This is a genomic window from Rhizobium sp. AC44/96 (assembly GCF_001692185.1).
GTDB lineage: Bacteria > Pseudomonadota > Alphaproteobacteria > Rhizobiales > Rhizobiaceae > Rhizobium.
Genome location: NZ_LXKO01000007.1, coordinates 1 through 112,837 on the forward strand (window position 1 = coordinate 1; position 112,837 = coordinate 112,837).

The following is a 112,837-nucleotide window of genomic DNA, read 5'->3' on the forward strand; positions in this document are numbered from 1 at the left end:
TTCCAGCGCCTGCTGGATCGACAGGTTCTCGCTCAGGCCTTCCATGACCAGCGCATTCAGGCGCGGATCGTTATAGGCCGTCCACCAGGCAACCGTCGATACATCGCCAAGTTCCTTGGCGCCGCCTTCGTTGAACTTCGCCGGTAGGGGCATCTCTGGTGGAACATGATCCGGGCCGCTGACGCAGCCCGCGAGAACGGACGCTGCCGCAAGGATTGCATACAGGCGCATAGGATCCCCCCACAAACAAACGGCGCTACGCATTCACTAATGAACCATTACCGTTTGTGGTTAATTTTTCATTTCCCCACACCCATTGTGCACGAGAAAACGACTTTGGCCAAGAACCTCTAGTGATGAAAGGTTTTGGTAACGAAAAGCGGAAGCTTTCATAATAAGGATTGAATTCTAATCGATAGGATGTTATCTAATTGCATGGAAATGAATTCGAACCAAACCTGGGCAGAGTTTGCACCCATGCTGATGATTTGTGGGCGCGGGTGGCGTCGTGCTTTGAACAATGCTCTTACCGAGCACAATCTCTCCGATGCCAGCGCGGCACCGCTGATAGCGCTACTCCGGCAAGGCGACCGCATACCGCAGGGCGTGCTGGCTGAACGGGTAGGCGTGGAAGGGCCAACCCTCGTTCGCATCCTCGACAGTTTGGAAAATGACGGATTGATCTGCCGGGTCCCTGATGAAACGGACCGGCGGATAAAATTGGTACAGCTCACCGAAGGGGGCACAGCGGTCGCCAAGCGCGCCGAAAGCTGTGCGGCAGAGCTGCGGGAACAGATACTAGGCGATCTCGATCCTGAAAAGGTCGCGGCCACTCTAGCGGTTCTGCGCGCCATCGCGGCCAAAACCGCGACGCTAACCGGGACACAGGACAATGAAGAATAATAATGTCGCGATGAATCCCAGCCTGGGAGACGTCGTTTTTTCCATCAAGACTTTCGCTGCAGCGATGCTCGCGCTTCTGATCGCGCTCTGCTTCGACCTGACCAATCCCTATTGGGCAGTGGGCACCGTCTATATTGTCGCTCATCCGTTGTCGGGCGCGAGCACCTCGAAGGCCATTTACCGATTGATCGGCACCGCACTGGGCGGCGCCGTCACCGTCATCCTGATCCCGAACCTCGTGAACTCGCCAGAAATGCTGACGCTGGCAATCTCGTTGTGGATGGCGTTCTGCCTGGGCATCAGCCTGCTCGATCGCACGCCGCGCAGCTACAGCTTCATGCTTGCGGGCTATACGACTGCGCTGACCGGGTTTCCGATCGTTGCCAATCCCGACACTGCCTTTACCTATGCCACCGCTCGCGTCGAGGAGATTGCGCTCGGTATCATCTGCGCGGCTGTCGTCAGCCGCCTGTTCTTTCCCCGCCATGCCGGACCTGTGCTTGCCGCGCGTATCGACGCGTGGCTGAAGGATGGCGCGGAGCTTGCCATCGGCACGTTGAGCGGCAGGGGCCGCGACGCCTCGCTCCAGGCCGCGACACGTCGTCTGGCCGCTGACGCGGTCGACCTGCACAGCTTCACGACACACGTTGCCTACGACACATCCGGCCTGCGCGACATGGTCGGCAGGACGCGGCTGCTGCAGCAGCGAATGGTTGCCATGTTGCCGATCGTCTCCGGTCTTGTGGATGTGCTGCACGCCTTCAGCAAGGCTACCGATGGCAAGTTGACACCAGCCGCCAACGAACTGGTTGCCAGGGTCACCAGCCTGCTCTCGAGCCGCTCGCCGCTCAGCGAAGACGAACGCCAGGAGATGCTGGCGCTCATGGAAAAGGCCGAGACGGAGGGCCGCGAGCAGCAGGAATGGAACGGGCTCCTGGCTCACAATTTCACTGCCCGCCTGCGCGACCTCGTACAGATCTGGGGCGATTGCCTTTCGCTGCGGCAGGACATCGAGTCCGGCTCACGCCATGACTTGCGGTGGAAGCGGTTCGGTACGTCGTTTGATCGTACGCCGATCCACCGGGACTATGGCATGGCCATTCACTCCGGCGTGTCGGTGATCCTCGCGACCTGTATCGCAACCGCGATCTGGATTTATACGGCCTGGCCGCAGGGAAGTGCCGCTGCGATGATGGCCGGCGTCCTGTGCTGCATCTTCGCGACAATGGACGACCCGGCGCCAGCCATGCTGAAGTTCCTCAACGTTGCGATCATCACGGCCATCGTTGCCTTTGTGTTCGAGTTCGCGCTGATGCCGCTGATCCACGGCTATGTCCCGCTTGCCGCGGCCCTTGGTCTGGTGCTCATCCCCGCAGGTCTGATGATGACGCGTCCGTCTGTTGCGCTCTACGGCCTGGGCTTCTGCGTGAATTTTCCGAACATGCTGAGCCTGCAGGACCGCCTGACGCTCGATCCGGCATCCTTCATCAACTCCAACAGCGCGATGATCCTCGGATTGGTCATTGCCTGCGGAACCACGGCGCTCGTGCGTTCGGTCGGGGCGGAGTGGACGGTCCATCGTCTTCTGCGTTCGGGGTGGGCGGACATCGTTGCCGCAGCCCGCCGTCCGGAGGGCGCCGATTTCACCGGTTTGCTCTATCGCATGGTCGACCGGTTTGGCCTCGCAGCACCGAGACTCGCCATGATACCGGCGGAAGCCGCAGTCGCTCAGACCGATATCCTTCGGGATCTGCGCAACGGCCTCAACACCCTCGAACTGCAGCGTCACAAACAACTGGTGACACGGGAGAAGCGCGCCGCAATCGACAACGTCCTCAGCGGTATCGCGGCTCACTACCAGGAAAAGCAGAAGAAGCGCGACGCCGAGCCCGGCGAGGAGCTTCTCAGAACACTCGACGAAACACTGACGAGCCTTGTCGATCACGGCAAATCGTCAGCCGTTGAAAGCGCACGCCGTGCGGCGACCGCGCTCAGGTACAGCCTCTATCCGGACGCTGCCTCGCTGGTGCCGAAAATCACCAAGTCAGACGACCAACTCGTAAAGGAGCACGCGGCATGAGACCGGAAATCGATCTTTACGGCGTCTTTATTCCCACCCTCGGCGCAATCGCTTTTGTTGCCTTCCTGCTCAATGCCGTTCTCAGGCGAATGCTTGCTTTCGTCGGCTTCTACCGCCTGGTCTGGCATCGGCCGCTCTTCGATACGGCCATGTACTTTTGTCTTCTCGGCGCTCTGGCGCTGTCTCTGAATAAGGTCCCACTGCTATGAAATCGTTTCTTGCTTATTCCGGTCGTTTCCTGGTGACGGGCGTTGTCGTTGCCTTGGCCGGCGTCCTCGGATGGCATCTGTGGGACTATTACATGGATGAGCCGTGGACGCGTGACGGCAAGGTTCGGGCGGACGTGGTGCGGATCGCCTCGGATGTCTCCGGCATCGTCAGCGAGGTCGATGCGACCGATAACCAGACCGTCCACAAGGGCGACATCATCTTCCGTATCGATCAGGCTCGGTTCGGATTGTCCCTGCGCCAGGCCGAAGCACAGATGGAAAGCAGCAAGGCTGCGCTCGATATGGCCAGAAGCGACCTGGAACTCTATCGCAAGCTGGGTGAGAGCTCGGTGACGCGGCAGAAGATACAGCAGGCCGAAACCGCCGTTCAGCAGGACGAGGCAGCCTATAACCAGGCCGTCATCAGCCGCGACACGGCGCAGCTCAATCTGGATCGGTCCGTCGTACGCGCACCCGTCAATGGCGTGCTCACCAACTTCTCGATGCGCCCCGGCAACTACGTGACGGCGGGTACCGCCGTGACCGCCCTGATCGACAGCGACTCCTATTACATCTCGGGCTACTTCGAAGAGAACAAGCTGGACCGCATCAAGGTCGGCGACGAGGCACTGGTCTATCTCATGGGCAGCAAGGACCCTCTCAAGGGTCATGTCGCCGGGGTTGCCGGTGGTATCGAGGATCGCGAACGCAGCGATACCAGCGCGCAGCTGGCCAACGTCACGCCGACGTTCACATGGGTACGCCTGGCCCAGCGCGTTCCAGTGCGCGTGTCGCTGGACCAGTTGCCCGATGGGACTGCGCTTGTCGCGGGCCGGACCGCCAGCGTGACCATCATCAATTGATCTTCCGGGGCGGTCCGCAAGGATCGCCTCGCATTTCGCGAAGTTCACGGTCGAGCGTCCTTGAGGGCCTGTGAACGAAGGCGCGGCCAACGGTCTGCTGCAAGCCTGAACAATAAAGCGGACGCGCGTGTCTAGGAGGCCGTCGTGGACGATTCCCACGTCATCGAAATCACCGCTTGGCTGATGCAAAGCGGGCTGAAGGGCTTGGCGGAAGCCGATCTGCTCGCGGGCTTCTGCGAGCGCTGCGGGCAGTACGGCTTGCCTATCGAACGTTCGGTCGCCGTCATGGACACCCTGCATCCCATCTACGAGCGGCGCGCCTTTCGCTGGGATAGCCGCCAGCTCGTTGAAAGAATATCGGAATACGGCTTCTCAACCCCCGACAATATCGCCGACAGCTGGCTTCGCTCCGCGTTCCACTATCTTGAGACAGAAGGCGTCAACGAGGTCCGACAGCATCTCGATGATGTGGAGCCCGCCAATGATTTCTATCTCCTGAAGGAGCTGAGAGCGGAAGGCTTCACCGATTTCGTGGCGATGGCCCATCGCTTCGGCGACCAGGGGACGATCGGCGAGATCGACTGCTTCTTCTCCCACTTTGCGACCCGCACGGCCGAAGGCTTTTCGGAATGCGACCTCAAGGCTCTGCGCGACCTGCTGCCCTGTCTCGCGCTCGCCGTGAAATGCGTGACGGTCAGTGGCGTCGCTGGTACCATCGCAAAGGTCTATCTTGGGCAGGATGCCGCCAACCAGGTGCTGCATGGCAAGATCACCCGGGGGCGGAGCGACCGCATCTCGGCTGCCCTGTGGTTTTCCGATCTCGCCAATTTCACCCACATCTCGGACACGGTTGATCCGGAAGAGATCATTCCGATGCTCAACGATTACGCCGATGCGGTCATCTCCTCCATCCAGGAGGCAGGCGGCGAGGTGTTGAAGCTGATGGGCGACGGTACGCTTGCGATTTTCCGGGGCCGCAAGCCGAGCGAAGCCTGTGCGGCAGCTCTGACGGCCCGGGCATTGTTGGATAAGCGTCTCGCCGATCTCAGCGCGCAGCGCCGCATCGAAGGGCGGCCGGTCACAGACGTCTATCTTGGCCTGCATCTGGGCGACGTTTTCTATGGAAACATCGGCAGCAAGGACCGGCTTGATTTCACCGTCATCGGCCCCGCGGTCAACGAAGTGAGCCGGATCGTATCGCTCTGTCGGTCGTTGCAGCGCAAGGTACTGATGTCGGCAAGCTTTGCGGCCATCGTGCCGCCGACACAGATCGACAACCTGCTATCGATCGGCCAGCATGTTCTTCGCGGCGTCAACCGCGCACAAGAACTCTTCACGCTGATGCCGGGCCTACAAAAGACATCAATCGATATCTGGGATCCTGTCGCTCATGCGTCTCGCTTTGTTGACGCATTCCTGTTGCGCATTTCTCCTAAAAGTGATCCCGACGTCGGTTTGGACCTTGGATCGGACGTCGAAACACGTCTATCGTGTATTCGCGCAGTTATTCACTATCAAGTTTCTATTTGATGCTTGACGCTTATAAAACTCAGGAAATGTTTCAACTGTTACTCCAGTAATCGCAGATACGGAGATACGAATGAACTATCTTCAGTCCATCCTGCATCAATCCCCTGAAATCGCGCTTTTTCTTTCACTTGCCGGCGGTTACTGGATCGGAAAGTTCCAGTTCGGCAAGTTTCAGCTCGGCGGCGTTGCCGGTTCGCTGCTGGTTGCCGTCATCATCAGCCAGGTCGGCGTTACCATCGACAACGGCATCAAGGCGGTGCTTTTTGCCTTGTTCATCTATGCCGTCGGTTTTGAAAGCGGCCCGCAATTCTTTCGTTCTCTCGGGCGGCAATCGCTGCGCGAGATCGTCATGGCAGCGGTTCTGGCGATCAGCGGCCTTATCACCGTTATCGTGCTCGCCCGCATGTTCGGGCTCGACAAGGGCCTGGCGGCAGGTATCGCGGCAGGTGGATTGACGCAGTCGGCCATCATCGGCACCGCGAGTTCCGCCATCGGCAAGCTCGGCCTGGCTGCCGACGAAGTGCAGCGCCTGCAGGCGAACGTCGCGATCGGATACGCGGTCACCTATATTTTCGGTTCGTTCGGCGCGATCATCGTCTGCGTGAACATTCTCCCATGGTTCATGAAACGCGGCATCAGGGACGACGCCATCAAGGCCGAAGCGGAAATGCTTGCTGGCGGGCATAGTTACGGACCCGGCGAAACCGCTGCACTTCCCGAGCTTGTCGGCCGACTCTTTCGCGTTCAACAGGCCGCCGGCCGGACGTTGTCCGAGGTGGAGGGCTTCTCGAAGAGTACTGCCATTTCGGTCGAGCGGGTAAAGCGCGACAATGCGCTTCTCGGCGTTGAACCTGATCTGACGCTGGAGGCGGGGGATATCGTGCTCGTCGTCGGGCGCCGGGCAGGGGTCGTGGACGCAAGCACGCAGATCGGCCCCGAACTGCAATCTTCCGAGGGCATGGATGTCATTATCGTCACCCGCGATGTCGCTATATCCAATCCTGGTATCGCCGGTCACACCGTTGCTGAGATACGCGCGGCAACGAATGACGGCGTACGGCACGGCGTCTACGTGATCGAGGTCAAGCGGGGCGGGCAGAAACTGGCGTTGAACGACCAGATGCATATCGCCGCGGGTGACGTCGTCAGCCTCTACGGGACGTCCGAAGATGTGCAACGGGTTGCCAGAAAGGTCGGGTCCGTCATCGTCCCAAGCGATAAGACCGACTTTGTCTTCCATGGGCTGGGGATCGTGCTCGGTCTGCTGGTAGGTCTGCTTGTGCTCAGGATAGACTCGATCCCGCTGACGCTCGGCAGCGGGGGAGGCGCGCTTCTGGCGGGTCTTGCCTTCGGCTGGTATCGGAGCCGCAACATGACGGTCGGGAATATGCCGACCGCCGCTTCGACGCTCCTGCGCGACCTTGGTCTGGCTGGTTTCGTTGCTGTTGTCGGTCTGCAATCCGGCCTGCAGGCCGTCTCCACGATCGTCAGTAGCGGTCTCTCGATCTTCCTCATCGGTGTCGCCGTCACGATCATCCCGTTGCTGATCACGATGGTGGTCGGCCGCTACATCCTGAAATACGACAACGTCGCTGTTTTCGCTGGCGCCTTGTCGGGTTCACGCAGTGCGAACCCGGCTTTCGGCGAAATTCTCGACAAGGCCGGCAACTCGGTTCCAACCGTGCCTTTTGCCATCACCTACGCTCTAGCCAACGTGTTCCTTACCCTTCTGGGCCCTCTCGTCGTCGCATTTGTCTAAACCCTATACGGAGTAACCTGGCATGACCGACTACAGCCAATATGCAAAGCTGAGCCCTTTCGAACTCAAGGATGAGCTGATCAAGCTTGCGTCCAGCAACAAGAACCGGTCGATGCTGAACGCCGGACGCGGCAATCCGAACTTTCTTGCCACGCTGCCGCGCCGTGCGTTTTTCAGGCTCGGGCTGTTTGCTACGGCTGAGTCCGAATTGTCCTATTCCTACATGAACAAGGGCATTGGCGGGCTGCCCAACATCGACGGTATCGAGGCACGGTTCGAGCGCTTCACCAGCGAGAACCTGGAGCTGGAAGGGGTGGCATTTCTTCAGCGTGCGCTGAGCTACGTCCGGGACCAGCTTGGGCTGTCGGCGTCGGCGTTCCTTCATGAGGTGGTCGAGGGTATCCTCGGCTGCAACTATCCGGTTCCGCCGCGCATGCTTACGGTCAGCGAGGAGATTGTGCGCCACTACGTCGTCAAGGAGATGATCGGTGACACGCTGCCCGGCGCGAACATGGACATCTTCGCCGTCGAAGGCGGCACCGCGGCGATGACCTATATCTTCAATACCCTGAAACAGAACGGCATCGTCAAGCGCGGCGACAAAGTCGCCATCGGCATGCCCGTGTTCACGCCCTACATCGAAATTCCGGAACTCGACGAGTACGGCCTGGTCGAGGTCGCGATCAACGCCGATCCCGCCATGGAATGGCAGTATCCCGACGCCGAACTGGAGAAGCTGAAGGATCCCGCCGTCAAGGTCTTCTTCTGCATCAACCCGAGCAACCCACCCTCCGTAAAGCTCGATGACCGAAGCCTGGAGAAGATCGGCGATATCATCCGCAACGAGAGGTCCGATCTCATCGTCCTGACCGACGACGTTTACGGCACCTTTGCCGACGACTTCCGCTCGCTGTTTGCGACGTGCCCCAACAATACAATTCTTGTCTATTCGTTCTCCAAGTACTTTGGCGCGACCGGATGGCGTCTCGGCGTTATCGCCACGCATAGCGATAACGTGCTCGACAGGGCCTTGGCTGCGTTGCCGGAAGCGACCAAGGCGGCGCTGGATACCCGATATGGTTCGCTTCTGCCGGACGTTCGCTCGCTGAAGTTCATCGACCGGCTGGTTGCCGACAGCCGCACCGTGGCGCTGAACCACACCGCCGGCCTGTCGACGCCACAGCAGGTTCAGATGGTCCTGTTCTCGTTATTCGCGCTCATGGACGAAACGGACAGCTACAAGACGGCGCTGAAGAAGGTCATCCGCCGGCGTGAGGCCGTCTTGTATCGGGAGCTCGGCGTGCCGGTTGAGCCTGACTCGAACGGCGTCGACTACTATACCCTCCTTGATCTCGAGGCGATCTCACGGAAGCTCTATGGCGACGATTTTGCCGCGTGGATCATGAAGCAGTCCGGTGCGGGCGACATGCTGTTTCGCATCGCCGACCAGACCGGCATCGTTCTTCTGCCGGGCCGTGGCTTCGGTGCTCACCAGGCCTCCGGGCGCGTGTCATTGGCAAACCTCAACGAATTTGAATACGCCAAGATTGGCAAGGCACTAAGGGCGATGGCTGATCAGTATTATGAGGAGTTCAGCAAGTCGAAGGCGAAGTAGGCGGATAGCCCGTTACTGGTGTGGGAGTGTGCCGGTCGGTGCGCTCCCACCGCCGCATTTGGTGAGGATCCGCGCGATCCTGGCAGCGAGCGCATCTATATCTTTCGTGCTTGCGTTTGCGATCCCGAAAAGCAGTCCGGGCCGCGGTGCGCCCAAGTAGAAGCGCGACATCGGCTGAGGTGCGATGCCATCCTGGCGAAGGGCATCGGCGGCGGCGGCATCGTCTGCCGTCCTGTTGTGAAACCAGCTGGCAAGCTGCAAGCCACCACTTCCCTCGGTGACGTCGAGCAAGTGGCCGCAATGGTGGCGAAGGGCGCTGACGGTGGCTGCCATGCGCTCGGCATATTTCTCATTCATCTGCCTGAGATAGGCTCGCAAGCGACCTTCTCGAATGAAGTCGGCCAAGGCGGCCTGAATGTGGGTCGATACCACGGCACCACGCAGCTGAAGTGCTGCCTGTGCTTCATCGATCAGCCACGACGGTACAACCGCATAGGCGACACGCAGCCCCGGCGCCAGGATTTTGGAGAAGGTGCCCAGGTAGGCAACGACCTCATGCCGATCTATGCCCTGGAGAGCAGCGATCGGTCGTGATCCATATTGGAAATCGCTGTCGTAATCGTCTTCGAGCACGAGCGCGCCGCTTGATCGCGCGACATCGAGCAATGCCAGGCGCCGCTGTAGGCTCATCGTCGTACCGGTCGGATATTGATGCGACGGCGTGGTGTAGATGGTCCGCGGTGGTGGCAAGCCAACAGCCCCGCTCACGTCCATCCCTGCGTCATCGCACGGCACCGGTATGATGCTGGCGCCCGTCTTGGCCAGGATTACTTTTGCCGTGGAATAGCCAGGCTCCTCCATCCAGGCGACGTCTTTGCCTCCGACGGTGAGCCTCAGGGAGGCAAGGAGGTCGATTGCAACTCTTGTGGAAGGGACGATGAGCACTTGTTCCGGCCGCGCAACGACGCCACGCGTGGTCGACAGGTGCTCGATGATCTCCTCCCGGAGCTCCCGGATACCGCAGGCTTCTCCATAGCCGAGGTCGTGGACGCGCGGCCAGCGGGCTCGGGCTCCGAGGCACCGCGCCCAAGCCTTGTGGGGGAAGTCCGTGAGATCGGGCACGCCGGGTTCCAGTGACCGCTGCTCTGCCGCGACGTTCGGCGCCGGTCGGATCGACCTTGGCGCCGCGTCTCTTTTAGCGAAGGCGGACATGGATAGCGGCGCGACACGGCTCGCGGATCCTGTTGTCGTGTTGAGATACCCTTCTGATTTCAGCCGCTCATAAGCGCTCACCACGGTCGACCGGGCGATGCCGAGCGACGTCGCCAGCACTCTGGTTGACGGGAGCCGCTGGCCGGTTGCAATCTTCCCGGACAGAATGCGATCGCGCATATGTCTGTAGACCTGCTCCTCGAGGTTACCGGAGGCACGATCGAGCGGAAGCCACGGTGGCGGCAAGGACGGCATGTTCGTTCCCAAAGTGGTATGGTCAGAATGATGGAAGTGGCTATTTACGTCAGTCCTCTTGTGGAGGAAAGGAGGAGGTAGATAGACGCGGTTCGAATGTTGCCTGTCATCACACGGGTTGCTGAACTGCATAGCGGCGACAAGGACTTTCGATGGATCTCTCACAGTGGAAGGGCGTGGAACGCCCTGATCGCGTGGTTCTGGACGGGCGCTACACGCGCCTGGAACCGCTGGACCCTGCAAAGCATGGCGAGCAGCTGTTCGCATCGGCCCAGCAACCGGGAGCCGATGATCGCTTTCGCTATCTTTTCGAGGAGGTGCCCGCTGATCTTGCCGCGTTTACGCCGTGGCTGGAAAAGGCTGCAGCTTCGCCGGACCCGATGTTCTTTGCCGTGATCGACAAAAAGACCGGGCGTGCTGAAGGTCGACAGGCGCTGATGCGCATCGATGCGGCGCATGGGGTGATCGAGATCGGCAATATCCTGTGGGGACCGGCAATCGCGCGCACGCGGGTCGCGACCGAAGCTCTCTATCTCTTTGCAAGCTATGCCTTCGATACGCTCGGCTATCGGCGCTTCGAGTGGAAGTGCAACGACCTCAATGAGCCGTCCAAGCGCGCAGCGCTCCGGTTCGGCTTTGACTTCGAAGGCGTCTTTCGGCAGCATATGGTGGCGAAGGGCAAAAATCGCGATACGGCCTGGTTCGCGATGATCGATGGGGATTGGCCGCGGCTCAAGGCCGGCTATGAGGCATGGCTGGCGCCGAGCAACTTCGACGAGGCAGGCAACCAGAAGAGCAAGCTGACGTTCGGCTGATCGGTTGGGCGACGGATGCAGCAATTTGTTCGCCGCGTCGCCTTGTTCTGTGCGGGGCCGGATCAGTGTCTTGGCAGCAGCATGTCGGCGGTCTTCAGGATCTCGTCCGGCGAAACGCTGAACGTGCTCTCGCTGCCCTCGCCGACGACAAATCCGTAACGCATGTCCATGGCGTCGGCATAGTCCTTCCAGATGTTGTTGAAGCGGTAGGGAGGCTGAATGGCAAGAATGGCCCCTTTCGGGGCCATTGATAGAAAGCCGTGAGCGAGACCACTCCCTTCGACCGAGCAGATGAGCGCCGCGCCGCAGATCTTTCTGATGATCTCGGGAGCGCTGAGGCGGCTCGGATCGACCACTTCAAACCCTTCCTTGAGCAGGCGGTCTTCAATCTCGGCTTCATTGGCCAGCAGCCGCAGGTCGCCACTTGCCCGTCTCGTGATGAAGACACGGTGATCTTTGCTGTCGCCGCCAAGAGCCATGGCGCGCGCTCGCAGAGCGGCGATGCGCGCGCGCCTGCTTTCCGTCATGCCATAGTCTTGGAATATCCATGCATTGCGGATCACCGCGGCATCCAAAACGGGGAAATTCAATTTGAGGATTTCGTAGTATTCCTTGGCATGAGGCCAGGTCGCGGAAAACGTACCTCGTGCGAAGAAGGTGGGTGCGAACGTCTCGGCGAGTATCGCGGTTGCTGCAACGTCCCGGAGAAAGTGCCCGAAATACTTGTCGCTGAGTGAGGTCGATGGCAGCGCGCATTCGTCCAAATGAATGGAACGCGCCCATATTGCCCTGGATTCGGGCCGGATCACTTGCCGCCAACGCAGGCCGCCGGCGTAAAGATTACCATCAAAATAGTGCGCATTCGGGATGCGGTACGCCAGCGTGGCAACATGATGAACAGGGCCGCCGGAAATGCGGCCCTGTTCATGTTCTTTTGTCGTTTCGGGCTGTATGCCGCGAACGCGCTCTGGCTGTCCGGGCAGGTGAGTTGCCGGTTCGCGCACGCCAAACTCGTCTTGAGAGACAACGATCGTCTGAGCTACAACATCTCCAAGCGTAGGGGCGCCAAACGTCCTTCGACGCAGCTGATACAGATAATTTCTATAATGCAGCACTAGGTTCTCCACTTCGGTGACAATGCCCTTGTGTCACCTACCAAGGCCGCCAGGAAGGCTTCGACCCGGATGCTAGCTTAAATGAACACAAACAGCGAGTTGCCCGTTGGTTCAATACTGCAACTTGATTATATGCGGCTAATTGTCGCGTCTAAATTGGTATCCGCTGATCTATCCATCAGCTCGTTTGTCGCTCGAGATATACACACCGTGCGGCTGGAGTCGATCGGGTCGCCACTGTTCCGGTCTCTGGTCCGACAAAGATGATAGCACTCGATTTTCCGAACGTCATCACAGCCAAGAGAAGGTGGCTATCGCTTTGTCGGCGGTACCGAGCATTGGTATCTGAGTGCGTGAGGCGAGCCAGTCGTGAGCCGCGGGCTACTTGTCTCGCAGTCGCGGCGAGGACGTACTCTAGCTCGATGCGATAATTGTCTGGCATCCATTAACTGATGTGGGGGTATTTTGCGCGTCTATATCATTCCCTTCAATCGCTTGCGTATGCGCGCGCAGTGCCAACCCAGAGCATCCACAAAGGTGTCATCAGACATGAGTGTAACTGAAACAACGTCCACGTCTTGGTTCGGGCGACTCAAGAACGCGCTGATCGGTTCTCTCGTCGGAATCGTTCTGCTGGTCGCATGCGCCTGGCTGCTCATCTGGAATGAGGGCCGCGCTATCGGCACATACCGTGCGCTGGCCGAAGGAGCGGCGCAGGTCGAAGCGATCTCGAGTGAGGCGGTCGACCCGGCGAACGATGGCAAGCTCGTCCACATCAGCGGACCGGTCAAACCGCGCGGTTCGCCGCGAGACGGCGAACTGGGTGTCTCGGCCGACGGTGCCGTGGCGCTTTCCCGGCAGGTCGAAATGTACCAGTGGGTGGAAAAATCGGAGAGCAAGTCCGAAAAGAAACTGGGCGGCAGCGAGGAAACGACAACAACCTATTCCTATTCGAAGGAATGGCGCTCGGATGTGGTGCAATCTGGCGATTTCAAGCAAGCCGAGGGCCATCAGAATCCCGATAGCATGCCGGCGAACTCGACATTTGCCGTTGAGCGCGCCAGTGTCGGAGCGTTTTCGGTATCGGGCCAGACCATTGCGGACATCGGCAGCTACTCCGACCTCACGCTGACGGACGACGATCTCGCGCATGTCACGCAGGCGCTCGCCAGTGACAAGCCGTTGAAGAGCACCGCTCACGGCTTCTACGTCGGACAGAGCGCCTCATCGCCCGAGGTGGGGGATCTCCGTCTTTCCTATCAGAGGGTCGATGCAAGGGAAGCAAGCGTCGTCGGCAAGCAGAGCAAAGACACGCTGGTGCCTTACGAGACGACAAACCACCGCGACATCCTGCTCAGCGCAGCGGGCGACACCGATGCCGCCCAGATGTTCAAATCCGCAGAGGCAGAGAATGCGTTCATAACGTGGCTTGTCAGGGCAGGCGGCCTTGTCGGCCTGTTCGTCGGCTTTGTCTGCATCTTCTCGATACTCAGCGTGATCGGCGATGTCGTTCCGTTCATCGGATCGATCGTTGCCTTCGGCACAACGCTTCTGGCATTCGTGCTGACACTGGTCGTGGGCCCGCTGCTAATTGCCATCGGCTGGCTGGCATATCGTCCGGTGCTGTCCATCTGCATCATCGCTGGCGGTGTCGCGCTGGCGATGCTGGCGATGCGCTATCGCAAGGGGAAAGCCGCGCAATCGTCGGCATGACGGCGGCAGCTGCCCTAGTCTTGGAAGAACAGACAATAACTGGCGCATCGAGGTTGCTTGGCACCAGGAGTGATCATCGTGAGATGCGCTTCTGGGGTCGCATTTCACCGACTACGATGTAAGCCCTTTCACGAAACATGACTTTGACGAGGGCAGCGGACGCTCCGCTGGCACATTCAGCTTGAACAAAGTCATGAGGAAGGACCAATTCGCTTGGAAGCCGGTGCAAGCCAAATACGTCAAGTTGCGTTGATCGCTTTATTCGATCTAGCGTGAGACCGCGTTTCCCAACAATCACAAAAGTGAAGTGGGCCTCGTCAGTGGTCAATGCTTCAGCATCGAGACGAGCGTTCAGACTTGCCGCGACACTACCTCCGCTGTTCAGCCGGTCTTGGTAGGGTTGTAGCAGACAAACAGTTTCGACATCCGCTCCCGTTAGCGTCGACGCCATGATGATCTTGCCGATCGGGGCGGCTCGTAGACCATCGCCTATCGATGTCGCGTCAGCGCAGGATGCGGACATTGCCATCGCGCACAATGCAGTGAGTAAAGTGCGCCTATTGAGCCTTCGGGATGCCGCTGCTTTTCCTCTCTCGGTGCCAGACCTTCGCACCTAATCCTGCTACGCGCATCAAGAAATGTCGCGATCAGCGCCTCCAGTTTATCGCGTCATGATGGCATTTTTTCTGAATTCCCGTTAACTGGTTGTTGTGGCGGCTGCAACTGCCGCTGGAATAGACATATCGGGTTGGTCACGGAAATGATGAAGGTTATTAGAAACGTCGCGACCGCTGAAAATGCGCCATATTTGCTCGCCTTGACCGTACTGATCGGTTTGGTGCCAAGGGCTCTGATTGTCGCTGGTGCGCCAGGCTTTGCAGTGGGGACAGCCTGCTTCATCCTAAGCTTGGCTATCTGCGCGGTCGGATTTCTGTCTGGTCGATTTCGCCTGCTCTGGGCGTTATGGTGCGCTTGCTTCGGGGCTATCGTTTGGTCTTTTCGGGATGGCCAGTCCTCTGGGATTGATTTTGGTTTTGCCATCCATTTTGGCTCGATAGCGTGCCCGTCCTTCACCGTTGCGAAGCGTTAACTGCAGTGGCCAAAAATCTCTCAGGGGTAACGGGCATGAAAGTGCTTCCGCGTTACGGTCGGCCGACCTAGCCATCAGGACGCCTCCGTGACACCGCGCTTCACCCAATTTAAGCTGGTAGGACCAGCGATAATCCTCATTGCGATCCTGCTTACAGGGCTCGCGGCCGTTCCTTACTATGGGGTGGCGCGCCTCGACGCGAAGATCCGCGAGCGGCAGGAAACGCTGGTCAAGCGGAACATCTCGATATGGATCTCGGACGTGGAGTTCGCGCTCACGGCGTGGACGATCTGGGACGAGTCCATCGCCAAGCTTGACAACAGTTACGATCCTGAATGGGCCGATCGCAACATCGGCAGTTCGCTGATCGGGACGTCTAGAACCCGCTTCGCCGCCATTCTGGATGCCGGCGATCATATGATCTACTCGAAGACCGCGGATGAGGTGCTGAACCGCCCGTTCTTCCTTCGTGGGGCGGAGGTGATCACAAAAGACGCGGCGTCACTCGTCGCACGCGTTCGCGAGCGCGAAGCCGGCGTGAGGGCGACGGGTATTCCGAACCCCGTCGCTTTCAGCAAGATCGAGGTTATCGGGAGCGATGCGGTGCTCCTGACGGCCAGCCTGTTCCAGCCAGACTTCAGGACGGCAACGCCGCGCGGTGCGCGTGCGCCCGTCCTCGTCTCAGCGGTTCCGATTGCTGGCAGTTTGCAGGAGTTCCTTGGGAATCGCTTCCTTCTCGATGATGCGGCCATCGGCCCACTCAATGCCGTTTCACCCGATCGCGCGCGCGCCGAGATCGCCGTCGGACAAGACGGGCAGCCGGAGGTTCTGTCTTGGCGGCCTCTGACGCCCGCTCGCGACCTTCTCATGCAGTCGCTTCCTCTCGTGGCGACGGTTGCGATCGTGCTTGTCGCTGGCGGCCTGTTCGTCGCGCGGCTGTCGCGGCGTGCGGTGGTGTCGCTGGTCGAGGCGGAGCAGCGTATGCGTCACGCTGCGACGCACGACTTTCTCACCGGTCTTGCCAATCGTTCGATGATCGCCACGGAGTTTGCAAGGCTCTCCAGTGCGGGCAGCCTCACGGTCGCTTGCCTTGATCTCGACGGGTTCAAGAGCGTCAATGACAGGTATGGACACGCCGCGGGCGACGAACTGCTGAAACAGGTGGCCGCGCGTCTCCGGGCCGCAACGCGGCAGGACGACATGGTCTTTCGCCTTGGTGGCGACGAGTTCGCAATCCTCATGCCCTCCGTTCCACTCGGCGAGGCCGAGTGGCGTTGCCGGCAGCTCTCTTCGCTCTTGTCCCAGCCATATGTGCTTGATGGCACGGAAGCATTGGTAGGGGCCTCCTTCGGACTTGGCGAGGTTCCTCCTAGCGCCGGTGAGTCTTGCGATGATGCGCTGAAAAGGGCGGATGGGGCACTTTATGCGGCCAAGGCAAAGGGGCGCGGCACGGTTGTGGTCTCTTCTGGCGCCGGGTTCGCTTCAAACGCGGCCAATTCGCGATCCCGTCTTCGCTGAGAGCGGGCTGTCGCGCCACAGATGATCGCGGCGAACATGCCAACGGCCGGCCCGCCTATGCCTCAGCGGCCGTTGTCTCGCCCTTGGCTGTCGGCTTGCGTAGGACGATCAGTAGCAAACCAGCGACAATCAGCGCCGCGCCTTCCAGATGATAGAATTGTAGCTGTTCGCCAAGGATCAGGTAGGCGAGGATCGCGATGAAGATCGTCTGGATGTAGAGGAGGACGCCGGCGCGGCTCGCCCCCAAGGTCTCGATGCTCCGGTTGAAGAGATAATACATGAGCGCGCCGCCGGGAATGGCCACATAGGCAAGCGCGAGGAGCCCGCTACTGTTCAGCGTGGTGCGATCGTCCGATGCAAGCTCGATCAGGTAGAGGGGAAGCGCTGTGATAACCGCCGCACCGAGAAGCAGCACCAGGAGCGAGAGCCGATCGATATCGAACTTCGCGCGTCTGAGAAGAACAGTATAGAGGCTGAAACAAAAGGCTCCGGCGATGATCCAGAGCTCTCCCGGGTTGAAATCCAATCGCATGAGCGCGGCCGGGCTGCCTTTCACGATGATGACGACGATGCCAACGAAGGCGAGGGCGGACCCGATGACCTGCCAGCGCCCCATTGGCTCTGCCAGAACGAAACGGGCGAGGATCATCGTGATGATCGGGATGAGGGCGATGATGATGCCGGCCGTGGTGGCGTCCGCATGTTCCAATCCGACGAAAATCATTCCCTGACAGATCGCGAGCCCCATGCCGCCGATCACGATCAGCTCCAGCGCCCGCTTTTTCAAAAGCGCGACCATGTCGGCAAAATGCCTCCGGACCATCGGCATCAGGATTGCCCAGGCTATCAGGACGCGCCAGAAACAGAGCGCCCAGGGCGGCATCTCGGGAGAAACCCATTTGGCGGCGATATAGACGCCGGCCGACAACAGCCAGCACAGGACACCAACGGAATAGGCGAGCGAAAGCGAATTGCTTGTCGTCTGTTCCGCCCTGACCTCATCGCGATGGACTGCCAGGAGATGCATAGCCATGGCTGCATGTTATGCCACAGTTTACAACCGCCGCCCATAGGGCGGGCGTCCGCCTCACAGTTCTATGCCACCGCAGGCGTCATTATCCCCGTGCAATTACCGTTTCACCTAACGTGTCGGGAGGCGGCGCGTTTCATAACTTTGGGGTAGTCTTCAGAATAATGGCGCACCCAACAGGAAGCGCTATCACTCCCCGCAAAGCTTTGATTCAACGAGCAAAAACCGGAAGCGACCGACGCTGTGTGGACCACTGATTTCGCCATCGCGCCAGGCCAAGTGGTCGCCTTGTGTTAGGTTATTCGCAGCCAGCCTGCCAACCAGGTTTGCCCCAGCGACAAAACGGAACCGACGCCCATCGTTCCAAACAGGAAGTACAGCGTCCTCATGCGTCGGTGATAAGATTTCAACCCGGCTCCGAATGCAAAGCTCAGGGAAGGGAAGAAATAGGTTTGCAGCAACATGGCCGCCGAAGCGATGACCATTGGCAGTACCGGACTATATGCCGGAATGTTCTTCATCATCCATTCTTGCCAGTGAAACGCAGCAACGAACATCAGGCCTAGGAGGAGGCAGACAATTGGCATCACTATATTGAGATTATGAAGCGGCCACCGACTTGGATTGAGCCAGGAGAACCATAGCTTAGCCGAGTTGAATTCGTTCATGATGTCTTGCTCTAGCGCCAAGACCCATTTTCGGTCGCCCCGTAGTGTATATTGCATTGCCTCAGGGCTGTTCGACAGCGTGATATCTGCCCATGCACCATCGCCGCCCTCTGTTCGCAACCGGATCGCTTCAATCTCGGTTCCGCTAACGAGGCTGTCCGACAGAGCATCTTCGATCTTGTCACTCGAGATCCTTCGCTCACCCTTGAAGCATATCACGATGTCTACTGCGCGGTCGGTTGCCAGGTGTTTTACCATGCGTCGAAGCAGCTGCTCGGTAACTAGGAAGCTGCCTCTTACGGTCTTTTGCGCCTGATACATGGTTCCCCGACTCACTTGCAGTACAGGTTGTTTCCACAATTCATAGCACAACCGTGTGGGCCTATCAGCCGTCCTTGCGAACATGCCAGTTAGTGACTTTAGGGTCAGATCTGCGACAGCGGCTCGGCATAGCCTCCCGTCTGAGAGCGGCTGCTGCCTGCGCGTACGAGTTCATGACCTAGAGCTTGGCCTGGGCTTGCTCGCCAATCGTCTAGGCCTCGTGTGGTCATCCGTCGCGTGCCCGTCGTGTAACAGATGGCTTGCGCCGAAGGTCTTGGGACCGCGGATGTTTTTGCTCTTCAATGCATCAGGAGGATAGTGGCGCACCCGACAGGATTCGAACCTGTGACCTTTGGAATCGGAATCCAACACTCTATCCAGCTGAGCTACGGGTGCATGCCTGAGGCGGTTTGAATCGCCCGTCCGATGGGTGGTTCTTAGCCTAGCTTCTCGCCAGCATCAATCTCCAAAATTGAAAAGTGCGCCGTTCTTGCAAACGGCGCACCGATTGTTGTCAGACCTGCATGGCGCCGGGGCCGGGGATGGCCTTGGGGGGCACCTTGCCGAGGATGATCATCCCGAGCACCTCGTCCTTGGTCACGTCCTCGGTGCGGGCGTGGCCGACGACCTGGCCGTTCTTCATGACCGAGACGCGGTCGGCGAGGTCGAAGACGTCGTGGATGTCGTGGCTGATGAGGAAGATGCCGATACCTTCCTTCTTCAGCTGCTTGATCAGCTCGCCCACCTGCGCCGTCTCCTGCGGCCCAAGGGCTGCCGTCGGCTCGTCCATGATCAGGATCCGGGCGTTGAAGAGGATGGCGCGGGCGATCGCCACGGACTGCCGCTGCCCACCCGAGAGCGCCTTCACCGGCTCCTTGAAGCGGCGGAAGTTGGGGTTGAGGCGGCCCATGACCTCGCGGGTCGAGGCTTCCATGGCGACGTCGTCGAGGGTGCCCCACTTGGTGCGGATCTCGCGGCCGAGATAGAGGTTGGCGGCGGCGTCGACGTTATCGGCGACGGCAAGCGTCTGGTAGATCGTCTCGATGCCGTACTTCTTGGCATCGCGGGGATTGCGGATGTCTGCCGGTTCGCCGTTGATCAGGATCTCGCCGCTGTCGCGCTTGTAGGCGCCTGACAGGATCTTGATGAGCGTCGACTTGCCGGCGCCGTTATGGCCGAGAAGGGCGACGACTTCGCCGGGGTAGAGATCGACCGAGGCATTGTCCACGGCGTGGATGCCGCCGAAGGAGATCGAGATGTTCTTCAGTTCCACAAGGGGAGCGCGTTGATCAGTCATATCTAGGACTCCTCTTACTTCGACCGCGAGCGATAGACGGTGTCGAGCCAGACGGCAACGACCAGCACGGCGCCCACGACGACATTTTGTATGGGGGTATCGACGTTTGCGAGACCCATGCCCGACTGCAGCGACTGCATGACCAGCGCGCCGAGCATGGCGCCGGCGATGGTGCCGGTGCCGCCGGCAAGCGAGGTGCCGCCGATGACGGCTGCCGCGATGGTGTAGAGCTCGTAGGTCGTGCCCTGCGAGTTGGCGGCGGCGTTGAGGCGGGCGGTGGAGATTGCCGCGGCAACGGCTGCCAGGAAGCCCATCAGCGCGAAGATGCGGACCGCGACCCAGCGGGTCTTGATGCCGGCAAGTTCGGCTGCTTCAGGGTTGCCGCCGATCGCGAAGACGTAGCGGCCGAAGCGCAGGCGGGTGGCGATAAAGGTCATAACGATGCCGACGAGAACGGCGATAAGGACGGGCACCGCGATGCCGTAGGAGATGAAGAGCCCCGTTTCCGGCCAGGCGATGTTGTTGGCCTCGGCGTATTTCTTGGCGATCGCCACCGGCCAGTAATAGATTGTCGAGACCCAGATGGCGCCGAGCACCAGCGCGCAGCCGAGTACTGCCAGGAAATATTCGGCCCAGAGCGGCCGGCGCGGGAAGTTGAAGCGCTTGCGCTGGTGGCGCGAGCCGATGATGCCGACGATGATCAGCACACAGGCGACCAGCCCGATGATCCAGCTCCAGGTGGCGCCGACGGAGCCTTCGGCACCGCCGCCCATGATGCGGAACGTCGTGTCGAGGGGGGCGACCGTCTGGCCCGATGTGACGTACCAGGCAAGGCCGCGCCAGGCGAGGAAGCCGCCGAGCGTGACGATGAAAGAGGGGACGCCCAGGAAGGCGATGATGACGCCCTGGAAGAGGCCGATCAGCGTTCCGGCGATCAGGCCGCAGACCAGCGTGATGAGCCAGGTCCAGGAATTGTCGAAGCCGAGATATTGCGGCAGGAACTTCGCCTGGACGACGCCCATGATCATGGCGACGAGGCCGAGCATCGAGCCGATCGACAGGTCGATGTTGCGGGTGACGATGACGAGCACCATGCCGGTCGCGAGAACCGCGATCTCGGTCGTCTGGACCGAGAGGTTCCAGAGGTTGCGTGGCGTCAGGAAGAGCCCGCCGGTGTAGAGATGAAAGCCGATCCAGATGACCAGAAGTGCTGCGACCATGCCGAGCAGGCGCGTGTCGATCTCGGTTGCGCGCAGGAAGCGCGTGAAAGCGTTGCCCTCCGCCGAGCGCGGATGGCTCGATGAGGATTGCGTGATGTTTGCCATGGGTTTGCCGTTTCCCCCATTGTTTGGACTTCTGGCGCGGGTGCCCGAAAGCCCTTGCCGAGGTGCCCTGTTCTTCAAATCGACCACCGAGAGACTTCCGAAGCGGCCGCTCGAGGAGCGGCATCGTTGCGGCAGGGAATCAAAGCGTTCGCGGTGCGTTGCGAGGCGGGGAGCGCTTCATTGGGGCTCCATCCGCATCCAGCGCCGCGGCGAGATCGCCACGGCGCCGGTGTGTTGGTTCAGCTGGCGAGGATTAGTCGCAAGCCTTGACGCTGCCGGCCTTTACGCCCTGGCAAGCTTCAGCCTTGGAGATCCAGCCGGCGTCGATGACGACGTTCAGGTTGTCCTTGGTGATTGCCTGCGGCTTCAGGAAGATCGACTGCATCTTTACCTTCTTCGGGCCGCCATCGAAGGTGGTTACACCGTCGATCTTGTCCATGGTCTTGCCGCCAGCGAGGTCGAGCGCGATTTCAGCAGCGCGCTTGCCGAGTTCGCGGCTGTCCTTCCAGACGGAAACCGTCTGGGTGCCGAGCGCGATGCGGTTCAGAGCAGCCTTGTCGGCGTCCTGGCCGGAGACCGGAACGGTGCCTGCCATGCCCTGTGCGTCGAGAGCAGCCACAGCGCCGCCGGCGGTGCCGTCGTTCGAAGCAACAACGGCGTCGACCTTGTTGTTGTTGGCGGTCAGGAACTGTTCCATGTTGCGCTGAGCGTTCTGCGGCAGCCAGCCGTCGGTGTAGGCTTCGCCAACGTTCTTGATCTTGCCTGCGTCAACAGCAGCCTTCAGGACTTCCATCTGGCCGGCGAACAGGAAGTCCGCGTTCGGGTCGGAAGAAGAGCCCTTGATGAAGACGTAGTTGCCTTCAGGCTTGACCTTGAAGACGCCTTCAGCCTGCAGGCGGCCGACTTCCTTGTTGTCGAAGGTGATGTAGAAGGCAGCAGGGTTTTCGATCAGGCGGTCGTAGCCGACAACAGGAATGCCTTCAGCGGCAGCCTTTTCGATAGCAGGACCGATTGCGTCGCTGTCCTGAGCGAGAACGATGAGGGCGTTTGCGCCCTGCGAGATCAGCGATTCAACGTCGGTGAGCTGCTTTGCGGCAGACGACTGTGCATCAGCGGAAATGTACTTTGCGCCCTTGGCTTCGAGGGCCTTCTTGATGGCGGCTTCGTCGGTCTTCCAACGCTCTTCCTGGAAATTCGACCAGGAAACGCCGACGACGAGGTCGGCAGCCATTGCGGCGGTATGCACCGATACGAGGATGGCAGCACCTGCCATCAGCTTCAAAATTGACTTCATAATGTCCTCCCGAGTGGATTGCGGCCAGCCCCAGCCAGTGGTTCCTCCGGCCGCCGCGGTTCGCTGACGAGAAGGTTCAAATTATTTTCTCGACAGTCGAGAAATTTAGTGTCAGAGATTTTTTCAACTGTCAACACCGCACTACCAGCTTAATTTTCTGCGCGGAAAGGTTGCTGGAGATACGGTGTGAACGAGGGCGGAATGCGAGGGGGAGAGGGCCGGCATATATGCTGACCAAGTCGAGCACGGAGTTGGTCCGGCAGAGAAACAGCGTGCTCGTGCTGTCAGCGCTTCGCAGACACGGCGCGCTGGCGCATACCGAAATTGCGGACTTCACGAAGCTGTCCTCGGCGACCATCTCGGCCATTACCGCCGACCTGGAAAAGGCTGAGATCATTGAGAAATCCGAGCAGCAATCGGCCAGCGGACGAGGGCGTCCGCGGGTGCTGTTTCGGCAGCGGCGCGACTGCGGCTATCTCATCGTCGTGGTCATTTCATCGGATGGCGTGCAGTATTCGCTGGTCGATTATGCCGGCAAGCTGATCGACCGGTTCAGCGAGGAACGGTCGCATGATCCGGCGGGCGCCGAGCGGTTTGTCGCCTCCGTCCAGGACGGGCTTGCACGCATTCTCTCGCGCTCGAAACTTCCGCAGGAGAAGGTGCTGTTGATCTCCATCAGCAGCAAGGGACTGGTGCATGCCACCGATCCCGTGCTCGTGTGGTCGCCGATCTTCGGTGGCGATCAGATCGATTTCGAATCGGCTCTTCGGCCCGCCTGGCAAGCTAGGATCATCCTTGGCAACGAGACGCAGCTTGTCGCAGCCGCGCTCGGCGCGCATGAGGAGAATGCGAGGCCGGCCGAGTTTCGCTCGCTTGCCGCGCTGTCGCTCGGGCACAGCATCGGGCTCGGCATTGTCAGGCGCACCGGGCCGGGGGAGCGGGAAATCTCGGCCCCGAACTTCGGACATATGCTGCACATGGCGAATGGCGGTCTTTGTCGCTGCGGCAGCAAGGGGTGCATCGAGGCTTATGCCGGCTTCTATGCCATTCTGCGCATGGCCTTCGAGGTGCCGCTCGACACGATCCCGGCGAAGTTCGTGCCGGTTGCCGAACTCGACAAGATTGCGGCGCAAGCCCGCCACGGGCATCGCATGTCGTCCTTCGCCTTCAGGCAGGCCGGCATCGCGCTTGGAAACGGGCTTTCGCGTCTGCTCAGCCTGACGGAACGCATGCCGATCGCGATCACAGGTCCCGGAACCCGCTATTATGACCTGTTGCGGCAGGGCATCGAAGAGGGGCTCGGCCAGGCGCATGTGGTGCGGATGGAGGGGATGCCGGAAATCCGTGTCGTGGCGGACGAGTCGATCCTCGTCTTTGAAGGACACCTGGAAAGGGCGCTGTCGGTTATCGATCAGGAACTGGTCATGTCCGGCACGCAGGCAGGCGAATAGTCGTGCATTTCATGGCGCATCATCTTGATGAAACGAGAAATGGCCGGGTAGGGGCCCGGCCATTTCACAGTTGGCTTTCGGTCGGGAGAGGGCCGTCAGCCGATCTTGATGAGCTTGCCTTCCTTGACGGACTGCACCGCCGCGTCCGCAAGGGCGAGTGCTGCCAGGCCGTCGGCGCCGGAGGGCGAGATCTTGGCGCCCTTCTCGATGGCTGCGATGAAGCTTGCGATTTCGTTGGCATAGGCTTCGGTGTAGCGGGTCATGAAGAAATCATGCAGCGGCGGGCGGGTGTAGCCTTCGCCGTTGGCAACCTCGATGGAAACGGGGCGCTGGTTCTCGGCCGATACCATGCCCTTCGAGCCATGCACCTCGATGCGCTGGTCGTAGCCGTAGGTAGCGCGGCGGGAATTGGAGATAATTGCTTGCTTGCCGGATTTCGTCTGCAGGATCACCGAAACGCTGTCGTAGTCGCCGGCTTCGCCGATCGCCTTGTCGACGAGAACGGCGGCCGTGGCGCTGACGGCAACCGGCTCTTCGCCGAGCAGGAAGCGGGCCATGTCGAAGTCGTGGATCGTCATGTCGCGGAAGATGCCGCCCGAACGCTTGATGTAGTCGACAGGCGGGGCGCCCGGATCGCGCGAGGTGATCGTGACCATTTCAACGTCGCCGATTCGGCCGTCGTCGATCGCCTTGCGCACAGCCATGAAGTGCGGATCGAAGCGGCGGTTGAAGCCGACCATCAACTTTGCCTTGGTCTCGTCGACGACCTTGATGCAGGCCCGGACTCGATCGACGTCGAGATCAACCGGCTTCTCGCAGAAGATGGCCTTGCCGGCACGGGCGAAACGCTCGATCAGATCGGCATGGGTGTCGGTCGGGGTGCAGATGACGACCGCGTCGATATCCTTGGCAGCTTCGATCGCTTCGATCGTGCGGACCTCGCAGCCATAGGCGGATGCGATCGCTTCGGCCGCCGGCGGAAACGCGTCGGCAACGGCGACGAGCTTGGCATTGGTATCGCCGCTGACGGCCTTTGCATGCACCTTGCCGATGCGACCGGCGCCGAGAAGACCAAATCGGACTGTCATGAAAACCTCCCTTGGTTCGGAATGAATGAACCGAACTTAGCTTATTCTGGAATTTTCATTCCATTTAATGGGCGCGGCGTCAAGCCGTCGCTCTTTCACATTTGCAGAAACCACCCTAAAGACATTCGACAGGTTTACACATGGGAACAAGATGCAGCTGATCGATCCGAACCATCCCGCCTATCGTCCGGTCTGGGCGCGCATGCTGATCGTGGCAGTCTGTTTCGGCTGGGCGTTGGTGGAGGCCTTCAAAGGCGACCCCTTCTGGGCGGTGCTGGCAGGCGGTGCCGGTTGCTATTCCGTGTACATGCTGTTCTGGAGCTACAAGCCACCGGCCGCCGCAGAGCCGGAAGCGCCCGCCGTAGCGGAAGAGCCTGCAGCACCGGAAACGCCTACCCCCAAGGACGCGGATTAATTGCCGTCAGCGGCTTAGTCGCCGTATCGCCTCGTCGATCAAAAGGTTTGCGATCGTCATCCGCGCTGACGCCGGCTCACGGAATTTCGGGTGCACGCCGTCAGGGTGATTCGATTTTGCGAACGAGCGCCGCTTTTCGCCGAGACTCTGAACAGTGTCACGCGCCGAGATCGCGAGCTCGGCTGCGACATCCTGCGGGGACGTCCGGGCGAGATGCGCCGGCATGGATGGCTCCGGTTCGGGCTCCGGGGGAGGCGGGACGATCGCCGCAGGCTCGATCACCGCGACTGTCTCCGGTTCGAGGTTATCCAGATAAGCTTGGCCAGGTTGGGCGGAGGCGACAGAAATGCCTTCCATGACGTCGAAAGCGAGGCCGGTCGGAAGCCCATGGATGCGGGGCGATACTACTATCGCTTCATCATCAAGGTCCTCATCCGCTTTCAGGCGGTTGAGCACGGACTGGAATACCGATTGGCCAAACAGCATCTGTGCGGCTCCTTTCAACGGGCGGCATTAGAACCGGTCAACATGGAGCAGAACTTGTCAGATGCCGCCGACCTTTTTGCTTTCGGCCAGAACCATGTCGTAGAGCAGCCTTGCGCTTGGCGGCAGGGCGCGCTCCTTGGCGGTGATCAGGCTGTAGGGCCGGACATTGATCTCGAAATCGATCGGCAGGATCCGGACGTCGGCCGCTCTCGATCGTTGCGCGGCGAGAAACTGGGCGACGTCTATGGCGATCGGCGCAATGGCATTCGTCTGGCAGATGATCGCACAGGTCAGCAGCAGCGACGATGTGTTGACGATGTTTTCCGGCAGCGGGACGCCATGGCCGATGAACAGATCCTCGACGGTTCTGCGCAGCAGCGTGCCGGGTGGCTGGAAAACCCAGTCGTACTGCGGCAGGTCCTCGAGGCTCGCCACCTTCTTCTTCAGAAGCGGGTGACCACTGCGGACAATGAGGCAGGCGCGCTCGATGCCGATCTCCTGGACCTCGAAGAGCCGCGGATTGAGATCGTCCGGGATCCGGCTGATGATGAAGTCGTGACGGGCGGCGAGGAGTTCGCGCGCAAGGACGTTGCTCGTCTCGACCTGTATGTTCACTTCAATGCCGGGGAACGCGCCCCGCACCTGTTTGATGGCCGGGACGACGAGGCTCATGGCCGGCGCCGTCACCGCTCCGATGAACACCGAACCACCTTTTCCGGTCTTGAGTTCGCCAATCTCGCGGCTTGCTTCGCGAAGCTCGAGCATGATCTTTCGGGCCCGTCTGGCAAGGGCCGCGCCGAAGGTCGTGAGGACTACTCCGCGGGCGACGCGCTCATACAGAGAGGTCTTAAGAATCGTTTCCATTTCCGACAACATGCGCGACGCGGCCGGCTGCGAAATGTTCAGAGCCTCGGCAGCCGCCGAAATCTGCCCGCTATCTTCGATTGCGACGATCATGCGCAGGTGATTCAGCTTAAGTCCCGACCTCAAAAGGCCGTCATCGCCAAAAATATCGGTCTGGATATCCACATGATCGACCGCTGAGGGGTCGGAAATAATCGCCATGGTTGCAGCCTCCCAACTGCGTTCCATTAAAAGTAATACTTTTTAACGATATACCAAATTTGTTATGCCTTTTGCCAGTTATTCTATTTGACAGTTATAGGAATCCATACCAGTTTGCCGCCGTGTGCTGGTTGGCACTCAACACGTGAGAGCGTGGAGGAGACCTACTTCGTTTCTCACCATATGAAGTATTATCCAAGACGAAACCTGCCACAGTTTCGGGGCGGGCGATTTTTCGTCCGCGCGTTTATTAACTAAGGGAGAGAGAGATATGAAAACCATTATCTCATTGATGGCAGCGGCGGCCTTCGGCGTCGCGTCGTTCGTTATGCCGGCTATGGCTGCCGACAAGGGGACTGTCGGTATCGCAATGCCTACGAAGTCGTCCGCGCGCTGGATCGACGACGGCAACAACATCGTCAAGCAGCTTCAGGAAGCCGGTTACTCGACCGACCTGCAGTACGCTGACGACGACATTCCGAACCAGCTGTCTCAGATCGAGAACATGGTCACGAAGGGCGCGAAGGTTCTGGTCATTGCCGCTATCGACGGCACGACGCTTTCCGACGTTCTCCAGAAGGCCCACGACGCTGGCATCAAGGTCATCGCTTATGACCGTCTGATCCGTGACTCGGGCAACGTCGACTACTACGCGACGTTCGACAACTTCAAGGTCGGCGTTCTGCAGGCTGGTTCCATCGTTGACGCCCTCGGCCTCAAGGATGGCAAGGGTCCGTTCAACATCGAGCTTTTCGGCGGTTCGCCGGACGACAACAACGCCTTCTTCTTCTATGACGGCGCAATGTCTGTTCTGCAGCCTTACATCGACAGCGGCAAGCTCGTCGTAAAGTCCGGCCAGACCGGCATGGACAAGGTCGGTACGCTGCGTTGGGATCCGGCAACGGCCCAGGCTCGTATGGACAACCTGCTCTCGGCTAACTACACCGACGCGAAGGTCAATGCAGTTCTGTCGCCTTACGACGGTCTGTCCATCGGCATCATCTCGTCGCTGAAGGGCGTCGGCTACGGCTCTGGCGATCAGCCGCTCCCGGTCGTTTCCGGTCAGGACGCTGAAGTTCCTTCGGTCAAGTCGATCATCGCTGGCGAGCAGCACTCCACGATCTTCAAGGACACCCGTGACCTCGCAAAGGTTACCGTCGGCATGGTCAACGCTCTGATGGAAGGCAAGGAGCCTGAAGTCAACGACACCAAGACCTACGACAACGGCGTCAAGGTCGTTCCGTCCTACCTGCTGACCCCGGTTGCAGTAGACAAGACCAACTACGAGAAGATCCTCGTAGAAGGCGGCTACTACAAGGCTGACCAGCTGAAGTAATCGTACCAAGTTGGCCGGAACCCGCTTCTTGCGGGTTCCGGTCTTCACTTTTATGATCGCCGCGCCCCTTTTGGCTGCTGGCGCTGGATGTTGACCATGGACAATACAATCCTCGAAATGCGGAACATCACCAAGACGTTCCCAGGCGTGAAGGCGCTTGAGAATGTGAACCTCAAGGTTCGACAAGGTGAGATTCACGCATTGGTGGGTGAAAACGGGGCCGGAAAGTCGACCCTGATGAAAGTTCTCTCCGGCGTTTACCCCGCCGGCACCTATGACGGCGAGATCGTCTATGAAGGTGACGTCCGCAACTTCAAGGTCCTGAAGGACTCCGAAGAGATCGGCATCGTCATCATTCACCAGGAGCTGGCGCTCGTGCCGCTTCTGTCTATCGCCGAAAACATTTTCCTCGGCAACGAAGTCGCCAAGAACGGCATCATTGCATGGCAGGAAGCCTTCAAGCGCACGAAGGAACTGCTGAGCAAGGTCGGCCTGAAGGAATCGCCCGAAACGCTCGTCACTGATATCGGCGTCGGCAAGCAGCAGCTCGTCGAAATCGCCAAGGCACTGTCGAAGAGCGTCAAGCTGCTGATCCTCGACGAGCCGACAGCGTCGCTCAACGAAAAGGACTCCGATGCGCTGCTCGAACTCCTGATCGAGTTCCGCAACCAGGGCCTGACGTCGATCATCATCACGCACAAGCTCAACGAAGTGCGCAAGGTCGCCGACCAGATCACGGTCCTGCGCGACGGCATGACGGTGAAGACGCTCGACTGTCAAACCGAAGAGATCAGCGAAGACATCATCATCAAGAACATGGTGGGTCGTGAGCTGGCGGATCGTTATCCGCCGCGCTCCGTGCCGATCGGCGAGACTATCCTCGAGGTCAAGAACTGGAACGCGTTCCACCAGCAGCACCGCGATCGCCAGGTTCTGCATGACATCAACATCAACGTCCGCAAGGGCGAGGTGGTCGGCATCGCCGGGCTGATGGGCGCGGGCCGCACCGAGTTCGCGATGAGCGTTTTCGGCAAGTCCTATGGTCACAAGGTTTCGGGCGAAGTCTTGATGCACGGCAAGGCAGTCGATGTCAGCACGGTTCGCAAGGCGATCGACTCCGGTCTCGCCTACGTGACCGAAGACCGAAAGCATCTCGGCCTCGTGCTGGGCGAGAACATCGTTCACAACACGACGCTTGCCAACCTTGCGGGCGTCTCCAGTGCCACGGTCATCGACACCATCAAGGAATCGAGGATTGCGTCGGATTATCGCTCGAAGCTGCGTATCCGCAGCTCCAGCATCTTCCAGGAAACGATCAATCTCTCGGGCGGAAACCAGCAGAAGGTGGTTCTGTCCAAGTGGCTGTTCTCCGATCCTGACATCCTGATCCTCGACGAACCCACTCGCGGTATTGATGTCGGTGCAAAATACGAAATCTATACTATCATCAACCAGCTCGCCGCCGATGGAAAAGGCGTTCTGATGATCTCATCGGAAATGCCGGAACTGCTTGGCACGTGCGACCGCATCTACGTCATGAATGAAGGACGTATCGTTGCGGAACTGCCAAAGGGAGAGGCGAGCCAAGAAACCATCATGCGCGCTATCATGCGCTCAGGGGAGAAGAAACAATGACTCCGGTCAACCCTTCAGCCACCGAGGAAAGCAACGTCGTATCCGTTGCCGACTATATCCGCGCCAACATCCGCGAATACGGCATGCTCATCGCGCTCGTCGCGATCATGGTGTTCTTCCAGTTCTACACGGGCGGCATCCTGTTCAAGCCGGTCAACCTGACGAACCTGGTTCTGCAGAACTCCTTCATCGTCATCATGGCGCTCGGCATGCTGCTCGTCATTGTGGCCGGCCATATCGACCTTTCGGTCGGCTCCATCGTCGCCTTCGTCGGCGCGGTCGCGGCTATCATGACCGTCAACTGGCAGATGAACTTCGTGCTTGCGGGCGTTCTCTGCCTGATCATCGGTGGCGCCATCGGCGCTGCGCAGGGCTACTGGATCGCGTATCACCGCATTCCGGCCTTCATCGTCACGCTAGCTGGCATGCTAGTCTTCCGCGGCCTGACGCTGTTCGTCCTCGGTGGCAAGAACATCGGTCCGTTCCCGAAGGATTTCCAGGTCATCTCCACCGGCTTCCTGCCGGGTGACATGATCGACGTCGCCGGCACTCCGCTGCATTCGACATCGCTGGTTCTGACCGTGATCGGCACCGTCGTGCTCTTCTATCTCGCCTGGCGCCGCCGCAAGGTCAACGAAAGCCACGGCATCGATGTCGAGCCGATGAGCTTCTTCCTGGCCCAGAACGGCATCCTGTCGGTCGCTATCCTGTTCCTCGGCTACCAGCTGTCGAGCTACAAGGGCCTGCCGAACGTTCTCGTCGTCATGCTCGTGCTTATCGCGGCCTATGCCTTCGTCACGCGTCGCACCACGATCGGCCGTCGCATCTACGCCATGGGCGGTAATGAAAAGGCTACCAAGCTTTCGGGTATCAACACCGAGCGCCTGAGCTTCTTCACCTTCGTCAACATGGGCGTTCTGGCCGGTCTCGCCGGCATGATCATCGCGGCCCGCCTGAACTCGGCGACGCCGAAGGCCGGCGTCGGCTTCGAGCTGGACGTTATCGCGGCCTGCTTCATCGGCGGTGCCTCGGCATCCGGCGGCGTTGGCAAGATCACCGGTGCCGTCATCGGCGCGTTCATCATGGGTGTGATGAACAACGGCATGTCGATCGTCGGTCTCGGCATCGACTTCCAGCAGATGGTCAAGGGCCTCGTGCTCCTCGCTGCCGTCTTCTTCGACGTCTACAACAAGAACAAGGGCTAAGCGCTTCGGCGCTGCCCACGCATTCGCAGTGAAATGAACTTGCACATCCGGCTCCTTCGGGAGCCGGAACGGCGGAGCATATTCCGCGCTATCGAAAGAAGGATGAAGACCGTGCTTATTTCGCAGATCAAGGGTTCGAACGGAGAGGTCATCGTCGCCGTGCGCGAGCCGGGCGGTACCGCGAAAGCCGTCAAGAACGCCGCCAGCGTCTATGCGCTGGCAATGGAAGCCGCGAATGGCAGCAAGTCGCTGGTGTCAGTGATCGAAGCGCATGGCCTGGGCGATGCCGTCGATCTCGAAAAGGCTTACGCCGAAGGCCGCTTCCTGCCGCCGATGACGCATCCCGACGCGGCGCATCTGCACCTGACGGGCACGGGCCTGACGCATCTGGGTTCGGCGGCAACGCGCGACAGCATGCACAAGAAGACCTCCGAGGCCGCCGAGGAAACCCTCACGGACTCGATGAAGATGTTCAAGATGGGCCTTGAGAACGGCAAGCCGAAGGACGGCGAAAAGGGCGTTCAGCCCGAGTGGTTCTATAAGGGCAACGGCTATGGTTCCGCTGCACCGGGCGCACCGCTCGTTTCTCCGTCCTTCGCGCTCGATGGCGGCGAAGAGCCTGAAATGGCCGGGATCTATGTCATCGCTCAGGACGGCACGCCGTTCCGCATCGGCTTTGCGCTGTCGAACGAGTTTTCCGATCACGTCACCGAACGGATCAACTACCTCTACCTCGCGCACTCCAAGCTGCGTCCGGCAAGCTTCGGCCCGGAAATCCGCATCGGCGCTGCGCCGAACGATATTCGCGGTACCTCGCGTATCAAGCGCGGCGACAAGGTGATCTTCGAGAAGCCGTTCCTGTCCGGTGAAGCGAACATGTCGCACACCTTCGCGAACCTCGAATACCACCACTTCAAGTACGGCCTGTTCCGTGTGCCCGGCGACGTTCACGTCCACATGTTCGGCACGGCGACGCTGTCGTTCGCCGAAGGCATCAAGGCTGAAGAGGGCGATGTCTTCGAAATCGAAGTCGCCGAATTCGGTCTGCCGCTGCGCAATCCGCTGAAGATCGACGCTGAAGAAGAGATCGTCGTCAAGCAGCTCTGAGTTTCTGATGGCCGGGCGCGTATGCGTGTCCGGCCATTCTTTCATAAGCGGTAGAGGAGGCTGTTTCAGCCCATGACCATTTATCAGAACCTGATTGGCGGCGAATGGATCGGCTCGGACGCGACCGAGAATATCAACCCGTCCGATACCAATGAAGTCGTCGGTCTCTATGCCGATGGCTCGGCTGAAGACACGAAGAACGCGATCGCCGCCGCCAAGGCAGCTTTTCCCGCATGGTCTCGCTCCGGCATCTGGGAACGCCACGTCATCCTGAAGAAGGCTGGCGACGAGATCATGGCCCGCAAGGACGAGCTCGGTGCGCTGCTGGCCCGCGAAGAGGGCAAGACCCTTCCCGAAGCGATCGGCGAAACCATCCGCGCCAGCCAGATTTTCGAATTCTTCGCAGGCGAAGCCCTGCGCCTTGCCGGTGAGGTCATTCCGTCGGTGCGCCCGAACATCGGCGTCGAGATCACCCGCGACCCGCTCGGTGTGATCGGCATCATCACGCCCTGGAACTTCCCGATCGCCATCCCGGCCTGGAAGATCGCGCCGGCGCTCTGTTATGGCAACACCGTCGTCTTCAAGCCGGCGGAACTGGTTCCTGCCTGCTCGTGGGCGATCGTCGACATCCTGCATCGCGCGGGCCTGCCGAAAGGCGTGCTCAACCTCGTCATGGGCAAGGGCTCGGTCGTCGGCCAGGCCATGCTCGACAGCCCCGACGTATCGGGGATCACCTTTACTGGATCGACGGGCACCGGCCGGCGCGTTGCCGCTGCCTCGCTCGAACATAACCGCAAGTTCCAGCTGGAGATGGGCGGGAAGAACCCGATGGTGGTTCTTGATGATGCCGACCTCGACGTTGCCGTCGAGGCCGCCGCCAATTCCGGCTTCTTCTCAACCGGCCAGCGCTGCACGGCCTCGTCGCGCCTGATCGTCACCGAAGGCATCCACGACAAGTTCGTGGCGGCGCTGACGGCAAAGCTCGAGACCCTTGTGGTGGACAACGCCTTGAAGGCGGGAACCCATATCGGTCCTGTCGTCGACGAGAAACAGCTGAAGACCGACACCGACTACATCGAGATCGGCAAACAAGAAGGCGCCAAGCTGGCCTTTGGCGGCGAGCTCATCAGCCGCGAGACGCCCGGCTTCTACCTGCAGCCGACGCTCTTTACCGAAGCGACCAACGAGATGCGTATTTCGCGCGAGGAGATCTTCGGACCTGTCGTCTCTCTTATCCGGGTCAAGGATTACGAAGAGGCGCTGGCGACGGCCAACGACACGCCGTTCGGCCTCTCCTCCGGCATTGCGACGACGAGCCTGAAGCACGCGACGCACTTCAAGCGCAATGCCGAGGCCGGCATGGTGATGGTCAACCTGCCGACGGCAGGTGTCGATTTCCACGTTCCGTTCGGCGGGCGCAAGGGCTCGTCCTACGGCCCGCGCGAGCAGGGCAAGTACGCGGCAGAATTCTACACAATTGTTAAAACCAGCTACACGCTGGCTTGACGACCAACTGGTGATCCGGGCCGTCACGAGGGCGGCTCGACATCCCTTAAAAGGCAGAAGAAAATGTTCAAGAAAGCGGAATGGCCGCGTAAACTTCGATCGCAGGAATGGTACGGCGGCACGAGCCGCGACGTGATCTATCACCGCGGCTGGATGAAGAACCAGGGACATCCGCACGACCTGTTCGACGGACGCCCCGTCATCGGTATCCTCAACACCTGGTCCGACATGACGCCGTGCAACGGCCATCTGCGCGAGCTTGCCGAAAAGGTGAAGGCTGGTGTGTGGGAAGCCGGCGGCTTCCCGATGGAAGTTCCGGTATTTTCGGCTTCTGAGAACACGTTCCGCCCGACGGCCATGATGTACCGCAACCTTGCGGCGCTCGCTGTCGAAGAAGCGATCCGCGGCCAACCGATGGACGGCTGCGTGCTGATGGTCGGCTGCGACAAGACCACGCCGTCGCTGATCATGGGCGCTGCTTCCGTCGACCTGCCGTCGATTGTCGTCACCGGCGGTCCGATGCTGAACGGTTATTTCCGCGGCGAGCGCGTCGGTTCGGGCACGCACCTGTGGAAGTTCTCTGAAATGGTGAAGGCCGGCGAGATGACGCAGGCCGAATTCCTCGAGGCAGAAGCCTCGATGAGCCGTTCGTCGGGCACCTGCAACACGATGGGCACCGCATCCACGATGGCGTCGATGGCCGAAGCGCTGGGCATGGCGCTGTCGGGCAATGCTGCGATCCCGGGCGTCGACAGCCGCCGCAAGGTCATGGCGCAGCTTACCGGCCGCCGCATCGTGCAGATGGTCAAGGATGATCTGAAGCCTTCCGACATCATGACCAAGCAGGCCTTCGAAAACGCCATCCGCACCAATGCGGCGATCGGCGGTTCGACCAACGCCGTCATCCACCTGCTCGCCATGGCTGGCCGCGTCGGCATTGACCTGACGCTCGACGACTGGGACCGTTGCGGCCGCGACGTGCCGACCATCGTCAACCTGATGCCGTCGGGCAAGTACCTGATGGAAGAGTTCTTCTACGCCGGCGGTCTGCCTGTCGTGCTGAAGCGCCTCGGTGAAGCCGGCCTGTTGCACAAGGATGCGCTCACGGTGTCGGGCGAAACCATGTGGGACGAGGTCAAGGACGTCGTCAACTGGAACGAAGACGTCATCCTGCCGGCCGAAAAGGCGCTGACGCAGTCGGGCGGCATCGTCGTCCTGCGCGGCAACCTCGCGCCGAAGGGCGCAGTTCTGAAGCCGTCGGCAGCTTCGCCGCATCTCCTGACACACCGCGGCCGCGCCGTGGTCTTCGAGGACATCGACGACTACAAGGCGAAGATCAACGACGACAATCTCGACATCGACGAGACATGCGTCATGGTCATGAAGAACTGTGGTCCGAAGGGCTATCCAGGCATGGCCGAAGTCGGCAACATGGGTCTGCCGCCGAAGGTGCTCAAGAAGGGCATCACCGACATGGTGCGCATCTCCGACGCGCGCATGTCCGGCACGGCCTATGGCACCGTCGTTCTGCACACCTCGCCGGAAGCCGCTGTCGGCGGTCCGCTGGCGGTCATCAAGAACGGCGACATGATCGAGCTCGACGTGCCGAACCGCCGCCTGCATGTCGACATTTCCGACGAGGAAATGGCGCGCCGCCTGGCGGAATGGAAGCCGCAGCACGACCTGCCGACCTCCGGCTACGCCTGGCTGCACCAGCAGCACGTGCAGGGTGCCGACACCGGCGCCGACCTTGACTTCCTCAAGGGTTGCCGCGGCAGCGCCGTGGGCAAGGACAGCCACTAAGCGTTCGGTTTCGATCGCGCGATTAACGAAGAAGGCGGAGCGAAAGCTCCGCCTTTTTTGGTTTTGTTGGGCAGAGCGACGATTGGGGGCACCGGATCGCGAGGAGTCCGAGCCATTGAGCTAGGTGCGGAGGCTTCCATCAGTTCGTCTTTTGCCGTGCCGGTTTCGCTCTGATACGCAGCAGCTTGCCGTCTGCCTGATCAAGTTCGAAGGCGTTCGTCTTGCGAATCAGGTCACTCAAGTTCTTGGAATTGTACGTCCGATAACTGAAACCGGAAGGCAGTCGGACAAGTCGTGTGCCGACGCCATTGAGCGCAACCCAGCCGTTATCGCTGTCCATTTCGGTGATGACTTTCAGGATGATCGGTGTCGCAGCGCTCGGTGGTCGTAACGAGGCTGCCAGTTGTGCGCCGGTGGCAGTGGTTGGTGTCGCGGGCAGATGCAGGTTCTCGATGTTGATGAAGCGTCGGCAAGCATTTTGGAAACTCTCGGGTGTCTTCTTGTTGCCGAAGCCGAACACATCGATCCCCTGTTCTCTGATCCGTAACGCAAGCCGGGTGAAATCGCTGTCGGACGAGACGATGCAGAAGCCATCGAAGCGGCCGCTGTGGAGCAGATCCATCGCGTCGATGACAAGCGTGATGTCGGACGCGTTCTTGCCAACCGTGTAGGCAAATTGCTGTTGCGGGATGATGGCATGCCTTGCCAGCACGTCGATCCAGCCTTTCGACCGTGCATTGGCGAAGTCGCCGTATATGCGGCGCACGCTCGCATCGCCGATCTTTGCGATCTCCTCGAACAGTCGGTCCGCGATCTTCGCCGGCGCGTTATCGGCATCGATCAGCACGGCAAGGCGCGGCAAGTGAATTTCTGGCATGCGCACTACCTTCTCTTTGAGAGACTGACGAAGGATGAGTGAGCAGGGGATGGATCGCAACTACCGCGATGATTCTATAGTTTATAAATCGCCTATAAATGGTGTCCGCATTGTGACTTGGCTTATTCTCATCGGTATCGACCTGATGCTCGAAGAGTGGGCGGTTGCGTCCCGAGCCAGATAGAAGGCGGAGATGCAGCTTCGGCTTGCTCGAGAAGCGATGCGATGGCCACCGCGGCTGCCTGGATCTGACAGCGCAAATTGAAATGAGGGCGCCGCTCGGTATAAACCTTCAGGTGCCTGGCTTGGAGGAGGTGCGGTATGGAGCTTACGGGCGGTTGTCTTTGCGGCAACGTGCGATTTGTGGTGTCGGGGCAGCCCTACCGGGTCGGCATCTGCCACTGCCTTGATTGCCGCAAGCATCATGGGGCGCTTTTTCACGCGTCCGCGATATTTCCTGAGGATGCCGTGACGATCGATGGTGAGACGCGTGATTACGCAGGGCGGTTCTTCTGCCCCCGCTGCGGCTCGCCGGTTTTCGGGCGCACGGGTGACGAGATCGAGGTGAACTTGGGATCGCTGGATGCGCCTGACCAGTTGATTCCGACCTACGAACTCTGGACGGTCCGCCGCGAGGCGTGGCTGCCGCCGTTTCCGCTCAAGAGGCGATACGACCGCGACCGCGACGCGACGAGCCGCTTTGAGGACTAGGCTACGCTCTGGCCGGAGCTAGGCGTTGACAGGCGCGGGCAGTTTTTCGACCGGTTCTGCTTCGGCGTCGAAAAGCGCGCGGATTGCCGACCACTTGCGCCGGAAGGCGGCGATGCAGGCGGGGTCGAAATGCGTTCCGCTGCAGGCAATGATTTCGTCATAGGCTTTTTGCGGTGACCACGCCGGCTTGTAGGGTCGGGCGGAGCATAGTGCATCGAACACGTCGGCGACCGCAACGATCCTGGCCTCAATCGGAATTTCCTCGCCGCTCAGGCCCTGCGGATAGCCGCTTCCGTCCCATTTCTCGTGATGTCCGCCGATGATGGCGACGGCCACTCGCGACAACTCGGCGGAACTGTTGCGCAGGATGCCGACACCGATCGGCACGTGCTGGCGCATCTGGTCTATCTCATCGGGGGTGAGCTTGCCGGGCTTCTGCAGAATGGCATCGGGTATGCCGATCTTGCCGATGTCGTGCAGGGGTGCGGCCAGATAGATGTTGCGGCGCTGCAGCCTGTCCAGACCAATGCCTTCCGCAATCAGTTCGGCAACAGTGGCGACGCGCTCGATATGGTCGCCGGTGTTGCCATCGCGCGAGGCCATGGCCTGCGCGAGGCACCAGATGATCTCCTGCTCGCGCATGTCGGCGCGCCTGCTGGCGTTGCGAAAGGCGAGGTCGAGGCTTCGCGCCCGATCGGCAAGCTCGACCTGGGCGTTGCGCAAAGCCATGAGGTTGAGAATGCGCGCCTGCAGCTCGAGCGGGTCGAATGGTTTCGTCAGGAAATCGGTGGCGCCGGCATCAAGTGCCTCGAGACGCACGGAGCGTTCTGTCTGCGAGGTGATCATGACCATCGGGACGCTCTCGTAACCGGGCTGCATCCTGAGGCGTCGAATGAAGTCGACGCCGTTCAACCCTGGCATCATGTAATCGACCAGCACGAGGTCGAAATCGATGTCGCGGCTGCGCTCCAGGGCGGCGAGGGGATCGCCGAAACTCTCGAGCTCATAGGCGGCAAAGCTGCGCACAGCAGTTTCCAGCGCCAGGCGGCTCGATTTGCTGTCGTCGACAATGAGGAGGGGCATGAAAAGGCCTGATGATAGGTACAACGCAGATGGCCGGCTTCCCCCAAGAGCCAAGTCCCGATGACCCGATTGCCATCGAGCCTGAAATCATTTCCATCGAAACCGCCGCAGTCGCATGCAACTGCATTCGCCGTCCTCAACATCGGACGGCGAAATTAAGATCGCGTTATTTCGAAATAGAGGATTTTCTCTAGTGATGCGTGCGCGTGCAAATAAAACTGCTTTTTACGGTTGTTGTAAAAAGCCAAGAATTTTCAGGGGCGCGGCCATCAGCTCTGGCTTTGCATCTGCCCCTGTTCCTCGACCTTTACGGTGACCGTCAGCTTTTCGCCTGGCGTACCGATGCGCATGCCGGAGACAGGGGCGGCGTCGCGATAGCAGAGGCCCGTTGCCATCCTGACGTAACGCGCATCCGGGCAGATCTTGTTGGCGGGATCGAAGCCGACCCAGCCAAGTCCCGGAATGTGGGCCTCGCCCCATGCATGCGTTGCGGCCTGCTCGATCTTCTCTTCCATCATCAGGTAGCCGGAGACATAGCGGGCTGGAATGCCCATCGTCCGCGCCGCGGTGATGAAGATATGCGCGTGATCCTGGCAGACGCCGCTCTTCTTCTCCAGCGCCTGCTCGGCCGTCGTTTCCGTGTCGCTGGTACCCGGGCGGTATTCGACCGTTTCGTGGATCGCGGCCATCAGCGCATGCATGCGCGCCAGATCGTTTTCGCCCGTGATCCCCTTGATCAGCTCGCGGACAAGCTTGCCCGGCTTGGTGCGGGGTGTGTCGCGCAAGAACAGCCAGAGCGGGCAGAAACCGGTGTGCTGTCCGATGACGCCGTTGCGGTCCTCGGTTTCGACCTCGCCCTCGGCAACGATGCGCGTCACGCGCTGTTCGCCTTCGAGCGAGACAAGATTGATGTGGTTTCCAAACTGGTCGTCGTACTCCACCTCCGGCTTGGCGCCTTCGACATGAAGCGCCCAGTCATAGACGGATTGCCCGGCGATCGTGGGTGGCGTCAGACGCAGCCGCTGCAGCGAAAAGGCGGCTGGCTCGTCGTAGCGGTATTCGGTGACATGGCTAATCTTCAGTCTCATCTCATGACCCGCTCATACGTAGAATCGATAACCGTCGGAAATTTCCATGCCGAGCTGGTTGTTGCGCGTGACGAAATCCTCGAGGAATTCGTGCAGGCCCTGATCCATCACATCCTTGATCGCGCTGGTCTTCAGCGTCTTGTGAATGGCATCCGCCGTATCGTGAGCCGGCAGACGCATGCCGTAATCCTTGGCGAGATAGCCGAGTTCGCTGACGATCTTCTCGTAGCAATAGGCAAGCGAACGCGGCATCTGGCCATTCAGGATGAGGAAGTCGGCGATGTTCGTCGCGCGATACTCGCCGTCGTAGGCCCAGCTGTAGGAGCGGTGCGCGGAGACCGAACGCAGGATCGATTCCCACTGCACGTTATCGATCGAGGTGCCGACCGCCGACACCGCCGGCAGCAGGACATAATATTTCACGTCGAGGATGCGGCTCGTATTGTCGGCGCGCTCGATGAAGGTGCCGATACGGGCGAAGTTGTAGAGCTCGTTGCGCAGCATCGAGCCGTGGAATGCCCCACGGATCACGCCGACGCGATGCTTGATGACGTCGATTGCCTCGGGCAGTTCCGAGGCCTTCAACCGCTTGGACAGGAGTGCCTTGAGCTCGATCCAAAGCTCGTTGGTCGCTTCCCAGGTTTCGCGGGTGAGGGCCGTGCGTACCATGCGGGCGTTGTTGCGACCGAAATCGGCGCAAGAGAGCACGCTCGACGGGTTCGAGCGATCCCTGAGCAGGTAGTCGATCGCATCGGCGCCTGTCAGCTTGCCGCGGCCCTCGTCGTAGGCTTCCCGGACGCCCGCGCTTTGAAGCACGCCGTCCCAATCGTCATCTCCCGCACCGCTTCGGGTGAGCGACATGCGCAGACCGACGTCTATGAGGCGCGCGATGTTTTCGGCACGTTCGATATAACGGAACATCCAGTAGAGTCCGTTTGCAGTTCTTCCGAGCATCAGTCCTCCAATACCCAGGTATCTTTTGTGCCGCCGCCCTGGCTGGAGTTGACCACCAGCGAGCCTTGCTTCAACGCCACGCGGGTCAGTCCGCCCGGAATGATCTGCACCTTGTCGGATACGAGAACGTAGGGGCGAAGGTCGACGTGGCGGGGCGCGATCCCCTTGTTGACGAGGATCGGGACGGTCGAGAGCGAGAGGGTGGGCTGGGCGATATAGTTGTTCGGCCGCGCCTTCAGCTTTTCGGCGAATTCGGCGCGTTCCTTCTTGGAGGCCGTCGGGCCGACCAGCATGCCGTAGCCGCCGGAGCCGTGGACTTCCTTGACGACCAGCTCTTCCAGGTGTTCCAGCACGTATTTCAGGCTGGAAGCCTCCGAACAGCGCCACGTCGGCACATTTTCAAGAAGCGCCTTGCGACCGGTGTAGAACTCAACGATTTCAGGCATGTAGGAATAAATCGCCTTGTCGTCGCAGATGCCGGTACCCGGCGCGTTGGCGATGGTGATATTGCCCGAGCGGTAGACGTCCATGATCCCGGGAATGCCGAGCGCTGAATCGGCGCGGAATGTCAGCGGGTCCAGGAAGTCGTCGTCGACGCGGCGATAGAGAACGTCGATCGCCTCGTAGCCGCGGGTCGTGCGCATCTTCACCTTGCCGTCGATGACGCGCAGGTCCGAGCCTTCCACCAGCTCGACGCCCATGGTGTCGGCGAGGAAGGAGTGCTCGTAATAGGCCGAATTGTAGATGCCGGGGGTTAGCACGGCGACGCGCGGCTTGCCCTTGCAGCCGGGAGGCGCCAGCGATGCCAGGCTTTGGCGCAGGAGATAGGGATAGTCCTCGACCCGCTGCACCTTGTTCTCATGGAACAGCTCGGGGAACATCTGCATCATGGTTTCCCGGTTTTCCAGCATGTAGCTGACACCGGACGGGGTGCGGGCATTGTCTTCCAGCACGTAGAACTGATCTTCGCCGGTGCGCACGATGTCGGTGCCGACGATGTGGGTGTAGACGCCGCCCGGCGGGCGAAAACCGATCATCTCCGGCAGGAACGTCGAGTTCCGCTCGATCAACTCGCGCGGGATGCGACCGGCGCGGATGATTTCCTGCTTGTGATAGATGTCGTCGAGGAAGGCGTTGAGAGCGATGACCCGCTGTTCGATGCCCTGGGCGAGCTTGCGCCATTCGCGAGCGGAGATGATGCGGGGGATGATATCGAAGGGGATGAGCTTTTCGGAGGAGTCTGCGTGTCCGTAGACCGCGAAGGTAATGCCGGTTTTCCGGAAGATGTTTTCCGCGTCGCGGGACTTGGCAATCAGGTGCGCTCGATCTTGGCTATTGTACCACTCAAAGTATTTCTCGTATGGCTGACGCGAACTTTCGTCCCCGATGATCATTTCATCAAATGCCAAAGGTGTGGCTCCCCTTTTTTCTTCATTTGAATACAACGCAAATAGCAATGCAAGAACCATGCTCAGTTCGAAGGCGAGATTCGTAAAATCCTTCCGCATGGCCAAAAGAGCCAAAAAACTGGGCATTCATCGAGATCTGGCGTGAAGGTAACATTCGTCAATCGCCGCCATTCGCCCAAAATGTGAGCAGATGCTTGTTTTTGCTTCTCGTTTCGATTCAATTTCGCGCTGCCGCCATTTTCCGCCTCGCCGCAAGCATCAGTGAAACTTCAGGTAAGCATCAACTCTTCGCCTTTGACGAAGCGCCCGCCGTCCGGCTATCAGCGCGCCAGCCGTGTTCCAGAGGTAGTCCGTGTTGCTCGATCGTTTTGCGCCCGCCATTTTTGTCCTGTTGTGGTCGACCGGCTGGGTCGTCGCCAAGTATGCGGCAATTCACTCCGAGCCGTTCACCTTCCTGGCGATACGCTACAGCTTGTCTGCGCTGGCGTTTCTCGGGCTGTGTGCTGCAATGCGGGCGTCATGGCCGGGAAGGGCGCTTGCTTTACGGGCGATCTACTCAGGCTTCTTTCTTCATGGTTTCTATCTTGCCGGTCTCTGGTGGGCGATCGCGAACGGCGTTCCGGCCGGAATATCGGGGATCATTGCCGCACTTCAGCCGTTGCTGACGGCGATGGCTGCGCCGTTCCTGATCGGCGAGCGATTGCAGCCGACGCAGAAGCTCGGTCTGCTGCTCGGCTTTCTCGGCATTGCGATTGCCATATCGCCGAAGCTGTTCGATCCCGCCACGGCCAATCTGGCGCATGCCATTGTGCCGCTGGCGATAAACCTCATCGCCATGTGCTCGGTGACCTACGGAACGCTTTACCAGAAGAAGCATCTGCAGACGGGAAACCTGCAGACGATCGCGACGCTTCAGTATGTCGGGGCGCTGATCGTCACCGTACCCCTCATGCTCTCATTCGAACACATGCACTTTGACGGATCGCGACAGGCGATCGCGGCGCTGATCTGGTCGGTCTTCGGGCTGTCGATGGGTGGCGTCGGGCTACTGCTCTATCTCATTCGCCGTGGCCAGGTGTCGCGTGCGGCCTCGCTCATCTACCTCATGCCGCCGACAGTTGCGATCGAGGCCTTCATTGCCTTTGGCGAGCCTCTGACGGTGCCGCTGGTCTTGGGAACGGTCATCGTCGTCACCGGCGTCTATCTCACGAATAGAAAGGCTGCGGCACCGCTGCTGGCGCGGGAACAGGCACAATAAAAAAACGGCGGGATTTCTCCCGCCGTCGATTGTCTTTCAGTGCTGTCGCTTATGCGCGTTCGCGGCGCTGGCCGCCGTTACCGCCGCGCGACGGACCACCGCGGCGGTTGCCACCATTGCCTTCGCGACGTTCGCCACGCTCGCCGCCGCCGCCATTCGCATGTGCACCGCGGTCTTCGCCGTGCTTGCGAGCAGGGCGGCCGTGGGCGTTGCGCGCGCCGCCGCCGGGATGATGGCGGTTTGCGTCGCCGCTGCCGTGGTTGCCATGCTGTGGGCGCTGTTGCTTGCGGGCTGCGCCTGCACCGCGGAAGTCCGACGTCGTTACCAGATCGTTATCCGGACCTGCCGTCATCGGTGTAGCCTCGCCACGGCGCTGGCCGCGGAAGTCTTCGTTGCGCTGGGTCTGGCGTTCCGGACGCGGACGACGCTCGCGGCGCTCCTCGTTGTTGGCGCGGACTTCGTCACCGGCTTCGGGGCGCGCACGACGCTCCGGACGGCGGGCACGGGCATCGCCGCGACCTTCGCCACCACGACCTTCACCGCCACGACCCTGGCCCTGACCACGGTGGCCATTGCCGCTGCCGCGCTTCGGCGCCGCGTTCATGTTGGCCGGGGCTTCGCCGCTGGCAACCGCGATCGAGATGTTCATCAGGCGCTCGATATCGCGCAACAGACGGGTTTCATCCGGTGCGCAGAAAGCGATCGCGATGCCGTCGCGGCCGGCGCGGGCAGTACGACCGATGCGGTGGACGTAGGCGTCGGGCACTTCAGGCAGATCGTAGTTGTAGACGTGGCTGACAGCCGGGATGTCGATGCCGCGAGCGGCGACGTCGGTCGCGATCAGCGTCTTGATATCGCCATCCTTGAAGGCCTTCAGCGCGCGTTCGCGCTGACCCTGGCTCTTGTTGCCGTGGATCGAGGCGACGGAATAGCCGACGTGCTCGAGATGCTTCATCAGCTTCTCGGCGCCGTGCTTGGTGCGCAGGAAGACGATGGCGCGGCCATCGGGGTTCTCGGAGAGCGACTTCTTCAGGAGGTCGGTCTTGTCGTTCTTGCCGTTGACGAAGTGAACATACTGCTCGACCTTGTCGGCAGCCTTGCCCGGAGGCGTCACTTCGACCTTGACCGGATCGGTCAGGAAGTCTGCGGCGAGATCAGCGATCGCCTTCGGCATGGTGGCGGAAAAGAGCATCGTCTGGCGACGCTTCGGCACCATCTTGGAGATCTTGCGCAGGTCATGCACGAAGCCCAGGTCGAGCATCTGGTCGGCTTCGTCGAGTACGAGGTAGCGCACGGCAGTCAGGCCGATGGCGCGACGGGCGACGAGATCGAGAAGACGGCCGGGGGTGGCGACCAGGATGTCGGTGCCCTTTTCAAGCTGCAGCTGCTGCTTGTTGATCGATACGCCGCCGACGACGACGTTGATGCGCAGGTGCGACTTGCGCAGGAAGTTCTTCAGGTTCTGGGCGATCTGGTTGACCAGTTCGCGGGTCGGCGCCAGGATCAGCGTACGGGTCGTACGGTTGTCGGGGCGGCGTTCTTCCGGGATCAGCTTTTCGATCAGCGGCAGGCCGAATGCGGCCGTCTTGCCGGTGCCGGTCTGGGCGAGACCGATCAGGTCGCGGCCTTCGAGAAGAAGCGGGATCGCCTTTTCCTGGATGGGGGTCGGCGTTTCGATGCCGAGCTGGAACAGTGTGGCGACGATCGGCTTGGAGACACCAAGCGATTCAAAATTGGTCAAGTCATAACCTTTTTAGGGCGCGCCAAAACAATATCGCCGGAATGCAGCATGCGATCCGGTTTTACTCTGGCGTCAAGAACCCCGCGTGAAGTGGGAACTTGTCTTGTTGGAAAAAGCTTTCCAGCGCTTCTGCCGCGTCTTGGGATGCGGTCTATTCGAAATGCGCTTTTGCCCTTCTTCCTGCATCCTATTTGCTGGCAGGGGCACGCTCACGCGGCGGCCGGAAGGTGAAAGCTGGCCTGCATTTGGTCTAGTTCGGCTGGAATGTCAAGGGGAACGCCCGATAAAGGCGCCAGAGCGCCGCCTGGCAAGCGGCGCTGCGAGCCAGGTTCAGGCTCAATAGGGGCAAACACTGACCCTGTAACTATCTCCCCAACTGCCGCGCCGCCATTCTGTGTGGCAACGGCGATAGGAATGATAATAGTAAGGCCGGTACTGTGAACGGTACACCGGATAGCCGCCGCCGTAATAGCCTGTGTAAGGCCGGTAGGCCCGATAGGGATATCCGTAACGATAGCCGTAGGCATACGGGTAGCCGTAGCCGTCGGGATATCCGTAGGTGTAGGGATAGGGACGGACCGCCTGCGAGAGCAGCACGCCGCCAACAGCGCCTGCCGCAACACCGCCCCAGAAATCATCGTGGGCCGCTGCCGGTGTCAAGGGCACGATCGATGTGCCGGTCAAAATCAACGCCATCAGGCCCGCCGCCATGCTTTTATGAAGTACGGACACGTTCGTCTCCTTTCGTGGACGAGGCTTGTTCTTCACGCCGCCAGCAGAAAGCGCACTGGCAGTGCTGGCCGGTGGTTTGCGGCTTTGCGGCAAATAAACAACGCGCCAAATGGTAGCACAGTTCCGCGGGATTTGCTTGCGGACATATTGGCATGAAGTCCCTGAATGCAGGGCGTTCCTGCCGTTAGACTTGAAGCCGGCGAACATTGTTTTTGTGGGTGGCCGTCATGGTTAATGCCTTATTAAAAGGCTTGCGAGTATGTTCCTCCCGACGGACCATTTCCTTAATCGATTTGCGCGGGAGCTTTTTTTGAGATCAAGCGGGGACCTTCTCGAACTGGCATGCCGCCGGATCGCAGATCTGGGTACCCCGGCCTATGTCAAGAACAGCGAACTCAGATATGTCGCGGTCAACCAGGCCTATGCGGATTTCTTCGGGAAGGACATTTCCGACTTCATCGGCTGCCGCAGCCTCGAGCTGTTTGATCGCCCGGAGGAAGAGGACCGCGAAGACAAGGAGCGCCGGGCGCTTGTGTTCGGCACTGAGGAAAGCGCCAACTGCTTCGACGCGGCGGGGATTGGTCACGACCGGGTGCGGATCGAGAGCTTCATGCCGTCGGAAGGGCGGATCTATGTACTCGGCCTCTTTGAGACGCAGCGTAGAGGCGCAGAGCGCATAGCGGGCAACCCTCAGGCGCGCATTGGCGACGAGGCGTCCGAGGTCGGGCTGTTGCGCGCGATCATGGAGGCGCTGCCGGTCGCGGCCTTCGTTCGTGACGAGGAGCACCGGCTCGTCTATGCAAACCAGTGCTACGAGATCTTCACGGGTAAATCCCGCGCTGACGTTCTCGGAAAAACCGAGCAGGAAATATTCGGCGATCATGCGGGAGATGTCATTCGCCGCGGCAATGTCGCGGTCCTGGAAAGCGGCGAAGCGACTGAGGTCGAGAGCCTGCTACCCGGTGCCGGCGGCAAGCTCTATCCCGTGCTTGCCCGTATCAATCGGGTCGAAGGGAGCGAAGGCAAGCGCTATGTCGTCGGTTCCTTCTCCGACGTCTCGCTGCTGAAGGGGCGCGAGCAGGAACTGATTGCAGCACAGGCCCAGTCGGAGGTTCTGCACCGCGACATCGCCAGTATCCTGAACTCCCTGCCGGTCGGCGTTCTCATTCTCGAGGATGATCTGACGATCCTTTATGGTAACGCGGCATTCTATGACATCTCCGATCTGCCGCAAGGCAGCTTCGACAATCGCTCTTTCCGGGAACTCGTCGAGTATAATCACGCGCTTGGCCGCTACGGGCAGGGAGTGACTGCCGAGGAGATGTTCGAACGGCGCGTCACACAGTTCCGTGCGGAAGAGCAATCGCCGGCTGCCGAGATCAATTGGAGCAGCACATCTCTGATCGTCGATAGCCGACGGATATCGAGAGGGCGCATTCTCCTCACCTACGCCGATATTTCTGCCATCCGCCTGCACGAAAAGGAAATCCACGCGGCTCGCGAAGCCCTGGAGAGCCTTGGGGAACTGATGCAGGATGCGACGCAGGCGATGTCGCAGGGACTGTTGATCATCCAGGACGGCAAGATCCTGCTGGGCAACGATGCGCTCGCCGGGATGCTCGATATTCCGGACGACTATCTCGATGCCGGACGGGACTGGAGCGAGCTCTTCACATTCTGCGCTGCGCGCGGCGATTTCGCGGATGATCCGGCCGTTCTGGTCGATGGGCTACGCAAGAGCCTTGTCGAGGGGCAGCCGGTCTCGGTGATGTTTCGCGTGTCCGATGGCCGCTGGGTTCAGATGGAGGTCGCCGTCAGCGAGCGACGGCACTGGGTCGCGCTCTTTACCGACATAACGGCCACCAAGAGCCGCGAAGAGGAGCTGCAGCTGCTGTTGGCGCGAGCCGAGGCGGCCGACAGGGTGAAATCCGAATTCCTCGCGAACATGAGCCATGAAATCCGTACACCCATGAATGGCGTGCTCGGCATGGCGGAACTGTTGGCCAAGACCAATCTCGATACCCGCCAGAAGACCTTCGTCGACATCATCGTGAAATCCGGCAATGCGCTGATGACCATCATCAACGACATCCTCGATTTCTCCAAGATCGACTCCGGGCAGATGACACTTCGAAGGATGACCTTCGATGCAGTCGAGGCGATCGAGGACGTGGTGACGCTGCTATCGTCGCTTGCCGCGGAAAAGGGGATCGAACTTCTGGTGAGGGCGGCACCGGACCTGCCGGCCGCCATCATCGGCGATGCCGGTCGCTTTCGCCAGATCGTTACCAATCTTGTCGGCAACGCCGTCAAGTTTACCGAGCGTGGCCATGTGCTTGTCGATATTAGCCACACCGTCGGCGCGGCGGACGAGATCATGGCAAGGATCCGCATCGAGGACACCGGCATCGGCATGCCGCAGGACCGTCTCGATTCCATTTTCGGGAAGTTTTCGCAGATCGATTCCTCTTCGACGCGACGTCATGAAGGAACGGGCCTGGGGCTTGCCATCACGGCCGGTCTCGTTGATCTGTTCGGCGGCTATATCGATGTCGAAAGCAAGCTGGGGCAAGGATCGGTCTTCACGGTCAGCCTGCCGTTTACCGTTGCCGCAGCCAGGATCGATCCGAAGCCGCTGCCGATCAACGTCAAGGGCGCGCACATTCTCGTCGTGGACGACAATGCGGTGAACCGCCAGATACTGACCGAGCAACTGGCTCTCTGGGGCTTTGACAGCGCCGCTGCCGAAAATGGCATCGAGGCGCTGGAGATCCTTGAGGGAGCCCATGAATTCGGCGTCGGGATCGACGCTATCGTTCTCGACTACCAAATTCCCGGTATGAACGGCGCGGATATCGCGAGAAAGCTGCGCACGGACGATCGCTTCAACGAGCTACCGATCATCTTCCTGACTTCGATGGATATCTCGGGTACGGAAAAGGAGTTTGCGGCACTCAACGGTCAAGCCCATCTGATGAAGCCGGCGCGGGCAAATGTGCTTCGCAATACGATCGTCGAGGTGGTGCGGGCCAACAGGATCCGCCTTGCGACCGCCGACGGCAGCATCCGGCAGATTTTGGAGGCGCCAGCGCTGCCGGAGCCAGACGCTCCGCTGCAGGCGAAACCGGAGCCCGCGGCATCGTTTATCGATGTACTGGTCGCCGAGGATAACGACGTCAACCAGATCGTGTTCACGCAGATCCTGCAGGCCACGGGGCTGAAGTTTCTTGTCGTCAACAACGGCCAGGAGGCAGTCGAGGCCTGGGAAAAATACACGCCGCGCATCATCATGATGGACGTCTCGATGCCCGTCATGAACGGTCACGACGCGACGCGCCGTATCCGGTCGATGGAACGGGGGCAGGGACACCGCGTCCCGATCGTCGGCGTTACGGCGCATGCGCTGGAAAGCGACCGGGAGCTTTGCCTCGACGCCGGCATGGACGACTACATGTCGAAGCCGATCAGCCCCGAGCTTCTCGAGGAAAAGATCAGCCTGTGGCTCGGCAATGGGGCGCAGCAGGTCGGCGGTGCGGCAAGTTAGGCGCTGGCCTGCAAAAAGAAATCGTGACACTGCGATCCGTTTCCCGTCCACGCTTCGTCTTTTGTATGTCCACATGAGAGGAGACATTCAAATGGCCGACAATTCCGTTGTTCTCGTCAACACGCTGAAGGTTGATCCGACCCGCCAGAAAGAGCTGATATCGATGCTGGAGCACAACATTGAAACGGTTATCCGCAGCCTCGACGGCTGGAGGGGCAGCCGGCTGATCGCTTCCAAAGACGGTACCAGCGTTGTCATCTATTCCGAATGGGAGACGCCGGCTGCCGTGCAAGCGATGCGGAGCGATGTTCGCATGGTCGCCTATTTCCCCAAGATCCGGGAACTGGCGAACTTCGAGTCGACGGTTGGCGAACTCGTATTCGAACGGGGTCGCTGAGGGGAGCCATGAAAGGGACCGGTGTAACCTTCGGACTCTCGAATGGGGATTGTCCTGTGAGGCTTGAAGCATGACTGATCAGGAGTTCGAAGACAGCATTCAAGCGCTGAGGCCGCGCCTGCACCGCTATTGCGCGCGGATTACCGGTTCTGTCCTGGACGGCGAGGATGCCGTTCAGGATACGCTCGTCAAGGCCCTGCGGGCGCACAGGGAGGGGACGGAGGTCGACAACCTGGAGGTATGGTTGCTGCGCATCGCCCACAACACCTGTATCGACCACCTCCGCCGTGGGAGGCGTCAGGTGGTCGTTCCGCTGACCGACGATATCGAAGATCGTCCCATGCCTGAGGCCGACGTACTCGCCATTGGCTTTCGCACCTTTCTGCAGTTGCCTGAACTCCAGCGCTGCGCGGTCATCCTGAAGGATGTGCTTGGCCACTCGGTGGAGGAGGTTGCCGAGATAGCTGATTGCACACCGGCAGCGGCCAAATCGGCGCTCCAGAGGGGACGAAAGACCCTGCGACATCTGGCGCAGATGTCAGGGGATGTTCTGGTGCCGATGATGTCGGAGGCCGACTTTCAGAAAATGAGGACCTATGTCCAGCTGTTTCAGCGCGGCGAGTTCGACGCCATTCGCGCGATCTTGGCGGAGGATGTGAAGCTTGATCTGGTAAACCGGCTCAAACTGGAAGGGCGCGAGAAGACCGGCGTCTACTTCTCGCGATATGCCGCCGAGCCGAAATGGCGGTTCTCAAATGGTGCTGTTGATGGACAACCGGCAATGCTGGTGTTCGACAGTGTCAGCCGTTCGGAACATCCGTCGCATTTCGTCATCATTGAATGGCGGGGCGACGAGATCGCGGCGATCCGCGACTTCCTTTTCGCCCCCTATGTCACCGAAACGACCGACTGGGTCCAAACTGCCTGATGGCTCCCAGCCGCGGGCGCTAGGACTTGACGCCACACAGCATCTCGCGCTTGCCGGCAAAGCCGCTGCGGCGCGAGACGGCAAAGCCTGATGCAATCAGGTTGCGCCTGACAAAGCCTGCCGCGGCATAGGTGGCGAAGGTGCCGCCGGGCCGCGTCTTGGCGCAGACCAGCTGCATCAGTTCCTGCGACCACATGTCGGCATTGCGCGACGGCGCGAACCCATCGAGATACCAGGCATCGAACCCGGGATCTGCGGCTGCAACGCCATCGATTGCCCGACCGCAGACCACGCTGAGCGTGGTCTGGTCATCCAGGTCTAGCCGCACCGTCGCCTCGGGCACTTCCGGCCAGGCCGCGACCAGTGCCTTGCGCTCGGTGTCGATCTCGCTCCAGTGCGACAATGCGCGATCGATCTCTGCGCCCTGCATGGGGTAGAGCTCGAACGACATGAAATGCAGGTGCTGGCCTCCAACGCGGTGCTGCTTCCACTGACGCCAGGTCTCTGCGAAATTCAGGCCGGTGCCGAATCCCAGCTCGCCGATCAGGAGCGAGGCGTGGTTCTGCCAGCGCTCAGGCAAGCCGTTGCCTGCCAGGAAGACATGGCCGCATTCGAGCCGGCCGTCGGTTTGGCAATAAAAATGATCGCCAAAGGCCGGCGAATAGGGCATATCGCCGTCGCGCCATTCAAGCGGCTGGTTTGTTTTGCCAATCTGATCGGGATCCGTATCTGTCATGCCAACAGCCGATAGTCCGGCCTTGCCCTCGGGTCAATCGTCTGCAGCGCTGCTGATCGTCGGCGGCGGGATAATGGGCCTTTGGGCCGCCGTTCATGCCGAGCGTCTTGGCATCGAAACGATCCTGATCGACGCCGGGCAACTCGGCCATGGCGCGAGCGGCGGATTGCTGGGCGCGCTGATGCCGCACATGCCGGACAAATGGAACGGCAAGAAGCAATTCCAGTTCGATGCGCTGGTGTCGCTGGAGACCGAAATCGCGGCAATCGAGAGTGCGACCGGTCGTTCCGCAGGTTACCGGCGCTCCGGTCGCCTCATACCTCTGCCGAAGCCGCACCTGCGCAATATCGCTCTCGGCCATAGCGCCGATGGCGAGCGTCAGTGGCACGCCGGCGCCCGCCGTTTTCACTGGCATGTCCTTGATGCCCCGCCCGTTGGCGGTTGGCTGGAAGCGGGAGACGTCGAAGGTGGTTTCGTGCATGACACGCTTGCCGGTCGGGTGGCGCCGCGCGCGCTTGTGGCCGCGCTTGCCGCATTCCTGCGTGACGCAAAGCATGTGCGTATCGTCGAGAACAATGCGCTGGCGGATATCGACCTCACGCGCAATGTCGCGGTCACGGAAGCCGGGGATATTGCCTTCGGTCATTGTATCGTCGCCGGCGGCCACAGCTCTTTCCCGTTGCTCTCCAGCTATACCGATGGACTGACGCAACCCTTGGGGCAAGCCGTCAAGGGGCAGGCGGCCTTGTTGAAGGCCGATGTCGATCCGTCGTTGCCGACGATTTTCCGCGACGGGCTCTATGTTGTTGCCCACGAGGGTGGCCATGTCGCCATCGGCAGCACGAGCGAGAACCGTTTCAGCGATCCCTACGCCACGGACGCTCAACTGGATGCTCTGCTGGCCAGCGCGCGGGAGCTCGTTCCGATTCTGGCGGATGCACCGGTGGTCGAGCGTTGGGCGGGTTTGCGCCCCAAGGCTATCGACCGGGATCCGATGGTGGGGCCGCATCCCGACCATGAACGGCTGGTCGCGCTGACCGGCGGATTCAAGGTGAGCTTCGGCCTTGCCCACCGTCTGGCCGAATCTGTCGTCAGTGAGGTTGCGGGGCGCAAGCCGTCGTTCGAGCTGCCCGAAAGCTTCCATTTCGCCAGCCATATTCAGGTCGCTTCACGCTAAACGTGAATTAGCGTTTGCTGCCTTTCGTTATTCTGTCATGCAAATCACCTATCTGCATGCGCAATGGCAGCGCTGTGGAGCGGCGCGCCAGTTTCCGACGGAGGAACCGCATGCGCTACGCCATTTGTTTTACCCCCGCTGCAAGCGATCCCTTGTCGCATGCCGCCGCAAACTGGCTTGGGCGAAATGTGTTCTCGGGCGACATGGTCGAGCCCACGGCAATTCGCGGCCTCAGCATTCACGAAATTGCGTTCCATACCGCGGTGCCGAGACGCTACGGATTTCACGGTATCCTGAAGGCGCCGTTCCGGCTTGCGCCGGATGTTTCAGAAGCTCAACTTTTGCGCGATCTGATGCGGTTTTGCGGCACGCTGACGCCGTTTCACATCCGCCAGCTCGAAGTCGCGCGCACGGCCGCGTTCTACAGCCTTGTTCCGTCGCTGCCTTGCGAGCACATCCACTATCTTGCCTCGGCGATCGTGCAGCAGTTCGACCATTTTCGTGCGCCGCTCAGCGATGCCGATATCGAGCGCTGCGATCCCGATGGTCTCTCGGCCGCGCAATTTGCCAACCTGCATCGCTGGGGATGCCCGCATGTCATGGACGAGTTCAGGTTTCACATGCCGCTGACCGGGCCGGTCAGCCAGCAGGACATGCCGCGCATCGAGCAGGCCTTGCGCGGGGTCTTCGACCAGGTGCTCGCCGAGCCGGTGAAGGTCTCGAATGTCGCGCTGCTGTTCGAGGAGGGCAATGGCGGGCCGTTCCGGGTGCATTCGCTGCATCCGATGGGGAAGGTCAGCGCGCGGCGGGAGCGCGTTGCGGTCCCGGCCTAAGGGGTTGTGCCGTAAAGGCAAAACTCTGTTGCGTACTTTCCGTCTCGACATTCGCTGCCCGGATGCTACCGTTCGCCCGACTTTCAGAAGGTGATTTCATGGTATCCGAGACTTATCCGCGCAATCTCGTTGGTTACGGACGCAATACGCCCGATCCGAAGTGGCCGGGCGATGCCCGTGTCGCCGTTCAGTTCGTCATCAACTACGAGGAGGGTGGCGAAAGCTCGATCCTCGATGGTGACCCGGCCTCCGAAAACCTGCTGTCGGAAATCGTCGGTGCTGCCGCGTGGCCAAACCAGCGCAACCTGAACATGGAGTCGATCTACGAGTACGGCTCGCGCGCCGGCTTCTGGCGGCTGTGGCGCATGTTCACGGATCTGAAGGTTCCGGCGACCGTCTACGGCGTAACGCTGGCAATGGCGCGCAATCCGGAAGCCGTCGCGGCGATGAAGGAAGCGGGCTGGGAGATCGCCAGCCATGGCTACCGCTGGTTGGAATACAAGGACTTCGCCGAAGATCTCGAGCGCAAGCACATTCAGGAAGCCGTGCGCCTGCACACCGAGCTGACGGGCGAGCGTCCGTACGGGATGTATCAGGGCAAGCCGTCGGACAACACCTTGCGGCTCGTGCAGGAAGAGGGCGGTTTCCTTTATTCGTCGGACTCTTACGCCGACGATCTGCCCTACTGGGTGAAGGGCGTGGATGACAAGCCGTTCCTGATCATCCCCTATACGCTCGAAACCAACGACATGCGGTTTGCGACGCCGCAGGGGTTCAACGCCGGCGATCAGTTCTTCACCTACCTCAAGGACGCTTTCGACACGCTCTATGAGGAAGGCAAGGAAGGCAGTCCGAAGATGATGTCTGTCGGCCTGCACTGCAGACTGGTCGGGCGTCCCGGGCGTGCAGCGGCTCTCAAGCGCTTCATGGAATATGTGCTGAAGCACGACAAGGTATGGATCCCGCGACGGATCGAGATCGCCGAGCACTGGCATCAGCACCACAAGCCGGAGACGATCTGATGATCTCCCGGGACGAATTCGTATCCCGCTTCGGCGGCGTGTTCGAGCATTCACCGTTCATTGCCGAGCGAGCCTATGACGATGGCTTCGTAGGCGACGAACTCACGGTCGATCGCGTTCACACGGCGCTCGTCGCGATCTTTCGCGCCGCGAGCCCGGAAGAGCGGCTGGGCGTGCTGCGCGCGCACCCTGATCTGGCAGGGCGGTTGGCGATCGCTGGCGAACTGACCGAAGACAGCAAACAGGAGCAGGCCGGCGCGGGTCTCGACCGGCTGAACGCCGACGAACATGCGCGCTTCACGACACTCAACACGGCCTATGTCGAGAAATTCGGCTTTCCCTTCATCATCGCTGTGAAGGGACTGAACAAGGACGACATTCTGGCGGCGTTCGAAACGCGGATCGACAACAGCCGCGACGAGGAATTCGCGACGGCGACAGCGCAGGTGGAGCGGATCGCGCTGCTGCGGCTGACGGCGCTGCTGCCCGAGCGCTGAGGCCGGTTTGCTCTTTCATGTCCGTGGCTTATAGTTACGGGCGAGAGGTCTGACGCGATGAAACCATCGGAAGCGCTGGAAAAGAACAGGCAGGCGATCCGCGAAGCGACGACGCGCTTCAACGCGACGAACCCGCGTGTCTTCGGCTCGGTGGCGCGCGGCGAGGACCGGGCGGATAGCGATCTGGATATTCTGGTCGATACGCTTCCCGGCACCACCCTGTTCGATCTCGGCGGACTGCTGGAGGAGTTGAAGGATATTTTGGGGGTGAAGGTGGATCTTGTAACGCCGGGAGGCTTGCCTCCGAAGATTCGGGACCGGGTGCTAGCCGAAGCGGCAAGAATATGAGCGCAGGCAGATTGGTTGACTACATTGATCGGATGCAGGCCGCCGCAGAACAGGCGCGGATGCTGACGGATGATATGGAGCTGCATGACTTTCTATCAGACGTGCGGACCCAGCTTGCGGTTACTATGTCGCTTGTACTGCTCGGCGAAGCCGCCGCGCGGATCGCTGCCGATGACCCAGACTTTCTGCGTGATCACGCCGAGATACCGTGGAGCAAGATCCGGGGTATGCGCAACCTGATGGTTCACGACTACTACCGAGCCGATCTGACGGCGATCTGGAGCACCGTGAGGAGCGACCTTGAGACATTGATTTCCCAACTCGATTCCTTACGCCACTGGCGTATTCAAGGCGAATAACCGTGACTGAATTCCTCGACATCCAGCCCCTTACCAAATCGGCCTTCATGCCGTTCGGCGAGGTCATCGAAGCCGATCCTGCGACGATGCGGTTCATCAACAATGGCACGACCGAGCGCTTTCATGCGCTGGCGTCGGCGGAAGCAGCAGGCGAGGGCGCGCGTGTTATCATCAACCTTTTCCGTGGCCAGCCGCGGGCGTTTCCGTACGCGGTGGGCATGATGGAGCGTCACCCCTTCGGCAGCCAGAGCTTCTCGCCGATTTCGGGCCGTCCCTTTCTCGTCGTCGTCTCGGAAGACGAGGGCGATCGGCCGGGCCGTCCGCACGTTTTCCTGGCGCGCGGCGACCAGGGCGTCAATTATTTCAGGAATGTCTGGCACCATCCGCTGATGTCGCTGGGCGCCGTCAGTGATTTCCTCGTTGTCGATCGCGATGGACCGGGCAACAATCTGGAAGAGTTCTTTTTCGATACACCCTTCATTATCAGCGAGCCCGCCTTATGACCGGACTGACCACACATGTTCTCGACACCGCCTCCGGCAAGCCGGCCGAAGGGCTGAAGATCGAGCTGTTTCATCTCGAAGGCGACGTTCGCCACCATATCAAGACGGTGATGACCAATTCCGACGGCCGCGTCGATGGCGGACCGATCCTCTCCGGCGAGAGCTTCAAGGCCGGCACGTACGAACTTTTGTTTCATGCCGGCGATTATCTGCGGGGAACAGGCGTGGCGTTGCCGCATCCCGCCTTTCTCGATCTCGTGCCGATCCGTTTCGGCATCGCCGACGAGCGCGGGCACTATCATGTGCCGCTGCTGATCTCGCCCTATGGCTACTCCACCTATCGCGGGAGCTGATCGATGCGCTTTGCGGCGATCGCGGATGTCCATGGTAACCATCTTGCGCTCGAGGCGGTGCTTGCCGACATCAGGGCGCAGGGCATCGACGAGATCGTCAATCTGGGCGATTGCCTGAGTGGGCCGCTCGAGGCGGGCAAAGCCGCGGACACGTTGATGGCGTTGGATGCGGTGACTGTGCGAGGCAACCATGACCGCTATCTGATCGAAAGCTCGGCGGATGCCATGCCGTCGTGGGAGCAGCACGCCTATTCGCAATTGGCGCCACGTCATCTGGACTGGCTGCGCAGCCTGCCGTTCAGCGCGGTCTATCGCGACCTGGCCTATCTCTGCCACGCGACGCCCGAGGACGACCAGACCTATTGGCTGGAATCCGTCTCGCCCGAAGGGCATGTGTTCGTGAAGCCTCTCGAAGAGATCGAGGCACTGGCTGAGGGTATCCGGTTTCCGCTGATCCTGTGCGGCCACAGCCATGTTCCCCGGGTCGGGCGCCTTTCCGATGGCCGTTTGATCGTCAATCCCGGCAGCGTCGGCTGCCCCGCCTACAGCGATGACCTGCCTTACGAGCACAAGGTCGAGGCGGGCCATCCGCTGGCGTCCTACTGCATCATCGAGACGTCTGCTGAGGGGTGGTTGCCACAGTTCCGAACGGTCGCTTACGACCACATGGCGATGTCGCGGCTCGCAAAAGAAAACGCCCGCCCGGATTGGGCAGGCGCGCTTGCGACGGGCTGGGTGCGCTAGGCTAGGCTAGCTTACTGGCGGCCCAGGATGATCGAGGAGTCGACATCGTTGATGTCGCGCTTGCCGCAGAGTGCCATGGTGACGTCCATCTCCTTGCGCAGGATGCTGAGTGCCAGCGACACGCCTTCCTTGCCCATGGCGCCGAGACCGTACAGGAAGGGGCGGCCGATATAGGTGCCCTTGGCGCCGAGGGCGATCGCCTTCAGCACGTCCTGGCCGGAACGAATGCCGCTGTCGAGGTGGATTTCGATCTTGTGTCCGACGGCATCGACGATCTGCGGCAGCATGCTGATCGAAGAGGGGGCGCCATCAAGCTGGCGGCCGCCATGGTTGGACACGATGATGGCATCGGCACCGGTTTCAGCCGCGGACTTGGCGTCCTCGACGTCGCAGATGCCCTTGATGATCAGCGGGCCGCCCCACTTTTCCTTGATCCAGGCGACGTCATCCCAAGAGAGCTGGGGATCGAATTGCTCGGCCGTCCATGAGGAGAGGGAGGAGAGGTCGGAGACGTTCTTGGCGTGGCCGACAATGTTGCCGAAGCTGCGACGCTTGGTCTGCAGCATGTCGAGGCACCAGAAGGGGCGCGTCGCCATCTGCCAGATGTGCTTCGGCGTGAACTTCGGCGGTGCGGACAGGCCGTTGCGCAGGTCCTTGTGGCGCTGGCCGAGGATCTGCAGGTCGGCGGTCAGCACCAGCGCCGAGCACTTTGCGGCCTTGGCGCGGTTGATCAGGTTCATGACGAAGTCCTTGTCCCGCATCACGTAGAGCTGGAACCAGAAGGGCTTTGTCGTCACCGATGCGACGTCCTCGATCGAGCAGATGCTCATCGTGGAAAGGGTGAAGGGAACGCCAGCTTCCTCGGCTGCGCGGGCTGCCAGCATTTCGCCGTCCGCGTGCTGCATGCCGGTCATGCCGGTCGGCGCGAGGGCCACCGGCATCGAGACCTTCTGGCCGATCATCGTCGTCTCAAGCGTACGGTTGGTCATGTCGACCAGAACGCGCTGGCGCAGCTTGATCTTGGCAAAATCGCTCTCGTTCGCCTGATAGGTCGACTCCGTCCAGGCACCGGAATCCGCATAATCGAAAAACATCTTCGGAACGCGGCGCTGGGCGAGTGATTTCAGATCGGCAATGGTGAGAGGCGTGGCCATGGATAAGACTTTCAAACCTGAACAATGCAACGGGCCATATCACATAAAAATTGCATTCGAAACGGTATCTTTTGCCACGCGCCGGTACGTGCTCAGGGGATGAGAAGCAGGCTGCCGCTGCTGCGTCCAGCCTCCAGCTCAGTGTGCGCGACGGCCGCGTCCGCAAGCACGAATTCGCGGACTGGAAGCGACAGAATGCCGAGCCCGATGGCGTTGATAACGGCAACGGCGGCCTCGGCATAAAAGTCCGCATCGGTGCTCGCGGCCATGATGCTTGGGTGCGACAGCGAGCGGTTCGGACGAAGCGCCTCGATCGCCACCGGCGGTATCGGCCCTGCTGCCTGGCCGAAGCTCGCAGCCATGCCAAAGGGACGGGTGCATTGGATGGTCTTTGCCAGCATCGCCCCGCCGATGCCGTCATAGCCAACGTCGACGCCGCGCCCGCCGGTCAGCGCCATGACTTCGCCGACGAGATCGGCGTCGCGGCCGATGACCAGATGATCGGCGCCGTTGGCGCGCGCCAATGCCGCTTTCTCTTCGCTGCTGACCGCGCCGATCACGGTGGCGCCGAGGTGCTTTGCCCAGCCCACGAGAAGCGTGCCGAGCCCGCCGGCGGCTGCATGGACCAGAATGGTCGATGCCGAGGTGACGGCATAGGTGCGGGTGAGCAGCATGTAGGCCGTCATCCCCTTTAGCAGGGTAGCGGCGAACTGCGTCGAGGCGACGTGGTCGGGCAGGCGGATTGCCCGGTGCGCCGGCAGCAGGCGCGTGGAGGCGTAGGCACCGACGGGAGCGCCCATGTAGGCGACGCGGTCGCCGGGCGAGAGCGTTGTGACCTCGGAGCCGACCGCCTCGACCACGCCGGCGCCTTCCGCGCCGATGATGGCGGGATAGGACGCCAGCGGATAGAGGCCCTTACGGTGATAGATATCAAGGAAGTTCACGCCGATGGCGTCGTGGCGGACGCGGATCTCGTTTGCTTCAGGCGCTTGTGGCTGCTGCGGCACGACAGTGAGCTGCTCGATGCCGCCGGGAGCAGTCAGGGTGATTGCGATGTCCATGCTCGGTCTCCTGGAGTTGGCTTGGAGTCCAAGATGGAGGCTGGCTGTGTGATTGAAAATTACCTATGATTTCACATTCAATGGGAAAATATGATCAATGATGGATTGGGAAGATCTGCGGCATCTACTGGCGCTTTCGCGTCTGGGGACCTTGTCGGGCGCAGCCCGGGCGCTTGGCGTAGAGCATGCGACGGTATCGCGCCGCGTGGCGCATCTCGAACAGGAAATTGGTGCGAAACTGGTCGACCGGCGCGGACGGCGGATCCAGCTGACGGCCGAGGGCGAACGGGTCGCAGCCATTGCAGAGCGCATGAGCGCAGATGCGATGACGATCGAGCGCGGCGGCATCGGAGCCGATCAGCGCCACGTCGGCGAAGTCCGCATCAGCGCACCGCCGGCTTATGCCGGCGTGGTTCTTGCGGCGCCGCTCGTGAGGCTGCGGCAGCGCCATCCGGGCATCCGTGTCACAGTCATCGGGGAGACGCGCTATGCATCGCTTGGGCGGCGGGAGGCGGATATCGCCGTGCGGCTCAGCCGACCGGAGAGCGGCGATCTCACGGTCAGGAAGATCGGCGAACTCGGCTTTCATGCCTATGCGGCACCTTGTTACGCCGAGACGACCGACGAGCGCGACTGGACGTTCGTCGGTTATGACGAGGCGATGGCATCGTCGCCACAGGAGGAGCGGTTGGCGGAGATTGCCGCCGGACGGCCGATCGCAATCCGGGCTTCGACGCTCGAGTTTCAGCTGACGGCAGTGAAGGCTGGAGGCGGCGTGGCCCTGCTGCCGGATTTCATCGCCGCGGGCCAGGGGCTGACGCAGCTGCCGGTTGAGGGCGCGGCAATCACCCGTGATCTCTGGCTTGCCGTGCACACCGATATCAAGGATGTGCCGCTGGTGCGGGCCGTGACGGATGCCTTGTGCGGGCGGTGAGGCCTGCCGGTTGAGCCGCGCGCAGGGTCGCGCGCCGCGTTCGAGCGTCGGTCCGGTTCGTTTCTTGTGTTTGGTGAATGAGGGGTGTCGGGACCAGCTAGTCCCGCTCGTCCTTGGTGCAATCGATGCAAGGAGGAAGTGATGAGAGAGTTGATCCTGGCCATGTCGATGTCGCTCGATGGCTTTGTCAGCGGTTCCGCGGGCGAGACCGAGTGGATATTTTCGGGTGATCAGGAGGCCATTGCCTGGAAACTGGAGAAGGCCTGGGGTGCCAGCCTGCACATCATGGGCAGCCGCACATTCCAGGGGATGGCCGGCTTCTGGCCGACGTCCACGAACGCCTTTGCTCCGCCGATGAACCAGATACCCAAGGCGGTCTTCTCGAAGCAGGGAAACGCGATCTTGTCGGCCAAGGCAGAGAGTGCGCCTTCGACAGAACTTCAGCCGGGAGCAGAAAGCTGGGCTGATGCCTACGTGGCGAGCGGCAACCTCGCCGACGAGATCTCCAAGTTGAAGGCTGGAGAAGGCAAGCCGATCATCGCCCATGGCGGTGCGACCTTCGCGCGGAGCCTCATCGCCGAGGATCTGGTCGATCAATATATGCTGACGGTCTACCCGCTGGCCCTGGGCCAAGGCCTGCCGATTTTCTCGGGGCTTGCCCAGCCGCGGCGCCTGGAGCTGATCAGCTCGCGCGTTTTCCCAAAGGGCTCCATCGCCCAGATCTACCGACGGGCGTGACGAGGGCCTGCGTCCGGGGCGCCTGAAGTGTCGCTTCAGCCGCTACTCTCACGCCCGCTGCGCCAAGGCTCTGCCTGAGCGATTATCTTCGGATACGGCGGAAGTCCACGACGCGGCCATTTCGGCGATCGAGGGAGATTTCGAAACGCTGGGCGCCACGCCATGCGCGGTAGACGAAAAAGCGGCCGCGGCAATCGATGCGGCGCACGTCGCGGAAGCCACGGTCGCGGATCCGCCATTCCCCTTCGCGGCAGGTGATCGGCCGGCCGTGGTTGAGGTTGGTTCCGATATTGATATTGATGGTGACGGCATGCGCCGGGGTTGGAACGGCAAGCGGTGTTGCAAGCAGGCAGAAGACAAGTCCGAGTGTCGTGGCTGTGCTTTTGGGCAATGTATACTCCTCCGGGACCGATGGAAGCGTCGAAAAGTTCTCCAACGCTGTTGCTTGAGGTTTCTTGGAGGATTGTCGGGCTTCGAGCGATCACATGCCGCTCGATCTAGCGTGGCAATCTCCTTGCATGCACGAAATCAAAGCGGCGGCCAATCTCGCGGTGAGGCATTGAAGCTGGCCCAAACCGCTGCCATGGTCGCGACGTTAAGTGGTACACGCCTGCAGAATACCCATCAAGTCAACAGCCCGAGATCGCGTTTTAGGATGCCGCTCAATGGCTTGTTGTAGCCGTTCTCTCTGGCGGTTTCGCTATGCCGACATCCACTGTCAAAAACCAGACGACCTCGAGCGGCCGCCACAACAATCTCATCCTTGGTGTAACAAATCTCGCTTGCCTCCCGTACTTGCCATGAGACGCCCGCAACCCGGCGTCGAGGGACGACCATGGCGACGATCGAAGACTACGACGAAAGACCGCCGGGAGCGCCAAGGACGACGTTCATTCAACGCCATTCGGCGCTGACTCGTCTCACGCACTGGATCAACGTGCTCTGTCTTAGCCTGCTTTTGATGAGCGGACTCCAGATATTCAATGCGCATCCGGCCCTCTATTGGGGGCAATATGGCGCCGACGCCGATCCCTCATGGCTTTCGATCGAGGCGGTCGAAGAAGGAGATGGTTTCCGCGGCATTTTGCGAGTTGGCAGTCTCACTGTAACGACGACCGGTATTCTGGGCATTTCGGGGGCCGGTGACGATGCAGCGCAACGAGGTTTCCCGTCGTGGTCGACGATACCGAGCTATCAGGACTTGGCAACAGGTCGCCGGTGGCATTTTTTCTTTGCCTGGCTCTTCGTCATCAACGGGCTGGTTTACACCTTGCATGGCGTCGCAACGGGGCACTTCCGCCGTGATCTGGCGCCTAGCGCGGAGGAGATGTCGCCGCGTCATCTCAAGCAAGAGATTGCCGACCATGCGCGGTTGCGCTTTCCAAAGGGTGAGAAAGCGCGTCACTACAATGTCCTGCAGAAGCTGGTTTACCTCGCCGTGATCTTCGTTCTGCTGCCGCTAATGCTGGCGACCGGTTTGACCATGTCCCCCGGCATCGACGCGGGATATCCGTTTCTGCTCGATGTCTTCGGCGGGCGGCAGTCAGCGCGCTCCATTCACTTCATCTGTGCATGGTCGATCGTTCTCTTCGTCATCCTGCACGTCTCAATGGTCATTCTCTCCGGCCTTTGGAACAACCTGCGTTCGATGATCACCGGTCGCTATGCCATTGAAATTGCAGGAGACGATAAATGACCTTTTCGATCACACGCCGTCGTCTGTTGATCGGATCGGCCGTGGGGCTCGGGGCTATCGGCCTGACTGGCTGCGATGACGTTTCCCAGGATGCCAACGTTCAAAATGTTCTCGCAATGGCAGAGCAACTGACGCTGAAAAGCCAGCGGCTATTGGTTCCCAAGAACAAGCTGGCTCGTGAATTCTCGGAGGCGGATATTTCGCCGACCTTCAAGCCAAACGGGACCAGTCAGCCCGATAGCGAAGAGTATGCTCGCCTTGTGGAAAATGGGTTCGCCGATTGGCGGCTAAAGATCGACGGTTTGGTAGAGCGTCCCGTCGCCCTTTCTCTTTCCGACCTGAAGCTGCTTCCATCGCGCACACAGATCACCCGTCATGACTGTGTTGAGGGCTGGAGCGCCATCGGCAAATGGACCGGCACACCTTTGGGGCCGTTGCTGCAGAGCGCGGGCCTGAAGACTGGTGCGCGCTATGCTGTGTTCTATTGTGCTGATCAGCTTGAACAGACGATGGACGGCAGCGGCACTTATTACGAGAGCATTGATCTCATAGATGCGTTCCACCCGCAGACGCTTCTTGCCTATCAGCTCAACGGCAAGGATCTCGAGGTCGCCCACGGCGCGCCGCTGCGCCTGCGGGTCGAGCGGCACCTCGGCTACAAGCACGCGAAATACCTGATGAGGATCGAGATCAAGGACAGCTTCGCCGGCCTGTGGGGCGGCAAAGGCGGGTTCTGGGAAGATCGTGGTTACGAATGGTACGCGGGAATCTGAGCGGCTTTACCAACGGGCAATGGTGCCCACAATGAGGAGAAGACGATGTTGAAATTCACCCTGGCTGCCATTGTTCTGGCATCGGTATCGGTCACGCCGGTGCTTGCCGCAGAGACTATGATGAAGGCGAAATGCGACAATGCGTCGATGATGAAAATGCAGACGAAAATCGACGGAATGACCGATCCGATGATGAAGGAAAAGAAGGAGATGGCATCCAAGGAAATGATGATGGCTCACGATTCGATGAAGGCCAAGAAGATGGACGACTGCAAGATGCACATGGACAACGCAATGAAAAGCATGGGCACGATGTAATCCTTCCGCATCGATACAGGCTGCCACTGCGGCGGCCTGTATCGATGTTGGAATCCGAGTAATCGCGGCCGTCCGGTCCCGGCTGCCCTAGATTGTGCTCTTGAAAGCGACGCCGGCCACGTAGGTCTCGACGATTGCCCGGTCGTCACCCATGGTCTGAAGCAGGAAGAGTTCTTCGGGCAGTGTCTTTACCACCTCCATCTTCAATGCCATGGCAGGCGTAGCGGCGGCGTTCAGGACGACGACGTCGGCGTCGGTGCCGTTATCCAGCGTGCCGATCTTGTCGGCCAATGACAGTGACAGGGCGTTGCCCAATGTCATGAGGTAGTAGCTTTCCAGCGGGTTCAGGCGTTCGCCGAGCAGTTGCTGGATCTTGTAGGCCTCATCCATCGTGCGCAGCATGGAATAGCTCGAGCCGCCGCCGATATCCGTGGCGACGCCGATACGCACAGGCTTGTCGCGCCGCGCCAGCGCCTTCAGTGGGAAGAGGCCGGAGCCGAGGAAGAGATTGGAGGTCGGGCAGTGAACGGCGACCGAGCCGGCTTCGCTCATCGCATCCGCTTCGCGGTCCGAGAGATGGATGCAGTGGCCGAAAAGCGTCTTGTCGCCCAGCAGGCCGTAGCGGGCGTAGATATCGGTGTAGTCGACCGCCTCGGGGTAGAGTTCGCAGGTGAACTTGATCTCGTCGTGGTTCTCCGAGAGATGCGTCTGGATATGCAGGTCCGGAAATTCGCGCGCCAGCGCCTGGCTCGCTTCCATTTGCGCCGGCGTGGAGGTGATCGCAAAGCGCGGGGTGATGGCGACGTGGTTGCGTCCCTTGCCGTGCCAGTCGGCGATGATCTGGCGGGTCTCGTCATAGCCCATCTGCGGTGTATCAAGCAGGCCCTGCGGCGCGTTGCGGTCCATCATCACCTTGCCGCCGACCATGCGCATGTTGCGCTTCATAGCCTCGGAGAAGAAGGCGTCGGCCGAGGTCTTATGGACGGAGCAATAGGCAACCGCCGTCGTCGTGCCGTGGCGGATCAGTTCGTCGTAGAAATGGGTCGCGATGCGCTCAGCATGTGCGCTCTCGACGAAACGGCATTCCTCCGGGAAGGTGTAGGTGTTCAGCCATTCCAGGAGGTTGGCGGCATAGGAGGCGATCACTTGCATCTGCGGGAAGTGCAGATGCATGTCGATGAAGCCGGGCATGATCAGATGCGGGCGGTGGTCGATCTCGGCAACATCTCCGGCCGCCTTGGCCTTGACCTCGGCGTATGGCCCGGACGCGACGATCTGGCCGTTCTGCATCAGCAGCCCACCGTCGGCTTCATAGCGGTAGCTCTCGGTGTCGGTCAGGCTCTGCGGGGCACGCAGGAAGGAGAGCAGGCGGCCACGGAGAAGGGTTTGTGTCATGGGCGTTCGCCTTTATCGATCATGGTTTTCGTTTGTGTCGTGCGGCGCGGCTCTCTGGTATCTCGCGAGACTGGCCGTTGAAGCTGCTTCTCGACTTGCGTCAGGGCGCAGGCTGGGCAGCGATCGCTGCCGGAGACGCGGCGCAGCCGTATAGTGTCTTGTCCTGAAATGCCAGCGTTGCCTTGAAAGTGTAGTGGCGGTCGGACATGCCGTCGGAGCAGGCTTCCTTGGTGAGTGTCAGCGTGAACGGCGCAGCGCCGCCTGGGACTGTCCATGTTGCAGCGCCTTGGGCAACCGCCGGGCCGGGATTTGCGCTTTTGACATCGTCTTCGCCCGGCCGGCTGAAGGTCACGCCGTCAGCCCGAATTGTCACGGCCCAGAACGGCTCCGTCCCGAGGGCGTTGAGATCCCCCGAAAAGTCGCTCGCCGTTGTCGCCTCCGCCAAGGCCGTCGTCGCGATCTGGCCGCAAAGGGCCAGCGCAGAAAGCAGAAGCAGGGCGCGGGGGATGGTCATCATTCCTTCTTGCCTTCGACAGCGCTTTCGAACCAGGCGACCAGCAGCTTGCGCTCGTCCGGCGTGATGTCGGTCACATTGCCGGGCGGCATTGCATGGCTGCGGCCCGCCTGAATATAGATCTCGCGCGCATGGGCGGCAATTTCGGCATCGTTTTCAAGGACGACGTTCTTTGGCGGCCGCGCCAAGCCCTCATAGACGGGCTCGGCGGCATGACACATCGAACAGCGCGTCGAGACGAGCTGCTTCACCGCGGGAAAATGCGGGTCGCCGGCAAACTGCTGGAAAGCGGGCGCGACGGTTTCGGCGGCCGCGTCCTTTTCGCCGGTCAGAACCTTGGGTACGGTCGACAACCACATGATCAGGATGAACAGGATGACGGTGGCGATCCACGTCCATGTCGGACGACCCTTCCGGGCATGCGTGGTGTTGAACCAATGGCGAATGGTCACGCCCATCAGGAAAACCAGCGCCGCGATCACCCAATTGTAAGCTGTGCCGAAAGCCAGCGGGTAGTGGTTCGACAGCATGAAGAAGATGACGGGCAGCGTCAGGTAGTTGTTGTGCAGCGAGCGCTGCTTGGCGATCGCGCCATACTTCGCATCCGGTGTGCGGCCGGCGATGAGATCGGCGACGACGATCTTCTGGTTCGGGATGATGATCATGAAGACGTTGGCCGACATGATCGTGGCCGTGAAGGCGCCGAGATGTAGGAAGGCGGCGCGGCCGGTGAAGAGCTGCGTATAGCCCCAGGCCATGAACACCAGCACGGCATAGAGCACCACCATCAGGCCCCAGGTGTTCTTGCCGATCGGCGACTTGCAGAGCAGGTCATAGATGATCCAGCCGACGGCGAGCGAGGCGAGCGAGATCGCGATCGCGACGGGAGCGCTGACGTCGAGCACGTGGCGATCGATCAGGAACAGATCGGCGCCGCCGTAATAGACGATACAGAGCATCAGGAAGCCGGAAAGCCAGGTGAAATAGCTCTCGTATTTGAACCAGGTCAGGTGCTCGGGCATCTGCGCCGGCGCCACCAGGTATTTCTGGATATGGTAGAAACCGCCGCCGTGGACCTGCCATTCCTCGCCATAGGCGCCGACGGGAAGATGCGGACGCTTCACCAGGCCGAGATCGAGCGCGATGAAATAAAAGGACGAGCCGATCCAGGCGACTGCGGTGATGACGTGGAACCAGCGGGCCGCAAAGGCCAGCCATTCCCACGCTATGGCGTATTCATACATTCAGTTCCCCTGTTCTTCCTCCGATTCAGCACCATGCAAAAAGTTCGGGCCGGAGGAAAGGGGAAACACGTCAATCAGCGCTCTTCCCCAGGCTGACTAAGTGCGTGCGTCCATTTTTGTTTTCCCGAATGCAGCGGCCTGCGGGATACGGACGGGCGCCCAGCCCGCGGCGGCATCGCTCCCCGGTGGGAATTTGGCGGTCCTTGAAATGTTAAGATTCGATTACACTTCTGTTTGAGGCCACCGCGATGAGGTCGGAACCGCATCATCACGGCGACGCATTCATCGACGGAGAAGATGCCGATGCGCAGTATTCTTGTGTTTGTGATGATTGCCTTTGCATCAGGGGTTTACGCCCATGACGCGCCGACGGGCTGGAGCTACGAGCCCTTCTGTTGCAACGGCAACAACGAGACCGGCGACTGTCAGATGATCCCTCCGAAGAGCGTTGCAATTACCCCGCGGGGCTATCGGGTGACATTGCTGCCCGGCGATCACCGTCTTGTTACTCACGCGCACGTCTTTTTTCTACCGATGACCAAGGCGATGAAGTCAGGCGATGGCGACTACCATCTCTGCCTGTTTCCGAACGAGGATACGCCGCGCTGCTTCTACGCGCCCGAGATGGGATATTGACGTCTGATTACTGTCTGTCCGCCTTCATTTCCGCCAAAATCCAGTTGCGGAAGGCTCGGATCTTGGCAACGTTGCGACGGTTTTCGGGGTAAGCCAGCCAATAGCCGCGGTCGTCGGAACATTGCAGTTCGAAGGGGCGGTAGAGTTTTCCGCTGGCAAGTTCGTCCGGATAGAAGGCAGGCGTAAGGATGGCGACGCCTTGGCCGGCCACGGCCGCCGCCGCTTCGAAGGCCTGAGCGCCGTAGAAACTCTTGATGCGTTTCTCAAGTCCCGCGCTGCGCACGCCAGCCTCCTCCAGCCATTGCAGCCACCATGGATCGGAGGGGTCGAAGATCTTCAACTTCAACAGGTCAGCCGGTTCATGGATACCGCCGATGCTTTCGGCCAGCGCCGGGCTCAGCATCGGGGTGAAATAGACCTCCATCAGCTTCTCCACCCGCAGGCCAGGCCACACGCCGTTGCCCGAGCGGATGGCGACATCGACAGCTTCGCGGCTGAAATCGACAAGCGCGTCCGAGGTGCTGAGCCGCACGGCGATATGTGGATTGGCGAGTTGGAAGTTGCCCAGCCGGCGCGCCAGCCATTGCGAGGCGAAGGTGGTCAGGCAGGTGATCGTCAGCGTCACCTCCGTTTCGCCGCGGGCTTCGGCAATGGCCTGCTGCAGCGTCTCGAAGGCTTCGGCGACCCGCGGCGCCAGCCGTTCACCGGTTTCCGTGAGCGAGATCTGGCGCGGTCGGCGGAGGAAGAGTGGTTCGCCGATATTCTCCTCAAGAAGCTTTACTTGGTAGCTGACCGCCGTCTGGGTCATGCCCAGTTCCTCGCCGGCCTTCGTGAAACTGCCAAGCCGCGCCACAGCCTCGAAGACACGCAGGGCATTCAGCGGAAATTGCTTCGACAGCTTCATAGATAAGTTCTCTTTATGTATGCAGATGGTTGTTCGATTGGAATTGCATCACTTTTTTCCGCAAACTGCAACCTAACAGATCAGATTGTCGAGGTGATGTCATGAACTGCAATAGCAGCGCTATCGAGCACAGCAGAGAATTGGATGGTCACGGCGTCCTGCGTTGGATCGTCGGGTTGGGGCGCATAATGCTCCTCCACCGTCGGCGGGCCGATCGACTTTATATGGAAGGGATGCCTGACCGTGTGAAGCGCGACCTCGGATTTCTCGACGGCCGCGAGCCGCGCTACGAGGCGGAACTCAGGCGATGATGGGCGGCAAGCGCTGTCAGGATCTCGGCGGCGGTCATGGCGGCGATGACTTCGGGTCGCTTGTCCCTGACCGTCGAGCCGCCGATCGGCAGCGTCAGCCTGTCCATCCAGTTTTTCTCGCCGCTGCCTTCGCGCAGCAGCCAGCTGGAGAAGGTGGCACGCTTCGTGGCGGAGCCGATCATGCCGGTATAGGCGAGATCGGTGCGGGCGAGCGCTTCCCGCGCAATCAGAAAGTCGAGCGCATGGTCGTGAGTGAGAATGACCACGGCGGCGCCGGAGGGAATTTCCTCAACCAACGCTTCGGGCATCGGGACGAGACGCGTCCGGGCTTCGGCTGGTAGATTGGCGAGCTCTTCCTTGCGGGTTTCGACCAGCGTTACCAGTAGCGGCAACGGCGCAAGAGCGGCCGCCAGCGCCCGTCCGACGTGGCCGGCGCCGAAGAGGTAGACTTCGGATTGCTGCTCCGTTTCGCCGCTTCGCTTTTTCTCCAGTTCGGAAACGACACCGCCTGTCACCTTGCGGAAGCGCAACTGCGTTCGCCCACCGCAGCATTGCCCGATCTCTGGGCCGAGGGGGATGTCCATCGTTTCCAGGCCGCCGGAGCCGGCGAGCAGTTCCCGCGCGTTGCGGATCGCCATGTATTCGAATTGTCCGCCGCCGATCGTGCCCCAGATGGCATCGTCAGACACGAGCATGAAGGTCCCGGTTTCCCGTGGCGTCGAGCCCTGCGTGCCGATGATCTCGATCAGGATCGCGTGCGGGCGCGTCGCGAGGAAACCGCGGAAGTCACTCCTCGGAATAAACCCTGAGAGGACCTCGCGCCGGGTCATCAGTTACACCTTCTTCATTCGCTCGACGGCCATCAGCACCCGTTCGGGCGTTGCCGGCGCATCGAGCTTTGGGCACACCTTGTAATCCGCGACGCTGGCGACAGCCATCGACAGAGCTTCCAGCACGGAGATCGCCAGCATGAAGGGCGGCTCGCCGACGGCCTTGGAGCGACCGATGGTGTGCTCGGCGTTTTCCGACCATTCCGCGAGGCGGACGTTGAAGATCTTCGGACGGTCGGAGGCCAGCGGGATCTTGTAGGTCGAGGGTGCGTGCGTGCGCAGGCGGCCCTTGGCATCCCACCAGAGTTCTTCTGTGGTCAGCCAGCCCATGCCCTGAACGAAGGCGCCTTCGACCTGGCCGATATCGATGGCCGGGTTCAACGAGCGGCCGACATCGTGGAGGATATCGGTGCGGTCGATCAGATATTCGCCGGTGAGTGTGTCGATAGAGACTTCGGTGCAGGATGCGCCGTAGGAATAGTAGTAGAACGGTGTGCCCCTGCCGGCGGCTCGGTCCCAGTGGATTTTCGGCGTCTTGTAGAAGCCGGCAGCCGAGAGCTGCACGCGGGCGAAATAAGCCTGCTTGATGAAGTCGGAGAAGGGGATTTCCTTGTCGCCGACGCGCACGCGGTTCGGAAGGAAGACCACCTCCGATTCCGGCACTCCCCACATATCGGCAGCAAAGCCGACCAGCCGCTCCTTGATCTGCCGGGCGGCATCGTAGGCAGCCATGCCATTGAGGTCCGAACCGGAGGACGCGGCCGTTGCCGATGTGTTCGGTACCTTGCCTGTCGTCGTCGCGGTGATCTTCACATGCTCGATATCGATCTGGAAGCTGTCAGCGAGGACCTGTGCGACCTTGGTGTAAAGACCCTGGCCCATTTCGGTGCCGCCGTGGTTCAGGTGGACCGATCCGTCCTGATAGACGTGCACGAGGGCTCCGGCCTGGTTGAAGGCGGTCATGGTGAAAGAGATGCCGAATTTCACCGGGGTCAGCGCGATCCCCTTGCGGATGTAGCGGCTGTCGCGGTTGAACTCGATGATCGCCTTGCGGCGAGCCTGATAATCGGCGCTCTCTTCCAGTTCGCCGACGATCCGCTCCAGAATGCTGTCCTCGACCTCCTGGTGGTAGGGTGTCAGGGTGCGCCCTGAGCCGGGCTGGCCGTAGAAGTTGAGCTTGCGGACCTCCAGGGGGTCCTTGCCGACGGCATAGGCGATCTCCTCAATGAAGCGCTCGCCGCCCAGCATTCCCTGCGGGCCACCGAAACCACGAAACGCGGTGTTCGAGACCGTATGGGTCTTGAGCGGCTTCGAGGTCAGGTGAACATGCGGGTAGAAATAGCTGGAATCCGCATGGAAGAGCGCGCGGTCGGTCACCGGACCGGAAAGGTCGGACGAGAAGCCGCAGCGTGCGGCGTAGGTCGCATCCACCGCGTGGATACGGCCTTCGTCGTTGAAGCCGAGTTCGTAATCGACCAGGAAATCATGGCGCTTGCCGGTCGCTGCCATGTCTTCGTCGCGGTCGGGACGGAACTTGATGGCGCGCTTGAGCTTCTTGGCGGCGATGGCGGCCAGAGCGGCAAACTGGTTTCCCTGGGTTTCCTTGCCGCCGAAGCCGCCGCCCATGCGACGCACGTTCACGGTGACTGCATTCGACGGGATGTTGAGGACGTGGCCGACAATATGCTGGATTTCGCTCGGATGCTGTGTCGACGACCAGACGGCAACTTCGTCGTCTTCGCCGGGGATCGCCATGGCGATGTGGCTTTCGAGATAAAAGTGCTCCTGGCCGCCAATCCGCATCTGCCCCGTGAGGCGGCGCGGTGCCTTCTCCATCTCCGACTTGGCTTCGCCCCGCTTCAGCGTCATCGGCGTGATCACCAGCGGGCTGCCGTTTTCCAATGCGCCGTCGATGTCGCTCCAGTGTGGAAGGTCGCGATATTCGATCTTGGCCTTGCGGGCGGCGCGGCGAGCAATGTCGCGGCTCTCGGCAATGACAGCGAAAATCGGCTGGTTGTGGAATTCAACCTTGGTCTCGGCAAGCAGCGGCTCGTCGTGGCTGCCGTTGGAGCTGACATCGTTGACGCCAGGGACGTCCTTGCCGGTGAACACCCACACGACGCCCGGCGTCGCCGCAACCTCCGAGAGGTCCATGCTGAGAATCTCGGCGTGCGCGCGGTCGGATAGTCCAAGCGCGCCGTGCAGCAGGCCCGCGGGTTCCGGCAGGTCGTCGATGTAGTCGGCGGCTCCGGTCACATGCTTGTGCGCGGAATCGTGGCGCAGCGAGCCATGCATGGCCCCGTTGATGATGAACTTGGGTTCGGGGAAGGCAGATTTATCCATTATGCCACCTCCTCGAAGCGGCGAAGTTCCGCGGGCGTGCCCGAGGTTTCAAGATAGAAGCGCGTGAGCAGGTTCTTGGCGGTCAGCTGCCGGTATTCGGCCGTTGCGCGCCAGTCGCTGAGCGGTTGGAAATCAGCATCGAAGGCGGCCCGGGCGGCTTCGGTGGTTTCCTCGTTCCAAGGCTTGCCCATCAGTTCGCTCTCGACGGCCCGGGCGCGCTTGGGCGTGCCGGCCATGCCACCGAAGGCAATGCGGATGTCGTTGACGTCACCTTCGGCGTCCAGCGTCAGATAGAAGGCGCCAAGAACGGCGGTGATGTCTTCGTCGCGGCGCTTGGTGATCTTGTAGACGGAGAATTTCGTGTCCTCGGCGGGGTAGGGCACGAAGATGCTTTCCACGAACTCGCCGGGGCGGCGGTCCTGCTTGCCATAGTGGATGAAGAAATCCTCGAGCCGCAGCATACGCGTGCCCTGGGTCGAGCGCAGCTTGACGGTGGCGCCGAGCGCGATCAGTGGCGGTGGGCTGTCGCCGATCGGCGAGCCGTTGGCGATGTTGCCGCCGATCGTTCCCATGTTGCGAACCTGCTCGCCGCCGATGCGGTCGATAAGGCGACCAAGCGTCGGCACCTTTCCGGCAATGGTTTCGAACGCGCGGGAGTAGGTGACGCCGGCGCCGATGGTGAAGCCGCCTTCGCCCGCCGTGATCGTCTGCAGTTCCGACAGGTGATTGATGAAGACGACGGGGTTCAATGCCCGCATCTGCTTGGTCACCCACAGCCCGACGTCAGTGGAGCCGGCAACAATGGTTGCGTTCGGTTCATCGGCCAGAATCCGTGCGAGGGCCTCTTCCGACTTCGGAACGAGCAGGCGCTCGTCGCCTGATGTGATCGAGATGGTACCGCTCGGCTGCATGGCCCAAAGCCTTGCGACGATGTCGGATCGGGTTCTCTGCAGCGGATCGAACAATGCGCTCGGGCGGACGCGGCTCACCTGTTCTGCCGCCTTCACGATCGGCTCATAGCCGGTGCAGCGACAGAGATTGCCCTGGAGCGCCTTTTCGATATCGGCGCGGCTCGGCTTCTCGTTCGACAGCCAGAGGCCGTACAAGGACATGATGAAGCCCGGCGTGCAGAAGCCGCATTGCGAGCCATGACAATCGACCATTGCCTGCTGTACCGGGTGCAGCGTCCCGTCCTTGGCCGCCAGATGCTCTATGGTGACGACGTGGGTCGCGTTCAGCGATCCCATGAAGCGAATGCAGGCATTGACGGATTCGTAGTGCAGCTTGCCGTCGATCAGCCGACCGACGAGAACCGTGCAGGCGCCGCAGTCACCTTCCGCGCATCCTTCCTTCGTGCCCGTGAGCCGCCGCTTCAACCGGAGGAAATCAAGAAGCGTCTCGGTCGGCCGGACATCGTTTAAGGAGACGTCCTCGCCATTCAGGATGAAGCGGATGCAGTCGTTCATGTTGTTCCTTGTTTTTTATCTTTATTTTGAATGGTTATGCCGCCGTCCAGCCACCGTCAATCGAGATATGGGTACCGGTGACCTGACGGGCGTCGTCGCTTGCGAGATAGAGAGCCAGCGCGCCAATCTCTTCCGCCTTGACGAATTCATGCGTCGGCTGAGCCTTGAGGATCACCTCGGTCTTGACCTGTTCCTCGGTCATCCCACGGGCCTTGGCCGTATCGGGTATCTGCTTCTCGACGAGCGGCGTCAGGACATAGCCCGGGCAAATCGCGTTTACGGTCACGCCGAATTCCGCGAGCTCGAGCGCTGCCGTCTTCGTCAGGCCGAGTATACCATGCTTCGCCGCGACATAGGCGGATTTGAACGGCGAGGCCACCAACCCGTGCGCCGAGGCAATGTTGATGATCCGGCCGTGCTTCTTCGCCTTCATCAGCGGTATTGCAGCCCGCATCGTATGAAAGGAGCTGGACAGATTGATGGCAATGATCTGGTCCCACTTTTCGATCGGGAAATCCTCGATCTTCTCGACATGCTGGATGCCGGCGTTGTTGACCAGGACATCGACCGTGCCGAAGCGCTTGGCGGCGGTCTCGATCAGGTCGGCGATCTCCGCGGGCTTGGTCATGTCAGCGGGATGATGGATCACGCCGGCTTTGGACAATGATTCAAGGCGTTCGGTTATCGCCTTGATTTCTTCGGGTTTTCCGAAGCCGTTGATGACGAGGTTGTCGCCTTTGCCGGCAAACGCCGTGGCAATTGCCAGGCCGATGCCGCTGGTGGATCCGGTGACGACGACTGTCCTGGCCATGTAGTTCTCCCGGTCTGATCGGTTTTGCGACGCAATAGAATGGGAGGTTATGCGCAAAGCGGCAGCGCTGGCAATTGCGTTCCTGGCAAATCTCTTGTGTCCAAAACGACACCGGGCGCTTTCCTCGCCCGTTCGGCTGTCCTATTGATTCGACGCGATAATCATGACGCGGGGAGGACTGGCATGAGCGGATATGTTCTGGCGATCGATCAGGGGACGACATCGACGCGGGCGATCGTGTTCGATGGCGACATGCAGATCGCCGGCGCGGGGCAGAAGGAGTTCACCCAGCTCTATCCGCGTTCCGGCTGGGTCGAGCACGACCCGGAGGAGATCTGGGATTCCGTCGTCTCCACGATCAAGATGGCGATCCGCGAAGCGAAGATCGAAGCCAAGGATATTGCCACGCTCGGGATCACCAACCAGCGGGAGACTGTCGTTGTCTGGGAGCGCGAGAGCGGCCGGCCGATCCACAACGCGATCGTCTGGCAGGATCGGCGCACGGCCAGCTACTGCGACAAGCTGAAGAAGCAGGACCTCGAAAAGACTTTCACCAAGAAGACGGGCCTGCTTCTCGATCCTTATTTTTCCGGCACCAAGCTTTCCTGGATGCTTGCCAATGTGAAGGGCGCGAGAGCCCGCGCTGCCAAGGGCGAGCTTTGCTTCGGCACGGTCGATACCTTTCTGATCTGGCGCCTGACCGGCGGCAAGTGCTTTGCAACGGATGCGACCAACGCATCGCGAACGCTGATGTACAACATTGCCGAAAATGCCTGGGACAAGGAACTGCTCGACATCCTGCGCGTTCCCGCGGCGATGCTGCCTGACGTGAAAGACTGTGCCGACGACTTTGGCGTGACCGAGCACGATATCCTCGGGGCCTCGATCCCGATCCTCGGCGTAGCGGGCGATCAGCATGCGGCGACGATCGGACAGGCCTGCTTCGAGCCGGGCATGATGAAGTCGACCTATGGCACAGGCTGCTTCGCGCTGCTCAACACCGGCAGCGACATCGTGCGTTCAAAGAACAGGCTGCTGACGACGATTGCCTACAGGCTGAACGGCGAGACGACCTATGCGCTGGAAGGCTCGATCTTCATCGCGGGCGCTGCCGTGCAATGGCTGCGCGACGGTCTGGGCATCATCGATAGCGCATCGCGCACCGGCGAGCTTGCCGATGCGGCAGATTCGACCCAAGAGCTCTACCTGGTGCCGGCCTTCACCGGCCTCGGCGCGCCGCATTGGGACGCCAACGCGCGGGGTGCGATCTTTGGCCTGACGCGCAACAGCGGTCCAAAGGAATTTGCCCGCGCCGCGCTCGAGGCGGTCTGCTACCAGTCGCGCGATCTGCTCGATGCCATGCACAAGGACTGGAAAGGCGGCGTGGAAAGCACCGTGCTGCGCGTCGATGGGGGCATGGTGGCGTCCGATTGGACGATGCAGCGGCTTGCCGATATTCTCAACGCACCGGTCGATCGGCCGGTGATCCTAGAGACCACGGCATTGGGCGCTGCCTGGCTCGCCGGGAGCAGGGCCGGGGTCTGGCCTGATCGCACAGGCTTTGCCAAAAGCTGGAAGCGCAATCGTCGCTTCGAACCCGACATGGATGAGAAGACGCGTGCGGCGAAGCTCAAGGGCTGGCGCAGCGCCGTGAGGCGGACGCTTTCGGAGAGCTGACCATCGTTTTCGTGTATAGTGGACGGCTACGATGATCTGACACGCGGGATTGGCCGCTCGTCGGTTGCCGGTATATGCACGTTCGAATTCGGGCGAGACGATTGCCTCATGCACTGCCCGAGCGCGCGGCAGCAAAGATGGAGTTTAGAGATTTGGCCGTTGCCTTCACCAAGGAAGAGAGCTTCGAAACAGCTTCGGAAACGCTGCTGCCCGACCGGGTAATTTCGCCCCATCCGAACCTTGTTACGGAAGCGGGATTGAAGGCCCTCGAACTGCAGCTTCAGCAAGCGCGCGAGGCCTACGAGGCCGCGAGCGCAATCGAAGATGTGAACGAACGGCGGCGCCAGGCCGCAGCCCCCTTGCGTGACGCCCGCTATCTTCTGGCCCGGGTGCGCACGGCCCAACTGGTCCCGGATCCGGTCTCGACCGACACCGTGGCGTTCGGCAGCACGGTGACCTTCAGCCGCGACGACGGCCGCGTGCAGACCTACCGCATCGTCGGCGAGGACGAAGCCGATCCCAAGACCGGCTCGATCTCCTTCGTCTCGCCGGTTGCCCGGCTCCTGATAGGCAAGGCCGTCGGCGATGCCGTCGAAGTCGGTGGGCAGGAACTCGAGATTACCGCGATCTCTTAGTGCAGTTTGGCTCATTTGCCGCAGAACGGATCTTCCGCTAGTACACTCACCGTCGTCAGTGGAGAGGAAACGTCATGGAATATCGCCGTCTTGGGAAGTCTGGCCTGCAGGTCAGTGAATTTTCGTTCGGATCGTGGGTTACGTTCGGCAAGCAAGTCGACGGCGGCGATGCCGTAAGCTTGATGGCACATGCCTACGACAACGGCGTCAACTTCTTTGATAACGCCGAGGGCTACGAGAGCGGGAAATCGGAAGTGGTCATGGGGGAAGCGCTCAAGACTCTGGGCTGGACCCGCGACAGCTATATCGTTTCGAGCAAGGTTTTCTGGGGTGGCAGCAAGCCGACGCAGAGAGGCCTGTCGCGGAAGCATGTGACAGATGCCGCGCACGCTGCGTTGAAGCGCCTGCAGGTGGACTATCTTGATCTCTATTTCTGCCATCGCCCTGATATCGATACGCCAATCGAAGAGACCGTACGCGCGATGCACGATCTGGTCACTCAGGGCAAGGTTCTCTACTGGGGCACCTCCGAATGGTCGGCGCAGCAACTGACGGAAGCCTTCGCGGTGGCACGTGACCTGCGCATAACGCCGCCGACGATGGAGCAGCCTCAGTATAATATCTTCGAGCGTCAGAAGGTGGAGAGCGATTACCTGCCGCTTTACCAACTGATGGGGCTCGGCACGACGATCTGGTCGCCGCTGGCGTCAGGCATCCTGACCGGCAAGTACAACAAGGGTACCCCGAACGATAGCCGCCTGAACCTGCCCGGATATGAATGGCTCAAGGAGAAATGGTCGAGCGAAGCCGGACGCGCGCAGCTATCCCAGGTAGAGGAATTGACGCGCCTTGCCGACGAGATCGGAATATCCATGACCCATCTCGCCCTGCTTTGGTGCCTTTCGAACCGCCACGTCTCGACGGTCATTCTCGGTGCATCGCGGCTTAGCCAATTGAAGGACAACCTCGCGGCCCTGGAGAACAAGAACAAGGTAAATTCAGAGGTTCTGGCGCGCATCGACGCCATCGTCGGCAACAAGCCGGCGGCGCCACAACGCTTCTGAGATCTTGCTTCCAAACCAAAATCAGAAAGGGGTCCGCAATCAGCTGCTGCGGACCCCTTTTTATGCAAGTCACTGCACTGCCATGCTTTACATGCGTGCTGCACATATGCCCTTGCAGCGTCGCTAATATGCGCCTGGTTGGTTAACCGTTGTTTAAACAGATTGATGGGCTGCGTCCGGGGCTTGATTAACGCACGCCGGCCCGTAGTGGTCAGTTGTTGACGCAAAGCTACCGAGGCGCCAGTCGGCCCGCGAGGCGACAAATAAAAGTGCCGCTATCTCGAACATGATGTCGGATTGGAGGCCGCTTGTGCGTCATTGTACCATCGGGTCGGTTCTCGACCTGACGGAGACAGCAAGCCGGAGGAGCAACCAATGTCTAAGAACACAATTTGCCTGTGGTACAACAAGGACGCGGAGGAAGCCGCCCGATTCTATGCTGCGACTTTTCCAGACAGTAAGGTCGGTGCCATCACCAGAGCGCCTGGCAGCTACCCCGATGGAAAAGAGGGAGACGTGCTGGTCGTCGAATTCACCGTATTCGGTGTCGCTTGCATCGGATTGAATGGCGGCCCCACGTTCAAGCACAACGAGGCGTTCTCATTCCAGATCAGCACCGAGGATCAGGAAGAAACAGACCGCTATTGGGATGCGATTGTCGGCAATGGCGGCCAGGAAAGCGAATGTGGCTGGTGCAAGGACAAGTGGGGAATTTCCTGGCAGATTACACCCCGCACTCTCATGGATGCCCTTGCAGCCGGCGGCGACCAAGCAAGCCGCGCATTCGAAGCGATGATGACCATGAAGAAAATCGACGTTGCTGCCATTGACGCGGCACGAAGAGGGGATGGCGTGCGATGACTATCGAGAAGGTCAAAGGACCTGCTTCGTATTTTCCATCGATCGAAAAGACATACGGCCGTCCTATCGACGACTGGCAGCAGATCGTTCGAAGTCACTATCCTGCCAAGCACATGGAACTGGTCGACATGCTGAAGCGCGAACACGGGATGGGCCACGGCCATGCAAACGCGGTCGTTGCGCACACACTTTCGGGTGACAAGCAGACAGCCAGGTAGGGGCAGAGACCCCATGCCAACCACCGTCGGGTCAGCACCTCAAATATCTACGATCCTTCGTCGGGGATGTTGAGGATATCGCCACACGCCTTGCAATGGACGGCATCTGCATCGTGCCGTTGCAGCCCGCATCGGTGGCAGGCATAGGTCACCTTATGGGGCCTGACGATCGCCTGGGCCAGCCGGACAAACAGGGAAATTCCAACCATCATGGTAACGACCGAGGTGAGCTTTCCGACGGTCCCGGGCAACGTGATGTCCCCGAATCCGGTGGTCGTCACGGTGGCGGCAGTGAAGTAGAGCGCATCCACGAAGCCCTCTCCACCAGGTTTGTCGTAGAAAAATGAGGTGTAGACAAAGCCAGTCATCAGAAAAAGGAAAACCACGAAGTTGATCACTGCCTGCACAACGTCCAGCAGATGACTGTATCCCGCTCGATGCAAGAGTTCCTTGATAAGCGGGCTGCGCCCGATTGCCCACAGCCGGAGAACCCTGAGGAAAGCAAAGTTGAAGAGCACCTCCGGGAAGGCGAGCGTTGCCAGAACAATCAAGTCAATCCACGTCATGGGGCGAAGGGCCCACTGGCGGACGGAGGGCGCGGCAACCGCTCGCGCGATCATTTCGATCGCGATCCAAGCGGCGATAAAGTAGTCGATGATCAGGTAGGACGGACCCGATCGAAGGTACGGACCAAGAATGAAGAAGGCGAGGATCGCGATATCGATCGTTGCGAATACGAGCTGCAAGCGGAAGGCTTGACGTCCATCGGCCTTCTCGATCCGACGCAGGCCTTGCTTCAGATTTTTGCGGTGCGAACCGTCACCAACGTCGAAGATACCCATAACCAGACTCTACGCCGGAGCGAGCTACCATCAAGGCCATTTTTCAACAGTGGAGGAAATGGTGGAAGGCACCGTGAAGGGATGTATCCGCTGCCATGAACCAGCATCAATGCCCTGCTCATGGCACGAGTGAGCCCACAATGAGCATAGGGGAAGTGACGCTCCCGGAGCGATCGACGGATATTGATCGCGGCGTTTTAACTGCCGATGACCGCGCGATGCTACACTCGCAGCATCAGACCCTGCATCCCTCGTCCAGACTCCAAATTTTTGCTGCGTCCTGCCGGGCATCGCGTTACTCCTGCGTCATTGAGGAAGAGGAGTATGAGATGCTTTATGCAATTCTTTGTTATGCCAATGAAGAGACGGTTTTCTCCTGGACCAAGGAGGAAGAGGACGCCGTGATGGCGAAGCTCTACGCGGTTCAGGAACCGATCGCCAGGGCCGGCAAGCTTGGACCGGTCGGGCGACTGATGCCGACGACGGCGGCGACGACCGTGCGCAAGGGCAAGGAAGAGCCTCTGGTGCTCGACGGTCCCTTCGCCGAAACGAAGGAAGCGCTTCTCGGCTTCTATGTGGTTGACTTCGACACGCTGGAGGAAGCCGTGGCCTTTTCCAAGGAGTTGTCGTCCGTCAACCCGGGTTCCACATCTTACGAAATTCGGCCTTTCTACGTGTTCCGGCCGGGAGAATCCTCGACATGACAGACATTGCCTGGATCGACGTGACGCTTGCTTCGGCCCGACCGAAGGCGCTTGGCGCGCTGCTCAGATACTTCCGCGATCTCGATATCGCGGAAGAGGCCTTCCAGGAGGCTTGCCTGCGCGCCATTCGCACCTGGCTCGACAAGGGGCCGCCGCGCGATCCTACGGCATGGCTGATCTTCGTTGGCCGCAACAGCGGCATCGATGCGGTGCGCAAACGCTCGAAGACGCAGGCGCTTCCCGACGAGGAGTTGATCTCCGACACCGGGGACGCCGAGAGCGATATCGCCGAGCGGCTAGACGATTCCAACTATCGCGACGATATCCTGCGGCTGCTGTTCATCTGCTGCCATCCCGACCTGCCCGCGACGCAGCAGATTGCTCTGGCGCTGCGCATCGTCTCGGGGCTTTCCGTGCAGCAGATCGCGCGGGCTTTTCTCGTCGGCGAAAGCGCCATGGAGCAGCGTATCACGCGAGCCAAGGCGCGCGTTGCCAAGGCCGGTGTGCCGTTCGAGACGCCGGATGCGGCGGAACGGGCAGAACGGCTGCAGATCGTCAGCACCATGGTCTATCTCGTCTTCAACGAAGGCTACAGTCAGGCAGATCCGGAGCGCGAGGCCTGTGCCTTCAGCGATGAGGCGATCCGTCTTGGCCGACTGCTTCTGCGAATTTTTCCTGCCGAACCCGAGATCATGGGATTGCTGGCGCTCATGCTGCTGCAGATCTCGCGGCGCGAGGCGCGTTTCAGCGCAGACAACGACATTGTCCTTCTGGAAGACCAGGATCGGTCGCGCTGGAACCGCGAGCTGATCAACGAGGCGCTGGCGCTGCTCGACAAGGCGATCCGCCACCGGCAGCCCGGCCCCTATCAGTTTCAGGCGGCGATCGCGGCGCTGCATTCGCGTGCCAAGCGTGCCGAGGACACAGACTGGGAAGAGATCGAGTTGCTTTATCGCGCTTTGGAGCGGATGCAGCCATCGCCGATCATCACGCTCAACCGAGCCGTGGCCGTATCGAAGCTGCGGGGGCCGGAAGAGGCGTTGATGCTGGTCGAGACGCTGCAAGAGAAGCTTGACGGCTATTTCTATTACCACGGCCTGCGCGGTGGCCTCCTCAAGCAGATCGGCCGGGTCCGCGAGGCAAGGGAGGCCTTCGATCGTGCCATTGCGCTGGCGCATTCGGCACCGGAAGCGGCTCACATCCGCATGCAGATCGATAGCCTGCAGCATATGCCGGCGCTTCCCCTCGCGAAATAAATCTTGCAGGAAATCTTGCTGCCTGTCGGGACAGCGACAGATCCAACGTCCTTGTAACAACCTGATGCAAAACGGGTTTCGTTCAAACGGAGAATTTGGAAATGACCGCTACTGCCGAACACGAATTGGTTCTCGTCCGCGAGTTTGATGCGCCGCGCGAAAAGATCTTCAAAGCCTGGACGGATCCGGAGCTGATGAAGGAGTGGTTTGTGCCACGGCCCTGGAGCATTGCCCGTGCCGAAATCGACCTTCGCCCCGGTGGCGCCAATCTCATCGTCATGCGCAGTCCGGAGGGACAGGAGTTTCCCAACCGCGGCGTCTATCTCGAGGTCGTCGAGAACGAGAAGCTGGTCTTCACCGACGCCTATACCAGTGCCTGGGTGCCATCGGAAAAGCCGTTCATGACGGCGACTGTGCTGCTCGAAGATCTCGACAACGGCCGTACCAAATACACGGCGACGGCTGCACACTGGACAGCCGAGGACAAGAAGACCCACGAGGAGATGGGTTTCCATGAAGGCTGGGGCAAATGCGCCGACCAGCTTGCCGAGCTGCTGACCCGGATGTGAATTCGGGAATCCGAACAAGGGGATATAGCCATGTCCGTAGTTGTTGATTCACATGCCGTGCAGCCGCGTTGGCAGACCGTGACGGGGAGCGTGATGAGCGGGCTCATCGTTGCTTTCCTCCTCTTCGACGGCGCGATCAAGCTTGTGCCGATCGCGCCGGTGACGGAAACGCTGACGGCACTCGGCTATTCCGCCGACCCGGCGCTTGCGCGTAGCCTCGGCATCATCACGCTCGCCTGCGCGCTGCTCTATGCGTTGCCGCGCACATCGGTGCTCGGCGCCATTCTCCTCACCGGTCTTCTCGGCGGGGCAATCGCGACGCATCTGCGCGTCGGCAGCCCGGTGTTTTCGCATCTGCTGTTCGGCGTCTATCTCGGCCTCATTGCCTGGGGCGGGCTTTATCTCCGATACGAAGCCGTTCGGAAGATGATTCCGTTCCGGCTCTGAAGTCCTTGAATTTGGAGTCGAATTCTGGTCGCGGCGCAGGTGTTGGACCTGCGCCGCCCATCAATATTCTCGAACAATTCGTTCTAGAATTTGTAATTGCACCTCGACTGCCCCATCCTTATCTCCAGACATGAATTCAACGGGATGCATGCCATGGAACTAGGCCTCTATACCTTTGCCGACGTGAACCCCAATCCAAGCCGGAGCAAGGGGGCGGAGGGGGCCGAACGACTGAAGCACCTGATCGAGGAGATCGAACTCGCCGATCAGGTCGGGCTCGATGTGTTCGGCCTGGGCGAGCATCACCGGCCGGATTATGCCGCTTCGGCGCCCGCGGTCGCACTGGCGGCTGCTGCCGTGAAGACGAAAAATATTCGGCTGACGAGCGCGGTGACGGTGCTCAGTTCCGATGACCCGGTGCGGGTTTTCCAGCAATATTCGACGCTCGACCTGCTTTCGAACGGTCGCGCGGAGCTCATGGCCGGGCGAGGCTCGTTCATCGAGTCCTTCCCGCTGTTCGGCTACAATCTTGAAGATTACGACCAGCTGTTCGAGGAGAAGCTCGATCTGCTGATGGCGCTGCGCGACAACGAGGTGGTCACGTGGTCCGGCGAGATGCGTGCGGCGATCAATGGGCGGGGTGTTTATCCGCGACCCCTGCAGGATCCGCTGCCGATATGGGTGGCGGTCGGCGGTACGCCGCAGTCGCTGGCGCGGGCAGGGGCGCTCGGGTTGCCGGTGGCGCTGGCGATTATCGGTGGTGAGCCGCGGCGGTTTGCGCCCTTGTTCGATCTTTATCGTGAGGCCGCCCGACGGGCGGAACAGGACGTTTCGAAGCTCAAGACCAGTATCAACGTCCACGGCTTCATCGCCGATACGACGGACGCGGCGGCCGATCAATTCTATGGTCCACAGGCCGAGGTGATGAACCGCATTGGCCGCGAACGCGGTTGGGGACCCACCAATCGCGTGCATTTCGACCTGTCGCGCGGTCCGAAGGGGGCGTTGTTTGTCGGCGATCCCGAACTGGTGGCGGAAAAGATCATCGCACATCACAGGCTGTTCAAGAACGACCGGTTCCTGTTGCAGATGGCGATCGGTCTGATGCCGCATGACCAGATCATGCGCGGTATCGAGCTCTATGGCACGAAAGTCGCGCCGATTGTCAGAAAGGCATTGACTGAAAGCGGCGAAGGCGCGAAAGCCACCGCCTAAGCACAAGCATGGCGCAAAAGGATGAGTTGGAATTCCCGCGACGTCATGCTCTCATTCTGACTGAGAGCCGGCCGACCGGCCCGCGGAGGCCGGACAGGTTCATGATTATCGAGAGTGAAGACGAACTCCTCAAGCTGAAGGAAATCGGCCGCATTTGTGCCAATACCTTGAAGGGGATGGCTGCTGCGCTCGAACCTGGTATCACCACGCTGGAGCTCGATCAGATCGGCCGCAAGATGCTTGAGGATGCCGGCGCACGCTCGGCGCCCGAGTTCTGCTACCAGTTTCCCGGCGCAACCTGCATCAGCGTCAACGAGGAAATCGCCCATGGTATTCCGGGCGCCCGCGTCATCCGGCCGGGTGACCTCGTCAATATCGACGTTTCGGCTGAAAAGGACGGGTTCTTTTCCGATACGGGGGCTTCCTTCAGTGTGCCGCCATCCAAGTCAAAGATCGATAAGCTCTGCCGGGATGGCAAGCGCGCGCTTTGGGTTGGTCTCAACCAGGTGAAGGCGGGTGAGCCGCTGGCCAAGATCGGCCAGGCCGTCGGCGCCTTTGCCGCCAAGAACCGCTACACGCTTGTCACAAACCTTGCGAGCCACGGTGTCGGGCGCTCGCTGCATGAGGAGCCCGGCGAGCTGTCGACCTGGCCGGATCCGTCTGAAAAGCGAATCATGAGCGATGGCCTTGTCTTTACTGTCGAGCCGTTCCTGTCGCTTGGTGCAACATGGGCCGAAGGCGGGGACGATGCCTGGACGCTCTATGGCGATCCGCAGGCGCCGACTGTACAATACGAGCATACCGTTGTCGCGACGCGCAACGGACCGCTGATCCTGACGCTGGCCGACGGCGAAGCGTAACGCCACGCCGTCAGGCTTTTATCTCCCCCGTTGCCGGCGGATGCGTATTTCAATCGCGCTGGCCGCCCTGCAGGATTTCCGCGGCTGCCCGCTCGAGAATGCCGGCGATCCGCTTGGCTTCCTCTTTTGACCAGGGGTGGCGCAGTCGCAGCGCCGACTTGAGCAGCATGCGGGCAGCCCCGACCTCGCTCCTGTCGTCGCCGAACCCTTCGTCGTCCTCGCGTTCCGGTCCTCGGCTTTCGGGATCGAATATGCGGCGTACATGCGCCATCTTGGCGCCGATCTTTTCCAGCTTTCCGAGCGTCATTTCGATCATCGAGCTGTTTTCCTCAACCAGTTTCCGGCCGCTTTCGGTGATGCGATAGAGTTTCTTGGCTCCCTCGCTCTCCACGTCGGCAAGGCCTGTTTCTTCCAGATATGTCAGTGCGGGATAGATGACGCCCGGGCTCGGCACATAGAAGCCTCCCGAACGCTCTTCCAAAAGCTTGATCAGCTCGTAGCCGTGGCGTGGCTGCTCGGAGAGCAGGGCCAGGATCACCAGTTGCAAATCGCCGGCCGCAAATTTCCGCCCCATGCGAAAACCGCCGCCACCCATCATTCCACCTCTAAAACCTCTCATAGGTCACTCCTTAGATGTATCTTTCACTATGTCGTAAAACATATATCGTAAGATAATGGCTTTCAAGAGCGCCGCGCACTTTTCTCAAATTGATCGACCCATTAGAAAATCTTGATTGCCGCCGGCATTGTGCAGCGCGATAAGCGAAGCATGTTGGCACGCAATGAGACTCTCCCCGCAAATCTGTTCCGCACGGGCCTCGCAGGCACCATTGCCATGGCCGCGGCCATGGGCTTCGGGCGCTTCTCCTACACGCCGATCCTGCCGGGCATGATGAGCGGCGTGCCGCTGTCGCCAGCGGATGCCGGTTTCGTCGCTTCTGCAAACTTCGTTGGCTACCTCGTCGGTGCCGTGCTGGCTGCCTATGGCTGGGCCTCCGGGCGCGAGCGCAAGGTGGCGCTTCTGGCGCTTGCGGCCACCGCCGCGCTGCTTGCGGCCATGGCGCTGACCAGTTCGGTCATGGTTTTCGCGGTCATCCGGTTTTTCGCCGGCGCTGCCAGCGCCTTCGCCATGATCTTCACCTCATCGATCGTGCTCAGCCATGCCGCGGCCGCTGGCAACGATCATGTCCAGGCGGCCCATTTCGGTGGACCGGGGGCGGGCATTGCGCTGTCGTCGGTCATGGTGATGCTGATCGGTCTTGGCTATCACGGCAGCCCCGACGCGTGGAGGGCTGACTGGATCGGTGGCGCGATCTATGCCGCCGTCAGTCTCGTGGCCGTGTGGTGGCTTTTGCCCGCAGGGCCTGTTGCTGCGGCGCAAGCGGGCAAGGAGCCGGCGATCGTCTGGAGCAAGCCGATGCTGCTCTTGACCGGGTCCTATGGATTGTTCGGTTTCGGCTACGTCATAACCGCGACCTTCCTCGTGACCATCGCGCGCATGGATGCTGCCGGCCAGACGGTTGAATTCCTCTGCTGGTTCATTGCGGGCGTAACGGCCGCGGTGGCGCTGTTCCTCTGGAAGCCGTTGGTGCGGCCGCTGGGATTGGGATGGGTCTATATCGCGGCACTGCTGGTCGAGGCGCTTGGCGTGCTTGCAACGGTGCTCCTGCCTCGGTCGGTTGCCCCTTTGATCGGCGGCGCACTCTTCGGCGCAACGTTCCTTGCGATCACCGCATACGGGCTGCAGATCGGCCGCAGGCTTTCGCCGGCCAGCCCGCGCCGGGCGTTTGCAATGATGACGGCGGCCTTCGGTATCGGCCAGATCGTCGGCCCCATCGTCGGCGGCTGGATGGCCGAGCGGACCGGGAGTTTCACGGCCCCGACCTATGTCGCTGCGGCGGCACTAGTCATCTGCGCGGTGCTCGTCCTGCCCGTGGTCAAGAAAGTATCCTAGTCGGTTACAATTGCGTAACAATGGGGTGAGCCCATTGCTGCTTTCCGCGAACTACCTTAGTTTTCGCCGCAGTTGGTCTGTTAGAGACTTCGAAGACTCCCGTACAGGAAAGCAACGTCTCCGTGTTCGTATCGTACTTCCCCAAGCCGAAACTTTTCTTCATCTCAGCTGTCGTCTGGTCGCTTCTGGCCGTTCTGCTCTGGTATCTGGGCGGCGCCAGCTTCGGCTCCGTCATCGGCTTGCCGCCGCTGGCCGAAGGGCAGGACGCGCCGATCGGCGTTTCCGTGTTCTGGTCGACGCCATTCCTGTGGTTCTACATCTACTACATCGTCGCGGTGGCGCTCTTTGCAGCCTTCTGGTTCACCTTCAGCCCGCATCGCTGGCAGATGTGGTCCGTGCTTGGTTCGGCGCTGATCATCTTCAATACGTATTTCTCGGTGCAGGTCAGCGTTGCCATCAATGCCTGGTACGGCCCGTTCTATGACCTGATCCAGCAGGCGCTTGCCAAGACCGCGCCGGTGACGGCAGCGCAGCTCTATCTTGGGATGCTCGGTTTTGCAGGCATCGCCTTCATCGCCATCACCGTCGGTGTGTTGAACCTGTTCTTCGTCAGCCACTGGATCTTCCGCTGGCGTACCGCGATGAACGAGTACTACATGGCGCATTGGCCGAAGCTCCGCCACATCGAAGGCGCATCGCAGCGTGTTCAGGAAGACACGATGCGTTTTTCCTCCACTGTGGAAAGCCTTGGTGTCAGCCTCGTCAGCTCGGTCATGACGCTGATCGCGTTCCTGCCGGTGCTCTTCAAGATCGGTGCCAACATCACGGAACTGCCGCTGATCGGCGAAGTGCCGCATGCGCTTGTTTGGGCCGCCCTGTTCTGGTCGATCTTCGGTACGGTTTTCCTCGGGCTTGTCGGTATCAAGCTGCCGGGCCTGGAATTCCGCAACCAGCGGGTAGAGGCGTCCTACCGCAAGGAACTTGTCTACGGCGAAGACCATGCTGACCGCGCGACGCCGCCGACAGTCGCGGAATTGTTCGCGAATGTCCGCCGCAACTACTTCCGCCTCTATTTCCATTACATGTACTTCAACGTCGCCCGCATCTTCTATCTGCAGGCGGACAACCTGTTCAGCCTGATCGTGCTCGTGCCCTCGATCGTCGCCGGCAAGCTGACGCTTGGCCTGCTGACGCAGATCAACAACGTCTTTGACCAGGTGCGTGGCTCGTTCCAGTATCTCGTCAATTCGTGGACAACGATCGTGGAACTGCTGTCGATCTACAAGCGCCTGCGTACCTTCGAGTCTGCAATCGAAGGCGAGCCGCTGCCTGATATCGACCAGCGCTATCTCGAGCGCGAGGCGGGTATCATCCACGCCGACGGCTAATTCAGCCTATGACCAAGAAAAACGCCGCTCATCTTTCCAGATGGGCGGCGTTTTCATTTGGGCGAATGTAACAGGCGGCTTCAGAGTCCGGAGGTCGATGCCGGCTGCAGCTTGCCGCGTGCCTTGATCAGAGGGATGGCTTCGGAATAGCTGACGCAGGCGACGTCCTGGCGGTGGCATACATCGCTCACCAGACGGTCGAGCGCGCGCCAGTAGGCGCCGCCGTTCATTTCCACGAAGTGGAAGCCGAGCTGGAGCGGGATGCGGTTGCCGGCATACTGCTTGTCGAAGGCCTCCTTGAAGGCGGCATAGGCGCGGTCTTCAAATTCCTTCGTGTCGGCCTTGTCTTCCTCGCCCTTGGAATGGCGGACGAAGAGGTTGTAGTCCATGCCGATAATCGGCTTCTCACGCGGGCCCTCGGGGATCAGCGGCAGGCCGAAGCGGATGATGCCGGCTTCTTCGACGGGCATGGCCGGGCCCTTGGTGACGAGGCTGGCGTCATAGGTAAAGCCCGCCTTCTTTTCCGCCGAGATCATGTCGGCGCCGGCCGTCGCGGAGAGATATGGCGCGCGAAAACCCTGGATGCCGTGGTCCACGAGATCCTGCCAGCCCTTCGGCTCTTCGAGATCGACGCCTTTCCAGGCGTTCTTGAGGGTGGCGTGGAAGGTCGCATACTCCTGCGACCAGTCGGCCTCGCTCCACTGGCGGCCGTCGAAGTGGCCGCATGCGTGGCTCGATATGTCATGGCCCTCGAGGTGGGCGTGCCAGATGTTGCCGAGCCGCTCGCGGATCTCGTCATCGCTCTGGGCAAAGCCGACATTCGACCGTCCCTGCTTCTGATGCGGGGCCTGGTAGACCTTCTTCGCGGCCTGGTTCATCAGGAACGTGCAGGAGAGGAAGTAGGTGAAGTGTGCGCCATTTTTGGCGGCCATCTCACGGCTTTTCTGCCAGAGCGCATTATCGTGCGCGCCGTCAAACGAGATCATCACCAGCTGTTTCGGCTGGTCGGCAGCGCCGGCTGCGGCCGGCATGAGCAGGGAGAGGGCGAGGGAGGCTTGGGCAAAGGGACGAAACATGGGCACCGCGACAATTTGTTTGCGGCTTTCCTGTTACAGAATTGCGGCGAAGCTGCGGTGCCGCTGGCGTTTTTTCCCGCCTGCCGTTAAGTCAGGTAACGCACAGGAGGCGCATCCATGACATTGCTGATCGTAGGCATCATACTTTTCCTCGGACTTCATCTGGTGCGGGTCTTCGCCCCTGGTTTTCGCCAATCCATGATCTCGACACTCGGGGCGAACGGCTGGAGGGCCACCTATTCGATCGTCAGCATTCTGGCGCTTGTGCTGCTGATCTATGGCTTCGGCCAGGCGCGGCAGGTTACCGGCGTGCTCTACACGCCGCCGGTGTGGATGGCGCATATCACCATTACCTTGATGCTGATTGCAGTTATCTGTCTGGTCGCCTCGCTGCTGCCGGCGGGGCATATCGCAGTCAGGACCAAGCATCCGATGGTACTGTCGGTGAAGATCTGGGCGTTCGCGCACCTGCTTGCCAACGGCGAGACGTCGTCTGTGCTGCTCTTTACAGCGTTCCTCGCTTGGGGCGTGATCCTGCGTATCTCGCTGAAACGACGCGAGCGTGCTGGCGAAATCACGCTTCGTCCATTCGTCTCGGCCAAGTATGATCTCTATGCCGTGATCATCGGCGTGATCGCCTGGACGCTCATCACTTTCAAGCTGCATGAACTCCTGATCGGCGTTTCCCCGCTCGTCATGTGACGAATCTTTCACATCCCCCTTACAACCGCCGCAAAATGGGGTAGAAGGCCCCACAATGTGCGTGCAACCCGCATGACTGGGTATATCCGCGGCCGGAGACGAGAATGGCATTCAACGACGACAGCTTCATTCGTGAGGTCAATGAGGAACTGCGTTCCGATCAGGTGAAGGGCGCGTGGCGCCGTTTCGGCCGCTATCTGATCGCGCTCGCCGTCCTGATCGTGCTCGGTACGATCGGCTTCAAGGTCTACGAATACTGGGACGACAATCAGTCTTCCGGCGCTGGCGACAAGTTCATTGCCGCCATGAAGCTTGCCGACGAGAACAAGAACGACGAGGCACTTGCCGCACTCGAGCAGCTGGAGAAGGACGGGCACGGCGCCTATCCGATCCTCGCCCGGCTGCGCGCTGCCTCGGTGCTGGCCCAGAAGGGTGACACCGCCGGTGCCGTTGCTGCCTTCGACGTGATCGGCAAGGACAACGCGGCACCCGCTGCCGTTCGCGATGCTGCCAAGATGCGTGCCGGCTGGCTGCTGATCGAAGGTGGTACCTACGAACAGGTATCCGCGCACGTCGAGGAAATGGCCGTTCCCACCAACGCATTTCGCCACTCCGCCCGTGAAGCACTCGGTCTTGCCGCCTACAAGGCCGGCAACATGACGCAGGCTCGCCAGTGGTACCAGGCGATCGTCGACGACGCGCAGAGCCCGCGCAATGTTGCCAATCGCGCCCAGATGATGCTTGATAACATCACTGCATCCGGCAAGGCGCCCGCCGCACAGGGCTGAGTGTAAGGAATTTCCATGAGTTTTACGGTTGCGATCGTTGGTCGCCCGAATGTCGGTAAGTCGACCCTTTTCAACCGCCTGGTTGGGAAGAAGCTGGCGCTTGTCGATGACACGCCCGGCGTAACCCGCGACCGCCGCCCCGGCGATGCGCGGCTCATGGGGCTGACCTTCACCATCATCGATACCGCCGGTCTCGAAAAGGCCGACGCCGAGAGCCTTCAGGGCCGCATGCGTGCCCAGACCGAAGCGGCGATCGACGAGGCAGACATCTCGCTGTTCGTGGTGGATGCCAAGTTCGGCCTGACGCCGGTCGACAAGGAACTGGCCGAGATGCTGCGCCGTCGCGGCAAGCCGGTCGTTCTCGTCGCCAACAAGTCGGAAGCCAAGGGCTCGGACGGCGGCTTCTATGACGCCTACACGCTCGGCCTCGGCGAGCCGGTGCCGATCTCGGCCGAACACGGGCAGGGCATGCTCGACCTGCGTGACGCCATCGTCGATGCAGTCGGCAAGGACCGCGCCTATGCCAAGGACGAGGAAGACGTTGCCGAGACGAACGTCGACCTTCCCGCCGAGATGGAAGAGGACGAGGACTACGAGCCCGAGTACGACGACACCAAGCCGCTTCGCGTCGCGATCATCGGTCGTCCGAATGCCGGCAAGTCGACGCTGATCAACCGCTTCCTCGGCGAGGACCGGCTGCTGACGGGACCAGAGGCCGGCATCACCCGCGACAGTATTTCCGTCGAGTGGGACTGGCGCGGCCGCACCATCAAGATGTTCGACACGGCCGGCATGCGCCGCAAGGCGCGCGTCACCGAAAAGCTCGAGAAGCTGTCGGTCGCCGATTCCCTGCGTTCGATCCGCTTCGCCGAGACCGTGGTGATCGTCTTCGATGCGACCATTCCGTTTGAGAAGCAGGACCTGCAGCTGGCGGATCTGGTTATCCGCGAGGGCCGTGCCGCCGTGCTCGCCTTCAACAAGTGGGACCTGATCGAGGATCCGCAGGCGGTGCTGGCTGATCTGCGCGAAAAGACCGAACGTCTGCTGCCGCAGGCGCGCGGCATCCGCGCCGTTCCTATATCAGGGCAGACTGGCCGCGGCCTCGACAAGCTGATGCAGTCGATCATCGACACCGACATGGTGTGGAACAAGCGCGTCTCGACCGCGAAGCTCAACCGCTGGCTCGATTCGATCACGACGCAGCATCCGCCACCGGCTGTTTCCGGGCGGCGCCTGAAGCTGAAGTACATGACCCAGGTCAAGGCCCGTCCACCGGCCTTCATGATCTCCTGCACCCGCGCCGATGCGCTGCCGGAATCTTACACGCGCTATCTGATCAACAGCCTGCGCACCGACTTCAACATGCCGGCCGTGCCGATCCGCATCCACTATCGTGCGTCGGAGAACCCGTACGAATCGAAAAAGCGCCGGACGTAGTGCCGCAGCGGAGGTCTCCTCCGCCACGGCATGACTGCGCCTGGTCTAGGCGCCGGTGAGCGGAAGCTCGATCCGGCGTGTTATCCCGATTGCATCCAGGAAGACCTCGTCGTGGCTGACGACGAGAAGGGCCCCGTCGTAAGCCCGCAAACCGGCCTCGACTGCCGCGATTGAATCGATGTCGAGATGGTTGGTCGGCTCGTCGAGGATGAGCAGCGATGGCGGCGACGATCCGCCGAGGACGCAGGCAAGCCCGGCACGCAGCAACTGACCGCCGCTGAGCGTCGATACGCTCTGCAGGGCGGCGTCCGCCCGGAACATGAAGCGGGCGAGGGCGGCGCGGCAGGCGTTTTCGTCCGATTGCTGGTTCAGCCGGCGGAAGTTGTCGCGGATCGACAGCCCGGCGTCGAGGATGCTCACCTGCTGGTCGAGCATGGCGAGGTCGGCAACAGTCGATACCGTGCCGGTGAATGGTTGCAGGCGTCGGGTGATCAGGGCCAGCAATGTCGTCTTGCCGGAACCGTTCGGGCCGACGATCGCCACACGTTCGGGTCCCGTCATGTCGAGGGAGAGGTCGGTGAAGATCGGGCGGTCCGGGTGGTAGCCGGCGGCCACACCATCGATCTTCAGAACGGTTCTGCCCGCCGGCAGGTTGGTCGGCGCCAGCTTGACGGAGAGTGGTTGGATAACCTCGATCCTTGCGCGTGCCGCGTTGGCGTCACCGAGCGCCTGCGTACGGCGACGCTCGGCGAGGCGGGCGTCCTCGCCGCTCGTGGCCTCGCTTCGCTCCTTCATGCCACCGAGCACGATGCGCGGAGCATCGCCCTTGGCAGCCTTGCGCTTGCCGGCTCCATCTTTCCTGGCCTTCCGTTCGGCGACGACCTGCGCGTTGCGGGCGAGGTCGGCGACGCGTTTTTCGGCATCGGCAAGATCGTGCTGTGCGGCCGCGAGTTCCAGGCTCTTGCGTTCGCGGTAACTGCTCCAGTTGCCGCCATAGCGCGCTGCACCGAGCGATGTCAGCTCTACGATGGCATCGACGGTCTCCAGCAGTTCCCGGTCGTGGCTGACGACGACCGCGCCGGAACGCCAGTCGGCAAGCAGATCGATGACTGCCTGTCTGCCGTCGCGGTCGAGATTGTTGGTCGGTTCGTCGAGAACGAGAAAATCGGGCTCGGCAAGGACAAGCGCGGCGAGCCCGGCACGGGTGCGCTGGCCGCCGGATAGCGCGGACAGCTTTGTGTCAGGCTCCGCGTCGAGGCCCACGCGTGCGAGCGTGGCGGCGATCCGAGCCTCCAGCATCCAGTCGGCGGCAGCGAATTCATCGGCGGTTGCCTCGCCCAGTTCTGCGCGACGAAGCACGTCGAGAGCCTCCGTCGCTCCCATGAGGTCGGCCACGGTCTCTTCGGCGGTGACCTGCACCACCTGACGCAGAACGCCCAGGCTGCCCGCAAAGGATATCGTGCCGGAGCGGGGTTTCCGCTCTCCCGAGATCAGTTTCAGGAGCGTCGTCTTGCCGACGCCGTTCCTGCCGACCAAGCCCGTGCGTTCCGGGCCAAGTGTCAGGTTTAGTTCCGAGAGGAGAGGGTGTCCGTCAGGCGTGGACCAGGAAAGATTGGAGATGGCAATGGATGTCGGCATGGATATGAGATTCCCCGTTGGCAAGGCAAGTTGGCGTTGCGATACGGTTGGAATCCATTGCGGCACACATCCTGTTGGAATGAAAGACGGTCGGAAAATAGGCGATGAGGGGCGGGTGTTCAACCCCGGTCGGCCGTTATTGAATGCGATGCGGGCGCTGAGCGCTCAAGACACGCTTGTTCAGTCGCCGAAATAATAAACAGGTTCGCGGGTCAGTTCTCCGCGCCCGAGGTGGCCGTAGACGTCGTTTCCCAGGATCCAGAAAGAAATCGTCTTGGTATTCGAACAAAAGATATAGTCTCCGGAGATCCAATGCTCCGACTTGCTGCTGGACATGGGGTATAGTGCGTCGCCAGCCTGATACATTACGGCTTTGTGCGACTTGTAATCATATAAATAACGCTCGCCAGACATGTCGCCTTCCGATTCTATTGTTTTAGAATCTCACGGCGATGGCGTTATGTCTAATAGTAGTATTTTAATATATCCGGACTCTCTGCTTGCCGAAGCGCGAGTAATAGCCAGTTGCCCCGGCGCGGGACAGTGAGGAGCCTGCAAAAAAAGTGCGACCGTGATGTCGAAAGCGAGCTTGCCGGGACGTCTTAATAGCACGCATGCTGTGAAGGCATGCCGTAACGCTGATTGGATCAATATTTCGGCTCGGGAGGTTACGTGGCCATGAGTATGTCCTACCGGTGGGTCATTGTCGGTGCGGGTGCGCTGATGACCTGTGTTGCGCTTGGCGCGATGTTCTCGCTGGCGATTTTCCAGGAACCGATCGCAACGGCAACCGGCTGGTCTCATGTCGGTATCGCCAGTGCGATGACACTCAATTTTCTTGTCATGGGCGTCGGTGGCTTTCTGTGGGGGACGGCAAGCGATCGCTTTGGCCCGCGCATCGTCGTCCTGTTTGGAGCCGGTCTTCTCGGGCTGGCCCTCGTCTTGTCGAGCCGCGCGACGACGCTTCTCCAGTTTCAGCTCACCTACGGCATTCTCGTTGGCCTGGCGGCCAGCACGTTCTTCGCGCCCATGATGGCTGCCACGACGGCATGGTTCGACAAGAACCGCGGTCTGGCCGTTTCCCTTGTCTCGGCAGGGATGGGCGTTGCGCCGATGACCATCTCGCCTTTCGCTCGGTGGCTGATTTCTGCCTATGAGTGGCGTCCCGCCATGCTGATCATCGGCATTGGCGCCTGGGCACTGCTGTTGCCGGCGGCACTGCTCGTCCGTCGTGCGCCTGCGACAGCCGGCGAAGCCGCCGCCGATGTCTCGACAGAGGGCGACGCTCCCGTTGCGCTATCGAAGGTGTTTCGGTCGCCGCAATTCATTGTGCTCGGCCTGACCTTCTTTGCCTGCTGCGCGGCGCATTCGGGACCGATTTTCCACATGGTCAACTACGCGACCATCTGCGGCGTGGCGCCGATGGCGGCTGTCAGCATCTACAGCGTCGAGGGCCTGGCGGGTCTGGGCGGCAGGTTGTTCTATGGAACGCTTGCCGACAGGGTCGGGGTGAAGCCTGTTATCGTCGGTGGGTTGTTGGTGCAGGCCATTGCCCTCGCAGGCTATCTCTTCGTCAGCCAGCTCAGCGAGTTCTATATGTTGGCGATGATTTTCGGCAGTGCCTATGGTGGCGTCATGCCGCTCTACGCCTTGCTCGCCAGGGAGTATTTTGGTCCCCGGATCATCGGCACAGTGTTTGGCGCGGCCACGATGCTGTCGAGCCTCGGCATGGCGTTCGGACCGCTGGTTGGCGGCTGGATCTTCGACACCTTCCAGAATTATTCGTGGCTGTTTATCGGCTCCGCGATGGTGGGGCTTGCGGCCGCGGCCGTTGCCCTGGCGTTCCCGCCCTTGCGGAGGGCAGAGAGCGAAGCGGCACTTGGCGTGTCCTCCTGAGTTGGAATCAGAAACCGGCCTTAGCTGTTAAGGCCGGTTCCGCCGCATAGCTGCGCCGCCTCGTTCTCGGATCGTCTGGCCTTGGCGCGGGACTTCGCCGCGAACTGCCAGGCCTTCTTCCATTTTGGCGTGATGATGCCGTTGGCGGCGCGGATGTTGTTGATGAACTGCTGCGTCGCGGCTTCCCAGGAATACTGCAAGGCAAGCTCGCGCGCTTTTTCGCGTGAGGATGCGAGGGCCGCGAGACAGGCGGTGCGCAGATCATCGTCAAGGGCGCCGACCTCGCTGATCTCCCCGATGATGTCGAGCGGCCCGGTAACAGGATAGGCCGCGACCGGAACGCCTGAAGCAAGCGCTTCGAGGATGGTATTGCCAAAGGTATCCGTCAGGGATGGGAAGACGAAGACGTCTGCCTGTGCATACGCGCTGGCTAGATCCTCGCCGACCTTCATGCCGGTAAACAGCACATCAGGGTAGCGGCTCTGGAGTTCGGCGCGCGCCGGACCATCGCCGACAACAACCTTCGATCCGGGCAGGTCAAGGTCGAGGAAGGCCGGCAGGTTCTTTTCCAGGGCGACGCGACCGACCGTCATGAAGATCGGGCGTGGAAGATCGAAGGGCGTCGCATCAAGAGGCGCTGGGCGGAAGAGGTTCGCGTCGATGCCACGGCTCCAGGGCATCAGGTTGCGGATGCCCTTTCCAGAGAGCTCCCGCGCCAGGCTCGGGGTGGCCACCATGCAGCCGGCACCGGAATTGTGGAACCACCGGACGAAGGCATAGAGCCAGCTCTTCGGCACCGGCAAACGGGCGGAGACATATTCCGGAAAGCGCGTGTGGTAACTGGTGGAGAACGGCATGCGGTTTTTCAGGCACCAGCGCCGCGCCCGCAGGCCCAGGGGCCCTTCCGTGGCGATATGCACATAGGAAGGCTTGTGTTTCTCGATTGCGCGGGCCACGCGGCGGTAGCTGGCGATCGACAGGCGAATTTCTGGATAGGTAGGGCAGGGAATGCTGCGGAACTCCTGCGGCGTCACCATCGACACCGCAACGCCCATCGTCGCCAGTTCCCGGTTCGTGTTCTCGATGGAGCGGACGACGCCGTTGACTTGCGGGTGCCAGGCATCGGTGACGATGACGAGCCGCTCGGCTACCCCCGGACGGTCTGCCTCCGAGACGAGGCTCTGGGCGCTTGGGGTATTCGACAGACGCTGCAGCATGGCCCTGATTTCCATCCGCGCCGTATCCGGTCATGGCGCAAATTCCGGGCGGTCGTCGGACAAGCGATTCCCGCAGGGCTTATTCTGCCGGGCCTCCATGATGGAAATATTACAGCCGCAGTCGGCGTCTCACGATGCCTACAGCGTGTCGAGCCCGAGCTTTTCAGGAGCCACGAGCGCGCCATGCTCGCTGACCACGCGCGCGGCGACCTTGGCTGCGGCGCGCGCCGCCTGCGTTGCGTCGTTGGTTCGCAGGTAGCTCGCCAGAAACGCGCCGTTGAAGCTGTCGCCGGCGCTGGTCGTGTCGACGACCTGTTCCACTTTTTCCGCCGCAACGAAACTGACGGTACCGCCGAAACTGAGGGTTACACCGTCGGCACCGTTCTTCACGACGACACTGGTGGCGCCGAGCGCGCGATACCGTTCGATCGTTGCTTCGATCGAAACGTCGCCGAAGTGAGCTGCCTCGTCATCGAAGCTCGGGAGAACGATCGACGATGCGCGCGCGCCTTCGCTGATGGTCGCATGCATCTCATCATAGCCGGACCAGAGCCGTGGGCGAATGTTCGGATCGAATGCGACGAGCTTGCCAACCGCTTTGGCACGACGGATTTCGGCAAGGAGCGTATCGACGTGATCGCGCGACAGGATGGCAAGGGTGATGCCGGAGAAATAGATGACGTCACAGGCTTCGATCGCCTCGCGCAGGCGATCGGGATCGGCTGCGAGCAAGCGGGCAGCCGAACTATCGCGCCAGTAGCTGAACGAGCGTTCGCCGTCCTTCAGGCTGATCATGTAGAGGCCCGGCGCCTTGCCCTTGATGCGACGGATGAAGCCGGTTCCGATCTGCGCCTGGTTGAAGAACGCAAGCATTTCGTCCGACATGGCGTCGTCGCCGAGTGCGGTGAAATAGTCGACCGACCACTCCGGCGACAGGCAGGCGCGCGCATACCAGGCGGTGTTCAGCGTATCGCCGGCAAATCCCTTCCTCAGCAGACCGGCACCGGCCTGCGAGAGTTCCACCATGCATTCGCCGATCGACAGAAAACGTTTGCTCAAAACCAGCCTCCCTGAATTGTGCGCTTTCGCTGATACGCGGAGAGACTGGCGGTGACAAGCGCATGAAGCGGAAGTTTGGGCGCAAACGGCTGGATTTGCGGAGCGTTTGGTTCAAGCGTAAGCTGAAGCTGAAATGCCTGGCAAAGGAGAGGGGCGATGGCGCCTACCGTTCGTGTCGCTGTGGTTATTGCTCTGCTATTGCCCTCGTACGGTACGCTATCCTATGCGCGTGGTGGCGGAGAAGGCAAAAGCACCGCGGAAAAATGCCATATGCTCCTGATGAAATGGCGTGGGGCAGATCACAGCCACCACATGGCCAAGGTTTTCAACGTGCGCGACAAGGCGGAAAAGAAGATGAAGAGGCTCGGCTGCCCACTGCCGGAGACCGCGTAAGAACTTTTCACGGCCCATTTCTTCGAACACTTCGCTTTTGGTTGTCTTTTGTTTCGTCCGCTTTAGTCTGAGCTCGAATGAATTTGAGTGAGGACGAAGACGCATGGCATTGCGGGCAGACGGGAATGCGGACTGGTGGCGTGGAGCGGTTATCTATCAGGTCTATCCGCGATCGTTTCAGGACACCAACGGGGACGGCCTTGGAGACCTGAAGGGCATTACCCAACGCCTGCCATACATCGCCAGCCTTGGTGTCGATGCCATCTGGCTCTCTCCGTTCTTCAAGTCGCCCATGGCCGACATGGGCTATGATGTATCGGACTATTGCGATGTCGACCCGATCTTCGGAACGCTCGCCGATTTCGACGAGTTGATGGCCGCTGCCCATGCGCTGGGGATCAGGGTCATCATCGACCAGGTGATCTCGCATACGTCGGACGTTCACCCCTGGTTCGTCGAGAGCCGGTCGAGCAGAACCAATCCCAAGGCGGACTGGTATGTCTGGGCCGACCCGAAGACCGACGGCACCGCGCCGAACAACTGGCTTTCGATCTTCGGTGGCCCGGGCTGGGAGTGGGATGGCGTGCGGCGCCAATATTACCAGCACAATTTTCTGACGTCGCAGCCGGACCTCAACTTTCACAGCAAGGACGTTCAGGACGCGCTGCTTGCCACCGTGAAATTCTGGCTCGATCGCGGCGTCGATGGCTTTCGCCTCGATACGGTGAACTATTACTTCTGCGACAAGCTCCTGCGGGACAACCCGCCGCACGAGCCGGATGCGAGCGACGGCGGCCTCGATGCGCCCGATTCCAACCCCTATGGGATGCAGAACCACCTGTATGACAAGACGCAGCCGGAAAATATCTGCTTCCTGCAGCGCTTCCGTGCGCTTCTGGACCGCTACGAGGCGCGCGCCACGGTTGGGGAAGTGGGGGACGGTGCGCGGTCGCTGAAGACGGTGGCCGCCTATACCAGCGGCGGCGACAAACTGCACATGTGCTACACCTTCGACCTGCTCGGCCCCGATTTTACCGCCGCGCATATCCGCAATTGCGTCGATGCCTTCCAGAAGGTGGTGGTCGACGGCTGGGTATGCTGGGCCTTCTCCAACCATGATGTGAACCGTCATGTGAGCCGTTTTGCAAAGACCGAGGAAGAGCAGCCCGTCGTCGCGAAGCTGGCGATCTCCGTGCTTGCGGCTTTGCGCGGTTCGATCTGCCTGTATCAGGGGGAAGAGCTCGGGTTGCCGGAGGCCGAGCTTGCCTTCGAAGATCTGCGCGACCCCTATGGAATCCGCTTCTGGCCTGCCTTCAAGGGGCGCGACGGATGCCGCACGCCGATGCCGTGGGAGGCTGCAAAGGCACATGCCGGCTTTACGACCGCCGAGAAGTCGTGGCTGCCGGTACCCTATGAACAGGCGGCGCTTGCCGTGGATGCACAGGATGGGCTCGAGGGCTCAGTGCTCAGCCACTACCGGCAGACGCTCGCGCTCCGCAAGAGCCGTCCTGTGCTGATGGATGGTTCCATGTCCTTCATCGACACCAACCAGGACCTGCTGGCCTTCACGCGAACAAAGGGCAGCGAGACGCTGCTCTTCGTCTTCAACCTGACGCGGCTGCCGGCCGAATTCAGGCTGCCGGTCGGGATGTCGCTGGGCGACGTTGTTCCGATGCCGGGCTTCGAGGCGGCCACGGCGGCTGGAAGCATAAAGCTGAAGGCGCTGGACGCCATCTGCGTCGAAGTTCGCGGCTGAGGCGGCCCTGGGTCGCCTCGTTCACTTGATCAATTGGAACTTGTCCACATCCACCATCCCCATGTCCGAAATCTTGAGGTGAGGGATGACGGGCAAGGGCAGGAAGGCGACCTGGAGGAAGGGCTCTTCCAGAGTCGTTCCAAGGGCATAGGCCGCTTTTCTCAAGCTGTGCAGCGTGTCGCGCACGGCCTCGTAGGGTTCCAGGCTCATGAGGCCAGCGATCGGCAGTGCGATTTCGCCGGTCACCTTGCCGTCTTCAACCACGACGAAACCGCCCTTGATTTCGCCGAGCCTGTTGGCGGCGAACGCCATGTCGTCCTCGCTGACGCCGACAACACAGATGTTGTGGCTGTCGTGGCCGACGGTCGATGCGATTGCGCCCTTCTTCAGGCCAAAACCCTGAACGAAACCATTGGCATGGTTGCCGTTCTTGCCGTGACGCTCGATCACGGCCACCTTGATGATGTCATTGGCGAGATCCACCGACGTTTCGTTGCCCTTGACCGGCAGCCGGTAGCGCCGGTGCTCGGTGATGATCTTGCCCGGCATGACGCCGATCACAGGCGTTTCGCCATCGGCGACCGGCACGCCGAAGTGTGCGGCATTCACCGGGCGGGCCTTGACACTGTCGAGGCCGACGGGCGCGACCGGCTTGCGGGTAGCGAAAAGCTCCGAAGTGACCTTGCGCCCACCGGAAAAGACAATCTCGGCCTTGCAGCTTTCGAGGCTGTCGAGAACGACAAGGTCAGCGCGCCAGCCCGGAGCGACGAGGCCACGGTCTTGGAGACCGAAGGCGCGGGCGGCAGAGATGGAGGCTGCGCGATAGATGGCAAGCGGCTCGACGCCGTTGGCGATGGCGGTCCGGATCATGTAGTCGAGATGGCCCTGCTCGGCGATGTCGAGAGGATTTCGGTCGTCGGTGCAGAGCGCCAGGTGAGGGGACAGGCGTTCGGTGATGATAGGCATCAACGCTGCCAGGTCTTTCGATACCGAGCCTTCTCGCACCAGTATGTGCATGCCCTTGCGGATCTTCTCAAGCGCTTCCGCAGCACTGGTGCATTCGTGCTCGGTGCGGATGCCGGTCGAGAGATAGCCGTTGAGATCGTTGCCGCTGAGGAGCGGGGCGTGACCATCGATATGATCCCCCTGGAACGCCTCGAGCTTTGCCATGCAGACGGGATCCTTGTGGATCACGCCGGGGAAGTTCATGAACTCGGCAAGGCCGATAACCTTCGGATGGTCGCGGAAGGGGAGCAGCTTCTCGATCGGCAGGTCGGCGCCCGAGGTTTCGAGATGGGTGGCGGGCACGCAGGAGGAAAGCTGGACACGGATATCCATGATCGTTTCCAGCGCCGAATCCAGGAAGAACCGGATGCCGTCGCTGCCGAGCACGTTGGCGATCTCATGCGGATCGCAGATCACCGTCGTGACGCCGTACGGCAGGACGCAACGGTCGAATTCATGCGGCGTCACCAGCGACGATTCGATGTGAAGATGTGTATCGATAAAACCGGGGACGACAATGCGGCCGGAGATGTCGATCTCGACTTCGCCTTCATAGGTGCCACAGGTGCCGACGATCCTGTCACCGCAGATGGCGATGTCCGAGGCGACGAGTTCACCGGTTACGAGATCGAAGAAGCGACCGCCTTTCAGGACGATGTCGGCCGGTACGCGGCCTGTTCCCTGATCGATGAAGCGTTCGAGTTTGGCGGTCATTGTTTCCCTCATGCTGTGTGTCGTTCGTTATAACCCATAAGCGGGACAAAGCGAGATCGTCGCTGTTGGCCAAACGAAAACCGGGCGCTGTTGAGGCGCCCGGTCGAGGATCGATTTTGGAAAGATCAAGCCTTATTCGGCGGGAACGATCTTACCGTCTTCCCACTTGTAGAGTGCGAAGCTCTGCGACGTCAGGTCGCCGGTCTCGCCGTAGGTGAGCTTGCCGATGGCGGTTGCGATCGGTTCGCCAGCCTTCAGAGCGGTGGCAACGGCTTCCGCGTCTTCCGCGCTGCCGGCTTTTTCAATGCCGGCCTTGATGACTTCAACGGCGGCATAGGCGTTGAGCGTGAAGGCTTCAGCCGGGATGCCCTTGGCTTTCAGGGCGTCGGCTGCAACCTTGGAATCGGGGTTCTTGGTTGCGTCCACGGCATTGGTGAAGATCGTACCCGCAGCTGCCTGGGTGCCGATGTTCCAAAACTCGCTGTTCGAGAGGCCGTCGCCGCCGATGATCGTGGCGTTGACCGAGAGGTCATGCAGCTGACGGGCGAGCAGGCCGCCTTCCGGGTGATAGCCGCCGAAGTACACGACATCGGCCTTCTCTGCCTTCAGACGGCTGGTAAGCGCGCTGAAGTCCTTGTCGCCGGGCGTCAGGGCGTCGTCGAAGACTTCCTTCATGCCGCCGGCGTTCAGCGTTGCCTTGAAGGCGTCAGCGAGACCCTTACCGTAGGCGCCCTTGTCGTTGATGATGGCAACGCGCTTGTCCTTGAAGTTTTTCAGGACGTAGCTGGCGGCAACTTCCGCCTGCTGGTCGTCGCGACCGGTGGTGCGCAAGACGTTCGCAAGGCCGCGCTTCGTCAGGTCAGGAGCGGTTGCGGTCGGCGTGACCATAAGGACGCCGTTTTCAGCAAGCACGTCGGAGGCCGGGATTGCAACGCCCGAGGTAACAGGACCGACGACGAAACGGATACCGTCGCCGACGAGCTGGTTCGCTGCCGATACGCCCTGCTTCGGTTCGCCGGCGTCGTCTGCATACTTCAGGACAACCTTCTCGCCGAGAATGCCGCCGCTCTTGTTGATCTCGTCAACGGCTGCCTGGGCGCCGTTCTTCACCTGGTCGCCGTAGGCGGCGACAGGGCCGGTCAAAGGCGCAATGAGGCCAATCGTGATGTCTGCATGGGCAAGTGGCGCGAAAGAGATGGAGGCAACGAGCGCTGCCGTCAGGGTCTTCAGGGTCATATTTTGTCTCCTTGGATGGGTTTCAAACCCGCGACTATCCTGCCGCAGCGGCCAACCCAGGTCGTACAACAGCCCTCAAGGGATGCGCCAAGAGACGACGGGTCGCGCGCGGCGAATGCCCCGTCCGCCATGTTGGCTTCGACGGTGCATGGCAAGTTTCTTAAGAATTTACCGTTGATTGCGCAAGAAGATAAAAAAATTAGGCCCGTTTTTGCCGAAACCGACAAAACGGGCCTATGAGAACGCAGTTTAGATGTTGTTTTGCAGAATTTCGCGGAGTTTTCCGAAAAGTTCGTCGATGTGGTGTTTCTCGATGATCAGCGGCGGCGAAAGCGCGATGATGTCGCCGGTCGTGCGGATCAGCAGCCCCTTCTCGTAAGCCTTGAGGAAGGCCGTGAAGGCGCGCTTGGTTGGTTCGCCTGCAATCGGGTCGAGTTCGATCGCGCCGATCAGGCCGGTGTTGCGAATATCTATGACATTCGGGCAGTCCTTCAGCGAGTGCAGTGCGTCCGCCCAATAGTCGGAAAGCTCGGCAGCGCGCGTCAGCAGGCCTTCTTCCTTGTAGGTGTCGAGGGTGGCGAGTGCGGCCGCCGCGGCAATCGGATTGCCCGAGTAGGTGTAGCCGTGCATGAACTCGATCATGTGCTCCGGACCGGTCATGAAGGCATCATGAATTTCGGAGGTGACAAACACGGCGCCCATCGGAATGACGCCGTTGGTCAGGCCTTTGGCGGTGGTGATGATGTCGGGCTTGACGTCGTAATACTGGGCCGCGAATGGAGCGCCGAGGCGGCCGAAGCCGGTGATGACTTCGTCGAAGATCAGCAGGATGCCGTGCTTGGTGCAGATTTCGCGGAGCTTCTGCAGGTAGCCCTTCGGCGGGATCAGGACGCCGGTGGAGCCGGAGACCGGCTCGACGATCACGGCCGCGATCGTGGAGGCGTCGTGCAGCGTGACGATGCGCTCGAGCTCGGTTGCGATATCGCCGCCATGTTCCGGTTCACCGCGGGTGAAGCGGTTCTTGTCTGGCTGATGGGTGTGCGGCATGTGGTCGACGCCGGTGAGCAGGGTGCCGAACATCTTGCGGTTCGAGACGATACCGCCGACGGAGATGCCGCCGAAATTGACGCCATGATAACCGCGTTCGCGGCCGATCAGGCGGAAGCGGGAGCCGTTGCCCTTCACGCGATGGTAGGCCAGCGCAACCTTGAGGGCGGTCTCGACCGATTCCGAACCGGAGTTGGTGTAGAGGACGTGATCAAGACCCTCGGGGGCAAGGTCGACGAGGCGGTTGGCCAGCTCGAAGGCCTTGGGGTGGCCGAGCTGGAAGGCCGGCGCGTAGTCGAGTTCGCCTGCCTGCTGGCTGATCGCCTCGGTGATCTTCGGGCGACAATGGCCAGCATTCACGCACCAGAGGCCCGCCGTGCCGTCGAGTACCTGCCGGCCGTCGTGGGTGGTGTAGTACATGTCCTTGGCGCCGACGAACATGCGCGGCTCCTTCTTGAACTGCCGGTTTGCCGTAAAGGGCATCCAGAAGGCGCGTAGATCGTTGGGGGCATTCAGGCGATTGGACATGCTGTTCTCCATGGCCTTTGAGGAGGCCGTTCCCGGTATCTGGCGAGTGCCGATATTTTTACTGCCCGGTCAAATTATCAGCGCATCTTTGGGCGTCAAGCCGGGGAAATGTCTCACCGAGAGAGGGAGACGAGGGCCTGAAAAAGATAAAACCGGCAAACTTAGTTTGCCGGTTCAGGAATATGAAAAGGTGATGAAATAGCAGTGCCGCGTAGACCAGTATTCACTCGACAACGCGACTTATAAGCCGAAATGATGTCAAGCGGACCGTTAAGCGGCCTTGGTGCGAACCTGGACGGAATAGATGTCCTGGAGGGTTTCGAGGATCTTGATGACCTGCTCGGAACTGCTCGAATAATAGATCGTTTGCGCGTCGCGACGGGTCTTTACGAGCTTCTGTGCGCGCAGCTTCGAGAGGTGCTGCGACAGGGCCGACTGGCTGAGGCCAACTTCGGTAGCAAGGGCTCCGACGGGAATTTCGCCTTTGACCAGATTGCAGAGAATGAGCAGACGTTTGGGGTTCGCCATTGCCGATAGCAAGGCAGCTGCAACGTTGGCGTTGGCTGTTAAATCGATTGTGTCCATAATCGTGATCCCATGCGAAACTATATTCAAAAAGACATGTGTCTGCCCGAAGCCAGCGGACGTATCAAAAATACCCACGCCGTCTCAAGATTGTATATAGCTAAATTTCAGGTATTGCGTATTTCATGTTAGACATACGCAAATAAACATATTCCGCGTCCTGTGCAACCTCCTCAAACTCGTGCCGCAGCAGCGAATCCCCTGAAATTACATCAAAACCGGCGCAATCTACTCCACAAATGCGCCAATCGGCATTGTCGGGGGCCTTGAGCGCAAGGGCTGTCTCTCTGGCCAATTGGGGGTGGCTGACTAGCAGTTCTCGCACTATTTGGTCGGATCGTGCTGCCAGCGCATCGTTTGCCTCCGATCGAATCGTGAGGTCGTCGCCGGTCAAAATGTAAGCGCGGCCGAAGCCTCCGTTCATGCTGGCGGATTGCGGTACGAGGCGGAAAAAGCGGAAATCCGGAAAGTCGATGTAGAGCTTTGCCTTGGCATGGCGGTCGAGGAACCGTGCGCGAATGCGTGCATGGACCGGGCTGTCGCGGTCCACCGGTTCGGCCAGGCACTGCGTCGTCAGGCGAGCATAGGCGAGGGGATCGCCCTTGCCGGGCTCACCCGTCAACAGCGATGCCCTCGGGTCGGCATCGAGCGCGCGGGTATGGGCCGACAGGCCGGACACGAGAATGACAGGTGTGCCATCGATATCGGTGCCAAGCAGAACGCGGCTGGAAAACGGGAAGCCCGTCTCCGGGTCTATCACGGCAATGGCGGCATAGCGGGCGGAGCGGAGAAGGGTGCGAGCGAGCTTGCGCGCTTCTCCGTCCGTTTCCCTGATTACAGAAGCTTGATCTTTCATGTCCACTTTTCTGACCTAAGCGGACGATGGGATCAAGCCTGTTCTTTTCGCCTGTGCTGCGTCAGTCCCGAGACGACGTCCTGTGCCGAAATCGTGCCGATGATGGCACCATTTTCGACGACGCCGATGCTGCCGGGCTGACGCGACAACGCATCCAGAATGTCGATCAGCGGTGTCTCCGCGCGGGCGGTGCCGCTGACCGTGGAACCGACGGCGGCATGGCCCAGACCAGGCTGCATGACATCCTGGGCCGTCAGCATGCTGATCGGGTTCATGTGCTGGACGAAGTCGGCGACGTACTGGTCGGCCGGGTTCTTCACGATGTCCTGCGGCGTGCCGCACTGGATGATACGCCCGCCCTCCATGATGGCGATGCGGTTGCCGATGCGAAACGCCTCGTCGAGATCGTGAGAGACGAAGAGGATCGTCTTCTTGAGACGCCGTTGGAATTCGAGCAACTCATCCTGCAGGCGGGTTCGGATGAGCGGGTCGAGCGCCGAGAACGGCTCGTCCATCAGAAGGATCGGCGCACCCGTTGCAAAGGCACGGGCGAGGCCGACGCGCTGCTGCATCCCCCCTGAAAGCTCGTTGACCTTGCGGTCGGCCCATTTCGTCAGGTTGACCAGCTCAAGCTGCTCGCCGACCCGTTTCTTGCGCTCACTTTCCGGCATGCCGGCGAGTTCGAGGCCGAAGCCGACATTGTCGGCAACGGTGCGCCAGGGGAGCAGTGCGAACTGCTGGAAGACCATCGATACGGTATGCATGCGAAGGTCGCGCAGGCCCTTGGCGCTCGTCTTGTAAGGATTGCAGGGACCGGAGGCGGTCGAAACCGTGACCTCGCCGCGCACGACCGGGGCAAGCCCGTTGACGGCGCGCAGCAGGGTCGACTTACCGGAACCGGAAAGTCCCATCAGGACGAGGATTTCGCCTTCCTCGATGCTGAGGGAAGCGTCGGCGACGCCGAGGACGAGGCCGGTTGCAGCTCCGATCTCGTCACGAGTCTTGCCCTGATCAGCCAAGGAGAGAGCGGCTTCCGGCTTGTCGCCGAAGACGATGCTGACATTGTCGAAGCGGACCGCGCTCATACGCCATCTCCTTCACCCGCGGTGCGGAACATTCGGTCGAGAATGATCGCGAGAATGACGATGCAGAGGCCTGCCTCGAAACCCTTGGCGACGTTGACGGTATTCAGAGCGCGGACGACCGGCACGCCGAGACCGTCGGCACCGACGAGGGCCGCGATGACGACCATCGACAGCGACAGCATGATCGTCTGTGTCAGGCCGGCCATGATCTGCGGCGTGGCGTAGGGAAGCTCAACCTTGCGCAGCACCTGCATCGGCGTCGCACCGAAGGACTCGGCTGCCTCCACCAGCGAGGGCGGGGTCGAGATGATTCCCAGGCGCGTCAGGCGAATGGGGGCGGGGATCGCGAAGATCACCGTTGCGATCAGGCCCGGCACCATGCCGAGACCGAAAAGGATAAGCGCTGGAATCAGATAGACGAATGTCGGAATGGTCTGCATCAAGTCGAGGATCGGCCGCAGCGTGGAGTAGACCCAGGCGCGCCGGGCAGCCGCGATGCCGAGCGGAATGCCGACGATCATGCTGACGAAGGTGGAGGCCAGAACGAGCGCCAGGGTCTCCGTCGTTTCCTTCCAATAGCCCTGGTTCATGATGAACAGCAACCCAAGACAGGTGAAGGCGGCGACGACAACCGAGCGACGGAGCCAGTAGGCGATGGCGCTGATGCCCAGGACGACGATCAACGGATGCGGCTTCTGGAGGACGAAAAGCAGCCCGTTGATGACGTGAGAGAGAATGAAGGCAAGCTGGTTGAAGAACCAGTCGGCGTTGGACGTCAGCCAATCCACGAAGGCTTTCGCCCACGGGCCAATAGGAATTTTAAAGTCGGTGATCCAGTTCAAGGGCTCGCCTATCCAGAAAGAACAACAACAATCGCGATGATAGCGGGAGCGGGGTGGGGTAGACCACCCCGCTTTTCGATATCAGAGGCCGAGGCTTTTCTTGACGGCCGGAAGGCCATCAGCACTGCCATCGCGCGTCTTCACGCCGGCGAGCCACGGGTCAAGTGCCGTCGGATTGGCTTTCAGCCATTCCGCCGCTGCCTTTTCAGGCTCTTGGCCATCGTTCAGGATCTTGCCCATGATCTGGTTTTCCATCTCGAGCGAGAAGACCATGTTCTTGAGCATGACGCCGACGTTCGGGCAATCATTGAGATAGCCCGCACGAACGTTGGTGAAGACCTTCGCGCCGCCGAAGTCCGGCCCGAAGACGTCGTCACCACCCGTCAGATAGGTGAGCTTGAAGTTGTCGTTCATTGGATGCGGTTCCCATCCGAGGAAGACGACAGGCTTGCCTTCCTTCTCGGAGCGGGCGACCTGCGCCAGCATGCCCTGTTCGGAAGATTCGACCACTTCCATGCCCTTGAGGCCGAAGGTGTCCTTGTCGATCATGTCCATCACGAGGCGGTTGCCGTCGTTACCAGGCTCGATGCCGTAGATCTTGCCGTCCAGGTCTTCCTTGTGAGCGGCGATATCCTTGAAATCCTTGATTCCGAGTTCAGCGCCCTTGGCGTTGGTCGCCAATGTGTATTTTGCGCCGACGAGGTTCGGGCCAAAGGATTCAACCGACTTGTCGTCGAGGAACGGACGAACGTCCTTTTCCTGGGTCGGCATCCAGTTGCCCAGGAAGATGTCGATGTCCTTGTTCTTTAGCGACTGGTAGGTCACCGGTACGGAAAGAACCTTGACGTCGGGGGTGTAGCCGAGGCCCCGGAGGACAACAGCTGCGGTTGCGGTGGTCGAGGTGATATCCGTCCAGCCAACGTCCGAAAAATGGACGGTGGAGCAGCTGTCCGGATCGGCTGCAAATACGGCGGTTGCGACGGAGAGAGCGGCAACTGCAGTGGCGGTGATCAGTTTGAATGCGCTTGTCGTTTTCATTTATAGACTCCCAGTCTTACGTTCCCAAGCCAATCACCAATAGCGCAGTTTTACAAGCGACCTCAGTGCGTTTGCGCCGCATTGCAGTATCCGATTGCGACGTCGGCACTTTTCCCGGAATGCCCGGATTTTCGGGCTTTGCACGCATTTCGGGCGGGAATTTCCTGTGGCTAATAAAATGCGGGGCTTTTCTTCGCGAGCCCGAGCTTTCAAGAAGCAAAAAGACGGAGAAATCGATGGCAAAGCTCTATTTCAACTACTCGACCATGAACGCCGGCAAATCGACGATGCTGCTTCAGGCCGCCTACAATTATGAGGAACGCGGCATGCGCGTCGTCCTCCTGATTGCAGCCTTCGACGAGCGCGCCGGGAAGGGCGTGATCGGGTCGCGGATCGGTCTCCAGGCAAATGCCGTGGCGTTCGAACCGGAGGCGGATCTATTTACGCTGATCGAGGATCTGAGTGGCGATGAACCAATTGCCTGTGTGTTCGTCGACGAGGCGCATTTCATGACACGCGAGCATATCTGGCAGCTGGCGCGCATCGTCGATCGCAAGAACATTCCCGTCATGGTCTATGGCTTGAGAACTGATTTTCAGGGCAAGCTCTTCCCGGCATCGCAGGAACTCATGGCGATTTCGGACGAGATGCGTGAGGTTCGCACCATTTGCCATTGCGGGCGCAAGGCGACGATGGTGGTGCGCCTGGACGGCAACGGCAAGGTGGCTCGGGAAGGTGCGCAGATCGAGGTCGGCGGCAACGAGAAATATGTCTCCCTCTGCCGGCGTCATTGGGACGATTCCATGAACGGCGAATGGGTTGCAGAGGCTGTCTGACGTCGCAAGCAGGTTTTCTTTGTGAAGGCGACCAGCTAGTTTCGTGGCAATGATTCACGGGAGCGTCCGGTGCGCAAGGCTTTCTCCTTCGACATGCAACTTGATGCGGCTTGCGCGCTTGCAAAAGCACTGCCGCCCGAGGGGCGTCTCTGCGTCGATTTCATCGGTGAATTCGCCAGAAGCGACAGCGAGATCGACGACGAGCGGTTTCTGACTGAGAACACGCGGTTTCATACCTTTGTCGCCAACGGCACCACCTTCACGGATCTGGCCGCCGAGCTGGTCTCCGGCCTTGACTTGCTGACAGTGAAGGTGTCAGCCGATCTCGACAGTTTTCGCGGTCTTACCGCCGTCGAGCGGCTGATCGGGCGCTTTTCCCGCCAACGCATGTGGCGTCGTCACAGTGCGCGCGTACGCGCAGCCCCCGTGGTCGAGCGGCTTCGCGACCTCATGGTGAAGTCAAACGCCGCTGCCGGTCTGGTCGCGGACTACCGGACATTCGCGCTTTCCGCACACAAGGCAGCCGAGCGCAAACTCATCGATATTATCGAACACCGTCGGCGCCTCGTCGATGAGATCGATATCGCGCGGATCCGCATCAAGGAACTGAATGCCAAAGCTCTGACGACGCAGGGACGCATCGGCCTCTACGGCAGCAAGACCGAATGGGAGCGCATGGAGCGCGAGCGGCAGTCGCTCAAGGCCGAGGCCGATCGCATCTCCACCGAAGAGCATCGCCTTCGCGATGAGAGCCAGCGGCGCGAGCGTTTCATCGGCATCTTCCAGATGTTTGTCGATGCGTTGAACAATCAGGTTGGTCTCTGCAATACGCTCATACGCAAGCTGATGATCGATACGGAAGAGCGCCTGCTGATCTATCAGGCGCAGGTCGACACCGATATTCCCGGTTCGAAGGTGCAGATATCGGCGGAACTCTTTCCCGATATCGCCGACGCCATCTCACTGTTCGAGCGCAACATGCTGGTGCCGCAGGATCTGCAGCAGCGCAAATACACCGCCGACGCCGCTTTCGACAAGAAATTCGCGGCATTCGCGCATGAGCGGACCGAGGAGCCCGGGGCGCCGCTCATCGACACCACAAAGATATCCACGCGATTGCGCTTTCGGTTCCTGCGCTCCTAGCTCGTCTCAAAGACACAATAATATCAGCCGCATGTTGTGCTTGCGCGACCGAGCACATATGTCAATGCGAAGAGATATCGGGCTTACGCACGCTGGGAGAAGATGATGGGTGACAGGATCGCCGAGTTTTTCAGGTCGATCGGCCGCGCTCTCGGCCGCTGGGCTCGGCTGTTCATTGCCTGGGCCGTCTGGCCATTCATGGCCGCTCGCGGCTGGTACGTGCGGCGGACATGGATGGTCCGTCTTCCTGTCATGGGGCTCGTGGCATTGCTCGTAGGCCTCTACGGCTACTTCTTCTGGCAGACTCAGTCCTGGTCCGGCTTCAACCCGTCCCTCGTGGACGAATACAGGCTTTCCGAGCGCAAGGTGCCGGCGGGGCAGGAGCTTCCCGTGGCTGAAGGCACCGCCGCACCCGCCGCCAAGACCTGCCAGCGTTCTGCGATCGTCGATGTCGCGGCAGATCTCACCGATTTCAACGTCAACCAGAATGCATGGATTTCTTCCATGCTGCTCTATCGGCTGGGCTTCTTCGGCATTGATTGGGATCACACGCCGTTTCTCGACAACAAGGCCTCGTTCCAGCGCGGCGTGAACCAGGCGGTCCGACGCACCTCCGTCGAGCTGGTCGACAGTCTTGGCCGCGTACGGGGCACCTCGGGCATCAACAACGATCTCCAGAAGGCCCGCGGCAATCTGCAGTTCGATGAGTACAGCTGGTATTTCGGGCTTGACCCGTTCGGGCCGAAGACGCCGACGCCAAGCTATTATCGTTCGGCGATCGAAAGCCTGCGCAAGTTCAACACCGATCTTTCGAACTGCGATGCTATTTTCGATGGCCGCGCCGACAACCTGATCCAGTTCATCGACCGTATTGCCAACGACCTAGGCAGCACCTCGGACATGCTGGCAGAGCGTTCCGCCAATCATTCCCGCGGTTGGTTCGACACGCGAGCCGACGATCGGTTCTGGTTCGCTTACGGCCAGCTCTATGCGTATTACGCGATCCTGAGCGCGGCGCAGTCGGATTTCTCGAGGGTGGTTGCCGAGCGCAATCTGGGGGCGATCTTCGGTGCGACCATCAAGCAGTTCCAGGCGGCGCTGCGCATTCAGCCGGCGATCATTTCCAACGGGCGCGAGGACGGCTGGATCATGCCGAGCCATCTGGCGACGATGGGTTTCTATATCTTGAGGGTGCGTTCGAACCTGGTGGAAATCCGGTCGGTTCTGGACCGGTAATGCCGGTCAGCTGATGAGCTGCAGGCGGATGGCCTTGGCGACGAGCTGCGTGCGGTTCACGCAATCGAGCTTCTTGATCGCGCTGGTCATGTAGGCATTGATCGTATGGTCGGACAGCGACAGGATCTGGCCGATCTCTATGGATGTCTTGCCCTGTGCCGTCCAGCGCACGACCTCGCGCTCGCGGGCTGAAAGCGGGGGGTGCTCCACGCTCTTTGCGCGCTTGACCCTGTTATAGGCATCCAGCGCGTGCAGGATCACCATGGTGAGTTCGTTTATTTCGGTCTGCCCGAGCGGCGCGCGATCGCCGCCGAGCCAGAACAGCAGCCGGTGCCCCTCGATCGAATGCACGGGGATAGCCACGCCAACGACCATTCCATAATCGCGCTTCAGCGCCTGCAGTTCCGGTGGGAAGATGCATGCAGGATCGGCAAGGTTCCACAGCCGGGGCAAGACCGAGTCCTTCATGCCGGTGGCGAACAGGGGAAGCTGCATGAAGCGGGAGCGGTCGAACTGGTTGACGTAGGCGTTGGGTAGGGATGTTTCGATGAGGAGAGGCTTGAGCAGGATGTTATCGGGCGATGGCGCATCCATCAGGGTGATGTAGTTGAAGCCGAATGCCGTGGCTATCTTGGCAAAAAACTGACCGAGAGCCGGTCGCGTTTTTACGTCCGTGGCTTCCGTCGTCAAAAACGACTGCCGCTCCGATGTGCTCACGTAAGACATCAATCAGCCCCTGCTTGTCTTCCTGTGGCCTGCATCAAATATGCAAACTGATATATTTCATAGCCCTTATTGAGTTTCTACATTGTGATTAAATGACGATTTCTTAATTTAATCACTAAGCAGCTTCTCTTGATTGTTTTTCAGGAGCTGGAAAATAAACTTCTGGGTGCGGTTGTT

The 112,837-nt window shown here is 60.6% G+C and carries 106 protein-coding genes, 1 tRNA gene and 1 pseudogene; 61 read left to right on the plus strand and 47 right to left on the minus strand.

What is annotated here, in order from left to right; translation table 11 throughout:
* Window positions 1–231, minus strand: a pseudogene (locus tag A6U87_RS08395) (nodulation protein NodT); the annotation flags it as partial.
* Between the two features lie 204 nt (window positions 232–435).
* On the opposite strand from A6U87_RS08395, the gene A6U87_RS08400 reads away from it, so the two are divergent.
* From A6U87_RS08400 to A6U87_RS08430, 7 genes are all read left to right on the plus strand, one after another.
* Window positions 436–903 (plus strand): MarR family winged helix-turn-helix transcriptional regulator, encoded by a 468-nt coding sequence (locus A6U87_RS08400; RefSeq protein WP_065690949.1) that lies wholly within the window; start codon window positions 436–438, stop codon window positions 901–903.
* On the plus strand, window positions 893–2,983 hold the full coding sequence (locus A6U87_RS08405; RefSeq protein ID WP_065690808.1) for an FUSC family protein: 2,091 nt from the start codon (window positions 893–895) through the stop codon (window positions 2,981–2,983). The genes A6U87_RS08400 and A6U87_RS08405 overlap by 11 nt, the downstream gene beginning before the upstream one ends.
* The gene (locus tag A6U87_RS08410; protein ID WP_065690809.1) at window positions 2,980–3,192 is read left to right on the plus strand and encodes a DUF1656 domain-containing protein; all 213 of its coding nucleotides are present in this window, start codon (window positions 2,980–2,982) and stop codon (window positions 3,190–3,192) included. Before A6U87_RS08405 ends, A6U87_RS08410 begins: the two co-directional genes overlap by 4 nt.
* Complete coding sequence (locus A6U87_RS08415; RefSeq protein WP_065690810.1) at window positions 3,189–4,055, plus strand: HlyD family secretion protein; 867 nt, start codon at window positions 3,189–3,191, stop codon at window positions 4,053–4,055. The genes A6U87_RS08410 and A6U87_RS08415 overlap by 4 nt, the downstream gene beginning before the upstream one ends.
* Before the next feature lie 144 nt (window positions 4,056–4,199).
* A complete protein-coding gene (locus A6U87_RS08420) occupies window positions 4,200–5,585 on the plus strand; it encodes an adenylate/guanylate cyclase domain-containing protein (protein WP_083199324.1) in 1,386 nt (461 codons plus the stop codon).
* A 70-nt stretch (window positions 5,586–5,655) separates the two neighbouring features.
* Window positions 5,656–7,344 carry an aspartate-alanine antiporter gene (gene aspT / locus A6U87_RS08425; RefSeq protein ID WP_065690811.1) on the plus strand — a complete coding sequence of 563 codons (1,689 nt, stop codon included), beginning with the start codon at window positions 5,656–5,658 and terminating at the stop codon, window positions 7,342–7,344.
* 22 nt (window positions 7,345–7,366) lie between these two features.
* Entirely contained in the window at window positions 7,367–8,959 is a 1,593-nt protein-coding gene (locus A6U87_RS08430; protein WP_065690812.1) for a bifunctional aspartate transaminase/aspartate 4-decarboxylase, read from the plus strand.
* A gap of 12 nt (window positions 8,960–8,971) precedes the next feature.
* Here the strand turns inward: A6U87_RS08430 and A6U87_RS08435 are convergent, their stop codons facing one another.
* Window positions 8,972–10,426, minus strand: a complete 1,455-nt coding sequence (locus A6U87_RS08435; protein WP_065690813.1) for a PLP-dependent aminotransferase family protein — start codon at window positions 10,424–10,426, stop codon at window positions 8,972–8,974.
* Window positions 10,427–10,578: 152 nt separating this feature from the next.
* On the opposite strand from A6U87_RS08435, the gene A6U87_RS08440 reads away from it, so the two are divergent.
* Window positions 10,579–11,241 (plus strand): GNAT family N-acetyltransferase, encoded by a 663-nt coding sequence (locus A6U87_RS08440; RefSeq protein ID WP_065690814.1) that lies wholly within the window; start codon window positions 10,579–10,581, stop codon window positions 11,239–11,241.
* A gap of 62 nt (window positions 11,242–11,303) precedes the next feature.
* On the opposite strand, the gene A6U87_RS08445 is transcribed toward A6U87_RS08440, so the two are convergent.
* Window positions 11,304–12,245, minus strand: coding sequence for a glycosyltransferase 61 family protein (locus A6U87_RS08445; protein WP_206744126.1), 942 nt, complete (start codon window positions 12,243–12,245; stop codon window positions 11,304–11,306).
* 660 nt (window positions 12,246–12,905) lie between these two features.
* Here A6U87_RS08445 and A6U87_RS08455 point away from each other — a divergent pair.
* On the plus strand, window positions 12,906–14,069 hold the full coding sequence (locus A6U87_RS08455) for a TMEM43 family protein (RefSeq protein ID WP_065690817.1): 1,164 nt from the start codon (window positions 12,906–12,908) through the stop codon (window positions 14,067–14,069).
* 1,177 nt (window positions 14,070–15,246) lie between these two features.
* Window positions 15,247–16,677, plus strand: a complete 1,431-nt coding sequence (locus A6U87_RS08470) for a diguanylate cyclase (RefSeq protein WP_065690820.1) — start codon at window positions 15,247–15,249, stop codon at window positions 16,675–16,677.
* A gap of 55 nt (window positions 16,678–16,732) precedes the next feature.
* Here A6U87_RS08470 and A6U87_RS08475 read toward each other — a convergent pair whose 3' ends face one another.
* The 6 genes from A6U87_RS08475 to xylF all read right to left on the minus strand — a co-directional run bounded on the left by A6U87_RS08475 (window position 16,733) and on the right by xylF (window position 22,612).
* Window positions 16,733–17,710 carry a DMT family transporter gene (locus tag A6U87_RS08475; RefSeq protein WP_065690821.1) on the minus strand — a complete coding sequence of 326 codons (978 nt, stop codon included), beginning with the start codon at window positions 17,708–17,710 and terminating at the stop codon, window positions 16,733–16,735.
* A 290-nt stretch (window positions 17,711–18,000) separates the two neighbouring features.
* Window positions 18,001–18,696, minus strand: coding sequence for a hypothetical protein (locus A6U87_RS08480; protein WP_065690822.1), 696 nt, complete (start codon window positions 18,694–18,696; stop codon window positions 18,001–18,003).
* 319 nt (window positions 18,697–19,015) lie between these two features.
* Window positions 19,016–19,092 (minus strand) — tRNA-Arg (locus A6U87_RS08485).
* Between the two features lie 118 nt (window positions 19,093–19,210).
* The gene (locus A6U87_RS08490) at window positions 19,211–19,993 is read right to left on the minus strand and encodes an ATP-binding cassette domain-containing protein (protein WP_016554837.1); all 783 of its coding nucleotides are present in this window, start codon (window positions 19,991–19,993) and stop codon (window positions 19,211–19,213) included.
* A 14-nt stretch (window positions 19,994–20,007) separates the two neighbouring features.
* Window positions 20,008–21,318, minus strand: a complete 1,311-nt coding sequence (locus A6U87_RS08495) for a sugar ABC transporter permease (protein ID WP_065690823.1) — start codon at window positions 21,316–21,318, stop codon at window positions 20,008–20,010.
* A gap of 253 nt (window positions 21,319–21,571) precedes the next feature.
* Complete coding sequence (gene xylF, locus A6U87_RS08500) at window positions 21,572–22,612, minus strand: D-xylose ABC transporter substrate-binding protein (RefSeq protein ID WP_065690824.1); 1,041 nt, start codon at window positions 22,610–22,612, stop codon at window positions 21,572–21,574.
* 227 nt (window positions 22,613–22,839) lie between these two features.
* Here xylF and A6U87_RS08505 point away from each other — a divergent pair, with 227 nt between their 5' ends.
* Window positions 22,840–24,063 (plus strand): ROK family transcriptional regulator, encoded by a 1,224-nt coding sequence (locus A6U87_RS08505; RefSeq protein ID WP_065690825.1) that lies wholly within the window; start codon window positions 22,840–22,842, stop codon window positions 24,061–24,063.
* Between the two features lie 95 nt (window positions 24,064–24,158).
* Here A6U87_RS08505 and iolG read toward each other — a convergent pair whose 3' ends face one another.
* Window positions 24,159–25,151: an inositol 2-dehydrogenase gene (iolG, locus tag A6U87_RS08510; protein WP_065690826.1), complete on the minus strand. Its 993-nt coding sequence runs from the start codon at window positions 25,149–25,151 to the stop codon at window positions 24,159–24,161.
* A 151-nt stretch (window positions 25,152–25,302) separates the two neighbouring features.
* Here iolG and A6U87_RS08515 point away from each other — a divergent pair, with 151 nt between their 5' ends.
* Window positions 25,303–25,566, plus strand: a complete 264-nt coding sequence (locus A6U87_RS08515; protein ID WP_065690827.1) for a hypothetical protein — start codon at window positions 25,303–25,305, stop codon at window positions 25,564–25,566.
* Between the two features lie 6 nt (window positions 25,567–25,572).
* Here the strand turns inward: A6U87_RS08515 and A6U87_RS08520 are convergent, their stop codons facing one another.
* Window positions 25,573–26,052, minus strand: a complete 480-nt coding sequence (locus A6U87_RS08520) for a hypothetical protein (RefSeq protein WP_065690828.1) — start codon at window positions 26,050–26,052, stop codon at window positions 25,573–25,575.
* A 57-nt stretch (window positions 26,053–26,109) separates the two neighbouring features.
* Complete coding sequence (locus A6U87_RS08525) at window positions 26,110–27,117, minus strand: LysR family transcriptional regulator (protein ID WP_065690829.1); 1,008 nt, start codon at window positions 27,115–27,117, stop codon at window positions 26,110–26,112.
* 271 nt (window positions 27,118–27,388) lie between these two features.
* Between A6U87_RS08525 and chvE the strand changes: the two genes are divergently transcribed.
* The 6 genes from chvE (at window position 27,389) to araD (ending at window position 35,709) form a co-directional block, all read left to right on the plus strand.
* Window positions 27,389–28,453 carry a multiple monosaccharide ABC transporter substrate-binding protein gene (gene chvE / locus A6U87_RS08530; protein ID WP_065690830.1) on the plus strand — a complete coding sequence of 355 codons (1,065 nt, stop codon included), beginning with the start codon at window positions 27,389–27,391 and terminating at the stop codon, window positions 28,451–28,453.
* 96 nt (window positions 28,454–28,549) lie between these two features.
* Complete coding sequence (gene mmsA / locus A6U87_RS08535) at window positions 28,550–30,088, plus strand: multiple monosaccharide ABC transporter ATP-binding protein (RefSeq protein WP_065690831.1); 1,539 nt, start codon at window positions 28,550–28,552, stop codon at window positions 30,086–30,088.
* Entirely contained in the window at window positions 30,085–31,293 is a 1,209-nt protein-coding gene (gene mmsB, locus A6U87_RS08540; protein WP_065690832.1) for a multiple monosaccharide ABC transporter permease, read from the plus strand. The genes mmsA and mmsB overlap by 4 nt, the downstream gene beginning before the upstream one ends.
* Before the next feature lie 111 nt (window positions 31,294–31,404).
* Window positions 31,405–32,400 (plus strand): AraD1 family protein, encoded by a 996-nt coding sequence (gene araD1 / locus A6U87_RS08545; protein ID WP_065690950.1) that lies wholly within the window; start codon window positions 31,405–31,407, stop codon window positions 32,398–32,400.
* Window positions 32,401–32,472: 72 nt separating this feature from the next.
* Entirely contained in the window at window positions 32,473–33,906 is a 1,434-nt protein-coding gene (locus A6U87_RS08550) for an aldehyde dehydrogenase family protein (protein ID WP_065690833.1), read from the plus strand.
* A 63-nt stretch (window positions 33,907–33,969) separates the two neighbouring features.
* A complete protein-coding gene (gene araD / locus A6U87_RS08555; RefSeq protein WP_065690834.1) occupies window positions 33,970–35,709 on the plus strand; it encodes an L-arabinonate dehydratase in 1,740 nt (579 codons plus the stop codon).
* A gap of 139 nt (window positions 35,710–35,848) precedes the next feature.
* Here araD and A6U87_RS08560 read toward each other — a convergent pair whose 3' ends face one another.
* Entirely contained in the window at window positions 35,849–36,586 is a 738-nt protein-coding gene (locus tag A6U87_RS08560; protein ID WP_065690835.1) for an NYN domain-containing protein, read from the minus strand.
* A 321-nt stretch (window positions 36,587–36,907) separates the two neighbouring features.
* On the opposite strand from A6U87_RS08560, the gene A6U87_RS08565 reads away from it, so the two are divergent.
* Window positions 36,908–37,297, plus strand: a complete 390-nt coding sequence (locus A6U87_RS08565) for a GFA family protein (RefSeq protein WP_065690836.1) — start codon at window positions 36,908–36,910, stop codon at window positions 37,295–37,297.
* Between the two features lie 18 nt (window positions 37,298–37,315).
* On the opposite strand, the gene A6U87_RS08570 is transcribed toward A6U87_RS08565, so the two are convergent.
* The 4 genes from A6U87_RS08570 to A6U87_RS08590 form a co-directional block, all read right to left on the minus strand.
* Window positions 37,316–38,380 carry an HD-GYP domain-containing protein gene (locus A6U87_RS08570; protein WP_065690837.1) on the minus strand — a complete coding sequence of 355 codons (1,065 nt, stop codon included), beginning with the start codon at window positions 38,378–38,380 and terminating at the stop codon, window positions 37,316–37,318.
* A 269-nt stretch (window positions 38,381–38,649) separates the two neighbouring features.
* A complete protein-coding gene (locus A6U87_RS08580; RefSeq protein WP_065690839.1) occupies window positions 38,650–39,468 on the minus strand; it encodes a transglutaminase family protein in 819 nt (272 codons plus the stop codon).
* A 12-nt stretch (window positions 39,469–39,480) separates the two neighbouring features.
* Window positions 39,481–40,422: an alpha-E domain-containing protein gene (locus A6U87_RS08585; protein ID WP_065690840.1), complete on the minus strand. Its 942-nt coding sequence runs from the start codon at window positions 40,420–40,422 to the stop codon at window positions 39,481–39,483.
* Entirely contained in the window at window positions 40,422–41,831 is a 1,410-nt protein-coding gene (locus A6U87_RS08590; protein ID WP_065690951.1) for a circularly permuted type 2 ATP-grasp protein, read from the minus strand. Before A6U87_RS08590 ends, A6U87_RS08585 begins: the two co-directional genes overlap by 1 nt.
* A 352-nt stretch (window positions 41,832–42,183) precedes the next feature.
* On the opposite strand from A6U87_RS08590, the gene A6U87_RS08595 reads away from it, so the two are divergent.
* The gene (locus A6U87_RS08595; protein ID WP_065690841.1) at window positions 42,184–43,089 is read left to right on the plus strand and encodes a DMT family transporter; all 906 of its coding nucleotides are present in this window, start codon (window positions 42,184–42,186) and stop codon (window positions 43,087–43,089) included.
* Between the two features lie 49 nt (window positions 43,090–43,138).
* Here the strand turns inward: A6U87_RS08595 and A6U87_RS08600 are convergent, their stop codons facing one another.
* A complete protein-coding gene (locus A6U87_RS08600) occupies window positions 43,139–44,830 on the minus strand; it encodes a DEAD/DEAH box helicase (protein ID WP_065690842.1) in 1,692 nt (563 codons plus the stop codon).
* 336 nt (window positions 44,831–45,166) lie between these two features.
* On the minus strand, window positions 45,167–45,562 hold the full coding sequence (locus tag A6U87_RS08605) for a hypothetical protein (RefSeq protein WP_065690843.1): 396 nt from the start codon (window positions 45,560–45,562) through the stop codon (window positions 45,167–45,169).
* A gap of 310 nt (window positions 45,563–45,872) precedes the next feature.
* Here A6U87_RS08605 and A6U87_RS08610 point away from each other — a divergent pair, with 310 nt between their 5' ends.
* The 3 genes from A6U87_RS08610 to A6U87_RS08620 all read left to right on the plus strand — a co-directional run bounded on the left by A6U87_RS08610 (window position 45,873) and on the right by A6U87_RS08620 (window position 50,431).
* On the plus strand, window positions 45,873–49,106 hold the full coding sequence (locus tag A6U87_RS08610) for a response regulator (RefSeq protein ID WP_065690844.1): 3,234 nt from the start codon (window positions 45,873–45,875) through the stop codon (window positions 49,104–49,106).
* A 91-nt stretch (window positions 49,107–49,197) separates the two neighbouring features.
* Window positions 49,198–49,503: a putative quinol monooxygenase gene (locus A6U87_RS08615; protein WP_065690845.1), complete on the plus strand. Its 306-nt coding sequence runs from the start codon at window positions 49,198–49,200 to the stop codon at window positions 49,501–49,503.
* A 70-nt stretch (window positions 49,504–49,573) separates the two neighbouring features.
* On the plus strand, window positions 49,574–50,431 hold the full coding sequence (locus tag A6U87_RS08620) for a sigma-70 family RNA polymerase sigma factor (RefSeq protein ID WP_065690846.1): 858 nt from the start codon (window positions 49,574–49,576) through the stop codon (window positions 50,429–50,431).
* Between the two features lie 19 nt (window positions 50,432–50,450).
* Here the strand turns inward: A6U87_RS08620 and mnmD are convergent, their stop codons facing one another.
* Entirely contained in the window at window positions 50,451–51,167 is a 717-nt protein-coding gene (gene mnmD / locus A6U87_RS08625; RefSeq protein ID WP_065690847.1) for a tRNA (5-methylaminomethyl-2-thiouridine)(34)-methyltransferase MnmD, read from the minus strand.
* Between mnmD and A6U87_RS08630 the strand changes: the two genes are divergently transcribed.
* The 9 genes from A6U87_RS08630 to A6U87_RS08670 all read left to right on the plus strand — a co-directional run bounded on the left by A6U87_RS08630 (window position 51,166) and on the right by A6U87_RS08670 (window position 57,003).
* Window positions 51,166–52,344, plus strand: a complete 1,179-nt coding sequence (locus A6U87_RS08630; RefSeq protein WP_065690848.1) for an FAD-binding oxidoreductase — start codon at window positions 51,166–51,168, stop codon at window positions 52,342–52,344. The two genes, mnmD and A6U87_RS08630, sit on opposite strands and share 2 nt — an antisense overlap.
* Before the next feature lie 110 nt (window positions 52,345–52,454).
* On the plus strand, window positions 52,455–53,177 hold the full coding sequence (locus A6U87_RS08635; protein WP_065690849.1) for a DUF1045 domain-containing protein: 723 nt from the start codon (window positions 52,455–52,457) through the stop codon (window positions 53,175–53,177).
* Window positions 53,178–53,275: 98 nt separating this feature from the next.
* Window positions 53,276–54,199 carry an allantoinase PuuE gene (gene puuE, locus A6U87_RS08640; protein ID WP_065690850.1) on the plus strand — a complete coding sequence of 308 codons (924 nt, stop codon included), beginning with the start codon at window positions 53,276–53,278 and terminating at the stop codon, window positions 54,197–54,199.
* Window positions 54,199–54,696, plus strand: a complete 498-nt coding sequence (gene uraD, locus A6U87_RS08645) for a 2-oxo-4-hydroxy-4-carboxy-5-ureidoimidazoline decarboxylase (RefSeq protein WP_065690851.1) — start codon at window positions 54,199–54,201, stop codon at window positions 54,694–54,696. Before puuE ends, uraD begins: the two co-directional genes overlap by 1 nt.
* 57 nt (window positions 54,697–54,753) lie before the next feature.
* The gene (locus A6U87_RS08650; protein WP_065690852.1) at window positions 54,754–55,044 is read left to right on the plus strand and encodes a nucleotidyltransferase family protein; all 291 of its coding nucleotides are present in this window, start codon (window positions 54,754–54,756) and stop codon (window positions 55,042–55,044) included.
* Entirely contained in the window at window positions 55,041–55,403 is a 363-nt protein-coding gene (locus A6U87_RS08655; protein ID WP_065690853.1) for a DUF86 domain-containing protein, read from the plus strand. The genes A6U87_RS08650 and A6U87_RS08655 overlap by 4 nt, the downstream gene beginning before the upstream one ends.
* Before the next feature lie 2 nt (window positions 55,404–55,405).
* Window positions 55,406–55,906 carry an ureidoglycolate lyase gene (locus A6U87_RS08660; protein WP_065690854.1) on the plus strand — a complete coding sequence of 167 codons (501 nt, stop codon included), beginning with the start codon at window positions 55,406–55,408 and terminating at the stop codon, window positions 55,904–55,906.
* Window positions 55,903–56,259 carry a hydroxyisourate hydrolase gene (gene uraH, locus A6U87_RS08665; RefSeq protein ID WP_065690855.1) on the plus strand — a complete coding sequence of 119 codons (357 nt, stop codon included), beginning with the start codon at window positions 55,903–55,905 and terminating at the stop codon, window positions 56,257–56,259. Before A6U87_RS08660 ends, uraH begins: the two co-directional genes overlap by 4 nt.
* A gap of 3 nt (window positions 56,260–56,262) precedes the next feature.
* Complete coding sequence (locus tag A6U87_RS08670; RefSeq protein WP_065690856.1) at window positions 56,263–57,003, plus strand: metallophosphoesterase; 741 nt, start codon at window positions 56,263–56,265, stop codon at window positions 57,001–57,003.
* A gap of 11 nt (window positions 57,004–57,014) precedes the next feature.
* On the opposite strand, the gene A6U87_RS08675 is transcribed toward A6U87_RS08670, so the two are convergent.
* Entirely contained in the window at window positions 57,015–58,157 is a 1,143-nt protein-coding gene (locus tag A6U87_RS08675; RefSeq protein WP_065690857.1) for an alpha-hydroxy acid oxidase, read from the minus strand.
* A gap of 92 nt (window positions 58,158–58,249) precedes the next feature.
* Window positions 58,250–59,218: a quinone oxidoreductase gene (locus A6U87_RS08680; protein ID WP_065690858.1), complete on the minus strand. Its 969-nt coding sequence runs from the start codon at window positions 59,216–59,218 to the stop codon at window positions 58,250–58,252.
* A gap of 97 nt (window positions 59,219–59,315) precedes the next feature.
* On the opposite strand from A6U87_RS08680, the gene A6U87_RS08685 reads away from it, so the two are divergent.
* Both A6U87_RS08685 and A6U87_RS08690 read left to right on the plus strand, forming a co-directional pair.
* A complete protein-coding gene (locus A6U87_RS08685; RefSeq protein WP_065690859.1) occupies window positions 59,316–60,152 on the plus strand; it encodes a LysR family transcriptional regulator in 837 nt (278 codons plus the stop codon).
* A gap of 141 nt (window positions 60,153–60,293) precedes the next feature.
* Window positions 60,294–60,890 carry a dihydrofolate reductase family protein gene (locus A6U87_RS08690; RefSeq protein WP_065690860.1) on the plus strand — a complete coding sequence of 199 codons (597 nt, stop codon included), beginning with the start codon at window positions 60,294–60,296 and terminating at the stop codon, window positions 60,888–60,890.
* Window positions 60,891–60,972: 82 nt separating this feature from the next.
* Here the strand turns inward: A6U87_RS08690 and A6U87_RS08695 are convergent, their stop codons facing one another.
* A complete protein-coding gene (locus A6U87_RS08695) occupies window positions 60,973–61,281 on the minus strand; it encodes a hypothetical protein (protein ID WP_065690861.1) in 309 nt (102 codons plus the stop codon).
* Window positions 61,282–61,725: 444 nt separating this feature from the next.
* Between A6U87_RS08695 and A6U87_RS08700 the strand changes: the two genes are divergently transcribed.
* From A6U87_RS08700 to A6U87_RS08710, 3 genes are read left to right on the plus strand one after another with little or no spacing between them, the layout of a single operon-like run.
* Window positions 61,726–62,586 carry a cytochrome b/b6 domain-containing protein gene (locus A6U87_RS08700; RefSeq protein ID WP_065690862.1) on the plus strand — a complete coding sequence of 287 codons (861 nt, stop codon included), beginning with the start codon at window positions 61,726–61,728 and terminating at the stop codon, window positions 62,584–62,586.
* Window positions 62,583–63,359 carry a molybdopterin-dependent oxidoreductase gene (locus tag A6U87_RS08705; protein ID WP_065690863.1) on the plus strand — a complete coding sequence of 259 codons (777 nt, stop codon included), beginning with the start codon at window positions 62,583–62,585 and terminating at the stop codon, window positions 63,357–63,359. The genes A6U87_RS08700 and A6U87_RS08705 overlap by 4 nt, the downstream gene beginning before the upstream one ends.
* Window positions 63,360–63,404: 45 nt before the next feature.
* Window positions 63,405–63,677, plus strand: coding sequence for a hypothetical protein (locus tag A6U87_RS08710; RefSeq protein WP_065690864.1), 273 nt, complete (start codon window positions 63,405–63,407; stop codon window positions 63,675–63,677).
* 87 nt (window positions 63,678–63,764) lie between these two features.
* Here A6U87_RS08710 and guaD read toward each other — a convergent pair whose 3' ends face one another.
* The 3 genes from guaD to puuD form a co-directional block, all read right to left on the minus strand.
* Entirely contained in the window at window positions 63,765–65,072 is a 1,308-nt protein-coding gene (gene guaD / locus A6U87_RS08715) for a guanine deaminase (protein WP_065690865.1), read from the minus strand.
* Window positions 65,073–65,172: 100 nt separating this feature from the next.
* Entirely contained in the window at window positions 65,173–65,589 is a 417-nt protein-coding gene (locus A6U87_RS08720) for a COG3650 family protein (protein ID WP_065690866.1), read from the minus strand.
* Window positions 65,586–66,830 (minus strand): urate hydroxylase PuuD, encoded by a 1,245-nt coding sequence (puuD, locus tag A6U87_RS08725; protein WP_065690867.1) that lies wholly within the window; start codon window positions 66,828–66,830, stop codon window positions 65,586–65,588. The genes A6U87_RS08720 and puuD overlap by 4 nt, the downstream gene beginning before the upstream one ends.
* A gap of 303 nt (window positions 66,831–67,133) precedes the next feature.
* On the opposite strand from puuD, the gene A6U87_RS08730 reads away from it, so the two are divergent.
* Window positions 67,134–67,466, plus strand: a complete 333-nt coding sequence (locus A6U87_RS08730; protein WP_065690868.1) for a hypothetical protein — start codon at window positions 67,134–67,136, stop codon at window positions 67,464–67,466.
* Window positions 67,467–67,473: 7 nt separating this feature from the next.
* Here the strand turns inward: A6U87_RS08730 and A6U87_RS08735 are convergent, their stop codons facing one another.
* The 5 genes from A6U87_RS08735 to A6U87_RS08760 all read right to left on the minus strand — a co-directional run bounded on the left by A6U87_RS08735 (window position 67,474) and on the right by A6U87_RS08760 (window position 74,131).
* The gene (locus tag A6U87_RS08735; RefSeq protein ID WP_065690869.1) at window positions 67,474–68,370 is read right to left on the minus strand and encodes a LysR substrate-binding domain-containing protein; all 897 of its coding nucleotides are present in this window, start codon (window positions 68,368–68,370) and stop codon (window positions 67,474–67,476) included.
* Between the two features lie 286 nt (window positions 68,371–68,656).
* Window positions 68,657–69,511, minus strand: a complete 855-nt coding sequence (gene xdhC / locus A6U87_RS08745) for a xanthine dehydrogenase accessory protein XdhC (protein ID WP_065690871.1) — start codon at window positions 69,509–69,511, stop codon at window positions 68,657–68,659.
* 3 nt (window positions 69,512–69,514) lie between these two features.
* The gene (gene xdhB, locus A6U87_RS08750; RefSeq protein ID WP_065690872.1) at window positions 69,515–71,854 is read right to left on the minus strand and encodes a xanthine dehydrogenase molybdopterin binding subunit; all 2,340 of its coding nucleotides are present in this window, start codon (window positions 71,852–71,854) and stop codon (window positions 69,515–69,517) included.
* Entirely contained in the window at window positions 71,854–73,320 is a 1,467-nt protein-coding gene (xdhA, locus tag A6U87_RS08755; RefSeq protein ID WP_065690873.1) for a xanthine dehydrogenase small subunit, read from the minus strand. Before xdhA ends, xdhB begins: the two co-directional genes overlap by 1 nt.
* 34 nt (window positions 73,321–73,354) lie before the next feature.
* Window positions 73,355–74,131, minus strand: a complete 777-nt coding sequence (locus A6U87_RS08760) for a 3-hydroxybutyrate dehydrogenase (protein ID WP_065690874.1) — start codon at window positions 74,129–74,131, stop codon at window positions 73,355–73,357.
* 183 nt (window positions 74,132–74,314) lie between these two features.
* Between A6U87_RS08760 and glpK the strand changes: the two genes are divergently transcribed.
* The 5 genes from glpK (at window position 74,315) to A6U87_RS08785 (ending at window position 78,586) form a co-directional block, all read left to right on the plus strand.
* Complete coding sequence (gene glpK / locus A6U87_RS08765) at window positions 74,315–75,808, plus strand: glycerol kinase GlpK (RefSeq protein ID WP_065690875.1); 1,494 nt, start codon at window positions 74,315–74,317, stop codon at window positions 75,806–75,808.
* 152 nt (window positions 75,809–75,960) lie between these two features.
* The gene (greA, locus tag A6U87_RS08770; RefSeq protein ID WP_065690876.1) at window positions 75,961–76,443 is read left to right on the plus strand and encodes a transcription elongation factor GreA; all 483 of its coding nucleotides are present in this window, start codon (window positions 75,961–75,963) and stop codon (window positions 76,441–76,443) included.
* Between the two features lie 74 nt (window positions 76,444–76,517).
* Window positions 76,518–77,507, plus strand: a complete 990-nt coding sequence (locus A6U87_RS08775; RefSeq protein WP_065690877.1) for an aldo/keto reductase — start codon at window positions 76,518–76,520, stop codon at window positions 77,505–77,507.
* A gap of 375 nt (window positions 77,508–77,882) precedes the next feature.
* Complete coding sequence (locus tag A6U87_RS08780) at window positions 77,883–78,368, plus strand: VOC family protein (protein WP_065690878.1); 486 nt, start codon at window positions 77,883–77,885, stop codon at window positions 78,366–78,368.
* Window positions 78,365–78,586 carry a DUF4287 domain-containing protein gene (locus tag A6U87_RS08785; RefSeq protein WP_065690879.1) on the plus strand — a complete coding sequence of 74 codons (222 nt, stop codon included), beginning with the start codon at window positions 78,365–78,367 and terminating at the stop codon, window positions 78,584–78,586. The genes A6U87_RS08780 and A6U87_RS08785 overlap by 4 nt, the downstream gene beginning before the upstream one ends.
* Window positions 78,587–78,633: 47 nt before the next feature.
* Here the strand turns inward: A6U87_RS08785 and A6U87_RS08790 are convergent, their stop codons facing one another.
* Entirely contained in the window at window positions 78,634–79,428 is a 795-nt protein-coding gene (locus A6U87_RS08790; RefSeq protein ID WP_065690880.1) for a potassium channel family protein, read from the minus strand.
* A 329-nt stretch (window positions 79,429–79,757) separates the two neighbouring features.
* Between A6U87_RS08790 and A6U87_RS08795 the strand changes: the two genes are divergently transcribed.
* The 6 genes from A6U87_RS08795 (at window position 79,758) to map (ending at window position 84,479) form a co-directional block, all read left to right on the plus strand.
* Entirely contained in the window at window positions 79,758–80,132 is a 375-nt protein-coding gene (locus A6U87_RS08795; protein WP_065690881.1) for a YciI family protein, read from the plus strand.
* Window positions 80,129–81,388: an RNA polymerase sigma factor gene (locus A6U87_RS08800; protein ID WP_065690882.1), complete on the plus strand. Its 1,260-nt coding sequence runs from the start codon at window positions 80,129–80,131 to the stop codon at window positions 81,386–81,388. The genes A6U87_RS08795 and A6U87_RS08800 overlap by 4 nt, the downstream gene beginning before the upstream one ends.
* A gap of 101 nt (window positions 81,389–81,489) precedes the next feature.
* Entirely contained in the window at window positions 81,490–81,957 is a 468-nt protein-coding gene (locus tag A6U87_RS08805) for an SRPBCC family protein (protein WP_065690883.1), read from the plus strand.
* 30 nt (window positions 81,958–81,987) lie between these two features.
* Window positions 81,988–82,404 (plus strand): DoxX family protein, encoded by a 417-nt coding sequence (locus A6U87_RS08810; protein WP_065690884.1) that lies wholly within the window; start codon window positions 81,988–81,990, stop codon window positions 82,402–82,404.
* Window positions 82,405–82,557: 153 nt separating this feature from the next.
* Window positions 82,558–83,619: an LLM class flavin-dependent oxidoreductase gene (locus tag A6U87_RS08815; protein ID WP_065690952.1), complete on the plus strand. Its 1,062-nt coding sequence runs from the start codon at window positions 82,558–82,560 to the stop codon at window positions 83,617–83,619.
* A gap of 101 nt (window positions 83,620–83,720) precedes the next feature.
* Window positions 83,721–84,479, plus strand: a complete 759-nt coding sequence (gene map / locus A6U87_RS08820) for a type I methionyl aminopeptidase (protein WP_065690953.1) — start codon at window positions 83,721–83,723, stop codon at window positions 84,477–84,479.
* A gap of 49 nt (window positions 84,480–84,528) precedes the next feature.
* Here the strand turns inward: map and A6U87_RS08825 are convergent, their stop codons facing one another.
* Complete coding sequence (locus A6U87_RS08825; RefSeq protein ID WP_065690885.1) at window positions 84,529–85,098, minus strand: PadR family transcriptional regulator; 570 nt, start codon at window positions 85,096–85,098, stop codon at window positions 84,529–84,531.
* A 150-nt stretch (window positions 85,099–85,248) separates the two neighbouring features.
* Between A6U87_RS08825 and A6U87_RS08830 the strand changes: the two genes are divergently transcribed.
* Both A6U87_RS08830 and sbmA read left to right on the plus strand, forming a co-directional pair.
* Window positions 85,249–86,433, plus strand: coding sequence for a YbfB/YjiJ family MFS transporter (locus A6U87_RS08830; protein ID WP_065690954.1), 1,185 nt, complete (start codon window positions 85,249–85,251; stop codon window positions 86,431–86,433).
* A 122-nt stretch (window positions 86,434–86,555) separates the two neighbouring features.
* Window positions 86,556–87,821 carry a peptide antibiotic transporter SbmA gene (gene sbmA / locus A6U87_RS08835; RefSeq protein WP_065690886.1) on the plus strand — a complete coding sequence of 422 codons (1,266 nt, stop codon included), beginning with the start codon at window positions 86,556–86,558 and terminating at the stop codon, window positions 87,819–87,821.
* Window positions 87,822–87,901: 80 nt separating this feature from the next.
* Here the strand turns inward: sbmA and A6U87_RS08840 are convergent, their stop codons facing one another.
* Entirely contained in the window at window positions 87,902–88,897 is a 996-nt protein-coding gene (locus A6U87_RS08840; RefSeq protein ID WP_065690887.1) for a polysaccharide deacetylase, read from the minus strand.
* Between the two features lie 117 nt (window positions 88,898–89,014).
* Here A6U87_RS08840 and A6U87_RS08845 point away from each other — a divergent pair, with 117 nt between their 5' ends.
* From A6U87_RS08845 to der, 3 genes are all read left to right on the plus strand, one after another.
* Window positions 89,015–89,599 (plus strand): NnrU family protein, encoded by a 585-nt coding sequence (locus tag A6U87_RS08845; protein ID WP_065690888.1) that lies wholly within the window; start codon window positions 89,015–89,017, stop codon window positions 89,597–89,599.
* Between the two features lie 104 nt (window positions 89,600–89,703).
* Window positions 89,704–90,387, plus strand: a complete 684-nt coding sequence (locus A6U87_RS08850) for a tetratricopeptide repeat protein (RefSeq protein WP_065690889.1) — start codon at window positions 89,704–89,706, stop codon at window positions 90,385–90,387.
* Between the two features lie 15 nt (window positions 90,388–90,402).
* Window positions 90,403–91,824, plus strand: coding sequence for a ribosome biogenesis GTPase Der (der, locus tag A6U87_RS08855; RefSeq protein ID WP_065690890.1), 1,422 nt, complete (start codon window positions 90,403–90,405; stop codon window positions 91,822–91,824).
* Between the two features lie 45 nt (window positions 91,825–91,869).
* Here der and A6U87_RS08860 read toward each other — a convergent pair whose 3' ends face one another.
* Both A6U87_RS08860 and A6U87_RS08865 read right to left on the minus strand, forming a co-directional pair.
* Entirely contained in the window at window positions 91,870–93,462 is a 1,593-nt protein-coding gene (locus A6U87_RS08860) for an ABC-F family ATP-binding cassette domain-containing protein (RefSeq protein WP_065690891.1), read from the minus strand.
* A gap of 180 nt (window positions 93,463–93,642) precedes the next feature.
* Complete coding sequence (locus A6U87_RS08865) at window positions 93,643–93,876, minus strand: hypothetical protein (RefSeq protein ID WP_065690892.1); 234 nt, start codon at window positions 93,874–93,876, stop codon at window positions 93,643–93,645.
* A 264-nt stretch (window positions 93,877–94,140) separates the two neighbouring features.
* On the opposite strand from A6U87_RS08865, the gene A6U87_RS08870 reads away from it, so the two are divergent.
* Window positions 94,141–95,358, plus strand: a complete 1,218-nt coding sequence (locus A6U87_RS08870; protein WP_065690893.1) for an MFS transporter — start codon at window positions 94,141–94,143, stop codon at window positions 95,356–95,358.
* Window positions 95,359–95,378: 20 nt separating this feature from the next.
* Here the strand turns inward: A6U87_RS08870 and A6U87_RS08875 are convergent, their stop codons facing one another.
* Together A6U87_RS08875 and A6U87_RS08880 are read right to left on the minus strand one after the other, a co-directional pair.
* Complete coding sequence (locus A6U87_RS08875) at window positions 95,379–96,575, minus strand: glycosyltransferase family 1 protein (protein WP_065690894.1); 1,197 nt, start codon at window positions 96,573–96,575, stop codon at window positions 95,379–95,381.
* Window positions 96,576–96,713: 138 nt separating this feature from the next.
* A complete protein-coding gene (locus A6U87_RS08880) occupies window positions 96,714–97,634 on the minus strand; it encodes a sugar kinase (RefSeq protein WP_065690895.1) in 921 nt (306 codons plus the stop codon).
* A gap of 156 nt (window positions 97,635–97,790) precedes the next feature.
* Here A6U87_RS08880 and A6U87_RS29625 point away from each other — a divergent pair, with 156 nt between their 5' ends.
* Together A6U87_RS29625 and A6U87_RS08885 are read left to right on the plus strand one after the other, a co-directional pair.
* Window positions 97,791–98,027: a hypothetical protein gene (locus A6U87_RS29625; protein ID WP_141683933.1), complete on the plus strand. Its 237-nt coding sequence runs from the start codon at window positions 97,791–97,793 to the stop codon at window positions 98,025–98,027.
* Window positions 98,028–98,130: 103 nt separating this feature from the next.
* Window positions 98,131–99,783: an alpha-glucosidase gene (locus tag A6U87_RS08885; RefSeq protein WP_065690896.1), complete on the plus strand. Its 1,653-nt coding sequence runs from the start codon at window positions 98,131–98,133 to the stop codon at window positions 99,781–99,783.
* A 21-nt stretch (window positions 99,784–99,804) separates the two neighbouring features.
* Here A6U87_RS08885 and ade read toward each other — a convergent pair whose 3' ends face one another.
* From ade to A6U87_RS08900, 3 genes are all read right to left on the minus strand, one after another.
* Window positions 99,805–101,502, minus strand: coding sequence for an adenine deaminase (gene ade / locus A6U87_RS08890; RefSeq protein WP_065690897.1), 1,698 nt, complete (start codon window positions 101,500–101,502; stop codon window positions 99,805–99,807).
* Between the two features lie 132 nt (window positions 101,503–101,634).
* Window positions 101,635–102,738, minus strand: coding sequence for a branched-chain amino acid ABC transporter substrate-binding protein (locus tag A6U87_RS08895; RefSeq protein ID WP_065690898.1), 1,104 nt, complete (start codon window positions 102,736–102,738; stop codon window positions 101,635–101,637).
* 249 nt (window positions 102,739–102,987) lie between these two features.
* Window positions 102,988–104,313, minus strand: coding sequence for an aspartate aminotransferase family protein (locus A6U87_RS08900; protein WP_065690899.1), 1,326 nt, complete (start codon window positions 104,311–104,313; stop codon window positions 102,988–102,990).
* On the opposite strand from A6U87_RS08900, the gene A6U87_RS08905 reads away from it, so the two are divergent.
* Complete coding sequence (locus tag A6U87_RS08905) at window positions 104,312–104,515, plus strand: hypothetical protein (protein WP_065690900.1); 204 nt, start codon at window positions 104,312–104,314, stop codon at window positions 104,513–104,515. The two genes, A6U87_RS08900 and A6U87_RS08905, sit on opposite strands and share 2 nt — an antisense overlap.
* 68 nt (window positions 104,516–104,583) lie before the next feature.
* On the opposite strand, the gene A6U87_RS08910 is transcribed toward A6U87_RS08905, so the two are convergent.
* From A6U87_RS08910 to A6U87_RS08930, 5 genes are all read right to left on the minus strand, one after another.
* Window positions 104,584–104,898, minus strand: coding sequence for a metalloregulator ArsR/SmtB family transcription factor (locus tag A6U87_RS08910; protein ID WP_065690901.1), 315 nt, complete (start codon window positions 104,896–104,898; stop codon window positions 104,584–104,586).
* A 100-nt stretch (window positions 104,899–104,998) separates the two neighbouring features.
* Entirely contained in the window at window positions 104,999–105,754 is a 756-nt protein-coding gene (locus A6U87_RS08915; protein ID WP_065690902.1) for a HugZ family protein, read from the minus strand.
* Window positions 105,755–105,786: 32 nt separating this feature from the next.
* Complete coding sequence (choV, locus tag A6U87_RS08920; protein ID WP_065690903.1) at window positions 105,787–106,839, minus strand: choline ABC transporter ATP-binding protein; 1,053 nt, start codon at window positions 106,837–106,839, stop codon at window positions 105,787–105,789.
* A complete protein-coding gene (gene choW / locus A6U87_RS08925) occupies window positions 106,836–107,681 on the minus strand; it encodes a choline ABC transporter permease subunit (protein ID WP_065690904.1) in 846 nt (281 codons plus the stop codon). Before choW ends, choV begins: the two co-directional genes overlap by 4 nt.
* A gap of 81 nt (window positions 107,682–107,762) precedes the next feature.
* A complete protein-coding gene (locus tag A6U87_RS08930) occupies window positions 107,763–108,719 on the minus strand; it encodes a choline ABC transporter substrate-binding protein (RefSeq protein ID WP_065690905.1) in 957 nt (318 codons plus the stop codon).
* Between the two features lie 236 nt (window positions 108,720–108,955).
* Here A6U87_RS08930 and A6U87_RS08935 point away from each other — a divergent pair, with 236 nt between their 5' ends.
* The 3 genes from A6U87_RS08935 to A6U87_RS08945 all read left to right on the plus strand — a co-directional run bounded on the left by A6U87_RS08935 (window position 108,956) and on the right by A6U87_RS08945 (window position 111,934).
* Window positions 108,956–109,555, plus strand: a complete 600-nt coding sequence (locus A6U87_RS08935) for a thymidine kinase (protein WP_065690906.1) — start codon at window positions 108,956–108,958, stop codon at window positions 109,553–109,555.
* Between the two features lie 69 nt (window positions 109,556–109,624).
* Complete coding sequence (locus tag A6U87_RS08940) at window positions 109,625–110,698, plus strand: hypothetical protein (protein WP_083199329.1); 1,074 nt, start codon at window positions 109,625–109,627, stop codon at window positions 110,696–110,698.
* A gap of 105 nt (window positions 110,699–110,803) precedes the next feature.
* On the plus strand, window positions 110,804–111,934 hold the full coding sequence (locus tag A6U87_RS08945) for a DUF2333 family protein (protein WP_065690907.1): 1,131 nt from the start codon (window positions 110,804–110,806) through the stop codon (window positions 111,932–111,934).
* A 6-nt stretch (window positions 111,935–111,940) separates the two neighbouring features.
* Here A6U87_RS08945 and A6U87_RS08950 read toward each other — a convergent pair whose 3' ends face one another.
* Window positions 111,941–112,660 (minus strand): LuxR family transcriptional regulator, encoded by a 720-nt coding sequence (locus tag A6U87_RS08950; RefSeq protein WP_065690908.1) that lies wholly within the window; start codon window positions 112,658–112,660, stop codon window positions 111,941–111,943.
* Window positions 112,661–112,837 lie beyond the last annotated feature (177 nt).

What these genes read in the sequence shown, in the direction of transcription:
- A6U87_RS08900 (WP_065690899.1), bottom strand. Translation starts at nt 104,313, where the DNA reads ATGTCCAATCGCCTGAATGCCCCCAACGATCTACGCGCCTTCTGGATG.
- A6U87_RS08655 (WP_065690853.1), top strand. Translation starts at nt 55,041, where the DNA reads ATGAGCGCAGGCAGATTGGTTGACTACATTGATCGGATGCAGGCCGCC.
- A6U87_RS08515 (WP_065690827.1), top strand. Translation starts at nt 25,303, where the DNA reads ATGCAGCTGATCGATCCGAACCATCCCGCCTATCGTCCGGTCTGGGCG.
- A6U87_RS08830 (WP_065690954.1), top strand. Translation starts at nt 85,249, where the DNA reads ATGTTGGCACGCAATGAGACTCTCCCCGCAAATCTGTTCCGCACGGGC.
- A6U87_RS08495 (WP_065690823.1), bottom strand. Translation starts at nt 21,318, where the DNA reads ATGGCAAACATCACGCAATCCTCATCGAGCCATCCGCGCTCGGCGGAG.
- A6U87_RS08620 (WP_065690846.1), top strand. Translation starts at nt 49,574, where the DNA reads ATGACTGATCAGGAGTTCGAAGACAGCATTCAAGCGCTGAGGCCGCGC.
- araD (WP_065690834.1), top strand. Translation starts at nt 33,970, where the DNA reads ATGTTCAAGAAAGCGGAATGGCCGCGTAAACTTCGATCGCAGGAATGG.
- A6U87_RS08560 (WP_065690835.1), bottom strand. Translation starts at nt 36,586, where the DNA reads ATGCCAGAAATTCACTTGCCGCGCCTTGCCGTGCTGATCGATGCCGAT.
- mmsA (WP_065690831.1), top strand. Translation starts at nt 28,550, where the DNA reads ATGGACAATACAATCCTCGAAATGCGGAACATCACCAAGACGTTCCCA.
- A6U87_RS08580 (WP_065690839.1), bottom strand. Translation starts at nt 39,468, where the DNA reads ATGAGACTGAAGATTAGCCATGTCACCGAATACCGCTACGACGAGCCA.
- A6U87_RS08785 (WP_065690879.1), top strand. Translation starts at nt 78,365, where the DNA reads ATGACTATCGAGAAGGTCAAAGGACCTGCTTCGTATTTTCCATCGATC.
- glpK (WP_065690875.1), top strand. Translation starts at nt 74,315, where the DNA reads ATGAGCGGATATGTTCTGGCGATCGATCAGGGGACGACATCGACGCGG.
- A6U87_RS08630 (WP_065690848.1), top strand. Translation starts at nt 51,166, where the DNA reads ATGCCAACAGCCGATAGTCCGGCCTTGCCCTCGGGTCAATCGTCTGCA.
- ade (WP_065690897.1), bottom strand. Translation starts at nt 101,502, where the DNA reads ATGACCGCCAAACTCGAACGCTTCATCGATCAGGGAACAGGCCGCGTA.
- A6U87_RS08935 (WP_065690906.1), top strand. Translation starts at nt 108,956, where the DNA reads ATGGCAAAGCTCTATTTCAACTACTCGACCATGAACGCCGGCAAATCG.
- A6U87_RS08800 (WP_065690882.1), top strand. Translation starts at nt 80,129, where the DNA reads ATGACAGACATTGCCTGGATCGACGTGACGCTTGCTTCGGCCCGACCG.
- A6U87_RS08845 (WP_065690888.1), top strand. Translation starts at nt 89,015, where the DNA reads ATGACATTGCTGATCGTAGGCATCATACTTTTCCTCGGACTTCATCTG.
- A6U87_RS08565 (WP_065690836.1), top strand. Translation starts at nt 36,908, where the DNA reads ATGGAGCTTACGGGCGGTTGTCTTTGCGGCAACGTGCGATTTGTGGTG.
- xdhA (WP_065690873.1), bottom strand. Translation starts at nt 73,320, where the DNA reads ATGAACGACTGCATCCGCTTCATCCTGAATGGCGAGGACGTCTCCTTA.
- A6U87_RS08685 (WP_065690859.1), top strand. Translation starts at nt 59,316, where the DNA reads ATGATGGATTGGGAAGATCTGCGGCATCTACTGGCGCTTTCGCGTCTG.
- A6U87_RS08735 (WP_065690869.1), bottom strand. Translation starts at nt 68,370, where the DNA reads ATGAAGCTGTCGAAGCAATTTCCGCTGAATGCCCTGCGTGTCTTCGAG.
- A6U87_RS08760 (WP_065690874.1), bottom strand. Translation starts at nt 74,131, where the DNA reads ATGGCCAGGACAGTCGTCGTCACCGGATCCACCAGCGGCATCGGCCTG.
- A6U87_RS08825 (WP_065690885.1), bottom strand. Translation starts at nt 85,098, where the DNA reads ATGAGAGGTTTTAGAGGTGGAATGATGGGTGGCGGCGGTTTTCGCATG.
- A6U87_RS08415 (WP_065690810.1), top strand. Translation starts at nt 3,189, where the DNA reads ATGAAATCGTTTCTTGCTTATTCCGGTCGTTTCCTGGTGACGGGCGTT.
- mmsB (WP_065690832.1), top strand. Translation starts at nt 30,085, where the DNA reads ATGACTCCGGTCAACCCTTCAGCCACCGAGGAAAGCAACGTCGTATCC.
- A6U87_RS08865 (WP_065690892.1), bottom strand. Translation starts at nt 93,876, where the DNA reads ATGTCTGGCGAGCGTTATTTATATGATTACAAGTCGCACAAAGCCGTA.
- der (WP_065690890.1), top strand. Translation starts at nt 90,403, where the DNA reads ATGAGTTTTACGGTTGCGATCGTTGGTCGCCCGAATGTCGGTAAGTCG.
- map (WP_065690953.1), top strand. Translation starts at nt 83,721, where the DNA reads ATGATTATCGAGAGTGAAGACGAACTCCTCAAGCTGAAGGAAATCGGC.
- A6U87_RS08525 (WP_065690829.1), bottom strand. Translation starts at nt 27,117, where the DNA reads ATGGCGATTATTTCCGACCCCTCAGCGGTCGATCATGTGGATATCCAG.
- A6U87_RS08810 (WP_065690884.1), top strand. Translation starts at nt 81,988, where the DNA reads ATGTCCGTAGTTGTTGATTCACATGCCGTGCAGCCGCGTTGGCAGACC.
- A6U87_RS08690 (WP_065690860.1), top strand. Translation starts at nt 60,294, where the DNA reads ATGAGAGAGTTGATCCTGGCCATGTCGATGTCGCTCGATGGCTTTGTC.
- A6U87_RS08490 (WP_016554837.1), bottom strand. Translation starts at nt 19,993, where the DNA reads ATGACTGATCAACGCGCTCCCCTTGTGGAACTGAAGAACATCTCGATC.
- A6U87_RS08790 (WP_065690880.1), bottom strand. Translation starts at nt 79,428, where the DNA reads ATGGGTATCTTCGACGTTGGTGACGGTTCGCACCGCAAAAATCTGAAG.
- A6U87_RS08700 (WP_065690862.1), top strand. Translation starts at nt 61,726, where the DNA reads ATGGCGACGATCGAAGACTACGACGAAAGACCGCCGGGAGCGCCAAGG.
- A6U87_RS08405 (WP_065690808.1), top strand. Translation starts at nt 893, where the DNA reads ATGAAGAATAATAATGTCGCGATGAATCCCAGCCTGGGAGACGTCGTT.
- A6U87_RS08435 (WP_065690813.1), bottom strand. Translation starts at nt 10,426, where the DNA reads ATGCCGTCCTTGCCGCCACCGTGGCTTCCGCTCGATCGTGCCTCCGGT.
- A6U87_RS08805 (WP_065690883.1), top strand. Translation starts at nt 81,490, where the DNA reads ATGACCGCTACTGCCGAACACGAATTGGTTCTCGTCCGCGAGTTTGAT.
- A6U87_RS08870 (WP_065690893.1), top strand. Translation starts at nt 94,141, where the DNA reads ATGAGTATGTCCTACCGGTGGGTCATTGTCGGTGCGGGTGCGCTGATG.
- A6U87_RS08885 (WP_065690896.1), top strand. Translation starts at nt 98,131, where the DNA reads ATGGCATTGCGGGCAGACGGGAATGCGGACTGGTGGCGTGGAGCGGTT.
- A6U87_RS08505 (WP_065690825.1), top strand. Translation starts at nt 22,840, where the DNA reads ATGCTGACCAAGTCGAGCACGGAGTTGGTCCGGCAGAGAAACAGCGTG.
- A6U87_RS08670 (WP_065690856.1), top strand. Translation starts at nt 56,263, where the DNA reads ATGCGCTTTGCGGCGATCGCGGATGTCCATGGTAACCATCTTGCGCTC.
- guaD (WP_065690865.1), bottom strand. Translation starts at nt 65,072, where the DNA reads ATGACACAAACCCTTCTCCGTGGCCGCCTGCTCTCCTTCCTGCGTGCC.
- A6U87_RS08795 (WP_065690881.1), top strand. Translation starts at nt 79,758, where the DNA reads ATGCTTTATGCAATTCTTTGTTATGCCAATGAAGAGACGGTTTTCTCC.
- A6U87_RS08455 (WP_065690817.1), top strand. Translation starts at nt 12,906, where the DNA reads ATGAGTGTAACTGAAACAACGTCCACGTCTTGGTTCGGGCGACTCAAG.
- aspT (WP_065690811.1), top strand. Translation starts at nt 5,656, where the DNA reads ATGAACTATCTTCAGTCCATCCTGCATCAATCCCCTGAAATCGCGCTT.
- uraD (WP_065690851.1), top strand. Translation starts at nt 54,199, where the DNA reads ATGATCTCCCGGGACGAATTCGTATCCCGCTTCGGCGGCGTGTTCGAG.
- A6U87_RS08730 (WP_065690868.1), top strand. Translation starts at nt 67,134, where the DNA reads ATGCGCAGTATTCTTGTGTTTGTGATGATTGCCTTTGCATCAGGGGTT.
- A6U87_RS08950 (WP_065690908.1), bottom strand. Translation starts at nt 112,660, where the DNA reads ATGTCTTACGTGAGCACATCGGAGCGGCAGTCGTTTTTGACGACGGAA.
- xylF (WP_065690824.1), bottom strand. Translation starts at nt 22,612, where the DNA reads ATGAAGTCAATTTTGAAGCTGATGGCAGGTGCTGCCATCCTCGTATCG.
- mnmD (WP_065690847.1), bottom strand. Translation starts at nt 51,167, where the DNA reads ATGACAGATACGGATCCCGATCAGATTGGCAAAACAAACCAGCCGCTT.
- A6U87_RS08840 (WP_065690887.1), bottom strand. Translation starts at nt 88,897, where the DNA reads ATGTTTCGTCCCTTTGCCCAAGCCTCCCTCGCCCTCTCCCTGCTCATG.
- A6U87_RS08945 (WP_065690907.1), top strand. Translation starts at nt 110,804, where the DNA reads ATGGGTGACAGGATCGCCGAGTTTTTCAGGTCGATCGGCCGCGCTCTC.
- A6U87_RS08430 (WP_065690812.1), top strand. Translation starts at nt 7,367, where the DNA reads ATGACCGACTACAGCCAATATGCAAAGCTGAGCCCTTTCGAACTCAAG.
- A6U87_RS08720 (WP_065690866.1), bottom strand. Translation starts at nt 65,589, where the DNA reads ATGATGACCATCCCCCGCGCCCTGCTTCTGCTTTCTGCGCTGGCCCTT.
- A6U87_RS08475 (WP_065690821.1), bottom strand. Translation starts at nt 17,710, where the DNA reads ATGGCTATGCATCTCCTGGCAGTCCATCGCGATGAGGTCAGGGCGGAA.
- A6U87_RS08780 (WP_065690878.1), top strand. Translation starts at nt 77,883, where the DNA reads ATGTCTAAGAACACAATTTGCCTGTGGTACAACAAGGACGCGGAGGAA.
- A6U87_RS08775 (WP_065690877.1), top strand. Translation starts at nt 76,518, where the DNA reads ATGGAATATCGCCGTCTTGGGAAGTCTGGCCTGCAGGTCAGTGAATTT.
- A6U87_RS08915 (WP_065690902.1), bottom strand. Translation starts at nt 105,754, where the DNA reads ATGAAAGATCAAGCTTCTGTAATCAGGGAAACGGACGGAGAAGCGCGC.
- A6U87_RS08520 (WP_065690828.1), bottom strand. Translation starts at nt 26,052, where the DNA reads ATGCTGTTTGGCCAATCGGTATTCCAGTCCGTGCTCAACCGCCTGAAA.
- A6U87_RS08650 (WP_065690852.1), top strand. Translation starts at nt 54,754, where the DNA reads ATGAAACCATCGGAAGCGCTGGAAAAGAACAGGCAGGCGATCCGCGAA.
- puuD (WP_065690867.1), bottom strand. Translation starts at nt 66,830, where the DNA reads ATGTATGAATACGCCATAGCGTGGGAATGGCTGGCCTTTGCGGCCCGC.
- A6U87_RS08570 (WP_065690837.1), bottom strand. Translation starts at nt 38,380, where the DNA reads ATGCCCCTCCTCATTGTCGACGACAGCAAATCGAGCCGCCTGGCGCTG.
- A6U87_RS08680 (WP_065690858.1), bottom strand. Translation starts at nt 59,218, where the DNA reads ATGGACATCGCAATCACCCTGACTGCTCCCGGCGGCATCGAGCAGCTC.
- A6U87_RS08850 (WP_065690889.1), top strand. Translation starts at nt 89,704, where the DNA reads ATGGCATTCAACGACGACAGCTTCATTCGTGAGGTCAATGAGGAACTG.
- A6U87_RS08480 (WP_065690822.1), bottom strand. Translation starts at nt 18,696, where the DNA reads ATGTATCAGGCGCAAAAGACCGTAAGAGGCAGCTTCCTAGTTACCGAG.
- A6U87_RS08815 (WP_065690952.1), top strand. Translation starts at nt 82,558, where the DNA reads ATGGAACTAGGCCTCTATACCTTTGCCGACGTGAACCCCAATCCAAGC.
- chvE (WP_065690830.1), top strand. Translation starts at nt 27,389, where the DNA reads ATGAAAACCATTATCTCATTGATGGCAGCGGCGGCCTTCGGCGTCGCG.
- A6U87_RS08410 (WP_065690809.1), top strand. Translation starts at nt 2,980, where the DNA reads ATGAGACCGGAAATCGATCTTTACGGCGTCTTTATTCCCACCCTCGGC.
- A6U87_RS08875 (WP_065690894.1), bottom strand. Translation starts at nt 96,575, where the DNA reads ATGCTGCAGCGTCTGTCGAATACCCCAAGCGCCCAGAGCCTCGTCTCG.
- A6U87_RS08930 (WP_065690905.1), bottom strand. Translation starts at nt 108,719, where the DNA reads ATGAAAACGACAAGCGCATTCAAACTGATCACCGCCACTGCAGTTGCC.
- A6U87_RS08675 (WP_065690857.1), bottom strand. Translation starts at nt 58,157, where the DNA reads ATGGCCACGCCTCTCACCATTGCCGATCTGAAATCACTCGCCCAGCGC.
- A6U87_RS29625 (WP_141683933.1), top strand. Translation starts at nt 97,791, where the DNA reads ATGGCGCCTACCGTTCGTGTCGCTGTGGTTATTGCTCTGCTATTGCCC.
- A6U87_RS08615 (WP_065690845.1), top strand. Translation starts at nt 49,198, where the DNA reads ATGGCCGACAATTCCGTTGTTCTCGTCAACACGCTGAAGGTTGATCCG.
- A6U87_RS08710 (WP_065690864.1), top strand. Translation starts at nt 63,405, where the DNA reads ATGTTGAAATTCACCCTGGCTGCCATTGTTCTGGCATCGGTATCGGTC.
- A6U87_RS08550 (WP_065690833.1), top strand. Translation starts at nt 32,473, where the DNA reads ATGACCATTTATCAGAACCTGATTGGCGGCGAATGGATCGGCTCGGAC.
- xdhB (WP_065690872.1), bottom strand. Translation starts at nt 71,854, where the DNA reads ATGGATAAATCTGCCTTCCCCGAACCCAAGTTCATCATCAACGGGGCC.
- A6U87_RS08895 (WP_065690898.1), bottom strand. Translation starts at nt 102,738, where the DNA reads ATGACCCTGAAGACCCTGACGGCAGCGCTCGTTGCCTCCATCTCTTTC.
- puuE (WP_065690850.1), top strand. Translation starts at nt 53,276, where the DNA reads ATGGTATCCGAGACTTATCCGCGCAATCTCGTTGGTTACGGACGCAAT.
- iolG (WP_065690826.1), bottom strand. Translation starts at nt 25,151, where the DNA reads ATGACAGTCCGATTTGGTCTTCTCGGCGCCGGTCGCATCGGCAAGGTG.
- A6U87_RS08860 (WP_065690891.1), bottom strand. Translation starts at nt 93,462, where the DNA reads ATGCCGACATCCATTGCCATCTCCAATCTTTCCTGGTCCACGCCTGAC.
- A6U87_RS08440 (WP_065690814.1), top strand. Translation starts at nt 10,579, where the DNA reads ATGGATCTCTCACAGTGGAAGGGCGTGGAACGCCCTGATCGCGTGGTT.
- A6U87_RS08705 (WP_065690863.1), top strand. Translation starts at nt 62,583, where the DNA reads ATGACCTTTTCGATCACACGCCGTCGTCTGTTGATCGGATCGGCCGTG.
- A6U87_RS08400 (WP_065690949.1), top strand. Translation starts at nt 436, where the DNA reads ATGGAAATGAATTCGAACCAAACCTGGGCAGAGTTTGCACCCATGCTG.
- uraH (WP_065690855.1), top strand. Translation starts at nt 55,903, where the DNA reads ATGACCGGACTGACCACACATGTTCTCGACACCGCCTCCGGCAAGCCG.
- choV (WP_065690903.1), bottom strand. Translation starts at nt 106,839, where the DNA reads ATGAGCGCGGTCCGCTTCGACAATGTCAGCATCGTCTTCGGCGACAAG.
- A6U87_RS08635 (WP_065690849.1), top strand. Translation starts at nt 52,455, where the DNA reads ATGCGCTACGCCATTTGTTTTACCCCCGCTGCAAGCGATCCCTTGTCG.
- A6U87_RS08585 (WP_065690840.1), bottom strand. Translation starts at nt 40,422, where the DNA reads ATGCTCGGAAGAACTGCAAACGGACTCTACTGGATGTTCCGTTATATC.
- A6U87_RS08905 (WP_065690900.1), top strand. Translation starts at nt 104,312, where the DNA reads ATGCTGTTCTCCATGGCCTTTGAGGAGGCCGTTCCCGGTATCTGGCGA.
- A6U87_RS08910 (WP_065690901.1), bottom strand. Translation starts at nt 104,898, where the DNA reads ATGGACACAATCGATTTAACAGCCAACGCCAACGTTGCAGCTGCCTTG.
- xdhC (WP_065690871.1), bottom strand. Translation starts at nt 69,511, where the DNA reads ATGACCCGGCGCGAGGTCCTCTCAGGGTTTATTCCGAGGAGTGACTTC.